This window comes from Mangrovivirga halotolerans (genome assembly GCF_026241165.1).
In the GTDB taxonomy this organism is placed as follows: Bacteria; Bacteroidota; Bacteroidia; order Cytophagales; family Cyclobacteriaceae; genus Mangrovivirga; species Mangrovivirga halotolerans.
Genome location: NZ_JAPFQN010000005.1, coordinates 288357 through 403699, shown reverse-complemented (window position 1 = coordinate 403699; position 115343 = coordinate 288357). Strand labels below are relative to the sequence as shown.

At 34.2% G+C, this 115343-nt stretch carries 94 protein-coding genes (1 of these 94 only partly in view); 48 read left to right on the top strand and 46 right to left on the bottom strand.

The window, feature by feature from the left end; translation table 11 throughout:
* Window positions 1–172: 172 nt before the first annotated feature.
* The 4 genes from OO013_RS09595 to OO013_RS09580 all read left to right on the top strand — a co-directional run bounded on the left by OO013_RS09595 (window position 173) and on the right by OO013_RS09580 (window position 9974).
* Window positions 173–4468: a hypothetical protein gene (locus OO013_RS09595; RefSeq protein ID WP_266056585.1), complete on the top strand. Its 4296-nt coding sequence runs from the start codon at window positions 173–175 to the stop codon at window positions 4466–4468.
* On the top strand, window positions 4452–8816 hold the full coding sequence (locus OO013_RS09590; protein ID WP_266056584.1) for a PDZ domain-containing protein: 4365 nt from the start codon (window positions 4452–4454) through the stop codon (window positions 8814–8816). Before OO013_RS09595 ends, OO013_RS09590 begins: the two co-directional genes overlap by 17 nt.
* Before the next feature lie 6 nt (window positions 8817–8822).
* A complete protein-coding gene (locus OO013_RS09585) occupies window positions 8823–9599 on the top strand; it encodes a papain-like cysteine protease family protein (RefSeq protein WP_266056583.1) in 777 nt (258 codons plus the stop codon).
* A 201-nt stretch (window positions 9600–9800) separates the two neighbouring features.
* Window positions 9801–9974: a hypothetical protein gene (locus tag OO013_RS09580; protein WP_266056582.1), complete on the top strand. Its 174-nt coding sequence runs from the start codon at window positions 9801–9803 to the stop codon at window positions 9972–9974.
* A gap of 196 nt (window positions 9975–10170) precedes the next feature.
* Here OO013_RS09580 and OO013_RS09575 read toward each other — a convergent pair whose 3' ends face one another.
* Complete coding sequence (locus OO013_RS09575; RefSeq protein WP_266056581.1) at window positions 10171–10803, bottom strand: hypothetical protein; 633 nt, start codon at window positions 10801–10803, stop codon at window positions 10171–10173.
* 254 nt (window positions 10804–11057) lie between these two features.
* Between OO013_RS09575 and OO013_RS09570 the strand changes: the two genes are divergently transcribed.
* The 3 genes from OO013_RS09570 (at window position 11058) to OO013_RS09560 (ending at window position 19057) form a co-directional block, all read left to right on the top strand.
* Window positions 11058–11834: a hypothetical protein gene (locus tag OO013_RS09570; RefSeq protein WP_266056580.1), complete on the top strand. Its 777-nt coding sequence runs from the start codon at window positions 11058–11060 to the stop codon at window positions 11832–11834.
* Between the two features lie 292 nt (window positions 11835–12126).
* A complete protein-coding gene (locus tag OO013_RS09565; protein ID WP_266056579.1) occupies window positions 12127–18384 on the top strand; it encodes a P-loop domain-containing protein in 6258 nt (2085 codons plus the stop codon).
* Window positions 18365–19057 carry a hypothetical protein gene (locus OO013_RS09560; protein WP_266056578.1) on the top strand — a complete coding sequence of 231 codons (693 nt, stop codon included), beginning with the start codon at window positions 18365–18367 and terminating at the stop codon, window positions 19055–19057. The genes OO013_RS09565 and OO013_RS09560 overlap by 20 nt, the downstream gene beginning before the upstream one ends.
* A gap of 463 nt (window positions 19058–19520) precedes the next feature.
* Here the strand turns inward: OO013_RS09560 and OO013_RS09555 are convergent, their stop codons facing one another.
* From OO013_RS09555 to OO013_RS09520, 8 genes are all read right to left on the bottom strand, one after another.
* Window positions 19521–20063: a leucine-rich repeat domain-containing protein gene (locus OO013_RS09555; RefSeq protein WP_266056577.1), complete on the bottom strand. Its 543-nt coding sequence runs from the start codon at window positions 20061–20063 to the stop codon at window positions 19521–19523.
* A gap of 176 nt (window positions 20064–20239) precedes the next feature.
* On the bottom strand, window positions 20240–20800 hold the full coding sequence (locus tag OO013_RS09550) for a Riean_0653 family protein (RefSeq protein WP_266056576.1): 561 nt from the start codon (window positions 20798–20800) through the stop codon (window positions 20240–20242).
* A 194-nt stretch (window positions 20801–20994) separates the two neighbouring features.
* A complete protein-coding gene (locus OO013_RS09545) occupies window positions 20995–21468 on the bottom strand; it encodes a DUF2383 domain-containing protein (RefSeq protein ID WP_266056575.1) in 474 nt (157 codons plus the stop codon).
* Between the two features lie 235 nt (window positions 21469–21703).
* Window positions 21704–22159 carry a ferritin-like domain-containing protein gene (locus OO013_RS09540; RefSeq protein ID WP_266056574.1) on the bottom strand — a complete coding sequence of 152 codons (456 nt, stop codon included), beginning with the start codon at window positions 22157–22159 and terminating at the stop codon, window positions 21704–21706.
* A gap of 314 nt (window positions 22160–22473) precedes the next feature.
* Complete coding sequence (locus OO013_RS09535) at window positions 22474–22920, bottom strand: hypothetical protein (protein WP_266056573.1); 447 nt, start codon at window positions 22918–22920, stop codon at window positions 22474–22476.
* Window positions 22921–22923: 3 nt separating this feature from the next.
* Entirely contained in the window at window positions 22924–23436 is a 513-nt protein-coding gene (locus tag OO013_RS09530) for a PepSY domain-containing protein (protein ID WP_266056572.1), read from the bottom strand.
* A 16-nt stretch (window positions 23437–23452) separates the two neighbouring features.
* The gene (locus OO013_RS09525) at window positions 23453–24253 is read right to left on the bottom strand and encodes an outer membrane beta-barrel protein (protein ID WP_266056571.1); all 801 of its coding nucleotides are present in this window, start codon (window positions 24251–24253) and stop codon (window positions 23453–23455) included.
* 171 nt (window positions 24254–24424) lie between these two features.
* The gene (locus OO013_RS09520; RefSeq protein ID WP_266056570.1) at window positions 24425–25474 is read right to left on the bottom strand and encodes a hypothetical protein; all 1050 of its coding nucleotides are present in this window, start codon (window positions 25472–25474) and stop codon (window positions 24425–24427) included.
* A gap of 134 nt (window positions 25475–25608) precedes the next feature.
* Here OO013_RS09520 and OO013_RS09515 point away from each other — a divergent pair, with 134 nt between their 5' ends.
* The 3 genes from OO013_RS09515 (at window position 25609) to OO013_RS09505 (ending at window position 29621) form a co-directional block, all read left to right on the top strand.
* Complete coding sequence (locus tag OO013_RS09515) at window positions 25609–26124, top strand: RNA polymerase sigma factor (protein ID WP_266056569.1); 516 nt, start codon at window positions 25609–25611, stop codon at window positions 26122–26124.
* A 69-nt stretch (window positions 26125–26193) separates the two neighbouring features.
* Window positions 26194–27102 (top strand): FecR family protein, encoded by a 909-nt coding sequence (locus OO013_RS09510; protein ID WP_266056568.1) that lies wholly within the window; start codon window positions 26194–26196, stop codon window positions 27100–27102.
* Complete coding sequence (locus tag OO013_RS09505) at window positions 27099–29621, top strand: TonB-dependent receptor (RefSeq protein WP_266056567.1); 2523 nt, start codon at window positions 27099–27101, stop codon at window positions 29619–29621. Before OO013_RS09510 ends, OO013_RS09505 begins: the two co-directional genes overlap by 4 nt.
* 74 nt (window positions 29622–29695) lie before the next feature.
* Here the strand turns inward: OO013_RS09505 and OO013_RS09500 are convergent, their stop codons facing one another.
* The 5 genes from OO013_RS09500 to OO013_RS09480 form a co-directional block, all read right to left on the bottom strand.
* Window positions 29696–29956 carry a hypothetical protein gene (locus tag OO013_RS09500; RefSeq protein WP_266056566.1) on the bottom strand — a complete coding sequence of 87 codons (261 nt, stop codon included), beginning with the start codon at window positions 29954–29956 and terminating at the stop codon, window positions 29696–29698.
* A 225-nt stretch (window positions 29957–30181) separates the two neighbouring features.
* The gene (gene arsB, locus OO013_RS09495; protein ID WP_266056565.1) at window positions 30182–31231 is read right to left on the bottom strand and encodes an ACR3 family arsenite efflux transporter; all 1050 of its coding nucleotides are present in this window, start codon (window positions 31229–31231) and stop codon (window positions 30182–30184) included.
* Window positions 31232–31240: 9 nt separating this feature from the next.
* Window positions 31241–31885: an arsenate reductase/protein-tyrosine-phosphatase family protein gene (locus tag OO013_RS09490; RefSeq protein ID WP_266056564.1), complete on the bottom strand. Its 645-nt coding sequence runs from the start codon at window positions 31883–31885 to the stop codon at window positions 31241–31243.
* Window positions 31886–31906: 21 nt separating this feature from the next.
* Window positions 31907–32803 (bottom strand): arsenite methyltransferase, encoded by an 897-nt coding sequence (locus OO013_RS09485; protein WP_266056563.1) that lies wholly within the window; start codon window positions 32801–32803, stop codon window positions 31907–31909.
* A gap of 12 nt (window positions 32804–32815) precedes the next feature.
* A complete protein-coding gene (locus OO013_RS09480) occupies window positions 32816–33145 on the bottom strand; it encodes an ArsR/SmtB family transcription factor (RefSeq protein WP_266056562.1) in 330 nt (109 codons plus the stop codon).
* A gap of 181 nt (window positions 33146–33326) precedes the next feature.
* Between OO013_RS09480 and OO013_RS09475 the strand changes: the two genes are divergently transcribed.
* Window positions 33327–34220 carry an outer membrane beta-barrel protein gene (locus OO013_RS09475; protein WP_266056561.1) on the top strand — a complete coding sequence of 298 codons (894 nt, stop codon included), beginning with the start codon at window positions 33327–33329 and terminating at the stop codon, window positions 34218–34220.
* A gap of 65 nt (window positions 34221–34285) precedes the next feature.
* Here OO013_RS09475 and OO013_RS09470 read toward each other — a convergent pair whose 3' ends face one another.
* The 9 genes from OO013_RS09470 to OO013_RS09430 all read right to left on the bottom strand — a co-directional run bounded on the left by OO013_RS09470 (window position 34286) and on the right by OO013_RS09430 (window position 43331).
* Window positions 34286–34735, bottom strand: coding sequence for a sll1863 family stress response protein (locus OO013_RS09470; RefSeq protein WP_266056560.1), 450 nt, complete (start codon window positions 34733–34735; stop codon window positions 34286–34288).
* Window positions 34736–34774: 39 nt separating this feature from the next.
* Window positions 34775–35266, bottom strand: a complete 492-nt coding sequence (locus OO013_RS09465; RefSeq protein WP_266056559.1) for a Dps family protein — start codon at window positions 35264–35266, stop codon at window positions 34775–34777.
* 122 nt (window positions 35267–35388) lie between these two features.
* Complete coding sequence (locus tag OO013_RS09460; protein ID WP_266056558.1) at window positions 35389–35871, bottom strand: DoxX family protein; 483 nt, start codon at window positions 35869–35871, stop codon at window positions 35389–35391.
* A gap of 52 nt (window positions 35872–35923) precedes the next feature.
* Window positions 35924–37081, bottom strand: a complete 1158-nt coding sequence (gene galK, locus OO013_RS09455) for a galactokinase (protein ID WP_266056557.1) — start codon at window positions 37079–37081, stop codon at window positions 35924–35926.
* Between the two features lie 100 nt (window positions 37082–37181).
* The gene (locus tag OO013_RS09450) at window positions 37182–38312 is read right to left on the bottom strand and encodes a tetratricopeptide repeat protein (RefSeq protein WP_266056556.1); all 1131 of its coding nucleotides are present in this window, start codon (window positions 38310–38312) and stop codon (window positions 37182–37184) included.
* A 45-nt stretch (window positions 38313–38357) separates the two neighbouring features.
* Window positions 38358–40922 (bottom strand): DNA gyrase subunit A, encoded by a 2565-nt coding sequence (gyrA, locus tag OO013_RS09445; protein ID WP_266056555.1) that lies wholly within the window; start codon window positions 40920–40922, stop codon window positions 38358–38360.
* A gap of 133 nt (window positions 40923–41055) precedes the next feature.
* A complete protein-coding gene (locus tag OO013_RS09440; RefSeq protein ID WP_266056554.1) occupies window positions 41056–42087 on the bottom strand; it encodes a hypothetical protein in 1032 nt (343 codons plus the stop codon).
* 43 nt (window positions 42088–42130) lie between these two features.
* Window positions 42131–42721 (bottom strand): hypothetical protein, encoded by a 591-nt coding sequence (locus OO013_RS09435; RefSeq protein WP_266056553.1) that lies wholly within the window; start codon window positions 42719–42721, stop codon window positions 42131–42133.
* A gap of 106 nt (window positions 42722–42827) precedes the next feature.
* A complete protein-coding gene (locus tag OO013_RS09430; RefSeq protein ID WP_266056552.1) occupies window positions 42828–43331 on the bottom strand; it encodes a hypothetical protein in 504 nt (167 codons plus the stop codon).
* 99 nt (window positions 43332–43430) lie between these two features.
* Between OO013_RS09430 and OO013_RS09425 the strand changes: the two genes are divergently transcribed.
* Window positions 43431–43796 carry an arsenate reductase family protein gene (locus OO013_RS09425; RefSeq protein ID WP_266056551.1) on the top strand — a complete coding sequence of 122 codons (366 nt, stop codon included), beginning with the start codon at window positions 43431–43433 and terminating at the stop codon, window positions 43794–43796.
* 27 nt (window positions 43797–43823) lie between these two features.
* On the opposite strand, the gene OO013_RS09420 is transcribed toward OO013_RS09425, so the two are convergent.
* The 5 genes from OO013_RS09420 to OO013_RS09400 all read right to left on the bottom strand — a co-directional run bounded on the left by OO013_RS09420 (window position 43824) and on the right by OO013_RS09400 (window position 49627).
* On the bottom strand, window positions 43824–43961 hold the full coding sequence (locus OO013_RS09420; RefSeq protein ID WP_266056550.1) for a hypothetical protein: 138 nt from the start codon (window positions 43959–43961) through the stop codon (window positions 43824–43826).
* Between the two features lie 293 nt (window positions 43962–44254).
* Window positions 44255–46597 carry a TonB-dependent receptor plug domain-containing protein gene (locus OO013_RS09415; RefSeq protein WP_266056549.1) on the bottom strand — a complete coding sequence of 781 codons (2343 nt, stop codon included), beginning with the start codon at window positions 46595–46597 and terminating at the stop codon, window positions 44255–44257.
* Entirely contained in the window at window positions 46594–47265 is a 672-nt protein-coding gene (gene rpe, locus OO013_RS09410; protein WP_266056548.1) for a ribulose-phosphate 3-epimerase, read from the bottom strand. The genes OO013_RS09415 and rpe overlap by 4 nt, the downstream gene beginning before the upstream one ends.
* A 39-nt stretch (window positions 47266–47304) precedes the next feature.
* Window positions 47305–48942, bottom strand: a complete 1638-nt coding sequence (locus OO013_RS09405) for a S8 family serine peptidase (protein WP_266056547.1) — start codon at window positions 48940–48942, stop codon at window positions 47305–47307.
* Window positions 48935–49627 carry a hypothetical protein gene (locus OO013_RS09400; protein ID WP_266056546.1) on the bottom strand — a complete coding sequence of 231 codons (693 nt, stop codon included), beginning with the start codon at window positions 49625–49627 and terminating at the stop codon, window positions 48935–48937. Before OO013_RS09400 ends, OO013_RS09405 begins: the two co-directional genes overlap by 8 nt.
* A gap of 53 nt (window positions 49628–49680) precedes the next feature.
* On the opposite strand from OO013_RS09400, the gene OO013_RS09395 reads away from it, so the two are divergent.
* Window positions 49681–50292, top strand: a complete 612-nt coding sequence (locus OO013_RS09395; protein ID WP_266056545.1) for a hypothetical protein — start codon at window positions 49681–49683, stop codon at window positions 50290–50292.
* Between the two features lie 49 nt (window positions 50293–50341).
* Here OO013_RS09395 and OO013_RS09390 read toward each other — a convergent pair whose 3' ends face one another.
* Window positions 50342–50773 carry an FKBP-type peptidyl-prolyl cis-trans isomerase gene (locus OO013_RS09390; RefSeq protein WP_266056544.1) on the bottom strand — a complete coding sequence of 144 codons (432 nt, stop codon included), beginning with the start codon at window positions 50771–50773 and terminating at the stop codon, window positions 50342–50344.
* Window positions 50774–51039: 266 nt separating this feature from the next.
* Here OO013_RS09390 and OO013_RS09385 point away from each other — a divergent pair, with 266 nt between their 5' ends.
* The 6 genes from OO013_RS09385 (at window position 51040) to OO013_RS09360 (ending at window position 57233) form a co-directional block, all read left to right on the top strand.
* Window positions 51040–53034, top strand: a complete 1995-nt coding sequence (locus OO013_RS09385; RefSeq protein WP_266056543.1) for a GAF domain-containing protein — start codon at window positions 51040–51042, stop codon at window positions 53032–53034.
* A gap of 37 nt (window positions 53035–53071) precedes the next feature.
* Window positions 53072–54121, top strand: coding sequence for a beta propeller repeat protein (locus OO013_RS09380; protein WP_266056542.1), 1050 nt, complete (start codon window positions 53072–53074; stop codon window positions 54119–54121).
* Complete coding sequence (locus OO013_RS09375) at window positions 54096–55457, top strand: aminopeptidase P family protein (RefSeq protein WP_266056541.1); 1362 nt, start codon at window positions 54096–54098, stop codon at window positions 55455–55457. Before OO013_RS09380 ends, OO013_RS09375 begins: the two co-directional genes overlap by 26 nt.
* Before the next feature lie 137 nt (window positions 55458–55594).
* Window positions 55595–56173 carry a YeeE/YedE family protein gene (locus OO013_RS09370; protein WP_266056540.1) on the top strand — a complete coding sequence of 193 codons (579 nt, stop codon included), beginning with the start codon at window positions 55595–55597 and terminating at the stop codon, window positions 56171–56173.
* Between the two features lie 9 nt (window positions 56174–56182).
* Window positions 56183–56686 carry a DUF6691 family protein gene (locus tag OO013_RS09365; RefSeq protein ID WP_266056539.1) on the top strand — a complete coding sequence of 168 codons (504 nt, stop codon included), beginning with the start codon at window positions 56183–56185 and terminating at the stop codon, window positions 56684–56686.
* 121 nt (window positions 56687–56807) lie between these two features.
* Window positions 56808–57233: a methylglyoxal synthase gene (locus OO013_RS09360; protein ID WP_266056538.1), complete on the top strand. Its 426-nt coding sequence runs from the start codon at window positions 56808–56810 to the stop codon at window positions 57231–57233.
* A gap of 68 nt (window positions 57234–57301) precedes the next feature.
* Here the strand turns inward: OO013_RS09360 and OO013_RS09355 are convergent, their stop codons facing one another.
* Complete coding sequence (locus tag OO013_RS09355) at window positions 57302–58045, bottom strand: hypothetical protein (RefSeq protein ID WP_266056537.1); 744 nt, start codon at window positions 58043–58045, stop codon at window positions 57302–57304.
* Window positions 58045–60141 (bottom strand): M48 family metallopeptidase, encoded by a 2097-nt coding sequence (locus tag OO013_RS09350; RefSeq protein ID WP_266056536.1) that lies wholly within the window; start codon window positions 60139–60141, stop codon window positions 58045–58047. Before OO013_RS09350 ends, OO013_RS09355 begins: the two co-directional genes overlap by 1 nt.
* A gap of 182 nt (window positions 60142–60323) precedes the next feature.
* Between OO013_RS09350 and OO013_RS09345 the strand changes: the two genes are divergently transcribed.
* Entirely contained in the window at window positions 60324–61163 is an 840-nt protein-coding gene (locus OO013_RS09345) for a glycerophosphodiester phosphodiesterase (RefSeq protein ID WP_266056535.1), read from the top strand.
* A 25-nt stretch (window positions 61164–61188) separates the two neighbouring features.
* On the opposite strand, the gene OO013_RS09340 is transcribed toward OO013_RS09345, so the two are convergent.
* Complete coding sequence (locus OO013_RS09340) at window positions 61189–61650, bottom strand: acyl-CoA thioesterase (protein ID WP_266056534.1); 462 nt, start codon at window positions 61648–61650, stop codon at window positions 61189–61191.
* An 8-nt stretch (window positions 61651–61658) separates the two neighbouring features.
* On the bottom strand, window positions 61659–62819 hold the full coding sequence (locus tag OO013_RS09335) for an iron-containing alcohol dehydrogenase (protein ID WP_266056533.1): 1161 nt from the start codon (window positions 62817–62819) through the stop codon (window positions 61659–61661).
* Between the two features lie 165 nt (window positions 62820–62984).
* On the opposite strand from OO013_RS09335, the gene OO013_RS09330 reads away from it, so the two are divergent.
* The 4 genes from OO013_RS09330 (at window position 62985) to tamL (ending at window position 74870) form a co-directional block, all read left to right on the top strand.
* Window positions 62985–64124: a tetratricopeptide repeat protein gene (locus OO013_RS09330; protein WP_266056532.1), complete on the top strand. Its 1140-nt coding sequence runs from the start codon at window positions 62985–62987 to the stop codon at window positions 64122–64124.
* A 72-nt stretch (window positions 64125–64196) separates the two neighbouring features.
* Complete coding sequence (locus tag OO013_RS09325) at window positions 64197–67415, top strand: S41 family peptidase (RefSeq protein WP_266056531.1); 3219 nt, start codon at window positions 64197–64199, stop codon at window positions 67413–67415.
* Between the two features lie 119 nt (window positions 67416–67534).
* On the top strand, window positions 67535–72571 hold the full coding sequence (locus tag OO013_RS09320; protein WP_266056530.1) for a translocation/assembly module TamB domain-containing protein: 5037 nt from the start codon (window positions 67535–67537) through the stop codon (window positions 72569–72571).
* Window positions 72564–74870: a translocation and assembly module lipoprotein TamL gene (gene tamL / locus OO013_RS09315; protein WP_266056529.1), complete on the top strand. Its 2307-nt coding sequence runs from the start codon at window positions 72564–72566 to the stop codon at window positions 74868–74870. Before OO013_RS09320 ends, tamL begins: the two co-directional genes overlap by 8 nt.
* Window positions 74871–74874: 4 nt before the next feature.
* On the opposite strand, the gene OO013_RS09310 is transcribed toward tamL, so the two are convergent.
* Window positions 74875–75930 (bottom strand): agmatinase family protein, encoded by a 1056-nt coding sequence (locus OO013_RS09310; protein ID WP_266056528.1) that lies wholly within the window; start codon window positions 75928–75930, stop codon window positions 74875–74877.
* 75 nt (window positions 75931–76005) lie between these two features.
* On the opposite strand from OO013_RS09310, the gene OO013_RS09305 reads away from it, so the two are divergent.
* From OO013_RS09305 to OO013_RS09260, 10 genes are all read left to right on the top strand, one after another.
* Window positions 76006–77199, top strand: a complete 1194-nt coding sequence (locus OO013_RS09305; RefSeq protein WP_266056527.1) for a saccharopine dehydrogenase family protein — start codon at window positions 76006–76008, stop codon at window positions 77197–77199.
* 9 nt (window positions 77200–77208) lie between these two features.
* Entirely contained in the window at window positions 77209–78408 is a 1200-nt protein-coding gene (gene nspC, locus OO013_RS09300; protein WP_369414885.1) for a carboxynorspermidine decarboxylase, read from the top strand.
* 287 nt (window positions 78409–78695) lie between these two features.
* Window positions 78696–79382 (top strand): hypothetical protein, encoded by a 687-nt coding sequence (locus OO013_RS09295; protein ID WP_266056525.1) that lies wholly within the window; start codon window positions 78696–78698, stop codon window positions 79380–79382.
* Between the two features lie 83 nt (window positions 79383–79465).
* The gene (locus OO013_RS09290; RefSeq protein WP_266056524.1) at window positions 79466–80119 is read left to right on the top strand and encodes a Crp/Fnr family transcriptional regulator; all 654 of its coding nucleotides are present in this window, start codon (window positions 79466–79468) and stop codon (window positions 80117–80119) included.
* Between the two features lie 106 nt (window positions 80120–80225).
* Window positions 80226–80543: a rhodanese-like domain-containing protein gene (locus OO013_RS09285; RefSeq protein WP_266056523.1), complete on the top strand. Its 318-nt coding sequence runs from the start codon at window positions 80226–80228 to the stop codon at window positions 80541–80543.
* Window positions 80544–80578: 35 nt separating this feature from the next.
* A complete protein-coding gene (locus OO013_RS09280; protein ID WP_266056522.1) occupies window positions 80579–82000 on the top strand; it encodes an MBL fold metallo-hydrolase in 1422 nt (473 codons plus the stop codon).
* Between the two features lie 297 nt (window positions 82001–82297).
* Window positions 82298–82612 (top strand): ArsR/SmtB family transcription factor, encoded by a 315-nt coding sequence (locus OO013_RS09275; RefSeq protein WP_137090867.1) that lies wholly within the window; start codon window positions 82298–82300, stop codon window positions 82610–82612.
* A 99-nt stretch (window positions 82613–82711) separates the two neighbouring features.
* A complete protein-coding gene (locus tag OO013_RS09270) occupies window positions 82712–83128 on the top strand; it encodes a Fur family transcriptional regulator (protein WP_266056521.1) in 417 nt (138 codons plus the stop codon).
* Window positions 83094–85547: a TonB-dependent receptor gene (locus OO013_RS09265; RefSeq protein ID WP_266056520.1), complete on the top strand. Its 2454-nt coding sequence runs from the start codon at window positions 83094–83096 to the stop codon at window positions 85545–85547. The genes OO013_RS09270 and OO013_RS09265 overlap by 35 nt, the downstream gene beginning before the upstream one ends.
* A gap of 79 nt (window positions 85548–85626) precedes the next feature.
* A complete protein-coding gene (locus tag OO013_RS09260; RefSeq protein WP_266056519.1) occupies window positions 85627–86217 on the top strand; it encodes a hypothetical protein in 591 nt (196 codons plus the stop codon).
* 21 nt (window positions 86218–86238) lie between these two features.
* Here the strand turns inward: OO013_RS09260 and OO013_RS09255 are convergent, their stop codons facing one another.
* Both OO013_RS09255 and OO013_RS09250 read right to left on the bottom strand, forming a co-directional pair.
* Window positions 86239–86514, bottom strand: coding sequence for a hypothetical protein (locus OO013_RS09255; protein WP_266056518.1), 276 nt, complete (start codon window positions 86512–86514; stop codon window positions 86239–86241).
* 100 nt (window positions 86515–86614) lie between these two features.
* On the bottom strand, window positions 86615–87718 hold the full coding sequence (locus tag OO013_RS09250) for a T9SS type A sorting domain-containing protein (protein WP_266056517.1): 1104 nt from the start codon (window positions 87716–87718) through the stop codon (window positions 86615–86617).
* Window positions 87719–88192: 474 nt separating this feature from the next.
* Between OO013_RS09250 and mnmE the strand changes: the two genes are divergently transcribed.
* The 5 genes from mnmE to OO013_RS09225 all read left to right on the top strand — a co-directional run bounded on the left by mnmE (window position 88193) and on the right by OO013_RS09225 (window position 97691).
* Window positions 88193–89569, top strand: a complete 1377-nt coding sequence (gene mnmE, locus OO013_RS09245) for a tRNA uridine-5-carboxymethylaminomethyl(34) synthesis GTPase MnmE (protein ID WP_266056516.1) — start codon at window positions 88193–88195, stop codon at window positions 89567–89569.
* A gap of 241 nt (window positions 89570–89810) precedes the next feature.
* Window positions 89811–93842 (top strand): hypothetical protein, encoded by a 4032-nt coding sequence (locus tag OO013_RS09240; RefSeq protein ID WP_266056515.1) that lies wholly within the window; start codon window positions 89811–89813, stop codon window positions 93840–93842.
* A complete protein-coding gene (locus OO013_RS09235) occupies window positions 93805–94986 on the top strand; it encodes a leucine-rich repeat domain-containing protein (protein WP_266056514.1) in 1182 nt (393 codons plus the stop codon). Before OO013_RS09240 ends, OO013_RS09235 begins: the two co-directional genes overlap by 38 nt.
* 948 nt (window positions 94987–95934) lie before the next feature.
* Entirely contained in the window at window positions 95935–97212 is a 1278-nt protein-coding gene (locus OO013_RS09230; protein WP_266056513.1) for a C10 family peptidase, read from the top strand.
* On the top strand, window positions 97209–97691 hold the full coding sequence (locus tag OO013_RS09225; RefSeq protein ID WP_266056512.1) for a hypothetical protein: 483 nt from the start codon (window positions 97209–97211) through the stop codon (window positions 97689–97691). Before OO013_RS09230 ends, OO013_RS09225 begins: the two co-directional genes overlap by 4 nt.
* Window positions 97692–97925: 234 nt before the next feature.
* Here OO013_RS09225 and OO013_RS09220 read toward each other — a convergent pair whose 3' ends face one another.
* From OO013_RS09220 to OO013_RS09195, 6 genes are all read right to left on the bottom strand, one after another.
* The gene (locus OO013_RS09220; RefSeq protein ID WP_266056511.1) at window positions 97926–98267 is read right to left on the bottom strand and encodes a cupin domain-containing protein; all 342 of its coding nucleotides are present in this window, start codon (window positions 98265–98267) and stop codon (window positions 97926–97928) included.
* 29 nt (window positions 98268–98296) lie between these two features.
* Window positions 98297–98452 carry a lmo0937 family membrane protein gene (locus tag OO013_RS09215; protein ID WP_266056510.1) on the bottom strand — a complete coding sequence of 52 codons (156 nt, stop codon included), beginning with the start codon at window positions 98450–98452 and terminating at the stop codon, window positions 98297–98299.
* A gap of 205 nt (window positions 98453–98657) precedes the next feature.
* Window positions 98658–100166 carry an OmpA family protein gene (locus OO013_RS09210; protein WP_266056509.1) on the bottom strand — a complete coding sequence of 503 codons (1509 nt, stop codon included), beginning with the start codon at window positions 100164–100166 and terminating at the stop codon, window positions 98658–98660.
* Window positions 100167–100436: 270 nt separating this feature from the next.
* Entirely contained in the window at window positions 100437–100997 is a 561-nt protein-coding gene (locus OO013_RS09205) for a helix-turn-helix domain-containing protein (RefSeq protein WP_266056508.1), read from the bottom strand.
* 109 nt (window positions 100998–101106) lie between these two features.
* Complete coding sequence (locus OO013_RS09200) at window positions 101107–102204, bottom strand: fatty acid desaturase family protein (RefSeq protein WP_266056507.1); 1098 nt, start codon at window positions 102202–102204, stop codon at window positions 101107–101109.
* 63 nt (window positions 102205–102267) lie between these two features.
* On the bottom strand, window positions 102268–102453 hold the full coding sequence (locus OO013_RS09195; protein WP_266056506.1) for a hypothetical protein: 186 nt from the start codon (window positions 102451–102453) through the stop codon (window positions 102268–102270).
* A gap of 392 nt (window positions 102454–102845) precedes the next feature.
* Here OO013_RS09195 and OO013_RS09190 point away from each other — a divergent pair, with 392 nt between their 5' ends.
* The 7 genes from OO013_RS09190 (at window position 102846) to OO013_RS09160 (ending at window position 109943) form a co-directional block, all read left to right on the top strand.
* On the top strand, window positions 102846–103160 hold the full coding sequence (locus OO013_RS09190; RefSeq protein WP_266056505.1) for a DUF3817 domain-containing protein: 315 nt from the start codon (window positions 102846–102848) through the stop codon (window positions 103158–103160).
* 9 nt (window positions 103161–103169) lie between these two features.
* On the top strand, window positions 103170–103631 hold the full coding sequence (locus tag OO013_RS09185) for a hemerythrin domain-containing protein (RefSeq protein WP_266056504.1): 462 nt from the start codon (window positions 103170–103172) through the stop codon (window positions 103629–103631).
* Window positions 103632–103970: 339 nt separating this feature from the next.
* On the top strand, window positions 103971–104393 hold the full coding sequence (locus OO013_RS09180; RefSeq protein ID WP_266056503.1) for an alkyl hydroperoxide reductase: 423 nt from the start codon (window positions 103971–103973) through the stop codon (window positions 104391–104393).
* A complete protein-coding gene (locus OO013_RS09175) occupies window positions 104380–104895 on the top strand; it encodes a hypothetical protein (RefSeq protein ID WP_266056502.1) in 516 nt (171 codons plus the stop codon). The genes OO013_RS09180 and OO013_RS09175 overlap by 14 nt, the downstream gene beginning before the upstream one ends.
* Window positions 104896–105183: 288 nt before the next feature.
* Complete coding sequence (locus OO013_RS09170) at window positions 105184–107217, top strand: copper-translocating P-type ATPase (protein ID WP_266056501.1); 2034 nt, start codon at window positions 105184–105186, stop codon at window positions 107215–107217.
* A gap of 2 nt (window positions 107218–107219) precedes the next feature.
* Window positions 107220–108095 carry an alpha/beta fold hydrolase gene (locus OO013_RS09165; protein ID WP_266056500.1) on the top strand — a complete coding sequence of 292 codons (876 nt, stop codon included), beginning with the start codon at window positions 107220–107222 and terminating at the stop codon, window positions 108093–108095.
* 60 nt (window positions 108096–108155) lie between these two features.
* A complete protein-coding gene (locus OO013_RS09160; RefSeq protein WP_266056499.1) occupies window positions 108156–109943 on the top strand; it encodes a sodium:proton antiporter in 1788 nt (595 codons plus the stop codon).
* Here OO013_RS09160 and OO013_RS09155 read toward each other — a convergent pair.
* On the bottom strand, window positions 109924–110256 hold the full coding sequence (locus OO013_RS09155; RefSeq protein ID WP_266056498.1) for a DUF202 domain-containing protein: 333 nt from the start codon (window positions 110254–110256) through the stop codon (window positions 109924–109926). The genes OO013_RS09160 and OO013_RS09155 overlap by 20 nt on opposite strands.
* A 216-nt stretch (window positions 110257–110472) precedes the next feature.
* On the opposite strand from OO013_RS09155, the gene OO013_RS09150 reads away from it, so the two are divergent.
* Window positions 110473–111120: an outer membrane beta-barrel protein gene (locus tag OO013_RS09150; protein WP_266056497.1), complete on the top strand. Its 648-nt coding sequence runs from the start codon at window positions 110473–110475 to the stop codon at window positions 111118–111120.
* A gap of 3 nt (window positions 111121–111123) precedes the next feature.
* Here the strand turns inward: OO013_RS09150 and OO013_RS09145 are convergent, their stop codons facing one another.
* The 3 genes from OO013_RS09145 to idi form a co-directional block, all read right to left on the bottom strand.
* Window positions 111124–111951, bottom strand: a complete 828-nt coding sequence (locus tag OO013_RS09145; protein WP_266056496.1) for an ion transporter — start codon at window positions 111949–111951, stop codon at window positions 111124–111126.
* Between the two features lie 186 nt (window positions 111952–112137).
* Entirely contained in the window at window positions 112138–113193 is a 1056-nt protein-coding gene (locus OO013_RS09140) for a T9SS type A sorting domain-containing protein (RefSeq protein ID WP_266056495.1), read from the bottom strand.
* Between the two features lie 145 nt (window positions 113194–113338).
* Window positions 113339–113863, bottom strand: a complete 525-nt coding sequence (gene idi / locus OO013_RS09135; protein WP_266056494.1) for an isopentenyl-diphosphate Delta-isomerase — start codon at window positions 113861–113863, stop codon at window positions 113339–113341.
* Between the two features lie 325 nt (window positions 113864–114188).
* On the opposite strand from idi, the gene OO013_RS09130 reads away from it, so the two are divergent.
* On the top strand, window positions 114189–115343 hold the 5' portion of the coding sequence (locus tag OO013_RS09130; protein WP_266056493.1) for an LruC domain-containing protein. The gene runs 162 nt beyond the window's last position; only the first 1155 of its 1317 coding nucleotides appear in the window; its start codon is at window positions 114189–114191; the stop codon falls past the right edge of the window.

Below are 115343 nucleotides of genomic sequence, written 5' to 3'. Positions count from 1 at the left end.
AAAGAGGGCTCTAATCTCTAAGGTAAAAATATAGGTAATATATTGTAATTATTTTGGTTAGATTATAATTATAATGAAAGGTTTTTTATTCAATAATTTTCCGAGCTACTGTCCAATTTAAATTAAATATTAGTTTCTGTTTTAAGGGATTGAAATATTTGAATTTCATTATATGGAACGTAGAAGTTTTATTAAAAAAATCTCCATAGGGGCACTTAGTGCAATACCAGCCATTCAGGGACTATCTCAGATAATAGGATTGGATACAAAGAATTCTCCCTTTCTTACTCAACTTATTGATCACGCTTTTCGACTAACTCGATGGGACAATCTCTTAAATTTAGAATTTTATTTTATAAATGTCGAATATCGGGATAATTGTTTGTTTAGAAGACGTAAGGTAATAGCTAGATATGGTCAGGAAGAAAGTTATATGATTGTTAGGTTACCTCAGCAACACATTGCTGAAGAATCTTTTGACTTGGGAGATCAAGATAACTCTTCACCTCCAGATTCTTGGGTTGCTATTACTCGAATTTCTGGCTACAGTTATTTGGTCTTTAAAGTCTTATTTCCAATAGGTAAGAACAAAGATAGAATACGAGTCTCCGAAAGAGATTTAATGTGCTGGGATAATTATAAGCGATTTAAATTGGTCGTTAAGAATAATCTCCAAAAGTCTATTTTTGAGTTGAAAATTAATAATCCGCTCTCAAGGAAAACAATTTGCGAAAACCGTTATCCTTTCAATTATAAATTACCAAGAGAGTCGCCCGCCACTTATGACTATGATAAATTTCCGAAAGCTGCAGGGGATCCAATAACTGCATTAGAATTTCCTTGGAGATTAATTTTAAGCCCTAAATTACCAGATCAAGACAGGTTTAGGTTTAAGTGGAATTTTTCCAAAAACATTAAGCCTAAATTGAAGAAGGGCCAGTCACTTGAATCAGAGCTTTGGTTTGCAAAGCTGTCTATTGAAGATAATCCTGACTATCTCGAAGTACTTAAAATAAGAAAGCAGTATCGTAAATATTTGGATAAGGGAAACGAGACCAAGCTAGACGAAATTGTAAAGGAACTAGAATTGATGATGATAGGATCTCCAGATTTTCCAGTTCCAGAAAACTCTAATAAACCATTTCATGATAATGTTCCATCAAAAAGCAAAATATTACCTGATGCAAAAAGCAGAAAAGATTTGGTCAAGTTGTACATCAAACACAAGCTGGTTGCTACTGCAGAGTATTTAACCTTTTCCTCTTTAGGCATCAGCACCTACATTAATTTTATTAACTCTGAGCAGAAGACTAATGAGATTGACCTGTATCAATGGAAACAGTTGATTTCATTGGGAAGGGATGAAGAGGTGGAAATAGTCAATCTTCTAATTGATAAGGAATTTGGACATAAGATGTTGCACATCAAATCTTCTAAAAGACGGACTAAAGAAGGAATGTCATACCTTGATTACAGAGAGTACATCATGCCCTTAGAAGTTGAGAAAAATTATGAAGTATTGCAGAGTGGTGGACATACAGAGAGAAGTAAAGTAGTCCTAAATAGCGAAGGAAATCCTGAAATTAAAAAGAACAATGCGACACAGTTCAATACTCCATTTAGAAAGATTCGATTCATAGAAGTAAAGCCCAAGAGAATCTGTCCTCTCCCGAAAGAAATAAATTCCCCTGGTGTTTACGATGGCTGGATTCAAGAAATTGCTAATACCAAGGTATATTATCCCCTAACATTTAAAAATGGAACTGCAGATCAGTCAAAAAATGTAGAACCTCTGACATTTGAGTATGAAGCCGAAGACTGGACTAACCTAGACAAAAATAGTCAACCAAAGATAGTGAAACTTAAAAAGTTTATTCAGGCAGTTCCATTTACTCTGGTTACCAATATAAAATTATTAATGCCAAAAAAGAAAGATGGTAAAAAAGAAGAAGAAGCAAAGAAAAAAGCTCTAAAAGCTTTAGAAGATGTGGACAACTTTTTCAACAAGCAAGAAATAGACCTTCAGAATTTGGAGGTAAAAATTACTAGAGAAACAAAGAAACTTACAGATAAAATTCATGGATTGTTTCAGAATAATAAAGAGTTTGAAGATGCATTTAACACCTACGAGCGATTTAGATCAAAGGCATTGCAATGGAATCCATTTTTGATACGAAAAAAATTAGACAATCTTATTTTAAAGGTTGATCAAATAGTTTTTGATGCAGACAGAACATTCTCCCCAGATATCCTTGAAAATAAGATAGTCAAACTAATGAACGCTTTGTTTAATGACTACCCACTTGTCAAAAATAATGCGAAAAGTATTAAGAAATATTTTGAGAATGTAGTAAAGGAAATATATGATCTCGAGACAGAAATCGAAAAAATTCAAGAAAGTTTGGTGGGTAACTTGCATTTAAAGAAGTTGTTTGAAAGTGAAGTTAACAAGATTAAAGATACACAATATCTAATTAAGGAAAGGTTCAATAGTATTCATAGTAAAATCACTAAGGAAGCTAATAAAGAGTTGGATGATTTATTTAATAAATGGATGGAGGTAAAAGCCATCGAAAAAGAATTACGCAATGCCATTGAAATGCAGCAACAGAACATCACTTATGCTGTACAGGATCTTGAGAATCAGACCAATGAGAGTGTAAATGAAATTGTTTCAAATTTAAAAACAGATTTTTTGCTATTCAAGGGAGAGATGAGAAGGAGAGTAGACAACCAAGTTGAAAACCTTGATTTCTTTAATGAACTAGCATGCATGCCACAATTGGAACAGGCTCAGGTGTATATTAATCAGTTGGATAAGTTAGTGAATGAGGAGGTGCCTATACAAATGCAGTATGCAGAGAATTACCTTCAAAACCAAGTTGATTTAGCCACAATTGAAGTTGAAAAAAATGCCGCTAAGGTATTCTCAGAGATCAAAGATTCTTCAAAAGAAATGTTAAGGGGAATCATTCGAGAAGCAGCAGCCGAAATGGGTGGATATATAAATCCGGAAATACCAGTTGAATATTTAACGTATTTAAAAGATCCAAAAAAGATTCCTGAGGAATTGGTAAAGAATCTTGCTGAACAAAATTCTGATTTAAAAGATCAGCTCGACAAAATTGAAAATCAATACAATGATCTTGTTTTTATTGGCAAGGAAGCCGAAAAGCAATGGAATGAAATTAAGTCAATACAGCCAAAGCAATTTTTCGATGGACTTACAGCGAAGATTTTAGGTAGTATTGACCTTGCAGAAATTTTGGGACTTGACTTTGAGATGCCAAGGCTCAACCAGCTACCAGAAAAAGTAATATATAACTTTAACACCAATAAAATTCAAAATCTAGATGTAGGCATTATTAGTTTTTACGCCAACAATCAGGGAAAGAAATCTACACTCCAGATTTATATGGAAAAGAGTCTTACAAATAGCAACTATCATTCATTTACTCGTCTCGCTAATTTTACAATAGCAGCCAATGTCGCGGGTGCGGATGTTTTGACCATTTTTTTTAACAAATTTGAAGTTAGTTCAAGTCATTCCCGTTCTAAAAAAACAGAAGTAAAGATTGAAGACATTGCATTTGGCGGCCCATTAGACTTTCTTGGGAAATTGGCTGAGGCTTTTCAGATTCCTGGTACAGGATTACGAGTTGTTCCTACACTGTCAAACATTAACATTGGTTACTCATTTGAACTACCAAATATTGAAACACCCTCATTTAACCTAATGAACTTAAAATTTGATGCCGGACTCAACATACCTTTGCCAACCCAAGACGAAATCAAGCCATTAACAGCGACATTTGGCATCAACCGATCCGAAGATAAATTTTTAGTCAGTGTTGGAATATTTGGAGGAAGAGGTCATTTTATATTGAAAACTACACCCGATAAGCTTCAATCGGTAGATGCGGCTATAGAGTTTGGTGGATACTTCGGCATTAATCTAGGGATTGCTTCAGGCTATGTATTTCTATTTGCGGGTATCCGAATTAAATATTCAGGTAAAGGTAAAATCTACTTTGCTGGTTATTTAATTTGTGGTGGTGGAGTTACGGTATTTGGTTTTATCTCCGTCAGTGTTACCTTCTTTCTTGCACTTGAATATCAACGATATAGAGGTCAGGCCACTCTGTATGGAACAGCTTCTGTAAGATATTCAGTAAAGATTGGCTTTTTTAAAAAATCCTTTACACTGAGTTATAGCAAAAGAATAACTGGCTCAAAAGGCAAGCGAATTAAGCCTGATCAGGAGGTAACATACTTAATAAACCGGAATGAGGAGGAAGTATTGTACGCTTACAATGGAAAAGGAATAATGATTTCAAGCGACTCTGTTATAGAGGAGGAGCTTGATGAGATAATAGAAGATAAAAAAGACTTTCAATCTATATATACTAAAGAAATATGGTCTGAATATGTTTCATCTTTCAGTTTTAATTATGGGAAAAAATACTAAAATTACATGCACTGTATTGCCAAATGGTATAGAAAATGAACAATTGAAATTTTCTATATTTTTAACACCGAAGCTGCCAATATCAGGAAAGTTAAAGGAATATTACGAAGTTTTAAATTGGGATGAATACAAAGAATTTTTTACTAAAAATTTAAATGTTCAGGCTTCATTTGCAAAACTGGAAGAAAAGAATAATGAGATTATTGATGTAAAAAATCACAATTGTCTTTTTGATAAGTTTGAACTTCAAAAAATTACTGCAATATCTAAAGGGAAAACACTTTGGAAAAGACTCTTTCAAGAATCTACTCCGGTAAGCGCCTGGACGGTTGATCAAGCTGAGATATCAGAGCTGACCCCCCTAATTCCTACAATATATGATATTGAAGAATTAAAGAAGCTTAAGAAAACAAAAGATCATGCTGCAGCCTGGATAGAAGAATTTGAGAAAGGTAATTGCTCGCTGAGTCAGCTATACATTGGCTTAGCGAGCAATTATGCACCAAATGTAAGGGTGAGGGATGAAGTTGGAACTTTTAAAGCAGCCGAAAGACCTCAAATGGCAAATATGAGAGCGTATGAAGACCTTGGCGCAAGAAAAATGTCCATTGACGAAATCCGTCTGAGAAATAAAGAAAATCAGGAGTTCCATAAAAAAATATCTGTATTATCCGATTATCCGCATCTTATGCGTCTCACGGGTTGGATTTTTGATTATACCGTTTCATCAGCATCTGTTGATGAATCAAAAAATGTAGTTCGAATAACGGGTTTAGATGACTTTAAAGCAAAAGGCATTTCAGGTTCTATAAAATGGTCTAATTTTTTAAATGAGATAGAATTTGAAACCCCTTGGACAAAAGTTGTAATTAGTAAAGCTAATAATATTTTTGCATTGGGCTATGCTCAACAATTGGAAGATAAATATTTTACCGTAAGCAATGGGCACCTTGTGAGCTTTAATCCCCATTACACACTTCGCGCTGAGCAGTTTGATCGTAAAATGTTAGAGCGCAAATTGGAAATGGCAAACATTGACAGTGCGTCACGAAAAAGTCTCGAAGACAATTTTTTTGATGGGTCAAGCAAGGCACTTGATTTAACTTCTAATGGTATTGGGTTGAAGATTGATGTAAATATTGGTGAATCTAAATCTTCTGGGGCACAAATTGAGCAATTAAAACTTAATCATCCAATCAATGTCGCTGTTCGGAATAGTCCTGATAGATTTAATAAAGAAATTAATAATACTGGAACTAAAACCATCCCAGTTAATGAAATGGTGATGTTTGGACATAATTTAGACGTAGGATATAGGGTGGATGTTACAGTTTTAGATGAAAATGGAAACCCAGAAAAGGAATTCAGATCATTATGTAAGCGCATGGCAAGTTATGCAATTGATTACTCTAAATATTCTAATGTAGAAAAACAAAAAATCATTATAAATAATTATTGTGATGAACCTTGGGTTACTGAATCTGCTCAGGTAGGTCAATCTGGCGAATTATATGTTGATGAAGAAATTTTTCGCTGGAATAACTGGTCATTAACCTGCCCACACTTGGGTAAATATCCCCAAGACGAAACATTTTCAGAAGAAGATAAGGAATATAATGATTTCGAATTAATAAATATTATACCACAGAAAAAATCACTGACTTCTTTGCGATTTGGTAGAAAATACCGCTTCAAGCTTAGGGTTGTTGACCTTGCAGGCAATAGTGTAGAGACTAGTGTCGCATCTAAGAAAAATCAAGATAATGAAAAATATTGGGTTGATAGTGAAGAATATAAGAGACTGGAACATGTTGAGCCACCAGAGTTGTTTTTTACCAAAAACATTTTTAAAATAAAACGCATAAAGGAAAAGAATAAAGTAAAGCAACCTGACGGAAAATATGAAATTGAGAAATCAATTAAATATAAGCGAGAAATGATTGCAAAGTATGCCGGAGAACAGTTAAGTACTCTTGTAATCAAGACGAGAATCACTAACAATACACCCTCTTTTGATGGGGACTGCAGTAGATCCATATCGGCAGCAAAGTGCACCATGAATTTTGCTGAAGTTCATGGTGTTATGGATAGCCCTGAAGGCAGCAAACTTGTTCAGGCTTTCAGTAAAGCAGCCTATAGACCGGATAAACATATTGAGATTTTCAATTCAGATATTGAAATCCCATTTATTACAGATCCAGCTGTGAAGGCAGTGTCAGTTTGGTTAAATACCAGTTGGATTCGTGAAAGTAAAGAAAATATATTTAATAAAGAGGTAACATCTATTGAATGGAAATCAAAAGACTATTTGGACCATAAATTTTATAGCTTGAATCTTGGAAGTGCCGGTAATGTGGATATCTCTGGTGATGCCTCTAACTCAATTCTTGTCAAACTACCACCGGGAATTATTTCAAATGGTTCTATCAGGAGTGTTGTAAATATTAACCCCATGGCGTATTCGATTGAAGGATGTATCTTTTATGGTCATTTTTCAGACATTGACACTTACGAAGACGGTAAAATAGAAATCACGAAAAAAAAACCCTTAACATTTATACATGCAGTTCAAAAGCCGATGATAATCTGTGAACAAGTGGATTTTACAAATAATTATTCAATAATTAGTGAAATTCAAGATAGAAATCCGGAAGAAAATCTTAAGATTCGCTTTAAATCATTCGAATTTGGAAAGCTTTATAAGAATAAAAAGGCTACTGATTTTTGCCTGTTTCCAGCAGCTACTAGTGGTGAGTTTATCCTTTTGGCTAGCTTCAATGAGGTTGTTATTGATCTAAAAGAAGAAAAAGGCTACAGACTTGAAAATAAAGTATATAGTAAGAGTTTTTCTAATCTAGGAGAGACAACACATTCATACGAACATTTAATGGGCGTCAAATTGGATGATAAATGTAAGATTAAATATATTAAAGCTAATAGCCCAATATTTGAAGCTGGTCTTTTAGTAGGAGATACCTTAACTAAGATAAATGATGATTTCATATCCGATTCTAGTGAAATGAAAAAATTAATGCAATCCTATAGTCCTGGAGAAGCAATTAAAATTCAATACCAAAGGCAGAACGAGACTTATAAAGCTGAAGTATTTTTAAAGGGTATAAAGGAATACAGCCTTAAATTTAATGATGAGGAAGATGAAGTTGGTTTTTTAAAAGCGTTTGAAGGGTTTGAACATTCACTAGGAAATACAAAGTTTTACGAAGTCAATTATAGCTTAGAGGCTGTTTCAAGATTTAAAGATTTTTTTCCAGACGAGAGTGAATTTTCAATTAATGCTAACCTGGGACAACATAAAATTAAAAGTTCTAAAAAGCCAGATGCGCCAATTGTAGAATCAATTATTCCCATTTTTGCGTGGCATAAGTCAAAAGATGGAAAGAAAATCACCAGATCAAATGATACCTTTAGGGTATATCTAGGACAAGATTGGTATTCATCTGGTGCTGGAGAAAAGCTTGCAGTTATTTATTTGTGCCTTGAGTCTAAAGAAGAGAACACAATTCTTGATTCTTATGAAGGTTTGGTTTCAGAAATAGGAAAAGACCCTATGACTACATCTAGAAGAATGAATAGTGAAAATTATGGTGATATCTATGATAAAGTGTTTGATCAGAATGTTAATTATCCCGAAATTGATTACCGCCTTTTAGACCGCTCTCCGTCAAAATTCACAGTGCCACTTAAAAAACCAACTGAGAAAAAGCATCTAGATGCAATGGCTTTTGATGTTCAGTTTGATAAATTTCAAAAAAAGTTTTATTGTGATATAAAAATCAATATTCAATCAATAAAGGATCAATATTTTCCTTTTATCAAATTTGCTATAGCAAGGTATCAGCCAAATGCAATTGTTGAAGAGAATAAGTATGATTATCGCTTCTCCACGGTAATAATGACTTCCCAAGTGCAGTTAATTCCTCAGCGAAAAATTGATTTGGATAATTATATTCCTGAATTAGATAATTCGCTGATAAATCAGTTAAATAATAAAAGGCTTGAATGGTATTTAATCTTGGAAAAACATAAGGAAGGAGCTTTTCAACAACTTGTAAGAGATAAGAAAATAAATAATTCAGTAAGAACCATTAATTTGATTAAGCGATATTCTAATGGAGGTTTTGGTTTTAAAGGATTATCAGAAATTCAGAGGGAGATTAAAGAATTCAATGATTTTCGGCCCAAAAAAATATTTATTGAAGAATTCGAATATTATGAAGTGAATGAATTTGGAGATGATAATTTCTTTTCTATGGATGAGTTAAGTAATTCATATAATCCACGCCAAGATATTCGTAAGAGATTGGTTTTTACATATCAAATAAAATAATAGATTATGAAATACTTACTTAAGATGCTTGCCCTTATGTTGCTTTATACCAGCTGCGGCGAAAAAGCAGACACGAAACAATTACCTTTTTTAAAAGAGTCTTCCATTGATCAAAACCCTTGTGTTAAATGCACACAAGAAATTCAAATGGAATTAGCAAAATGTTTAAATTCTGCAAGGAGCGATCAATCCAAGATTGATGAATGTAATAAGAAAGCTTCAGAGAAATGGACATCTAAATGTAAAGATATCTGTAGTCCTTCAATAGTAAAGAGTTCCTCGGTACGAGTTGATTATGAGGTATCTAGTGTTCCAGCAATAAAGCAACCATATAGTATGGCCTGTTGGGCAACAGCATATACAATGCTATATTCTTGGAAGAAAAAACAGTCATTCACAATTTTAGATGCATTAAGTCGATTTCCCTCTAGTAATAATTATGTCAAAATATTTCGAGAAAATAAAGGAATAAACGAAGTTGAAGAACAAAAATTTTATGATTTAGTTGGGTTAAATGTGATACAAGGTCTTAATCCTTCAATAAAAGGTTGGTTTTCTTTACTAAAAGAAAATGGTCCCTTATCAATAACTGTAGACTCAAACCCACCTTTAGGGACCATCCATGCATTGGTAATTATTGGGATAAATGGGGATGGTTCAGATAAAACTAAAATAAAATATATTGATCCTGGTGATGGAGGAGTTCATGAGGTTTCATTTTCAAAGTTTATATCCCTATATGAAGGTTCTTCAAAATGGAGTAATCAAATAATTCACTATTGATTTAATATTTAGAAAATATTTCCAATTAAGGATTTTGGTTGATAAATGATAATTTTAATTAAAATAGTAAAATTGTAGAAAGCTCCTTTTTTAACCTTATTTTGATTTTACAATTTTAATATTTTTAAATGGTCTTAATTTTGAAATTTAATGACTAAGAATAATGCATACAGAAATCGTAAATAATAAATGAATTGAAAAATGGATGATAAAAAAAATAAAAAGAAATGTTATAGGGCGAGTTGTCCAGATCATGATTGGGAAGGAATGGCTCATTATGAAAAATCTGATGCTGAAAAGGATCTTCAGGCCCACAAAGAATTATTTCCAGATGAAACTCATAATGGAGCAAAAATAATTAGTTATGAATGTTAATGACAATAATAAATTAAATTTAGAAAAATGATCAATTTTTATTGAAAAAAATAAAATATTTATTGAATGATTTAAATTAGAAATTGATATACCTAATAATTCGCTTGTAGGGTTACCATTGACAAAACAAGTAATTGAAATAAAAAATTTCGTCTATATTATTAATTCATCCTTTTAAATGGGTATTTAGAATATGTCAATCATCTTGCATTACTACATTAAATAGATTTTCTATTTGACCAGAATAGTTAGTGTTGAAATTAACCGACTTATCTAGTATTTTATTGAATAACTGCTTAATTATGAATTCCGATAGCTTATAAAGTTGAACCATTTCTTGATATGGTTGAGCTCTAATCAATCCCGGATTTGGATCAGTATGTGCATAATATTTGTCTCTAAGATCATGTAGATTTCTAATTAAACTTTCATTATCATCAAGTAGCTTTTGAATTGACCTAGCCTCTTCAATTATTTCATTTTTTGTTTTAAATGGCGGGTTTGAAAAATTTGATTCTGAGTTAATTTCTAATTGCTTTTTTAAACATGATGCATAATTACTGTTTATTAATTTATTACAGAGGGTAAAATAATTTAGTTTGTGAGTTTTCTTATTTTCAATAAATAATTTTGAAAGTTGAACCACAGTAATAAATCTTATCTGATATAAATGATAAGTAAAAAAATCATTTTCAATTATTGATTGGTTATCCTTGTATTCTTCCTTAAAGTATACTTCATAATTTGAAATACACACATTTAAGTCAGTCATAATATTGGTGACATTATCAAACCAGTCTTCTAATTCTTGGAAAGTAATTTTATTCATAGTGTTATATTAATCTTTAAATGGTTTCTAGACAAAACTGATAGGGGTATATTGTTTATAAAATACATCTCATTTGACTCTAACTAATTTAATCGTTTTATAAAGAAATAGAATCTAGATATTTTATCGATTTGGAAAATTATAAATGGGTTTACGACGTTTTTAAGAATAAAATTTTTAATATATATTTTTTTAACAAATTATATTTTGTATTTTTGATTGTTGTTTAGTGAAATCAAAATATAATTATGATAATGTTTAAAAATCCAATAGCGCTAATTAATGATCCAAAAGAAGGTGAGATTGTAACACCCTCAGAAGCTCGACAACTAGAACTTAAAGGCATCAATTTAAATTATTTTTGTCCATGTGAAAACTGTAAGGATTCTGAACGAATATTGATTTTAGCTAGATCACCGAAAGGAAATTATTTTTTTAAGCATAGACCAGGGTTTGAGCATGAATGGAAGCCTATGACTCTTCTTCATTTATACATGCAAGAGTACATAGCTAAAGCTGGTAGAATTCATATCAAGGGCTTCATTACTGAGAATTTTAAAGTTCCTCAACAGATAATTCCAATTATTCCTTTAATGACAATAGTAGAAGATAATAGTCATGAGAATATCAGGTTTGATGCTACAGTTTTTTCTGAAAGTGGACTTAAGATAGCTATTGAGGTTGTTGTAACTAATGATATCACTAAACAAAAAGCTGAGAAAATTAGGGAATCAGGTATACCAACCATAAGAATAGATTTATCTCATTTTTATTTTGATAATAGATTAAAGTGTCAATCAGACCCTGAATTTGTTAAAAGCCACACTAAAGGTCTTTTCGAAGATATAGTAAATCAAGATTGGGTTCAAAAACCTTCAAAGAAAGAGGTGAGAGAACATTTTAAATTTGAAGAAAAGAAAGATGAAGCGGGGTGGGGGATAGTAGCTTTAATATTTGGGGTAATTGTTATATTTGGTATTTCTAATAGTTGTCAAGGGAATACATTTAAAAGCCGCAGTTATTTTAATTAATGTTGATATTTAACACTAATCTCTAAAGAAATAAATTATTGTATATCTTATAAATATTACTAAAATATTTATGAAATCTGTTAACTTAGGAAGTTTTCTGAAAGCTATGAATGTATTCAAATGAGCTTTTTAAATTATGATATTTAGTTAACTATGATTTTGTAGCAATTAAAAGAAGTAGTATTATTAATTTATTATAAATTGGATTCAATTTATAATTAAAATAGTTAGCTATATAGATTTAAAAATTAGTATTTGAATCTATTTATTAGGTATTTAAATAATTTTTTTAGTGAGATTAGATTCCCAAAATAACGACCTGGTTTCATATTCTCGTGCAGGAGATGTCTTCCATTATCGATGGGCTGCTAGGCGTTGCTTGAAGTTGATACAACCTACTTCAAACCTTGTATCAGTATTTATAGAAGGATCAAATGAGAGGAAAAAAGCAGGGGAATACGTAATAGATGTTTCAGAGTACTACAATGATAATCAGACTAAAAATCGAATTGAATACTATCAATTAAAGCATACTACATTACAACAAGACAAACCTTTTACATTAAGCATACTCAAGGATACAATTGTTGGGTTTGCTGAGAGGTACAAGCAACATTCAAAAGAGAAATCCTTATCTGGAGTATCCTTTACAATTATTACAAATCGGAAGATAGATGAAACCTTAAAGCAAAACATCTCCTCAATATCAGGAGGTGGTGATAAGGTCAATAAGAGATTTGTTCAAACGATTAAGAAGTATACCGAACTTAAAGGCAATAAACTAATGCAGTTTTGTAGCCTCCTGAATTTTGCAGATAGTGAAGGAGACTATTTAGATCAAGAAGGTGATCTAATGATTGAAATGTCTAGGCTGCAACCTGGAATGATTGACACAGCTCAGGTTGATAGCATAGTTTCTTTGGTTCAAAGAAAAGTTCTTCCAGACTCCAATCGAAAAATAATTAAAGAAGATATTTTAAGGCCTTTTGGTGTTACTTCTATCGGGCAATTGTTTCCAGCGCCTCCATTATTTGAAGAGCTTGATAAGATTACTCATAGGGAGCAATACTTAAACATAATAAATAGTATTAAAACTGCTGATCAACCTACAATAATACAAGCAGAAGGCGGTGTAGGAAAATCAGTTTTCAGCCAATACGTTTTACAAGTACTACCAGAAGGCTCGCTTGGAATCGCTTATGATTGTTTCGGTTCCGGTAAGTATCGTACTAGAAGTAAACCAAGGCATAGGCATAGAGATGCACTTGTACAAATAGCAAATGAATTGGCATCACTTGGGCACTGTGATAGTATGGTTATTAAGGACACTACGCAAGTAAGTGACATAGTGCACGGTTTTCTAGTCCGAATTGAATCTTCAATAAAATCACTAAAACAAACAGTTGCTTCCGCTCAACTCTACATACTTATTGATGCAGCTGATAATGCAGAAATGGCGGCTCAAGAATGTGGAGATTCATGTTTTGCAAATGAGTTATTAAAAGAAGATTTCCCGCATGATTGCAAACTAGTTTATTTGTGCCGACCTGAACGAACACATCTTCTAAAGCCATCAAGTTCAATTTCCATACTCAACCTTCAGCCTTTTTCTATAGAGGAAACATTTGAAAATCTCAAAAAGCATTTTCAAGAAGCAAATGAAAATCAGGCACTTGAATTTCATCGCCTAACTAGTGGAAACCCTAGGGTACAAATGAATGCAATTTCAGCAGGTCACGCTTGTATAAATGAACTTCTAGAATTCCTAGGTCCATCCGGAACATCCGTTGAACAACAAATTGAAGATCAGTTAAATGCAGCAGTCAATAAAATCAAAGACAACTTAACTTCTGACTATCAAAGCAGTGTAGATAAAATTTGTAAAGGATTAGCGAGTTTACCACCGAATATTCCATTGGAAGTTTTAGCAAAAGCATCTGAAGTAAGCATAGAAGAAGTAAAAAGCTTTATTATAGATATTGGTCGCTCATTATGGATGCGTGATTCGTCCTCTGTCCATTTTAGAGATGAGCCAACAGAAACATGGTTTAGAAATACTTTTTTAAGCACGGAAGAAGATTTTCGTAGTTATGTTAAAATTTTAGAGCCACTAGCAAGCTACTTCACCTATGTAGCAGAAATACTTCCGCAACTCTATCTCCAAGCAGGGAAATATGATGATTTAATAGAGATTGCCTTATCTGATAAGCTACTGCCAGCTAGTAATCCTATTGATAAAAGGAACGTACTTGTTTATCGTCTACAATTCGCATTTAAGGCAGCTCTAAGATCCGCAAACTACAAAGATGCTATACAACTTGCATTAAGAGCCGGAGAGGAAGTTGCAGGAGACCAAAGACAACAAAGCCTTTTTCAAAATAATATTGATTTACTTCCCAAGCTTCAGGACGATTTAAAGGTACAAGAAGTAGCTTTTAAGAAAATTCTAAGAAGTAGTTGGGAGGGTTCTGAGAATATTTATACCGCCTCTCTGCTAAGCGAAATTAAAGAATTCAATGGAGATGCTCAAGGCTATCTGAGGTCAGCCATGAACTGGCTTCATATCTATTTTGAAGAATCTAAGAAAAAGAATGATAGATATCGAGAAAACGGGGTTAGCCGTGAGGATATTCTGGAATTAGCTTATGTTTTTCTGAACCTTAATGGTGCGAAATCATGCTTGAAATTTCTCGATAGCATAAAGCCTAAAGAGTTTATATTTCAAGTAGTTAGACAGCTTGTTAATCGATTAATTGATTCAGGTAGATTTGATGAAATAGATCAAATTCTTAAGAATGCTCGAGAAAATAAATTTCATGTTGTTGCCATTGTAAGTGAATTGGTGAAAGTTGGACGATTTGCTGAAGCTGATGACATTGAAAAGTGTCTAAAAATGTTGGCAAACTCAAAAATGAGAATCAAAAAGCCCAAAGATTCTTATCATGATAATCTTACCCCTTCGATAGTGGGGTTCTTAGAGGTTTGTTTGCATCGAATGATGGAGGATAGCTTAATTACAAAAACGCTAGACTACTATGTCCCCAACGTTGCATCTCAGGGAGCCGGTTCAAGATACGAATCAAAGAAGAGTATTACATTTCTTAAAGCACTTTCTATCAGATGTGTAATCTCAAAAATTTCAGAAATTAACCTAGATGACCTTATGCCTAAGGTTTATAAGTCTGAGGATAAAAAGAGAAGTTATTCTGATGAAATTAAAGAATTCAAAGAAGTAATAGGTGGTCTGTTCCCATGGTATTTATTGAGAGCACAGTTGATCTCGGGTGACATAGATGATCTTGCTAATAAGGCCAAGCAAGCTGATGAAGATTCAAAGAGAGCCATTATTGGCAGGTATAGAGCATACGACGATCTTCCTAAAGAAATTGCGGGTATTCTATCATCAATTCTGATATATTGTAAAAAGCTTAAACTTGAAGCCATTCAGCAATATTTTAAAGATTATTTGCAGAATAACTCTTCATTTACAATAGGTCAACGAATCCATTTACTTCGGGCTGGAAATAGAGCAAATCACTTGAATAGCGCATTGACTGAAATTGAAAGCTCAACTTACAAAATGGTTAGAGGTCTGAAAGAGTCTAGACCGGAAGAGGTAGCTGGTGACTATATTTCATTGGCACGAGCAGTGCTTTCAAGTTCAAAAGATGACGCAGCTGTCTATTTTGAAGATGCTATAGATATTATTTCCAAGTTCGGTGATGAAATTGTTGAACGCTGGGAGGCAGTAGAATCATTAGGAAAAGCGTCTAATTCTCATTCTTCAGATGAATTGGCGTATAGATTTGTTCGATGTGCAGAATTAGTAGGAGAGAATGTGTATCGAGAAAAACATTGGAATAGGTCTAGAGCAATTGTAACCTGCGTTAATATGTCTCCCCAAATTGGAATTTCTGCTCTAAGTCGATGGAGGGATAGAGAAATAGGGATATTTGAATATCAGCTGGAAGATATATTAAGATATCTCGTAAAATCCAAGGTCATTAGTTCAGATTTAGGATGGTCATTGGCTCGTTTTCTTCCAAACTATAATCTGTTAGATTTTTTGTCTATATGTTTGATAAATGGATCTTCTTTCAAAGAAAGAAATAAGATTTTCAATGATGCATTTGAATGGGTAAGAAAGGAGGGAGCCACTACAGGATATTGGATGCAAATGAAGTCACTTGCAGATCAATATAAGATTCGTAATAGTGACCTAAATAATGTTGTCAATTCTTGTGAAACTCAAATCAAAAGTTCAAAACCATCAGAATTAGAAAAGGATAAGGAAGAAGTTGCCAACTTACAAGAAGGTGGAAATTGGGATATTATATTCCGAGAATTAGATGTCTTGACTTCTAGTGGAGTATCGACACTTTTGAAAAGATATAACTTAGAAATTCATGAGAAACAGAATCACATTATATGGGATATAAATGATCTATATACTGAGTTGTTTTTACGTATTGACCCTAAGGATATATTAAGATTAGTTGATTCATTCTTATACGCTGAAAATATAGGATACTATGATTACATTAAATTCTTATCATTTATACCTAATGAGTGGAAGTCTAAAGTAAGTTTTAATAAAAAATGGCCCGAAATTATTAAAGAATTTGGTGCGAGATTTGCATATGATTTAGTCTATAATTACTCATATGAATCAGCCATCAGAGATCTAAATATTGATGATGATCTTTCCAATGAGTTGAGAAAGGGGATTTTTCAGAGATTATCTCAAGGTCAAGAATTTACCAATGCAAGCATTCTTTTTAGATTTGTACAACATGCGTCAGCGTTTATAGATGCGAGTCAAGCTGCTAATTTATTGGATTACGCTTTGTCACGATTTGAGATACACATTGAAGATGATTTTGGAGACGGTCCCTGGAATAAATGGCTATATGTTTCTGACGATATAGATAGAAATATTGCTGGTTTTATTTGGTCATCTCTTGGCTCACCACGTTCTGAAACTCGTTGGAAGGCTTGCCACGTAATCAAGAAATTAGCTGACTTTGGTTGTGCCAATGTATTAAAATCGCTTCTTGAATGGTTGGAGTATGATCAAGTTGATGCCTTCGGTAGCAAAAAGTACCCATTTTATAATTTACATGCAAGACAATATCTACTCATAGCATTTTCTCGTGTTTCGATTGATGCACCAGAAGTATTAGTTGATTATAAAGGTAAGTTTCAGAAGTATTCGCATTTAGAGCCTCATGTATTAATCCAAAAATTTGCATCAGAAATTGCTTTGAACATCGAAAAAGCAATTCCCGGAACTTATAGCTGTAGAGAGATCTCTAGCCTTGAAGGGGTCGGGAAAAGTAAATTTAAAGCTAAGAAAGAGAAATATGGATATAGAACAGATAGTTACTTGCATCAAAAAGGAGAGGTTAATACAAATATAGAATTTAATTTTGGTTGGGATTTTGATGAATATTGGTTTAAACCTCTTGGTGAAGTTTTTGGAGTTCCAGGTAAGCAAATTCAAGATCTTTGTGCAGATGTTGTATATAATAAATGGGGCTTAGAAACAAAAACAGGATACAATAATGATCCTCGTGTAAACCTGTGGAATCGTTCACAAGAAAGGGATACCTGGCATACTCACAGTGAATATCCAAAAGCAGATAATTGGGATTTTTATATTTCTTATCATTCGATGCTAATAGTTGCTGCGAAACTAGTTGAAAATATGACAGTATTAATTGAGGAATATGATGATGGGTTGGTAAATGAATGGGAATCCTGGTTATCAGGACATATTTTGACTTTAAATGATGGTAGGTGGTTAGCTGATTTAAGAGATCCATTACCAATTAATAAACCTGATTGGGTAAATAGTAATTTATCAAAAGAGTGGATTAATAATATTAAAGACGACGATTTACTGAAATATTTATCCTTATATAATGATGAAGGTAATTGGTTAAACGTATATGGAGAATGGAGTGAAAGAAAGGAACATTATCATGAAGAATGTACAATTAATTCTTCTTTAGTATTAAAAGAGACTTCATCGTCTCTTCAAAAATCACTATTAACTGTAAAGAATTTTCAGGATTATAAGTTGCCAAATTTTGGTGAATCAAATTTCGAAATAAGTGAAGGTAAATTTCAATTAAAGGGATGGATAAATGAACCTTACTATAATAATGGGATTGATAGGTTTGATCCATATGCAGTAGGAATTAAAGCTCCCTTGCCTTCGATAGGGGAGTCATATATGGAATTATTAAAAATAACTCCAGATCCAATGAAAAAGACTTGGCATTTAAATAAAAATGATAAAGTTTTTAAATTACATTCCTGGAGCAGTGCCTTAAAATATGAAATTAAGCCAGAAAGGTCTGGTATAAGAATAACTGGAGAAATAGAAATATTAAAGACATTATGCCAGGAATTAAATTGTTGTATTATAATAGAAATCACTTTAAGAAGAGAAATCGATAGTCAATTCAGACCCAAAGATTATAAATTTATTCCAGCCAAACATAAAATATTTTTATTAACTGAAAATGGAACAATCAAAGAATGAAATTGATAAAATTTTAGAGTTAGGTAAAAAAATTGTCTCTGAACTTGAATTAGATGGAAGTACAGACACTTTATCCAAATGGATGGCACATTACCTATCAGAAAAAATTTATACAATCGATGAATTAGATGGCTATGAAAGGGAAGAAGCTAAAAAAGAATGTTTTGACTTAATTGTTAAGTTATGGGATAGGAAATGGACTGTTCCACCTTTAAAAAAGGAATTTGATAGATTTGAAAAGTTATTTAATGTACTTGAAAGATTAGACCCAAAGAATGATGAGTCATTTTTTATTCCAGTTCAAATTAAATTTGGTTTAGAGGATCCAAATGATAAAAAGAATAAAAATAATATAGATTATTATAAAAGTGTTTTAAAAATTGACGAAAATGCTAAAGACATTATAAATGATTTATTAAAAGAAATAGCAAAACATTTTAATTTAGATCCCAAAATTAAAGATGTAATTGACTTATTTGATTCTTATGAAGCAAAAGTTGTAACAATTGTATCAAATATGAATATTAATGAAAGTGAGGATAAAAATGACCCTAATATGGAAATTAGGAACTCGGTGACAGAAAAGATCAGAAATATAGAAGAGTTTGAAAAATTGTTAAAAGAAATTTCTGACTCATATAAAAAACAATTAAAGGAATTAAACAAGAGCTAACACTCCTTCAAAATTTTCACCATATAATTTACCTTACTGATAAAAGGTTATTAACTGAAAATACACAATCAACATTTTTAATGCACAAATATTAATCTCCAAACCCGAAATGAAAATTGTTCTATGTTTAAATAAGTCTAATGACTTTTTAAAATAAAATAATCAACATTTCTAATGCACATTTCAACATTTTTAATGGTACGGTACATCTTTAAAACGAATAATGCCCAATTTCCGCTAAAACCCACTTTTGTTACATAATTTACATTATGTTAAGTAAGATTAATTAACATCTCCACCGCTGTGGATAATTATCCATCTTAACCTTCATCTACTCTTTCTCTATTATTGAGTGTACCTGATTGAATTAATCGAGTGTCAGAAATTTTAGTCAATAAAAAAAGCAGCTACTCCTTAGCTGCTCTTATTTATATTAAATTAAAGTACTTCTTTAATTAAATCCTTAATATATAATTTTAGTATTCGGTAATAACTTTTTAAGTTTTTCGATTTCCGAAGGTTTACCTGCAATCGGATTACCAGATAATCTAAGGATCTTTAATTCCTTTAGATTTGAAATTTCATCAGGAATACTGGAAATCCTGTTTTTACTAAAATCTAATTGGATTAGCTTTTGTAGTTGAAAAAGTTTGATAGGAATTGTTTTGATCTTATTATATGGAACTGCCAGTGCAGTAAGGTTTTTAAACTTTTCTATGTCATTTGGTATTTTTTTTAAATTCTTATTTTTAAGAGACAATTGAGTAACCTTTTCAGGATTTTCACTGGCTCTTTCATAATCCCAACAGCTGCTACAATAATCATCTTTTTTTTCTTCTAAATCCTCATCGGAAATTTGAAGGTCAACTTCTAATTCTTCTTCATTGTCATCATATACTTCTATTACTTCTACCCTTTCTTTCTTTTCATTAGCTTTTTCTTTTTTATCCTGGGCAATTGATAAAAATGAAACAAAAATCCCGGTAATAATCAGCGCTTTTTTCATATAAATAATTCTTCTGTTTATAAAAAAATAATAGTTTAGGTTTTATTCTCCTTATTCCTTAAAAAGTAACCTTTAAATGCTTAAAAATAAATGGTTTTATTTTCTTAAGAGTAGTTTTTAGGTTCTCCTATTCAAATAACTAAATTATTTTGCTTCATTTAATAATTATTTGAGAATTAATATAACATCACATCAAACCGGCCATCATTAATAGTCACAACATTGTTGTGATTTGTTATAGTAACTTCAAAAGTTCCTGATGCAATGCCCTCTTCAAAATCCAATCGGTTAAATATTATATGACCTTGAGTTGTGCTATCGCTCTCAAGGTATTTTCCACTTTTTTGGTCTTGAAAGGTGATTTGAGTTCTAAAATCTTCAGAACTATTAAACATAATTTTGTCGCCTACCTGAATAAAATCTTCATATAATACGGTAATATTAATATTTTCATCGATAACATTCTCATGAGAATTTTCTGCACCAATAACAATGATCCATGGACCAAAATTGTCATATTCTACGATTCCAAAAGGATTACTCGAACAATTAAAACAGCCGCCAGGACTATTTGCCGTCCATATTTCGTTACCAATCATGCATCCAAAGGTATTTTCCCCGGTTTTGGTGATTGGTGGTAATTCTAATTTCGATGGATTAACACTTTCTCTAAAGCAGGATAAAATTGAAAATATTAATAAAACATTGAAACTAAACTGAAGAATTTTACTTTTCATAATTGATATCATACATATAGTTATAAATTCCCTTTTTTAAAGATAATTAATAACTATAAAAATCAAATAATAGGAAGAATTTATAGGCTTAATTACTGTTCATCCCCCTTTCCTGAAAACTTTTTAATTGCGGTCTTCTAATGGAAACATTTGAAACCATGGGTTAATAGCAAGAGTTTTCTGAGTTTAACTTATTACTTAAACTCATACTTTTTATCTAGTTCATATTCAATCTGTTCCAATGCTATGATGAATTCCCGGATAGTGTCTTCCTGTTGATCAATCTTTTCTTCTATTTTGCATGGTAAAACGTTGCTTTTAACATCATCATATTCATCTAAAGCTTTTCTTTCACCTCTGATGCATTCGCCTAAAATCAATAGATCATTCACTTCTTCCTTTGTGATTGAATCCAGGTTAATCCAGCCGTTTTGGGATTTTAACTCAGTACTACCTTCCATGATTTTTCCTATTGTTTTATTATCGAAAATATGCCCAATAGCAGCTAATGTGTATGCGAAATTTTTTCTTTGCCTTGCGTGTTGGTTAATTGCTTCTGCAAGCCGTTGATCTTTTACTTCTCTAGCAACTCTTAAATACCCTTGGTACACTGCAATATTTCTTTCTATTACCTCCGATAATTCTTTTTTATATGCTTTGGTTTCCATGGTTTTGGTGTGGGTTGATCAATATGATTAAAGAAAGAATAATGCCAATTATTATAAAAAGTCTGGCAACTATTAAATCTCATTTTTTGAGAATTATAAGCCAGTTCTCGAGTAAATATTTTCTCACTTATTTAAATTTTAAATGGTACTTTTTCTACAGTTGATGCTCCATGAATATCCAAAAGAAAAAGCCCTTGAAAAGGGCTTTAATTCCTGGTTTAATTTTTATTTGTGTTTAATGAAGACGATTTTCTATTCTTTCCAAATCTGATATACATTCGCGAATTGTTCTTTCCTGCTCATGTATCTTATTTTCAAGCTCATGAGGTAATCCATGGCTTGTTATATCCTCATACTCGTCGAGTGCGGATTTTTCTCCACGGATGCATTCTTCAACTATTTTCTCATCGTTGTCACTGGAAAATGCAGCTTTTATATCCATCCATGTTCTGTGTAAATTACCTTCAAAACTACCGTCTTGTATTTGCTTAACAGTTGGTTCATCATCATATACATGGGCTGTACTGGCGAGTTCATAAGCAAACTGTTTTCTTTGAGAAGCCTGTTGATGAAAAACAGATTCTAAATTCGGGTCTTTTACTTTTTCGGCTGCTTTTTCATAACCGCGGTATGCGTCGACATTCCTTTCAATCACATCCTTAATTTCACTTTCATAATTTGCTGTGTCCATAATAGTATACCTTTTTGGGTATATATAGTGAAAAAAAGATGCCAACCGAATTGATTAGTTAAGAGGCTGATACTTAAATTACTAGTGAGGAAAAGCTACTACTTTTGGTGGAATTTTTTCCTCGATTAGTCTAAATAAATCTCAATTGTATTTTAATATTTATGTGAGGAAATGACTTTATTATTAATTAAACCTCACTCCTATGATATAAAGCTATCCTATAGTATTGTCTATGGCTATTTATAAAAATAGCGAAGTTATATCTCAAGGTTACCCCAGGTATAACTTCGCCTTTATTAATTATTCAATCAAAATTAATTGCCAGGACTTATGCTAAAAGAACCATCACCATTAAAATCAATTAAAGTAATAGTTACTGTCCATTCACCAGGAGTTCCAGCAGCTGAAACTCCGGATCTTGAATCATCTCCTTGTCCAACTACTAGAGTTTCGTTTAAAACTTCTACTCCTTCAGCATCTTGAATGGTCAGATTAAAACTACCACCTTTTGCTGCAGTGATATCCATGTTAAAATCTACTGTTGAAAGTGAATTATTCCATGTGTACACTTCGGTAGTTGATCCTCCATCTCCAACTATATCACCGCCAATATCTGTACGGGTGTTTTCAATGTCAGTAGTTGTTTCGGTAAAGGTGACATGCGCATAAGGCTCATAATCATCTTTACATCCAACTGTTATTACCAATATAAATACAGTTGTAAGTACAAGTTTAAGAATATTTGAAGTGAAAATTTTCATCTTTTATTCTATTACAGTACCACTTGCTGCGTTAATTCTTACCGTCAAATCCTCAGAATTTGCATCCAATACCTCAAAAGTATAAACCCATGCATCTGCTGTTGCATCAAATTCAAGAGACCATCTAAGAACTTCTCCTGGCTGAGCAGTAATAGCCTCCAATGCTGCTGCTTTAGCCACAGAAAATAAGATCAATCCCATACCAGGGTTAACTTCGTAATCAAAAGGTCCGCTATCGCCTTCGATTTCTTTTAATGAACCGTCTTCCTGGAAATATTCAAATTCTAAAACTGCTCCTTCAGTAGTAACTACATCAATGTCATAGTAAAATTCATTGGTTGCTGTAGTATCGACATCGTTCGAGGTTACAGTACCTGAAGTTCCTGAAAGAGAGCTTAATGCTTTTGTTTCTGCTTGCTGATCATTGATTGGACCAACAACTTCTTCATCATCACCGCAGGCTACCATTGCTCCTGCAAAAAGAATAATCATAAAATAACCAAGTAATCTTCTCATAATCGTAAAAATTTAATTAATTAAAAAAATATGAAATACTTAAATCAATAAAATGCATTTTGAAATTATCCAGTGGATATTGAGGTGCTTCCTGAGCAGCGTCACTTGCTCCCAGTACTCCAAAGACCTCGTTGTTATTCATTGTATTATCATCAAATAACGCTGGCGAAGTGGTGTTGTACATGGATGATCCTGTAAGAGGTAGGTGATACCTGATATGAAGATCAAAATTGCTTCCTCCCAGATCGATAGTTTTCCCAACTCCCAGCAAAAAGTTTAATCTGCTTTTAGTAAATGAATCTAATTCGCCGATGATACCCTCCTGGTCTACAGCAGCACTACCGATGAATTCTGTTTCATTAGATTCAATTTCCGGAGTACCAAAAATGTTCCATTCGAAACCTGCATGGATTGATGGCTTCTCAGATCCTAACGAATAATGAAGGGTAACAGGAATAGCTATTCTTGAGGAACGTATTTTTGCCTCTGAAACTACTGTAGATTCAATATCAGCAAAATCAATATTGATATTACTTTGCTGATAATTGTAAGATAATTCACCGTTTAATGATAAGTTGGAGCTTAGCTCATAGGATGCCACTACCCCTAGCCCGATCATAATTCCCGGCTTATAATTAACATCCCATTGAGTGATCTCAATATCATTATTCATTTGGTACTCAAAGTTATCTTTAAGATTACTTGAGCTAATCCAGGATGTTCCAACATTGAATTTTGCTCCTAATTTAATCTGGCTATATCCTTGAAATGCCAGAAGAAATAATGCTGCTACAAAAAAAATTGTTCTGTTTATCATAATAAAAATTAAATTAAATAACTGTGGACTGTTTTTCTGAAGCGGGTAAAAAACACGATGTAGGTTTTTCATCTTCTTCAGCAAAAATATTTGGCTTTTGTACTTCTCTGATTATCATTTTCATAAGCTTAAAAAATCATCTATTGTGAAATAACTCTTCTAACCGGAAGACTAAATTTTTTCAAATACGACAGTGATTGTATCATCGTCGCCAGACTTTCTTAATTCAATCTTCGATTCGGTATATTCAATTACCTCCCACTCTCTGTTAAGGAGTCTCACAGGGTCGTCTGAATCGAAGTCTATTTCCAACTCAAGCACTCCGCTGTCACCATAACTTTCCCAGGATCCATTAAATGAATCAGTACCATTTGAAGCAGTTAAAACTTCATCTTCCGCAAAGTCAAACCACCAATTGTTGAATAATTCGGTCTGATCTGTTTCATCAAAGAAATATGTGATCACCCACTGACCTGACATTAATAAGGAATCTATTTCTGCAGTTTCTACATCATCATCATCAAAATCCATATCATCATCTTCATCACAGGTATCTTCTGAGTTTTCTATTAGTTCTTGCAGCTCGATATTATTATTTACCTGGGACGATGAACCATCAGCAAGAATTAGCGTGATTGGAAAACCAATGCTTACCAGGTAATCATCTTCCAGGTTCTCTATAAAAAGATGAAAATCTTTATCGTTCTCTATAGTTAAATTTTCCAGAAATTGATTTTGAGTATCATAAATAGTGAGTTCTACAGGATATTCAAAGTCTATACATTCAATGTCGTCATCAAATCCATCTTCGATGCAATCATCTATGAGATCCTCAAAAGCTTCTTCATTGGTTACGATAATTTCAGAATGATTACTTAAGATAACCGTTACAGGAAAAATGATATTTATACTATCCTCGTCATCATCATACTGATCAATTATTTTTTCAACTCGATCAAATCCTTCTTCATTATTAATAATGAGCTCCTCGCCATTTACGATAACTGTTACTGGTAATTCAAGAGAAACACAGCTTCCGCCGGTTATTATATTATCATCGGAACCATCATTATAGGTAACTTGCTTAATGATAATAGATGTTTCAGATCCTGAAGTGAAAGCTTCTTCCACAGAAGGGTTTTGAATTTCTGTATTCTCCTCCTGGCAACTATTTAATGTTACAGAGAGAATCAGGATGATATAGATAAATATTTTCTTCATATCTTTTTGCCGTGTGATAATAAAACCGATGACCTGCCAGAACTCCTACCTCAAAAAGAAAAAAAAATTAAATTTCTGTTTAACATGTATATTGGCTTACTTTAATGGACTAAACATTTGTAAGAATTCTGTTTATGAATATTGATCTCTACGATAATGTCTGTAAAGAAGAACTTTTTAAAGAAGTGTTCAATCAGCATTCAAATGATCTGTATAAATTTCTATATTATAAATATGGGGAGGAAAATAATCCCCATGATTTAGTTCAGGAAGCATTTTTAAAATTGTGGGATAACTGTAAAAAGGTAACACCAGATAAAGCGAGGTCTTTTCTTTTTACTGTTGCTAATAATCAAATGCTAAATGAAATATCTAAACAAAAGACACGGATCAATTATTCCAAGGAAGACCATAAGACTCATTCTGATGAATCGCCGGAGTACGTTTATCGGGAAAATGAGTACATGGAGCAATTGAAGAAGGCATTGGAAGAACTTTCAGAAGAACAGCGAGTGACATTTTTATTGAACCGGGTAGAAGGGAAAAAGCATCAGGAAATAGCTGATATGCTGGGTATTTCCCGAAAGGCTGTGGAGAAAAGAATATATACCGCCTTGCGCATTTTGAGAGAAAAAGTAGAAGGTTTGTAAAAAAAATGAAATTTCCGGTAGGAAAAATAACATCTCACCGGTTGTATTAATGCATAACAATCTGAAATCATGTCAGAAAAATATATAGAAAAATGGCTTAATGGCGAATTAAGTGAACAGGAAAAACAGGAGTTTGAGAACAGCCCTGAGTTTGAATCTCTTAAAAAACTGACTTCTTCTATTGAAAAGTTTAAGGCTCCGGAATTAGATAAAGAAAAAGAATGGGAACGAATTAAGGCGACCATTTATGATAATTCTAATGAAAAGAGTAAGAAATCGGTTCAATGGTTCCCGACATTTATTAAGGTTGCTGCAGCAATAGCAATTATAGCCACAGCGTACATTTATTTTTTCACTAACAATATTACCACAATCTCAACTTCTGTTGCAGAAAAGAAAACTGTGGTTTTACCAGATTCTTCCATTGTAATTCTTAATTCGCTGTCGAGTATCACTTATGATGATAGTAATTGGGATAACCAGAGAGAAGTGAAAATGGAAGGCGAAGCCCTGTTTACGGTGAAAAAAGGTTCTAAATTTGAAGTAAAATCTTCTTCAGGAACTATAAAAGTGCTGGGAACAGAGTTTAATGTCAGAGAAAGAGGCTCTCTTTTTGAAGTGATCTGTTACGAAGGATTAGTTCAGGTTAACAAAGGAAATGAAGAGGTTCGACTAACGTCAAATAAAATATTCAGTTCGCTGGCTGGTAAATCTTCAGTAAAGGAAAAAGCTACTGGTATAACGCCACATTTAGCTTCAAATGAAAGTGCATTTTATAGTGTCCCTTTTAAAGAGGTTTTGAATGAATTTGAAAGACAGTACCAAGTTGACATTTCATCAAAAAATATTGACCTTCAACGGGATTTTACGGGTAAATTCACTCATACAGACATTGATCTGGCTCTCAAGTCTATTACAGTCCCATTAGATCTTTCATATAAAATAAATGGTGGAAAGGTCATTCTTTCTAAAAAATGATCAAAAAAGTAGGATATATTTTCCTGGTATGGTTTTTTGCTTTTGACGCTTATGCACAGGAAGCAGATCAAAAAATCCTGCTGGAAGAAATTCTCTTCAATGTTGAAAAAAAACATGATGTATCCTTTACCTATATTGATGAAAATGTAAGAGGTATCCGATTATTAAAGCCCTCGGATAATCTTAGCCTGAAAGAAACTTTAGATTACCTGGAACTAAATACTGATCTGAAATTTAAAATATTAAATGATCGGTTTATTGCAATTACAAAAATCAAGTCATCAAAGTCACAGGAAATTTGTGGCTATGTAAAAGATTTTTTTTCGAAAGATGGTGTCGAGAATGTCCTGGTACGCAGTGGGGGTAATTATGTAGTAACTAATGAAAATGGTTTCTTTGAAATAGCTGGAATCTCCAGGGATAGTCTGATCACCTTTTCATTAATGGGATACGAAACCGCCCGGAAGAAAACTTCCTTGTTAATGCAAGTTGATTGCCCGGATGTTTTTATTCGTCCGACAGTTATTTCTCTTCCTGAAATTGTTATTAGCAATTACCTGACAGTCGGAATTAATAAAAAAGCAGACGGCTCGTTTGTAGTGGATACTGAGGAACTTGGCACCCTGCCAGGTTTGATTGATCCGGATGTATTACAGATTGCACAGGCATTGCCGGGGGTACAAAGTATTGATGAATCTGTTTCTGATATTAATGTACGGGGTGGGACGAATGATCAAAACCTGGTTAGATGGAACGGTATCCGGATGTATCAAACCGGACATTTTTTTGGACTTATCTCTGCATTTAATCCGTATTTGACAGATAAGATTACCATTATAAAAAATGGGACAAGTGCTTTCTATGGAAGTGGTGTGTCAAGCACCATATTAATAGAAAGTGAGGATGAAATCACAGAGGAGTTTTCCGGTGCTGCAGGGATAAATATGATCAGTGCCGATATGTATCTGAAAATACCTCTGACAACAAATTCATCAATACAAGTATCTTCAAGGAGGTCAACTACTGATTTGATCGCCACACCAACTTACAATGAATATTTCAACAGGGTATTTTTAAATACAGAAATAACTGATCCGGCCAATCAAGTAAACACCGTCCTGGCCTCCAATGAAAATTTCTACTTTTATGATATCAGTGCCAGGTATCTTCATGATTTTGAAAACAGGGATAAATTAAGGATCAGCTTTTTGACTGTTTACAATGACCTGGAATATTTAGAAAATGCCGTTGTTAATAATAACATTGAATCGAGAACAAGTACCCTGCAACAACAAAATATAGCTGCAGGAATAGCTTTCAGCCACTTCTGGTCTGATAAAGTTAAAACGAATACAAACCTGTACTTATCTTCGTATAATTTATCTTCCCTGAATTTTGATATTCTTAAAGAGCAACGACTCGATCAGGGAAATGAAGTATTGGATCTAGGCTTATCGATAAATACTCAATGGCTGGTATCAGACCTAATTGATTTTTCTGCAGGGTATCAACTAAATGAAATAGGAATTACTAATTATGATGAAATAAATAATCCGTCTTTTTCCAGATCTGTGAAAGAAGTCGGATTAATACATTCCGTTTTTTTAGAAGGATACTATGTATCTAGCAATGATAAAACCTTTGTTATAACCGGTTTAAGAATGAATCATTATAATAAAGTTAACCAGCTTACCATTGAACCGAGATTATCAATAAATCAAAAGATATCGAATTATTTTAGCCTTGAAATACTGGGAGAAATAAAGAGTCAAACCACTGCTCAGGTTATTGATTTTGAAAACGATTTTCTGGGTGTTGAAAAAAGAAGGTGGATTCTTTCTAATGGTGAGGATGTTCCTTTAGCAACCAGTAAGCAGGGATCTGTAGGTTTTAATTATAACAAAAAAGGATTCTTAATAAACCTTGAAGCTTATCATAAGTTTGTTGAAGGCATCACCTCATCAAGTCAGGGATTCCAAAATCAATTTCAATTTATAAGGGAGGAAGGACAATATACATCTGCTGGCTTTGATGTGTTGGTTAATAAAAAATTCGGAGGAAAATTTAATTCCTGGTTAAGTTATTCCTATTCAGAAAACACATATAAATTTAATGAATTCGTGCCTTCGGAGTTTCCTTCTAATCTTGATATCCGTCATATATTTAAATTTGGAAGTAGTTATGCAACAGAGCGATTTGAAGCATCAATAGGATTAAACTGGAGAACAGGAAAGCCCTATACTCCTGCCCTGTTAGCATTAGATCAATTAAGAATTATTTACGGAGAACCAAATAGTTTGTACTTGGGAAATTATTTCAGAGTTGATGCATCTTTAAAATATAATTTCGAAGTCAATAAGCGTGTAAAAGGTGAATTGGGGACATCATTTTGGAATATCACAAACAATAAGAATATATTAAATACTTATTACCGTGTAAATAGTGAAGATGAATTACAACTGGTTGAAGAATTTGCACTGGGATTTACTCCGAATGTCATGCTCCGATTAAGTTTTTAAAAACTTCACGAGCTATTATTCAGAATAAAAGGAATTTTCAAAAAAAAACTATGCTGATCGGACAAATCAACGTTTTAATTGATCTTTTTAATCAATACATCAAAGTGCTTTTTATTCTCAAGTTCCTGGAGTGATGGCTTCCCTCCCATCGGCCAGATAATAATTCCATCCTTGGTATGAGATTGATTTTTATTAGTCACTTTTACCAGGACATCTTTAAAGGCTTTAGTTAAATCTCCGTTAATTGTGATCTGTCCTTTTGCTAATTTAGATTCATCGAATAGTTTCCAGTCAAGATCGTTATCGATCTTAACTAATGGTTTGCTCTTATTCATAACTCTCTAGTTGATAGTGCATTAAATATAATTAATTAATTTTTAATAAATATCATGTTGAGAGCTTTTCTATTACCAAGAATAATTTTATCTGGGATCTATATTCTTATTTATTCATTTGTTTTTTTCCGTAGGAGAAGGAATGTTATAAAAAACACAGCTCAAATGAACTGTGTTTCTTTGAATATTAGATTTCTTATTTTGATCGGGTGTTTAAATAATTAATTATGCTCCAATAGGCTTGTCGTAATATTTCTTTTTGAACCTGAAAGCAACGTTAACAAGTGCTATTAGTGCAGGTACCTCTACCAATGGACCAATCACTCCAGCGAATGCCTGCCCACTATTTAAACCGAAAACAGCAATGGCCACAGCGATTGCCAATTCGAAATTATTTCCAGCAGCGGTGAAGGCGATAGCAGCATTTTCATCATACTTCGCTCCCATTGCCTTACTTACAAAAAAGCCAATGACGAACATTAATACAAAGTAAATAAGCAAAGGAACAGCGATCTTAAAGACATCCATTGGAATCTCCACGATTAACTCCCCTTTTAAGCTGAACATTAAAACGATTGTGGCAAGTAAGGCAATCAAGGTTATTGGGGAAATTTTAGGTATAAAAACAGAATTATACCATTCTTCTCCTTTTAATTTAACCAGGATCACTCTGCTAAGTATTCCTGCTAAAAATGGAATTCCCAGATAAATCATCACACTTTCAGCAATCGTAGCAATTGAAATATCAATGACCGCTGAGTCAAAACCAAAATATGGAGGTAAAATTGTGATGAAAATCCAGGCGTAAAAACTATAAGCAAATACCTGGAAAATACTATTCAAGGCTACTAATCCGGCTCCGTATTCTTTAGATCCTTCTGCCAGGTCATTCCATACTAATACCATAGCAATGCAGCGAGCCAAACCAATTAATATTACACCGGTCATATATTCCGGACTGTCATGAAGAAATATTAATGCTAATGCAAACATTAATACTGGTCCGATAATCCAGTTTAATATTAGTGATATAGATAATATTTTGATGTTTTTAAATACTTTAGGCAGTAATTTATAGTTTACCTTAGCCAAAGGTGGATACATCATTAATATAAGTCCTATAGCTAATGGTATGTTAGTTGTGCCACTGCTCATAGAATTAACATGATCAGCAAATCCGGGAAAAAAATAACCTAATCCCACTCCGATCAACATTGCTGAAATGATCCATGTTGTAAGGTTTTTGTCTAAGAAATTCAGCTTCTTTTTAGCCATTGTATTTAATTAAAAAAGTTGAACAGGATTTTCCTCTACTCTTGAAAAAATATAAACCATTTCGAGAGCGATCTGATCTGACCGCTCGGAATAAACTTGATTTTGACTATCGGTTCCATCTGAAACTTTAGGATCGTCATAAGTTAAAGCAATTCTGCAGGTAGTTCCCGGGATGAACGGGCAGTCATTTTCTGCTGAACTACAAGTCATAATTGCTGCAAACTCTTCATCAGGGTTATATTCATCATCGTAAGTTTTACTAAAACACCTGATCGGTGGTTTGTCATCAGAATAATAAAGTTCATACATTTCTGGTTCATCATCTCCTTCAGGTATATGATCAACTACGAAACCTTTTTCTTTTAGTGCTTTCACAGCAGCGGGGTTAAATTCGGTCACCTCTGTACCTCCTGAAAAACAGGGAACACGGTTTTCCATATTTCTGTAGGCTGCTGCTGCATTAGCCCACACCTGTGACATTTGACTACGACGACTATTATGTGTACAAACAAATAGCAGCTTAGGTTTCATTCCGGCTGTTTCGGTATGATTTATATAAGCTGCTACTTTGTTTAATGTTTTTTTTCTGTCTTCGCTGATCTCATCAAATCTTGACTGCAGATTAGTGATGTAATCATTGAGTATTTTATACATAGAGAATGTTATTTTTAATAATTAACAGCATCCTGAACCCGGTTCACAATAATCAGAATTTTTTTCTCTGACGTCTTTAACAGTCAGATCAGCCAGATTCTTTTTAGGCTTCTTCCCTCCTTTTTCACCGTAGACCGTTATACTATAGATACCCATAGATTTATTAAAGGTTTCAATATTTTCGACGGAAAGATACTTTTCTAAAATGTCTTTTGGAATATTTATGGGTTTTTGTTTTTGGATCTTAATGTTTTTGAACCCTGCTTTCTTTATGAAATGCAAATACTCTTCTTTTTTAATGGCTCCTGACACACATCCGGCATACATTTCTGCATCTTGTTTTAATTCTTCAGGAAGATCTCCTTCCAGAACAATATCAGAAATACTGAAATGTCCTGTATCTTTCAATACTCTGAATATTTCTTTAAATACCTTTTCTTTATCAGGTACCAGATTAAGAACACAATTGCTTACAATAACATCTGCCATGTTATCCGATACTGGCATATCCTCAATATCACCCTGCCTGAACTCTACATTATTAAAATTAAGTTTTTCAGCATTCTGGCGAGCTTTAGCGATCATCTTTTCTGTAAAGTCGATCCCTAAAACCTTTCCCTTTTCTCCTGTTTCATGTCTTGCAACAAAACAATCATTACCAGCTCCTGATCCCAGATCGATTACAGTATCTCCCTTTTGGATCAAAGCAAATTTAGTTGGCAGGCCGCATCCAAGTCCCAGATCAGCATCCTGATTATATCCTCCGACTTCAGAATAATCATCCGTCATGATATTATAGACTTCTTGTGAGACATCCGTTGCACCGCAGCAGGAAGCTGCATTCAATAATTGGTCTTTATCAGCAATCTCACTGTATTTCTTTCTGACTATGTTCTTTATTTCTTCGGGGGTTTTCATCTTTTATATTGTTTAGCAACACTGGTTATTTTCAAAATATTTATTAAAGAAACCTGATAAAGTTTCGCTTACTTCTTTCCACTTATCCGGATTGATGCAATAATTCATTGAACTTCCCTCAACGGTTCCCTGAATAATCCCGGCAAATTTTAGCTCTTTAAGATGTTGGCTAATCGATGCCTGAGCCATTCCAAGCTCTTTTACCAGGTCGCTATTAATACATGCATTTACCTTTAGCATATGCTCTATAATGGCGATACGCGCCGGGTGTGCAAATACTTTAAGTGTATTTGCCAGCTCATTTTGTTTTTCAGTAAAGAGATCCGTTCGAGTTATTCCCATAAGTAAATAATTATATAACAATATTACGATGTGATGATGAGTAATGTTGCCAAACCGATCTTTTTCTTTAAGATTATTTTGAGTTGTCAGTGTTATAATGGAATTAATTATGCTTATTTGTTGCCCGAATTATTCTGCATGCAGAATAAAATATTAATTATTAAACAATAACTAGCTCATTATGAATTTGAAAAACTTATTTACATGTGCTCTATTATCAGTACTAATGCTTACTGGTATCTCCAATGCTAACGCCCAGGATGTATATGTACGTGTTGGTGGTGGTTACACGTTTAAAAGTGGAAGCAGTCCGTATAATAACACTGATCCTCTTGGATTACTGAACTCAGATATTGAACCTTCTATTGGTTTGTCAAGCAATGGAATGGAAACAAATATTGAATCTTTAAATGGAACATTAGGTGTTGGATTTAAAGGATTTATAGCAGTTGGATACATGTTTAATGATAATATCGGAGTTGATTTCGGTATTAATTATTTCCATGGTGAAAAGACTGAAACAGGATATTTCCAAACCCCTTTAGAAGATTCCAGAACTCATTCCTATGTACGAGGAGTCGATATTGTGCCAGCGCTTGTTCTTTCATTAGGTAAAGAAGGATTAAATCCATATTCAAGACTTGGATTGATCATTCCGGTTGCTGGTAAAATGAAAGCTGAAGGTACTAATCTAGATATAGATGATCAGAGATTAACTGAACTTGAAGGTGAGATTAATCCACAATTTTCTGTAGGATTTTCCGGAGTATTTGGTGTGAGTTATCCTGTAAGTGATAAAATGAAAGTATTTGTTGAGACAGAAATTAAAGCACTAAGCTTAAAGAGTAAGGATGCTTCGGTAACAAGTTACAAAGTGACCGATTTAGATTCTGACCAGGTAATACTAAGTTTAGATAATTTACCTACTGGTGCTAAAGAATATGTTTTTGAAGATGTTGCTCCTAATCCTGAAGAGCAAATTGAAAACGAACCAAATACACCGACAGTATTGCCTACTCAAAAAGTTAATGCTTCTGGTTTTGGTTTCAATGCAGGAATAATCTTTAATTTATAAAATATTTCATAAAAAAAGGCCTGCCAGAAATGGCAAGCCTTTTTTTAAGACTTTTATATTAATTATTAGTCGTGAACTTCTTCATGGACTTCTTCTTCCATTTCAGCTTCCATGTTTTCCCAACCTCTTTCAATGTCATTTAACATTTCTTGAGTTCCCTTTTTAAATTCTTGCCATTCTTCTTCTGTGGCATTTTCAAGGTCTTCAAGGGATTGGTTGATCTGAGCTCTTTCGTCTCTAAGCTCAGCTAGTTCCTCTTCTATATCAGCCTCTGCTTCAGCTGAAGCATTTTCAATTTCAGCTTCCATGTGTTCTATTCTCCGATCAATTTTATTACCCATTTCCTGGAGATTGTTTCTCAATTCATTTCTTTCTTCATCAAATTCAGCCTCCGCTGCGCTTACAGCTTCTTCTGTTTCTTGTTCGACATTTTCACTAGTGTCTGTGTTTCCATTGCATCCCATAAGTAGCATACCTGAGATACATAGCATTGACATTGTTCTTAATAGTAACATAGTGCTATTCAGTTAGATTATAATTGTTGTTTTTGTTTCTTAGTTGCTTAAGAAAGCACTCCACATCCAGTGATCTTTCTCAAGATCAGCAACGAATGATTTTAACATATCTTCTAATGCTGAGTCCCCTGCTTCTATGGCCGCATCAATTGCGTTATACATGAAGCCATCAAGGATTTCCATATCTTTTTTGATCTCCATTACCATATCATGGGCTTTAAGATCAGTCCCTGTCTCTTTTATTTCACTCATTTCAAGAAATTCTTTCATGGTAGAAACAGGAGTTTCACCATAGACTCTTACCCTCTCAGCAATTTCGTCGATGTTTTCTTTTGCCTTATCATATTGAGCTTCAAACTTTTCATGAATATCAAAGAAATCTCCTCCTTTAACATTCCAATGATAATTTCTCAACTTTTGATAATGTACATGATAATTTGCTGAAAGTATGTTTAATGCTTTTACTAATGGTTTAACATCAGCTTCTTTAAATCCTAGTTTTTTATATTCTTTAGTTCTTGTAGTTTCCATGCCAATATAGTAGCAAAAAATATGACAAAAGCCTTAGAGCTTATTCTAAGGCTTTTTTTTAAATCTTTTTTCTATTAATGTGGAATATGTTCTACGAAAATGTGTAGAACATATGACGCTTATTAGACATGGGATTGAGCATGCTTTTTTCTTACTTCTCTTAACTTATCTTTTCTTTTGTGTCTAAGGTAGTCAATGGAATATTTTCCAGAACCGATAAATAGAAAAATAAGAAGAAGAACTAAAGTTATAAGACTAACTTCAAACGCACTATTGCTTACTAATAGATCGTTTTTAAGCGAACTATTAACCAGAAATACAGCTCCAAGAAGAATTGGTATCTGGATTAATGCCATAAATCTTGTATAAAGACCAAAGGCAAGTAAAGGACCTCCTAAAAGGTGTGCAAAGACTATGTAGTGCGCTATAGTCACTCCTGCAAAGCTTAGATCCAGGCTGTTAGTAAGATGCTGTAGCTGATCTATATTAGCCATAAAATGAAAGCCTTTGTAGGTAATGAAAATACCTAGTAATGCACGAATAAAAGAAAGCCAGGATGGACGGTGGTCATCTGCCCATCGCTCGAGATTTTGTAGTGTAGTCATGGCAGATTGGTTTTAATTTTCTACCAATATATACGTTATTGATTTTCAAAGGTTAAGCTATCAAAGAAGTGCTATTTGATATTCGCGCTTTATAAGCAATAAGCTTTTTGCCAAACTTTTTCTTATATGCCTTTTTTACATCGTTGATCATTTCTTCCACATTGCTCATTTTGACAAGTGCAATTACACAACCACCAAAACCAGTGCCCATCAGCCTGGCACCTTTTATATTTTCATAATTTTTACTTTTTTCAACCAGAAAATCCAGCTCAGGACAGCTTACTTTGTATTTATCTCTTAATCCTTCGTGCGATTCATACATTTTTCTACCGAAAGAATCCCAATCTTTTCTTCTGACATCTCTGGCGGCATCTTCTACCCTTTTTATCTCTTCTACTATAAAAGATGTTTTTTCATACAGCGGAGGATACATTTTGTTTTTTATCTTATCCAATGCCTCTGGAGTCAGGTCTCTAAGTGTTTTAACCTGTGGAATATACTTTTGGACTGTCTCCACCGCATCCTCACAAGCTTGCCTTCGCGCATTGTATTCAGAACTATTAAGATCCAGCTTGATCTGTGTATCGAAAAGCACAAATCTGAAAGAAGACATTTCCAATTCCAAATGCTCGTGATATAAGTTTTTGCAGTCCAGATAAATAATATGGTTTGCAACGCTAAATAGATTAGCAAACTGGTCCATATAAGTTCTATTCAATCCCATAAAGTCTTTATCTGCTTTATGGGTAATAGACAGGTGGTCTCTCTTACTTAATCCAAGTTCAAAAATTCTATCCAGGCCAAATGACAAACCACATTCTAGTGCAGTACTGGAAGACAGCCCGGCACATGCCGGCAGGTCACCACCAAAAACAAGGTCAAAACCACCAATCTTTTCTCCGTTTCTTTTAAATTGATCTATCACTCCTAATAGAAAATTAGCCCACTCTTTGTCCTGGCTTTTTTCTATTTTATTTATATTGAATGTAATACGTTCATTTCGATCAGCTGCGAGGATATTTACCTCATCAGTATTATTCTTTCCAATGCCAAAAGTGATTCCAAAATCTATAGCAGCAGGCATTACCAGTCCTGCATTATAATCAGTATGGTCTCCTAATAAATTGATTCTTCCAGGAGAATATAAAAAAGTAGCTTTTGATTCAAATTGCTGGTAATATAAATTTCTTATTCTGGATAGATCTGCCATTATTTTCTGTCAGTTAAAAAGAACACTAATATAATTTAGACAATGCAATAAAAAAAGGGTGACGATTGATCGTCACCCTTTTTTTTATAATTCAAGCAAATTATTGCATGCTATCAATTTTGTTTTGAATTTCTTCAGCTTTTTCATTCTCACCTATTCTCACATAGATAGTCTTCAATGTTTCGAGAGTAGTAAGTTCTTCTGGATTTAATTCGATTACTTTTTCAAAATAAGGAGCAGCCTTTTGGAATTCCTCTTTAGCCTGGGCTTCTACTTTAGCACCTTCTTTTTGATAAGTTTTGATATCCATTTTATTTGCCTCATTGAGTAAAGCAACAGCATCATTATAGTATAAAACCCCTGCATTATAATATCCTTCAGTAAACTCAGGATTTACTTCCACAGCTTTTTCATAAGAAGCAACTGCTTTCTCTTTTTCACCTTCCTTGTCATAGATATCACCTAATACATAATGCAGTATGTAATTGTCTGGCTCTTTTTCGATTGCCTTAATCAAACTTGCTTTAGCTTCTTCGGTTTTACCCATTTTCTTGTAAACATCAATCTGAGTTTTCAGAAGGTCAAGATTTTCCGGGTATTGCTCAAGCCCTTTATTAATAACAGCCATTGCAGCTTCGTTATCTTCTTTATTGGTCATATTTATATTAGCAGCATAAATAAAAACATCAGGTTGAGCATGTCCTGTCTCGATTAAAGATTTATATGCTTCTAGAGCCTCGTCAAATTTCTGGCTGTTTTGAGCCGCATAACCTGAATAAAGAAGAGCTAATGTATCACCAGGATTAATGATTTCAGCCGTTGAAAAATTTATATAGGCAGAATCATAATTATTTGATTCGAAATTTTTAATTCCTTTATTAATGTAGTTGCCATAAAGTCCTTGAATCTTTTGTTGCGCAACAAAATACGTTGGGCTATTATCTTTTTCTAATTCAAAAACTTTATTATATGATTCAAGAGCTTCTTCGAAAGCAGGGCTCGTCATACCGCCTTCTGAATCAGCTATTGCCATGTAAACCTCTCCTCTGGTAAACCAGGCTTTACCATCATCCATGGTTTTTTCATGTTTTACAGCTTCATTAATCAACGTCTTTGCTTCTTCCAGATTTCCATCCTCTAAAGCAGACTCAGCTTTTCTGATGTTTTTTCCTTGTGCAAATCCTAATACAGATATTAGAATTAAAGAAATTGAGAATATTACTTTTTTCATCACGTTTATTTTTATTCTTTTTCTTTTAAAGTTTAAAGTTATTTATCAATCTTCTGAGTTATCATTTTCTTCAGAAGAATCCTCTTCTTCATTGTTTTCTTTGCCTGTTTCTTCAGACTCATTTACTACCTCAGCGTCTTCGACTTCATCTTCTTCTCCTTCGATATGCTCGATTTTTTCTACAGAAGAGATTTCATCATTTTCATTTAGTCTGATAAGCTTCACTCCTTGTGTAGCACGACCCATAACGCGAAGATCTTCAACAGCAAGTCTGATTGTAATACCAGACTTATTAATGATCATTAAGTCATCAGTATCGATTACTTCTTTTATAGCTACCAGTGAACCGGTCTTTTCTGTTACATTTAAGGTTTTCACACCTTTACCACCTCGTTTGGTGATACGATATTCATCGATCGAAGAACGCTTACCGTAACCCTTTTCTGAAACTACAAGTAAGTTGCTATCAGGTCTATTTACACAAACCATGCCAACTACGTGATCATTAGTTTTAGAATCAAGAGTAATAGCCTTCACACCGGCAGCTGTTCTACCCATGCTACGAACATTACTTTCATGGAAATGAATTGCTCTTCCACTTTGTGATGCAATGATTATATGATCATCACCACTGGTCATTTTTACTTCCAGTAATCTATCGCCTTCATTAACAGTGATCGCATTGATACCGTTTTGTCTCGGTCTGGAATAAGCCTCCAATGCCGTCTTTTTAATCATTCCTCTTTCTGTACAGAAGATCAGGAATTGATTATTTATATAATCTTCGTCTGTTAATGTTTTAGCATTAATTACCGCTCTAACTGAATCTTCAGGAGAAATCTGTATCAGGTTTTGGATCGCCCGGCCTCTGGAATTCTTACTTCCTTCAGGGATTTCGTAAACTTTAACCCAGAAAACTTTTCCTTCTTTAGTGAAGATCAATAAATAATTGTGAGTACTTGCTATAAACAAATGCTCTGTAAAATCTTCATCTTTAGAAATTGCACCTCTGGAGCCAACTCCTCCCCTGCTTTGAGTTCGATACTCTGTCAAAGGAGTTCGTTTTATATATCCTTGATGAGAAATAGTGATGACCATTTCTTCATCAGGAATCATGTCTTCTACAGTAAGATCTCCTGCAGCATGGATGATTTCAGTTCTTCTTTCATCACCATAACGTTCCTTAAGACCTAAAGCTTCTTCCTTGATGAGCTCCATTCTTTTTTCTTCACTGGCAAGTAAGGTCTGCAATTCTTTAATTGTTTCCATTACTTCTTTGTACTCAGCTTCTAATTTCTCTCTTTCAAGACCTGTCAGACGCTGAAGTCTCATCTCAAGAATCGCTTTTGCCTGGATATCCGAAAGTTCAAATCTTTCGATCAGTTTTCCTTTAGCAATTTCAGGATCTCTTGAGCCTCTGATAATCTCAATGATTTCATCGATGTTATCAAGAGCGATCAGATATCCTTCAAGGATATGAGCTCTTCTCTCAGCCTCTTTGAGTTCGTACTCTGCCCTTCTTATAACAACTTCATGTCTGTGTTCGACATAATATTTTATAAGCTCTTTAAGATTAAGGGTATGAGGACGTCCTTTAACCAGAGCAACATTGTTAATACCAAAGCTGCTTTGAAGCTGAGTATATTTATAAAGATTATTTAATACTATGTTTGGAATAGCATCTTTCTTGAGATCATAAACGATTCTCAGGCCATTTCTGTCTGATTCGTCCCTGATGTCAGCAATACCTTCGATTTTCTTATCATTGACCAGTTGAGCGGTCTTTTCAATCATTGAAGCCTTGTTGACCATGTAAGGGATCTCAGTAACAATTACCTGTTCCCTGCCGGTTTTAGAAGTTTCAAATGTAGCCTTGGCTCTCATTATCACTCTTCCTCTACCGGTTTCATAGGCATTCATTACCCCCTGATAACCGTAAATAAGTCCACCTGTTGGGAAATCCGGAGCAGTAATATGCTGCATCAGTTCGCTTATTTCAATATCGTTGTTATCGATATAAGCACAAACCCCATCTATTACTTCTGATATGTTGTGTGGAGCCATGTTTGTGGCCATTCCCACCGCAATACCAGAAGCACCATTTAAAAGAAGATTAGGTAATTTTGCCGGAAGAACGATCGGTTCTTTTAATGAATCATCGAAGTTCGGCGCAAAGTCTACTGTGTCCTTGTTCAGGTCATTGAGTAGTTCTTCCGAAATTCTTTTAAGACGTGCCTCCGTATAACGCATTGCTGCCGGTGAATCGCCGTCAATTGATCCAAAGTTTCCTTGTCCATCGACTAGTGGATATCTTAGTGACCATGGTTGAGCCATTCGGACCATGGTGTCATAAACAGAAGAATCTCCGTGAGGGTGATATTTACCAAGTACCTCACCGACAATTCTGGCTGACTTTTTATAAGATTTATTATATGTAACTCCTAATTCCTGCATTCCAAAGAGTACCCTTCTGTGTACCGGCTTGAGGCCGTCTCTTACATCGGGTAGTGCACGGCTGATGATTACCGACATCGAATAATCGATGTAGGCACCACGCATTTCCTCTTCAATGGTTACAGGTATGATTTGCTCATTAGCACCTTCTGCCATAAATATTACAATTCAATGCTTTTAAAACTGTTGCGCAAGATAAGTAAAATATTCATTAAATGATACCTATTTAATCATTATGAGTAATGAATTATGTCCTTGCCACGCTTAATGAAAACTAACCTCTTAATTATCAGTTTTTTTGCAGTCTTTTTTTGTTCTTTTTCTTTAATCTGGTCGGCTTTCTATGGTTTTGCCCGTAGTTAGGATTCTGGTATTTATAGAAAGGATGGCGATTACTTCTGTACTCCACACCATTCAGAATGTGGTTGATCTGCACATGATCTGCCTTCATTGGGGATTTTTTCAATTCAGGTATTCGATAACTAATGCCAATAGTGGTATATAAACCGTGCTGATTTACTCTTATGTCATTCCCGTTAATCGCCATTTTATAACTTTTAAAGTCGATCTGTGGTCTTAAGATCACTTTAAAATATTCTGACAAATTACGCTCTATGTTAAATCCTACATTGACGAAGAATTTCCCCTTGGCATAGTTTTTATCTATTATTTTGCCTCTGTTGAGTATTCCTAAGCGTAAACTTGCAGCCCATGTATAATCCAGAAATTCTTTGAAAGCATATTCTCCTGAAATATAAAATCTTTTATAAAAGCTTGATTTCTTTTCCGATTCATAAAGCCACATGTCGTCATCAGAAAATTTAGGGCTCATTTTAGGGAAGAAATGTAAACCAAGATCAGCTCCCAGTCCTAACCGTAACCTTTTCCAATTATAATGAAGTGTGATTGACATTGGTATGGCACTTCCTACTCCACGGTATTTAAGGTCGGCAGTATCGCCTGAAACTGTTTGGTTTGCAGTTCCACCAAAAGTTGGTGTAGTCATCCATGTTCCGATTGCTCCGACTGTGTCTTCCGGGCTCGTGGAAGTGATAAACGGGCCCTCTGATGAAGCAGATAAAGAATAATCGTCAAGAGGATTTTTATAAATATCAACTCCATATCCTAAAGAATAACCAAAAGAAAATTTGCTGATGAATTTTCTGAATCCGGTAGCACTACTCTTAATTTCGTCTTTGCTATATTTTCTATACAGTTGTGCCTCTGGTGGCTCATTAGCAGACACCGAATCAACCTGACCATATAAAACGGTAGATGCAGTTATAGCAAACAGAAAAATGATTAATACTTTATTTGGCATGCCTGGCATTTACTTAATTAACCCCGAAAAGTTGCAATTTATTTTATTCTTTTAACTTATAAGTATTTAAAAATAGTTTTACCGGATGCAGGTAAGATAATCCTGTTTTTTCAAGTATATATTTAACTTTTCCAAGCTCTTTTTTACTTATTTCCCTTTCATCCGCTATCGATTCTCCTTCATTTAGAAAAAATGTTTCTATAACTAACGCTAAATCATGAGGAGAATTGTTAAAAGATTCAATTACGTCTGTTGATTTACTGTCGACTTTAGACTCATTGACATTTTTATCAATTATATATTTTAGGTGATTATAAAATTTATCTTCCCATTTATCAAATGAGTCTAATAAATATTTAATTGCATGAGCAACAGGGTCTGACTGTAGAAAATATTTGCCTTTTGAAAGCTTTCTGGCTTTTGTGTTTATGGATAATTCCTCAAAAATATTAACATCATGATAAGATTTTGCAATGGCTAAAGATGGAGTAATATAAACCAAAGAAAGGAAGTCATGAGTACTAATGTCCAACATTGGAGCAACATCTTCTTTAAAAGAGGCTCTTAAGTCTTTGGTTTTATCCTTAATATCCGTGTCTTTTAAAACACTATTGATATGGCTTTCGTCAAGCATTAATAATATACTTTTTATTGATTCAGTGGCAAAATAATTATTTCATTACAGAATAAAAAAAAGGGAACGAAAATGTTCCCTTTCAAATGTTCTTAAAAATAAATATTTAGTTAGAAGAAGTTGGTTCAGCAGCTTCTTCTGTATTCTGTGCGTTTTGGATATTAGCAAAAATAGCTTCGTATTCTGCTTTTACAGCATCATCACTTTTTACAGCGGCTTTAACAGCTTTGTATTTTTTACCTCTGTCGCCCATCATCTTAGTTGCAAGAATCTGGTTTACAGTTTTGATTGCATCAATTCTATCCGATTTTTCTTTTTCAATTACTTCGATGAACTTAATTTCAAAATCTTTAGCTCCGATTTCAGCTAATTTTGCGTCATCACCGTAAGCACCAGCTAATTCTTTGTATCTTTTTCCATCGATACCTTCCTGGTTTTTGATCATGTCATTGATGACATCGCTTATCTCAGCTTTCATCTGATCAACAGTAACATTTAAAAGTGCATATTGGTAAAGATCCTCTGTTGTTACTTCGTCATCCTGAGCAACTGCACCAAAGCTAAAAAATAACATTAGCATTCCAACCGATAAGAAAGTTCTTAAATTCATAATATTTAACAGTTAATTAATTTTTACAAGTCTTAAATTTACGCATATTTTTTTGCGAATATAAAGGAAAAGTAAGTTTAAATAGTTAAAAAACACAAAATGCAGTATACAAAGGTATATTATCTGGGTACATGTGATACCTGCAAAAGAATTTTTGATGATTTGAGCCTTGACAGGAGTTTAAATAATTTTATCGATTTGAAAAAACAAATGCCTGAGAAGGTAGAAATATTAAGTTGGTTTGATAAATCCGAACTAGATCCGATTGCTTTTATTAATAAGCGATCAAGACAACTTAAAGGAAAAGACCTGGATTATAGCAAAATGAATAAAAGTGAAATTGTCGACCTGCTTCTATCTCACTATTCTATTATTGCACGACCGGTCTTTGTATTTGAAGATGACGTTGTCCCCGGGAATTCTAAAAAGTCAGTAGAAAAGGTCAGGGAAAAATTATCCAGCTAAAAAAAATAATTCAGAGTATTTGCCTGATTACTCCTCTGCATGAACCGCTCTTAAGGATTCATTGAATTTCTTTAAATAGTTTAATTTGCAAACTTCACTAATGTTAGTTGGAGAAGTTTTTGGCAAAGTAAAACTTTTGTTATTCCATACTTTAGGTTTATACATGGCTATTCCCTTTTTAATTAAACTCACCTATTAGACCCGCACACTCTGAAAAAGGTTGCAATTGATTAAAAAAAAGTCTCGCCTGAGGAAGGCGAGACTAATCTATCAACCAAAACCAATCTGTTGTTGGTAGTAAGGCACCACCCTTACTTCTGCAATGATAGTACGAATTTGAATGCTATAAAAATCTTTGGATAAGAATTTGCGCTTGATGTAATAAAAATGATGATTTTACAATTATATGTGACTTAAAATCTGAAAAATACCTTATTGTATTGGTTTAGTCCAATTTGTTAACCATCAATATTTAAGGAGACAGAAAGGTTAACGATCCTACCCGGAAGGTTTTCGGGAACTCCTATATATGATCGGTCTACCTGTTGAACCCATTGATAATTTATCGTGTTTTGTCTTCCAAAAAGATTAATTATCTCCAGCATTACCTGCCATGTTTTTTTATCAGTATCAGATTTACTGTAAAACTCTTTTCCAATTCCAACGTCCGTTCTTATGAAATAATCACCAGTGAAAGCCTGTGTTGCAAATGGATCTCCAGGGGGGCGAAATGGTAATCCAGTAGTAAAATTTCCTTTTACTGCAATCTTGAATGATTTATCAAATGGCATATGGTCTTCAAGATAAAATGCCATATTAAAACGCTGATCAGTAGCTCTGCGTTTATAATCACCCTCTGAACCTTCAGGCCTTTCTCGTGTGCTTAAAATACTTAAACTGAGCCAGGATTCTGTGCCAGGAATAAACTCACCACTAATCCTGCTTTCAATACCCGTAGAAAATCCCTCACTGATCCTGTCAGCATCATATAATAACCGTATATCATCTATTACAAATGGGGTTAATCTTGGGAGATGTTTGTAGAAAATCTCGTTTTTAAGTTTAAAAAGTTTTTCACCAATAATTAGGCGATGGTTTGATCCAAAAATAAAATGCCAGGATTCCTGTGCAATTACATTCGTTCCAATGGCTCCTTCGGGGTTAAAATATGCTCTGTAAGAAGGAGGTTGAATATAACGTCCAGTATTAAAAAAAAGACTGGTGTTGTTGTTTAAACTATATGAAAACTGAGCCCTGGGCATTAAAAAAAAATCTTTTCCAAAATTCCAATATAGACCACGTAAGCCAAAAGTATAGGATAGTTTTCCTGAACCAGACCTAAAGTCGGTATAAATAGCAGTTTTGGAATCATCAATGGTCACATCATTTACTATTGTGTTGATGTTGTTTACATACCCTGCTGAATCGAGGAATGAATATTCACTTGTGTTGCCCTTATAATTTTCCTTTTTAAAGGAGGCTCCGAATTTAATAAAGAGGTTATTCTTACTGTAAAGATGATTTGTAGTGAATCTAACTTTATCGTATATGAGTTTATTCCTGGCATATTCAAATTCTGTTCCAAGGCCCCTGATGGCTGTACACTGATTAAATGAGCTGCTTACCGGGTTATTATCGATATCACATAATCTGTACCCACTTTCCAGATTAATAAGTTCCTGTTCTCCTGAATATTGTCCTTCTGCAGTCAGGTCGTGATACCAATTATCTTTGCTAAGTGACATTCGGTATCCCAGACCTGCAGAAGAAGCCTCATATTCTGATTTTCCATCAAATGCCACATCAAATCGAACCGGATTATTGAATGTTCCAAATTCTACTTGTTTCTGTTCAGGAACTGATTCGAAACTATTATTGTATACATATGGAAAAAGTGTAATCCTGAAAATGTTATCCTCAGATTTCCATTTATAATCTATTGATGTTTGCCAGTCTATGCTATTTGCTGTGAAATCCCCGGTTGTTCCAAATCCATTTAAAACAGGTGTATTGTTTTTATATCTGAACCCGGATCGAATCCCAAATTTATCTTTGATTATCTCCCGGCTTACAGCTCCTGAAAACCCAAGTAATGAAATATCTCCTTTTATGAATTCAGATTCAAAAGGATCATATCTGGCAATTAATAAACTACTTAATTTATCACCATACCGTGCATTCCAGCCTCCAGTACTAAAATCTACTTGTGAGAGAAGCTGTTGGTTTATTACTCCAAGTCCTTCCTGCTGTCCCTGCCTTGTGATTTGTGGTCTGACAATTTCAAAGTCATTTACGAAAATCAGGTTTTCGTCAAAGTTCCCGCCTCTTACTGCGTATTGATTAGAAAGATCATTATTAACTATAACCCCGGGAATAGTTTGCAAAAACTGACTGAATGATTGGTTAATCATTGTGAATTGGCTACCAGCAGTTGTTGAAAGCTTTTCTAAAGACTGGTCATCTCTTTCCTTTTCTGCTCTTAATTCAAATTCCTCTAATTCCTTATTTTTTACATTCAGATAAACAACAGGATCCGGAACCGAAGAAAAATAGTAAGGTTCTATAAGAAGATGTTTTAAATAAACCGTATTACCAGATTTAAACCAATTTTTTTTAACCTCAATAAAGCCTTCTTCATCAGAAATTGCCAGGGGCGCATCATTAACTATCAGAACTGCCCCGGAAATTGGAAGACTGTCCTCTTTTAATAATAATTTTATGACCAGGCGTTCATCCTGTCCAAATGCTGAACTAGTAATTATCAGTAAAAAATATAATAATATGCCTGATTTTAAGTTCAAGAAACGAGGGAATTGTTAATTGATTTTAAATTTTTAATAGTGTCTTCGGGATTTTTAGAATTGAAAACAAAGGATCCTGCCACCAACACATCGGCTCCCGCTTTTATTAATTTTGGTGCATTATCCAGGTTTACTCCCCCGTCTATTTCGATTAGAGCATTACTGTTTGATTTTTTTATCAGGCTGGCTAATTTTTCAATTTTATCATAGGTGTTTTCTATAAATTTTTGTCCCCCAAAACCAGGGTTTACAGACATAACACATACCAGGTCAATATCCTGAATTACGTCTTCAAGTACGCTTACAGGAGTATGAGGATTTAAAGCTACTCCGGCTTTACATCCTAGTTCTTTAATTTGACCAATCGTTCTATGAAGGTGAGTGCACGCTTCATAATGAACTGTCAATGTTTCTGCACCGGCATTTTTAAAATCTTCGAGATACTTTTCGGGTTCAACTATCATCAGGTGCACGTCAAGGGGTTTTTGAGCGTGCTTATTTATAGCTGCAGTAACAGGTATTCCGAACGAGATATTCGGGACAAATCTACCATCCATGATGTCAATATGGAACCAGTCTGCTTCACTTCTATTTAGCATATTAGATTCAGACTCGAGGTTAGCAAAGTCTGATGCAAGTATTGATGGGGCTATTATTGTATTTTTCATTTTACAAAGATAAGGTAATCGATCAATTTCATTAAAGTATTAATCGGTAAGAATTACTTTTCCGGTCAAATTCCCCTGATTTGTTCTGACTATTACAATGTAATTACCAGGAGAAATACCGGTAAGATCAATAATACCCTCTCCTTTAACTAATTTAAGAGGTGTGCTGACAACTTCTCCCCCAACGTTATTGAATACTTTTATTTCCACATTTGGATCGATATTCTCATTAAATACTTTTAATTTAAGCAATCCTGGATTAGCTGGATTGGGATAAAGCTTGATTATATCTGACTTATTCTCTTCTGGAATGGAAAGTACTTCTCCTAACATCACCATCAGATCAGGAACTCCATACCCAATCAGCCTGTCTGGCATTTCTGATTGCGATCCGGATTCATGAAAAGCAGTTTTTAGTTGAACAGGTGGGTATTCAGGGAATGTTTCAAGTGTTAAAGCGGCCATTCCAGTAGCGATTGGAGCACTAAAAGAAGTTCCATTTGACGTAGTTACATTTCCTAAGGAATTTATTACTACAACTTGCGATCCCGGGGTTGATATATCTGGTTTAATATACTCTTGCTCAGGGTAACCAATGCTGCTAAACCCGGCTTTATTGCCTGAATTATCTACTGCACCTACTGATAAAGCCCCATCAGTATCTGCTGGAAAAGCTGTATATGGCCAGGAAGAACTATTCCCACTATTTCCGGATGAAACAACTGTGAATATTCCTTTTTCAACTGCTATTTTAGCTCCCATACTTGATACTGATACATTTTTTCCAATATCAGCAACTTCATAATCCATTGTGGCATCTTCGAAGGTATTATACCCCAGGGAACTATTTATAATGTCAACACCTGCACTGTCAGCTCTTTCGGCCGCTATGACCCAGTAATATTCTTCAATTCGATATTCATAACTAAAAGGATAATCTTCGGTTACGTACAGACAAATTTCTGCCTCATAAGCAAGTCCAAGATATATTCCTGGTGAAAATGCAGAGATTAAAGATAATACTTTGGTGCCATGATCATTATTATGATGATATGGGTTTATTTCATTTTCTATAAAATCAAATTGATCAATCAGCTTATTTGAACCATATAGATGATTAAAAGCTGTAATTCGATTAATATTTTTAAACCCTCCGTCAAAGACAGCGATTCGAATCCCATTTCCTCGTTGTTCTACCTTTTCTTTATTGTAATTAATGAGGTTGTTTTGGTTGTCCTGACTCAGATTATTTGCATTTTCAACAATAAGGGGATCTTCATTCAATGGATAGGTGTTTTGAGAGGTAGTAAGTCTGAACCCGGGAGCTGCAAAAATAACTGTATCAACGAAATTTTTGGAGCTAAGCATTTCTGCTGTATTTTCTTCGATTTGAACTATAGCTCCATTAAGCCATTTGGATGTATAGAAAACGTATATACTTTCTTTTTTTAAGCTATCAATATATGCTTCACTTACAGGCAGGTCCAGGCTATCAAAATCTATTCCAAACTTATTTCTCCTGTCAATTGCTCTTTCTGACAAAAATTCCTGAGGCGTTTCAAGCGAATAAGAAGAATGTTTTTTATCCTTGAACTTCACAAAATACCGGTTTTTCTGACCGAAAATATTTACGGTAGAAATTATAAGTATTAAGTAAAGTGAAAATAGTTTATTCATAGTCGCTAATTACCAAAACTTGTTTATATATAACACCCTGGGATATTATCTGTTTACCCAAATCAACACCTTGTTTGTAATCGATATTTTCAACATACTTGCTAACTAAGCCTATTCCCGGAGAATATACTTCATAACTAACGTTATTTCCAATGATTGGATCGGTGATGTTTTCAAGTTCAACAATTGCTACCTGAGAATAATTATTTTGTGCAATTACGGTATCTGACTTAATATCTATATAATTACTTATCATTTCATCCCTGCTGTTATAACTGTTTCTATCCCATGATGTTTGTTTGTTAACAGGGGTAGCTATTTTGACCAAGGGAATATTATTTTGATAAAGGACAACATTTGTCGGATTATAAAAGATGTTCCAGATTGAATCCAGAGCCCAATCATTATTTTGAAACCGATATCTTTCCAATACCTGGAAAGTTTCTTGAGCAGAGGTTCTTTGAGATACTTTTTCTTTTAACCGATATCTTGATGTGTCTCTTTCGCCGTTTGCTTTATAATCAATTTGTTGGATTTCATAAATTCTAAATAAGCCTTCATCATCAGGAAAATAGATTTTTCTTTCGTCTATCTCATCCGGATCGATCGTACCGGTAGAGCAGCCGTAAATTAATGGCATTAAAAGTAGCCCGATGATTTTAAAATAGTTTATTTTGAATTTCATTAATTGCTAAGATAATCTATTTAATAATTAAATAATACTTAATAAAAAAAAGGATGGCATTACGATGTAAAGTTATCGTGCGAAATGTTTCAAACCTCAGTGATGCAAGGTATTGTGCCGGTATGGGGGTTGATTATTATGGTTTTTTCACAGACACAGCTATTGAAGAACATCTTTCTCCAGAAAGTTTTAAAGAGATAAATGAATGGTTGAGTGGTATCGAACCGGTAGCTGAACCTGCAGGACAATCTATTGATTCTGTAAGTACTGATTATGGAATAGAAAAGTTTCTTTTATCGGAACCGGATCCCGATGTACTTAAATCTCTTGATTCTAAAGAGTTTTTTTTAATTGTAAATGAAGATTCAGATATCAACTATTTACTAACTGCGATTGATATTGAAGGTCTTAATGACAATGTACTAGGTGTGATTGTAGAATCAGGGGATGAGTATCTTAAATCTGTGTTGAATAATGATGGAATTAAAAGAGCTCAAATAGATGTCTATTATGGTGGTGCTATCGAACAGGATTCCATCAATGAATTTTTAGATAATTTTCCTGTCGCAGGTATAAGTATGAAGGGATCTCAGGAAATAAGGCCTGGTTATAAAGATTACGATCACCTTGCAGATATTTTAGAAGAAATAGAAATTGAAGAATAAAAAAAACCGCCCCGAGAGGCGGTTTTATTATTTTAAGGTTTTTATCAATTTACTCATCGATTCCAACTACCTCAACATCAAATACAAGAGTTTTGCCTGCAAGTGGGTGGTTAGCGTCAACAGTAATTTCTTCATCAGAAACATTTGTAACTACAACAGGGATAACCTGGCCTGTCGAAGTTTGAGACTGAAGTTGCTGTCCTTCGTGAGGATTCAGATCTTCAGGTAACTGAGATTTTGGTACAGATTGTATAAGGTCATCACGACGATCACCATAAGCATCTTCAGATTCGATAGTTATAGTTTTCTTTTCGTTTAATTCCATTCCCAAAACACCTTTTTCAAAACCTGGAATCATTTGGCCTGCTCCTACTGTAAAGCTAAGTGGCTCTCTACCCTCAGAAGAATCGAAAACTTCTCCACTTTCTAATTTTCCAGTGTAATGAACTTTTACTTTGTTGTTTTGTTCTACTTTTTTCATCAGTTTAATTTTGTTTTGAGCATTTGGCTCATCCAATTCAACAAGATGTTAAGGCATACTGAAAGCCCTAACAATTTAATTTCTGCAAAGTTACGCATAAAATGAGGCAAAGCCTTGGAAAAACTATAACAATTCAGATTGTGGTATTTTTCAGTCTGAATATAAATTTTTTAAGATGAATTGTTTTTTTTTGCCTTTAATCTAACATCAATAGTAATCGAATCGGAAAAAATAATAACTTTAAATAGTTGTTAATATTTTTTGATATGAGAATGACAATTAAACGGAAGTTACTTTTTATAATTCTTGGGATTTTTTTACTGGCATTTGTAGGAAGTGTGTCATACATAATCCTTACACTGCGTGGACAGACAGTAAAAGAAGCCAAAAATCTTGCTAGAAGTTACACTAATCAAAACACGAATGAGATTAGAGCGATCTTTAATAAAGATTTCGGAATTAGCAGAGCTGCTGCTGGAACCTTAGAAGAGTTTTCAGGGCAGGACTTGTCGGTTTTACCAGAAATAACCGATAAAATGTTGGTGGCAATGGTTGAAAGAGATCAGAGGTACTTTAGTGCCTGGGTCAGCTATGAATTGTCACATTACGATACTGCATATTATAATGATTATGGCCGGGCAAGAAGGACAGCTTATCAAACCGGAGGATTTAAATCAGATACACTTGAATTAGAAGGGAATAATGAAGCAAGCGATTATTTTTGGTTGAAGACAAATGGTGTTGAAGAATTAGCAAATCCTTATGTTGATCAGGACTTATTGATGACATCGGTCTGCATTCCTCTGAAAAATGATAATAATAAGTTTATTGGTTTGATTGGAATTGATGTGATTCTATCAGATCTACAATTTATTTCTGGTTTAAAACCTTATGAAGAGGCCCAGACAATTCTATTTTCAAGTAATGGGTCAATTGTAGCCCATGAAAACAGCGATTTTGTTGGAAAAGATATGGACACTTTGTTCGGAGACTGGTTTAATAAGGACGAAGTTCTTAGACATGTTAAAAATAATGGAGCAGCCTCATATGAAAAGTATCTTAGTAGTTTTGATGATGAAGTAATTATTAACTTTCGAAAAATAGATTTTGGCGGTACCGCTAAACCTTGGTATTTAGCTACTTTTATTCCTAAAGCAGTAATTATAAAGGATATAAATGAGGCAACCAGAAATGGTATCATCATTGCACTTTTAGGATTTATAATATTAGCAGTGGTATTATACTATCTGTCAGACAGAATTTCATCTTCTCTTAAAAAGGCTTCAGATACATTAGATGATCTTTCAAAAGGAAAGGTTTCGGAAGGTGATAAACTTCAGATAAAGACCAATGATGAGCTGAATGAAATGTCAAAAAGCATCAATACCCTAATTGATAATCTTGGTGAAAAGTCTGAGTATGCCCGCGCTATTGGCGAAGGCAACCTTGATTATGAATTAGATAATCTAGATGAAAATGATGTCCTCGGTAAAGCGTTAGTTGAGATGAAATTTAATCTCAGGAAGTCAAGAGAGGAAGAAGAAAAGCGCAACTGGGTAACAAAAGGTCAGGCACACTTTTCTGATATGTTAAGAATCAAGAGTGGTACTGATCTGAAAGAATTTTTTGCCAGACTACTAAAAGACTTTGTTGATTATGTAGAGGTTAACCAAGCTGGTATTTTCCTGCTTAACGATGATGATTCAGATAATTTATATCTTGAATTAGTTAGTGCCTATGCTTTTGACAGAAGAAAATATTTAAATAAAAACATTCAGATTGGCGAAGGCCTTGTGGGGCAAAGTTACCTTGAGAAGAAACCAATTTACTTAACAGATGTACCAGAGGAGTACGTAAATATTAAAAGTGGTCTGGGCGATGCAACACCTAGATGTGTATTAATAATGCCTTTGGTTGAGAATGAAAATGTATTAGGTGTTCTGGAGATAGCAAGTTTTAAAGTATTACCTGATCATCATTTAGAACTTATCGAAAAGCTTGGAGAAAGTCTGGCTGCCACAATCGGTGCTCTTAAAATGAACGAAAGAACGAAAGAGCTTCTCGAACAGACAAAAGAACAAGCCGAAATGATGAGGTCTCAAGAAGAAGAAATGAGACAAAATATGGAAGAGCTTCAGGCTACTCAGGAAGAAATGGCAAGAAGACAGAAGGAATCTGATCTGCAAAATGAAGAATTAAAACGTAAATTGGCTGAAAAGGAAAAGGAATTAGATTCTGTAAAGTCAAAAGTAAATGATTGATGTTAATAACAAGCGAATAATTTTAACCCTGATATTTATGATCGGGGTTAATTTTTTATACGCTCAGCCGGAAAGAAAAATCGAATTGCCAATCGATTGGAATTACTTAGCTACCCCATTTACTGATGCATCTATCAGAGGTATTGATGTCTCTGAAAAAGGTGTTTTATGGGTTTCGGGAACTGATAATCTTGTTGCTAAATATGATTCAGTTTCAGCTAAATGGGATATTTATCGTCCCGGAGCAGATATTAATAAATATGATTTCAGAGATATTGAAATTATTGGTGAAGATAAAATAATTGTCATGGCTGCTGGAGAGAATACTTCTTCGGCTATTTTTCGTTCTGAGGACGGCGGACAAACCTGGATTAAAGTTTTTGATAATCCGGATAAGGATGGTTTTTTTGATGCCATTGATTTTTATGATTCGAATAAAGGTATTTTGGTTGGTGATCCTATAAACGGTCGTTTTGCAGTTGCATTAACTCATGACGGAGGGAAAACCTGGGCTCCCCTTCCCTTCGAAAATCGTCCTGCTACTCAAAAAGGCGAATATCAGTTTGCTGCCAGCGGAACACAACTTCGCGCTTATGAAGAAGGCAAAACAATAATTGTATCAGGAGGAATGTTTGCCAGGGCATTTATCTCAGAAGACTATGGAGTTACATGGGAGTCCTATCCTACACCTGCTTTACAGGGATTAGAATCCAGTGGCCTTTTTAGTGTAGCCAGGTTAAATAACGGAAGTTTCATAGCAGTTGGCGGTGATTATACCCAGCCTTTTTATTCGGAAAACAATGTTATTCTCAGCCAAGATGGTAAATCCTGGAAGGTTGTTCCCCATAGAAGGTTTCCGGGTTATTTATCAGCGATACAAAATTTAGATGAATATCTTATCGCTGTTGGAGCAGTAAATTCTTATATTTCATTAACAAATAATATTTCATTCAAATTGTTTAGCAATGATGGCTTTCACTGCCTTGCCAAAGGAGATGATCGTATTTATGCGGCTGGAAGTGACGGACTCGTTGCTTTTATTACTTTAAAACAAGTCAAAAATGCAGTACAGGGAGCGAAGAAATAAACTAGCTGAAAAAATTGGAGAGGGATTAATATTAATCTCAGGCAATGATGAAGCCCCGATGAATTACAAGGATAATTATTATCCGTTCAGACAAGACAGTACTTTTCTTTATTTATGTGGCATTTCTCAGCCGGGCCTTGCTTTAATTATTGATGCAGGTACTGGTAAAACGATCCTTTTTGGTGAAGAAATGACCACTGATGATATGGTTTGGACAGGACCTCAACCCTCTCTCAGAGATCTTGCTGATAAAGCTTTGATAGATGATGTTAAACCTTACAGCTCTATCAGAGAATATTTGCATGATCAGCAAAAGGAAGTTTGCTTTCTTCCTCCATATCGTGGTGACAATGTACTTAAAATTGCAAATTGGCTTGGGATCAGATCTGCTGAAGTGATGAATGGAGCATCAGAGAGACTGGTTGATGCAATAATTGCTCTCCGTGAGATCAAGGATGAGGATGAAATCAAGGAAATGGAGGATGCTGTCAATATCTCTGCTGAAATGCATATTGAAGCAATGAAAATTGCCAGGGAAGGAATGACTGAGGCAGATGTAATGGCACATATTAAGAAAATTGCCCTTGCTAAGGGAAAAGGGACAGCCTACCCTCCTATTGTTACCAGAAATGGTGAAATACTACACAATCATCATTATGATTCGGTATTGAAAAAGGGTGATCTGTTGCTAATTGACTCCGGAGCTCAAAATAAAAACTTTTATGCCGGAGATATAACAAGGACTTTTCCTATAGCTGATGAATTCACTCAAAAACAAAAGGAGATTTATTCAATTGTTTTGAAAGCCAATAAGGAATGTATTAGTGCAGCAAAAGAAGGTGTTTCAAATCTCTCACTACACTTAAAAAGTGCAAGGATCATTGTAGAAGGCCTTTCATCTCTTGGTATTATGAAAGGAGACGCAGATGAAGCAGTAGCCTCCGGTGCTCATGCTTTGTTTATGCCACATGGACTCGGGCATCAAATAGGAATTGATGTACATGATATGGAAGATCTTGGAGAAGATCGTGTGGGGTATGATCAGGAAATAAAACGAAATAAACAATTCGGTTTAAAGTCATTGCGATTGGGAAAGAAGCTCAAAGAAGGAATGGTGATAACCGTAGAGCCCGGTATTTATTTTATCCCTGGCCTGATTGAGATATGGAAAAACGATCAAATGTTTACCGAGTTTATTAACTATGATAAACTTAATGAATATTTAGACTTTGGTGGTATCAGAATAGAGGATAATGTCCTGATTGAAAAGGATGGCCAGCGAATTCTTGGTAAACCTATACCAAAAGAAATTAAAGATATCGAAAAACTAAGATAGATTTATTAACGTATATAGATTGAATATTCATTCAACCGAATGATTTATCATTATTGCCCTTGTGTGTGATTAATATCACTTTAAACAAGGGCATTTTGTTTGACCTTTGCAATAGTTATGAACAAGACAAATTAATTATGAATGAGTTAATTGATTTTATCAGGCAGCCATGGCCATGGTACGTGGCAGGTCCTTTGATCGGACTGACGGTTCCTGCCCTATTGATTTTAGGAAATAAATCTTTTGGAATATCCTCATCTTTGAGGCATACATGTGCAGCATGCTTTCCAGCAGATATTCCATTTTTCAAATACAATTGGAAAAAGGAAATGTGGAATATGTTTTTTGTATTGGGAATTCTTATAGGAGGTTTCATTGCGGCAATGTTCTTATCGAATCCCGAACAAATAAGAATTGCTGAAAGCACCCAGGCTGACCTGGCTGCGCTGGGAATCACGGATTACAGTAGCTTGCTGCCTTCTCAAATTTTCACCTGGGATAATCTTTTCACAGGAAAAGGATTGGTTTTCTTCGTGATTGGTGGATTTATGGTTGGGTTTGGAACCAGGTACGCAGGTGGGTGTACTTCAGGCCATGCTATAATGGGAATTAGTAATCTTCAATGGCCATCTTTACTGGCAACTATATTCTTCATGATCGGAGGAATAGTTTCAACCCATTTCTTACTACCTGTGATTTTTGATTTATTCTTTTAATAAGCAAACATGGAAAAGTTTTTAGATAAAGATATAGAAGTAAAAGTAGACAAACCTGAAGAGTGTGAAGCACCGAATAATCAGGAAACTTCCGAGAGATTTATCGGATTAATTAAATACCTGGTTGTAGGGATTTTATTCGGGATTGTCTTTGTAAAAGCAGAAATCATTTCTTGGTTCAGAATTCAGGAGATGTTCAGGTTTCAATCCTTTTTTATGTACGGTGTGATAGGTTCTGCAATTATTGTAGGTATCATTTCCATCCAGCTTATAAAGAGACTGGATATCAAAACACTTAAAGGTGAAAAGATAAAAATTGCAAATAAGGAATTCAGAAAGGGGCAAATACTCGGAGGGTTTATATTCGGTCTTGGCTGGGCAATTACTGGAGCATGTCCCGGGCCTCTTTTCGCTCAGATTGGTTCAGGATTTACAGTAGTGGTTGTTACTTTATTAAGTGCTATTCTAGGAACCTGGGTTTATGGAAAATTTTCAGACAAGCTGCCAAAATAGGCTTAAAATTTTAAGCTGAATGTCGAAGCTTTTCTCAACTTGAGAAAAGCTTTTTTAATTTTAATTAAATTAGACACTAAGGGAAATTGATGTTATATTATATTAAATTATTTAATATAGAATGAATTCGGAAAAAGTTAAAAAAATCGCCTTGGTTGCGCATGATCACAAAAAGGAAGACCTAGTTGATTGGTCGCTAACGCATAAGGAACTGTTAACCGAGCATCAGCTTTTTGCTACAGGGACCACAGGTAGATTGTTGGAAAAAAGACTTGGCTTACCAGTGAATAAATTTTTATCCGGACCATTGGGTGGTGATCAGCAAATTGGTGCATCGATAGCCACCGGAGAAATTGATATGTTGATTTTCTTCTGGGATCCTCTTGAACCCCAACCACATGATCCGGATGTTAAAGCCTTGTTAAGATTAGCAGCTGTATGGAATATCCCGGTTGCATGTAATGAAGCTACAGCTGATTTCATTTTTACATCAAAGCTGTTAAATCAGGAATATTCAAGAAAGATTGAGAATTTCACCAGAAAATAAATTAATATAAAAGTAAATGCCCGATTAGATAACCGGGCATTTATTATATTTTAGTTTTTTAGCATATCTTAAAATGCAATGGTTCCCAGTGCTAAATGAAAATTGACCATCTGATACAACTGTATACCCAATTGCACTGATGATTGATTAGCATCTTCAAGAGTATATCCATCATTAGTTTCATAAGACATTGAAGCTACTTCAGCTAAAAGCCCTATATTAACATTGATTGAAGCACCATATTTTAAAAGTAACCAGTCATTAAGTAAGATTTGCTTTCCAAATTCATAAGTTAATATTGGACTCAGAATTTTTTTACTATTTAACTTAGTAGCGTCATCAACATTTGAGTACAAGTCTGACATAATCAAATCCACACCAAGAGTAATGTATCTTCCCATTGGAGCAATATTAGATTCTTTAGGTCCACTAAAGATTTGAACATATATCCCGGCACCAATTCCTTTGATAATTCCATATTCTTTGTATGATGATTGAAATTCATTCTCAATGTAGGTAGATGTTATATTATAAGCCCCACTTACTCCAAGAGCAATGTCGTTCCTTATCAGGTATGAAAATGAAACTTCAGGCTTAAAATTCATCGCAAAAATAGAATAATCAATCTCGGATTCAGGAATCATAGATAAATTAATATAGTTCGTTTTCCCACTTGGAGTACTGGCGAATGTTGCTGTAGTGGGTGTGATATCAAATAATAAATAAGATCTTTTTCCTAAATAACCTGATACCTGACTGAATGAATCAAAATAGAATACTGAGAATATTAAAAATATATATAGAGTTCTCATTACTTCCCGTATTTAAGTTTAAAAAATGTATTGTGAATCTTAGACTTAATTAATGGCTCGTTGCATTTTAAATCTAGATAAACAGCATCCTCATTCACAATTTTTCCTGATTTAAGATCAAATGTGATAGAGAAATAGAATGTTTTACTATGTGGTCGTATTTTTTCAACCAATAAAATAGCCGACATTGGAACAGAATATAAAGCAGTTAAAACTATTCCTCCGTAACTGGGACTATCCATTCTACCTTTAAAATCGAGTGTCCCTATCCAAGTGAAATAATCTGTATTATATTTTTCTCTCAACGGCTGTACTTCAGAATATATCGGGCTGATACCGAACCATTCTTCATTATTCAATTTTTCATTTAGCCATTCATTAATCAGAGCCTGATCGTTAAATTTTTCCAGATCATTTTTATCCAGGTTATAAACATCAATTACAGTAGCCTTGAAATCAAGTGGCTCAGCCGCTTCATCTATATATCCTGAAAGCGATACCAGGAAATCTTCTGAAGCTTCAAAATCCAGTTTCTTTTTATTGCGTCCTTTTAGCTTTGCGTAAAATGGGTTAATTATTAAAGAGTTTTTGACCTTATATTTATTATTCTTATAAAGTTCATTTTTTTGCTTAGTACTTAACTCCATAAAGGCAATGTAGTCTTTTACATCTTCAAGTATTTCTTCACCATACTCTGTTGAATGAATGCGACCAACAGTCAGTTTAACTTTAGAATCAATCAGCTTACTTTTACCAGTAATATAATTTTTGATTAGCGTATGATTATAGACCATATTTTTAAGGATATCCTCTATTAGAAGACGAATTTCCTCATCTCGACCATATTTTTCTTCATAGTCTATCAAGTGGGATATAGCTAATAGCCCCAGGTCGATTGTTTCAATATTGCGGAGTGTTTTGTATAGTCTTTGATAATCTATCGAGAAAAGATCAGATTGTATTCTCATCTCCTCATGATTAATTGCTAAACCATACAGTGCTTTTACAAACATCTTTTGAGAAGCAACGGAATCAATGTCTCGGTATAACTTTCCGAATTCATCTGCTTTAAATATTGCTTCTGTGTATTGATGATTTAAAAGATATTGGCGCACAAGCTCTTTATGAGAAAGCATTTTAACTTGCTTGAATTTCTCCTCTCCTACTATATAAAGATTTTCCTGATCGGGAATATTTGAATTTTCAATTTTGGAAAGAATTCTTTCCTTTCTTTTTTTAATATTTGGGTGCGTAGCTTCTTTGTCTTCGTAATTCTCAGATACTTCAAAAACCTTAAGATCTTTTTCGTCCGGGAAGTACTCATCAGTTAATACAAACGTCGAAGAGGATAAAGAATTAATATCATATTCAGTTTTGGAAGTTATTTGATCTGCTGTTAATAGAATATCATAAACATTCTGAGGATCTGAAATATTATAGTCTGAATTCAAAAATATATCAAAGCCTAATTCATCCGCTTCAAGTTCTCTTTCTCTGCTATATTTAGCTTTTGTTAAAAACTGGTCTTTAACCGTTAGTTTTTTATAGTCACCAGAACCTTTTTCTATTTCTTTGGATTCAAGATATCCATCAATAACGTGCTTGTTTTTATAATGAATGACCTCATGGGCAAGAATAAATGCAATCTCTGCCTCATTATTTAATTTCTCTAGTAAACCGATATTAAAAAAGATCATACCGTTGTTAGTGGTAAAAGCATTAGGGACAGGTGATTTTACCGCGTATAACCTGATTTCATTTAAAAGTTCAGGATGATTTTCTTTCAATAAATTAGTTAATATCTCATTCAGATAATTTGTGACAGGATCATTAAATAAAACCTTACCACTGGTTAAATAATCGAATAAGATAAAATTACTATTGAAGTAAAAGTTCTCTTTTTCCTTTCTGACTTTCCTTGAATCAGATTCAGAAATACTTTCGAGTTCTTTTTGGTATGTTAAAGAAGGTAATTCCAATAAATCTGATGGAATCGCTCCTTTGGCTTCTAATTTCTCAATTGACTGACTATTTGAATCAAATGAAACTAAAAGCAACAAAAAATTTGTTAGGAGTAGTTTGTTTAAAAAATTCATAGTTGTTAAAAAAATAGTCTGCAAAACTAAAATAATTAGTGATGCAATGCTAAAACATTAAAAAGATTTATAATATTTTTATGTAGAAAGTAACCTCACTAAGTTTTATGCGAACTTGCGTTTTTTTTATTTTTTCTTCTTTAGTAATAATATTTATCGTCATCTCATGTGACAATAAAAAAATGAAAACTGATCTAGATACTCAAGGCCACCGTGGTTTTAGAGGTAAGTATCCGGAAAATACTATACATGGATTTTTAAAAGCTATTGATACAGGAGTGAAAACTCTTGAGATGGATGTTGTTGTTACTAAGGATAATTACTTGGTGGTTTCTCATGAGCCTTATATTTCGAATGAAATCTGTACCAATATGGGTGAGAATTACATCATTGATTACTCCAAAGAGAATTATAATATATACAATATGTATTATAGCCAGGTGCAAACTTTTGATTGCGGATCTAAAATACATCCAGGTTTTCCTGAACAGGAGAAAGTTATAGCAACTAAACCTTCACTCGAGGAAGTTATTGATGCCGCTGAAGCTTATGCTGAAAAGAATTATGATAAGCAGATGTATTACAATATTGAAATTAAATCAACACCTGCCGGCGATTCTATTTTCCACCCTGCACCAAAAGAATTCGCTGAACTTCTGGTAATGAAAATCAAAGAACTTGGCGTTGAAAACAGGACATATATACAATCTTTTGATAAAAGAGCACTTCAGGCAGTTAATCAATTGGATGAAAAGATCAAAACGGTATTACTGGTCGAAAATGCCAAAGGTTATAATTCAAACTTAAAAGAACTTGGGTTTAAGCCTGATGTTTATAGTCCAGAACATAGGCTTGTTACAAAAAGAATGGTAGAAGATCTTCATGATCGGGAAATCAGAGTAATTCCCTGGACTGTTAATGATACCTCGGATATGAAACAGCTGATTAATTTGGGCGTTGATGGGCTGATTTCAGATTATCCGGACAGGTTAATGAAAATTGTTAATGATCAAAAAAAATAAAAGCCACCCGGAGGCAGCTTTCACTTTATATTGTTTTTTCCTTTAACGGTTCCAACTCAAAGTCTTCAGACTTAGGCAGGTTTTTGAAATTCTGTACCAGGTCTTCAGGTAAAACTGTCAGCTTTCTTTTTAAGATATCTATCCATGCCCCATCAACTACTACAACAGCAGCTTTTTGTCCATCTTCTCTGAAAATAATATGCCTAATTGACCATCGGGAAGCATCTTCCCTCATCTTTATCATCGATGTCTCCACTGTGATGTGTTCCCCAAAAGGAACTTCTTTTAGATATTTTAATTCTTCTCTGAATAATATTGGTCCGATGTGTAACTCTTTGAACCTGTCGAATGTCAGTCCGGCTTCTCCCAAAAATCTTAAACGAGCCTGAGCACAAAAGTCTGCATAAGCAGAATGTCTCAGGTGAATATTTGCATCAATATCAGACCACCTTACTTCAAAGGTGTTTGTTAAGGAATTATTTTGCATAATTAATGTTATTGCAATTGTGAATTTAAAATATTTCTGATCGTTGGCAGATCCGCTAACTGTCTGTCTCCAAGCGCAGTCCAACCTCTTTTTTCAAAACGATTAATTATTATATCGATCGTATCTGCTCCAACATTATAATCTTTCATTTTGGTTTTGATCCCCAAAGATTCAAAAAATGATTCAGTTGAGTTAATAGCCTGGTCCATTTTTTCACTATCACTTCCTTCAGTTATTCCCCAGACTCTTTCTGCGTATTGAATTAACTTTTCTTTCTTTTCATCTTTTAAGACTCTCCAGACTCCAGGAAGAACAATAGCTAAAGTTCTTGCGTGATCTATTTCATGAAGGGCTGTTAATTCATGTCCGATGCCATGAGTAGCCCAATCGACTGGCACACCAGTTCTTATCAATCCATTGAGAGCCATAGTCGCACACCACATTAAATTTGCCATTGCATCATAATCAGCAGGATTATTATAAGCCTTAGGTCCCTCTTCAATTAAGGTCAGTAGAATTGATTCTGCGAGCCTGTCTTGTAAAGGAGCATTGACTTTATAAGTCATATACTGCTCGACGACATGGCTGAATGCATCTACAATACCATTGGCAACCTGTCTTTTCGGTAGTGTTGATGCTACTGATGGATCAAGAATGCTGAATTGAGGAAAGGTAAAAGGTGAACTGAATGCAAATTTCTCTTTGGATTCTTCCCTGGTTATTACAGACCCAGAATTCATTTCCGAGCCTGTGGCAGGAAGTGTAAGGACAGTACCAAAAGAAATAGCGGATTTTACAGGTTTCTTTTCACTTAAAATTGTCCATGGATCTCCTGTTTGAAAAGGAATCGCTGCTGCAATAAATTTTGTTGCATCGATCACTGATCCACCACCAACAGCAAGAATAAAATCAATTTGCTTTTCCCTGGCCAGTTCAACTGCTTTCATTGCCGTTTCATACCTTGGATTTGGCTCTATTCCTCCAAATTCGACAGTGAAATGGCCTTTAAGAGATTTGATTACCTGGTCGTAAACACCATTTTCTTTTATTGAACCTCCCCCATATATGATCATCACCTTAGATGTAGTGGGAATTAATTGTGATAATTGTTCTATTTGGCCTTTGCCAAAAACTATTTTTACCGGATTATAATATTCGAAATTGTTCATCTTATAATATCTAATTGTTATAAAACGGCTCCTAATTTAATAATGTTGTCAATATTTGATAAATTACTGTTACAACAATTGTTGTTCGGCTTTCTGGTCTGATTCTTTTATCGTCTAGCTAAATCTTCAATGGTATCACGGAAATGCATAATATTTTTTCTAAATATGATTCTTTCATTTTTTTGGATGGGAATTAATGCACAAGACGTATGCATTGAAGCAAAAAATAATTTCGCCAGCAAAAATTATCAAAAGGCTCTGGAGAATTCAAATGAGTGTCTGGCCAAATCTCCACGAAATGAAGAGATAAGATTGGTGAGGGCTCAGATCTATGAAAAATTTAAGCAAGGTGCAAATGCTGTTTCAGACTACGCAGTTTTAATGGAGCTTGGGGTAAATAATCCTTTTATCCTGGTTAAAGCTGGAATAGCAGCATACAATGAGAATCAATATCGGATGGCTGGTATTGCTTTTGAAGAAGCTAAAGCAGTTTCTGACACTTCAATTCAAAATACCGACATCTTATTTACTCTTGATGAAGAGGGGTTTGTTAAAAGTGTGAAAGATTTCAGGTTTTTGCCTGATATTATTGAATATTATCAATTGCTGACTCATTTTCATCAAAAAGGAGATACATCATTATTAAGAGTATTGGATCATGAAAATCATTTTTTTACTGCATCCATAATAGATCAGTATGTATTTAATAATAATTTCCATGAAATTATAGATGACTCTTTATTGTCAAAATTATCTGATGAAATACTAGGATTGAGAATAAATGAATGGCTTGATATCTTAACAGAACACAATCGGATCACTCCTGCTGTTTCTCTGATGCAGGAATTATCAGGTCGGGGTGTTCAAATGGATAATTATTCTGATAAATTAGTTTACCTGTTGCTTAAAAATAATATGCCCATTCCTGATAGTATCGATTTGGAAAATATGTCAGTCAAAAGATTGGAGCAATTTTATAATATAGGTCTGGCCCAAGAAAAACAAGGACAATTGGATAAAGCAGACTTAATATATAAAATGGTAATTGATGAGAATCCAGAATATGTAAAAGCCCTTATGGGAAGAGGTAATATAGCTTTCAAAAAGGAAAAATTTAATCAGGCAATAGAATGGTATTCGCTTGCAATACAATATGATTCTGATCATATCAATGCTTATCATAACAGGGCAATGGCTTATTTTTCTATAGATAAAAAAGATTTGGGGTGCCAGGACCTTGAATATCTTATTGATCTTGATGAAAACCTGGGAAAGGATTTATTAAATGAATATTGTTTTGATTGAACTGAACAGTTTTGAATTAGTACTGTTAATATAATTTGAATTTAACCCTAATCCATTAATATACTTATTACGATGAAACATCGATTTTTGCTTATAACAGGAATTTTTGTATTAGTTTTTAATGTAAGTGCGCAACAATCTCCCTTAGTTTTATATCCGGACGCAAGTGAAGACGGAACAATGATATCTTTTTCATACCAGGGAGATATATGGCTTGCTCCATTTGAGGGAGGAAACGCCCGGAGGCTAACTATCCATGAAGGATATGATGGCATGCCAAAGTTTAGCCCTGACGGACGATATATTGCATTTTATAGCGAGCGCTTTGGTAACGCTGATGCTTTTATTATTAAAACGGAAGGAGGATCCGCCCAGCAGCTTACTTATCATTCAACTGGAGATCTGCCAACTAGCTGGAAGGGTAATGATCAGATCTTAATTGAAACACGAAGGGCATTTGCACAGGTAGAAAGAACAAGGGAAATACATTCTGTTGACATATCAGGAGGAACACCTGAAAGATTATTGGATGCCCTGGGATATCATGCGGTAACTTCACCCAATGGAAAATTTATAGCATTCGAAAGAGGCTCCTGTAGAAGAGAAAGGGAAGCTTACAGAGGTTCTGCAAATAGAAATATTTGGATTTATGATATCGAAAATGATAAGTACAATCAAATCACTACTGATAACGGGCAGGATATTTTTCCACGATGGGGCAGCAATGAGACGTTATATTTTCTAAGTGCAAGATCAGGAAAATACAATGTTCATCAGGTAAAAATAGATACCGACGGAAATACAACTTCTCCCACGGAGAAAATATCTGATTTTAATGATTTTGGAATTTTATATTACGATTATTCACCAGGAAATAATTCTTTTGTATTCACCAGGAAAGACAATTTGTTCAGAGCCAACAATGACTTTTCTGATATAGAGGAAATAAAACTGAATGTGTATTCTGATTTTAAATTTGACCCGATAGAGTATAAAAGCGTCTCTGGTGATGTGTCTGATTTTAGCATTTCACCAAATGGAAAGTATACAGCGTTTTCTACAAACGGAGAGGTTTTTATAAAGAAAAATGATAAAGAGATTAAACGAACTGTGAGAGTTACTAAAGGAGCTTTCAGAGATCAGGAACCTAAATGGCTTAATGATTCAACAATTTTATTTATATCCGATAATGACGGCCATTTTGAAATATATAAAGCTACTTCAGATGATCCATCCACCAATAATTTATTTGCTTCCATAAAATTTAATATTGAAAAATTATTTGATTCAGATGATGATGTGAATTTTTTCACCATTGCACCAAACGGCAAACACATCGCCTATGTGATTGGACGTGGTGACCTCAACACAGCCGTCGTTAATGAAAATGGAATTTCAGATAAGAAAGACTTATTAGATGGCTGGGCAACTCCTGGTAGTATTTCTTTCAGTCCGGACAGCAAATGGCTTGCTTATTCTCTCGATGATTTGAATTTCAATGAAGAGGTTTATATTCATGCTGCTGACAATAGCAAGGATCCGGTTAATATCTCAATGCATCCAAAAAGAGATTTCTCTCCCATCTGGAGTAAAGATGGTAGTAAGCTTGCATTCTTATCCGGCAGAAATAACGGTGACAATGATGTATGGTTTTTATGGTTGAAGAAAGCAGACTGGGAAAAGACCAGGCAGGACTGGCAGGAAATAAAGGCTCTGAAGTCTGATGAAGAGGAAAAGAAGAATGGAAATGGAAAAGAAAAAGGAGAGCCTGAAGTTGAGCCAATAACAATCGACTTTGAGGATATTTATAAGAGATTGTCACAGGTTACTTCACTACCTGGAAATGAGTCCGGTCTTCAAGTTTCCAATGATGGTGAAGAAATGTATTTCACCACAAATAATGATGGGCGCCAGTCGTATGATGCGGATATTGATATTTATAAAGTTAACTGGGATGGCACAGAAATGAAATCACTGACTTCTGGGAATGAAGAAGCTCGTGGCTTGACCCTTGATCCATCCGGAAAGCATCTTTATTATATTAAAAACGGAGGTAGTCTAATGAAGCTTTCAACGGACGGTAAAAAGGAACCTCAACCATTTTCAGCATCAATGAAGATTGATTATGAAGCGGTTACTCAACAAATGTTCAATGAAGCAACCCGGATCTTAGGAAGAAGATTTTACGACCCTGGGTTTCATGGTAAAAACTGGGAAACCCTTGTTGATACTTATAAGCCTTGGATAATGAAGGCATCAAATAAGGTTGATTTCAGGTATATGTTTAATAACATGCTTGGCCAGCTCAATGCAAGTCACATGGGATTATATGGTGGCTCAAGAGCGGAAACTCAAAATATTAGAACTGGTTTATTAGGAGTTGAAACAGAATACACTAAAAATGGTCTTGAAGTAGTAAAAGTAGTGAAGGACTCTCCTGCCGATAGATCTGATTCTAAAATTAATGTTGGTGATGTTATCATTTCAATTGATGGTAATGAGGTGAATGATGAGGTAAGCATATACGCCTTTTTGATTAATAAAGCTGGTGAAAGGGTGCTGATTCGAGTTCGCTCAGGTAAAGATGAAAAGGATATTATTATTAGGCCGGTAGTATCATTAAGAAATGAGTTGTACGATGAATGGGTAGAGCAGAGAAGGAAATTGACAGAGGAATATTCTGGAGGCAAACTTGGTTATCTTCATATAAGAGGAATGAACTGGACCAGTTTTGAGCGATTTGAACGTGAATTAATGGCTGCAGGTAATGGAAAAGAAGGAATTGTGATAGATGTGCGATTTAACGGTGGTGGCTGGACAACGGATTATCTCATGGCTGTTCTTAATGTAAAGCAACATGCTTATACCATTCCAAGGGGTGCAACGGACGATCTTGAAGAGAAAAATGTAGAATTTAAAAGTAATTATCCATTTGGAGAAAGACTGCCATTATCATCGTGGACTAAACCTTCTATAGCATTATGTAATCAAAATAGTTATTCAAACGCAGAGATTTTTTCTCACGCATATAAACAACTTGATATTGGTACTTTAGTAGGAACTCCTACTTTTGGAGCTGTTATATCCACTGGCGGAACCCGACTTGTCGATGGCTCTTATTTAAGACTACCTTTCAGAGCATGGTATGTATACGAAACCGGTAAAAACATGGAGCTTAACGGAGCAGTACCGGATATAATAGTTGAAAATAATCCGGACAGTAAGGCAAATGGTGAAGATGAACAATTAGAAAAAGCAGTTGATGAATTGTTAAGTCAATTAAGTAATTAGATTAGAAATGAATTAAAGCAGAGGTCAAATAGCTAAATATGCATTTGACCTCTGTTATTTTGTTAAAACTGATACTCACAATTAATTAAACTGTTTTAATTTCGTTATTATTATACTTAATGCTTGAGATTAAAAATACACTGGCCAAAATCATTAAAAAGTTCGTAGGTTTTATACTTAAGTTCTTTGCTATACTTATTGGTTTGTTTTTAACAATTTCACTATATATTCAGCTTCCTCCTGTACAAGAATTTCTTATTAATAAAATTGAAAGTATTGCTTCAAAACAGTTAAATACCGAAGTTACTATCGATAGAGTTGGCCTGACATTTTCTCCAGGTATATTTATACATGGTTTAAAGGTACAAGATCAACAAAATAAAAAGCTTCTCGAGTTATCAGAATTAAAAGCAGGTATTAATTTATCTTCCTTGTTTGTAAGAAAAATCAGGGGAAGTAATATTGAGATCCGGGATCTTTATTTTAATATTTACCTAATTGATAGCACACAGACTAATCTTGATTTTATTACTCAGTCACAAACTGATAGTACTGCTACTAATGAAACCAACAAAGATTCAGGTAATAGCTCCTGGCAAGTGACAGGTGTTGATAATGTTATTTTATCAAACATAAACGGAAGATATGAAATGAAAGGCATGTCTTTTGAGCTTGATTTAAAAAAACTAAATATTCAAAATACAAATGTACAGCTGGATAGCATGGATTTTGAAGTAAAGAAGTTTTTAATGAATGGGTTAACCTATAAAATGAGATCTGCTTTTGCATACACAGATTCTGACACTACTACCTCTTCCGTTTTACCTTCCTTTAAAGTCAAAGATTTTCGATTAGAAGATATAACATATAACTGGGAAGACTCTTCCTTAAGGCAAGATTACCTTGTTCAAATAGACTTGTTTGATGCAAAAAAAGCTCAGGTTTTATTAAATAAAAATATACTTGCTGCCAATTCTATCGAATTGCTGATGGGTAAATCTGAATTAAAAATATTTCCTACTGAAGGATCATCAGAGGAGGAAAGCATTGAAAATCAAGTTAATTTAAATAAAATCCCCTTTGCATTTGGTTACTCAATTAAGGTAGGTCAGCTAGATGTTGAAATGCCAGATCTCAAATTGCAGATGCAGGAAAACATAACTGATAGCCTGAAGTTTAATCCGGAATACTTCCATTTCAAAGATTGGCTCTTATCAGTTTCTGAACCAGTGATTATTAATGATACACTTGCGGAACTTTCTGGTGGTGAAATTTCTGGTACAATTAATAAAAATGGCCAGTTAAAACAAGCTCGTATCGATGTGAAGGCTGATCCGGATATTGTTAATTGGAACATATCCCCTATTAAATGGCGGAATTCAGTTTTTGAATCCAAAGGGGAATTATCTTATTCAAGTTTAATGCAGGAAACAATTGATTTAATTCATTTGAACTATGATCTCGATATGGAATGGGAATTATACCCTTCCGATTTTGAGTTTTTCCTGCCGGATTCTACTTATAATTCAGTTGCATCTAAAATAAATATGACCAATCCGGTATCAGGGAACCTGGGATCGAATGGTACGGAGTTAATGTTCGATATTGATACTTTTCTGATTAAGTATCAATCGGCCTATGTAGCAGCTGGAGGTATTTTCTATAAGGAAATTAACTCGAGTGAGGAATCAAATGTAAAATTGAAGATCTTTTTTCCAGAGACAATGGCTAAAAATTATCTCTCATTGAGTCCACAAGTGAAGAGTTTACTTTCAGATTTGACTGTTAATGCTGGATTACGATCTGTTGCAGGGCATTTGAGTCTTGATCTAACTGCTGATTCAGAATATGCCGGGCTATCTGGTGAAGGATATTACGAGTATTTCGATCATAAAAAAGATTCTGCCAATTTTATATTACAGGATTTGTATTTAGATCTCACCAGGTTAGATACTATATACCCCTATATTGAAGATGCTAAGGCTTCCATTTATTGGACCTCCTTAAAGGAAAACGATATTTATAAAGGAGATTTTAAATTAAAAGATTTTAAGTATAATACCTGTGAGTCAGATTCATTGTTTGCAGAACTCTTTCCGAGTAAAGATTTTAAAAATCTGAATTGGCGTTTTTCTGCTGATTTTAATGACTGTGGTTCTATATACGGAAAGGGCAAAACCAATAGTGAGTTTTCTGATGTGCATATAGACTCATTGCAATTTATTCAATTATACGTAGGGGCTTTTGCTGAAAATATACCTTTGATCCTTTACGGTAATTTTAATGGAGATTTTTCTTCAGATCCATATTTGAAATGGGATGTTGGGTTCGATAATTTCAGGATCAGCCAAAAAGATTCATTAGTAATTTATGAATATGGTGATTGGTCTTCAAACGGAGTTATTTCAGATACTTTTCATAATATTGTTTTAGAAAGTGACTTTTTAGCTGTCAATTCCGAAAGTAATACCGGTTTTGATTATTGGAATAAATATTTTCTTGAATTAGGAGCTTTGTCGGATAGTACTTTTGAAAATAATAATTTAAACACCAGGATATCTGGTACCAATATAAGTGCACTCATCCATCCGTTTTATCCTGCAATAGAAAGTCTCGATACTTTTAATATTCATGTGGAGGTTAAACACGATTCCTTAAGAGAATTGGATGCGTACTTACCGTCAGTGGTTACCACAGGATGGGAAATTGACAGTTTAAAACTTGATCTTGTAAAAAATGAAGAGCAGGGATTGGTTCTTGATTTTGGATTAAAGGAATTTAGAGCTGGCGAAATATCCCTGGAAAATCTATTTATCAATTCAGATTTAGAAGATAATGACAGGCTTTTATTATCGATCAGGCAATATGAAATAAAAGATAGTTTAAAATATAAGATCGAATCATATGTGAATCTGGAGCAGTCTGGAGAAACTATTATAACCCCTTCCGATAATAAATGGATTCTTAATTATTCTGAGTTTGATCAAAATAAAGATGGCGAAATGGTTTTTTCACCTGAAGGCTTTATGGTTAGGGATTTTACCTTGAGCAACGGTGAGCAAAGATTAAAGGCAAATAAATCTACTGAAAGACTAAATATTAGTTTCGAAGATTTTGATATTGAAAACTTTCTTGGTTTAGTCACCTATAGGGATTCATTGGACCTTTTACAGGGTGACTTAAACGGTAATGTGGGTGGAGCTATTAATTCGCAAAATCAATTTACCGGTGATGGTGAAATATCACTTAATCAAATGAAACTAGCTGAAATTTCTGCCGGTGATCTGGAAACAAAATTTGACTTTAATGCATCTGAAATTATCACAAATATCAATTGGTCTGATGCGGGAGAAAACACACTTAAATTAGATGCAGATATTAACAGAAGTAATTCAGATATAAATTATGAAGCTAATCTTGAAACGCATAATTTGACAAAATATAACGATCTTCTTCCTTCAAATTATGTGAAAATAAATTCCTTTGATTCTAAAACCAGTATCAAAGGTCAAATTACATCGAGTGGGTTTAAAGTAGATGGTAATATGGATATCCAGAAAGCAGATCTATTAGCTCCTTTTACCGGCACAAAGATATTGATCGATAATGAAAAACTAATCTTTAACCAGGATGAGGTGAATTTTGAAGATTTTACAATTAAAGACGACAACGATAATGAGCTTAATATAGCAGGTAAAATAGACTTCCCTGCAGGTTATGGCAATCCTGTAGTAGATCTGGTTCTCACAGCAGACGGGGTAAAATTACTAGATAATAAAAGAGAAGATTTTAAAACATTATATGGTCAGGTTTGGACCTCCTTTGATCTGGAAGTTACAGGATTGATTAGTACCCCTCAGATCGATGGCGATATAAAATTTTTAGGAAAGACGGACATTACTTATGAGTTGCCGGGAGAAACCCTTGAGCTTATATCGGATGAAGGGATAGTAAAGTTTGTAGATGAAGATAAGGTCGAAGACTCAGTGGTTTTTGAAGTTAAAGAGCCTAGCGTACTTGATTCAATAAAAGGTCAGTTGGGTTCCTTTTCTGCTGATTTAAATATAAGTATAGATCCAAAAGCGAAGACTAGCCTGGTTATCGATCCTAATTCAGGTGATAATTTAACAGTTCAGGGTGAAACGGACTTGGATCTTACAATTCAAAATGAAGAAATATCATTGAATGGGGTATATACCGTAAATAGTGGCCAATATAACCTTAATTATTACGGACTTGTAAAAAAGCAATTCAAGTTCGTGAAAGGAAGCAGAGTTATATGGAAAGGTGATCCATTGGAAGGTGAAATTCAATTTAATGCCTATAATTCAATAAGGACTCGTAGTACTAACTTGTTTTCCACAGGCGCAGAAACAGTTGCCGGAGGTGGAGGTTTTGATGAGTTGAATGAGCGGATAACATATCGTGTTGGGATATCCATTGGTGGAATTATTGCAGAGCCTGTAATTCAATTTACTTTAGCATTACCTCCTGAATTAAGAGGGAATTACCCTACGATTGAACAAAAATTATCTCAATTGTCGACCGAGGAATATGAACAGGAAAGAAATAAACAGGTTTTTGCTTTATTAGTGACTGGAGGGTTTATTAGTGAAAGCCCGTCTCAAGGTGGGGGTAACTTTGCTTCATCTGCAGCCAGAAATTCTGTCAATGGTATTCTTACGCAACAATTAAATAACTTCGGTAGTAAATTTGTTCAGGGTGTGGATGTCAATTTTGATATGAGTTCATACAATAATCCGCAGTCAGGAAACACAACTACAGAGCTGGATGTTAGTGTTTCCAAAAAATTATTCAATGAACGCCTGGAGGTACAAGTTGGTAGTTCTGTAGGGTTAGAGGAAGGAAGTGAAAGAACAACGAGCACCATTGGAGCGGCAGAATTCGTAGTTGCTTATGAATTGACCAAGGAAGGAAACCTGAAGATCAAAGCTTTTAGAGAGAACCAGTTTGATATGGTTGATGGAGAAATTCAAAATACAGGGATTGCTCTGATCTTTGTGAAAGACTTTGATACCTTTGACCAGCTATTTAAAGCAAAAAGTAAGACAAAAGAAGAGGAGGATAAGAAGAGACAAAAAGCAATAGAAAATCAAAATAAGGAAGCGGTAATTGAAGAAGAAAAAAATGAATAGAACGATACTATTTTACATTATTGTATCAATTTTTTGGTTTGTTACCGGTTGTACGGGGATGAAATATGTTCCTGAAGGTGATAGAATGATCACTGACATGAACGTTGATTTTGAAGAAAAAAAGAATTTATACAATAGTCAAACTGTTAAACAAACAGTACATTCTTTAATTGAGCCACAGCCTAATTCCAAATTTCTTTGGATGCGTACAGGAGTAGTTATTAACGGCCTAACTCCTGATAAGGAAAAAGGGGTTTTCTATTTTATTGGAAATCAAATAGGTAGCCCCCCTGCCCTTTTATCAAATCTTAAGAAGGAAGAATTAATTAAGGTAATAAATAACAGGCTTTTTCACCTTGGTTATTTTAATGTCGGAACAAGGGTCGAAATTGACACCAGTAAGGCGAAAAAGGCTGAGGTAAAATTCATTATTGATACCGGAGAACCTTATTTTATAGATACTCTTGTTAATGATATAACATCTCAAACAGATACACTTAACAAGATTTTTGATAGCTCTCTAAAGGAAACAAAAATCGATTCAGGTACTTATTATCAGCTTGAGAGATTAGAAAGGGCCCGACGTAATATTGCTGATTATGTAAATAATAGAGGGTATTATTATTTTAGTCACGAGGATATAGAGTTTTATGCTGATACGACCAAACTTGATTCTTTAAAGGGAGTTAAGCTCTCACTCAATCTAAAAGCAAACAGAAAGAAACGTACACTGACTTATTACACATTAGATTCGGTAGAGGTTAGAGAAGATCTTCCTGTCGAGCAAGAAGATACAGTTGAAATTAAAAAAGATTCAATTGAGGATGGCATTTATCTGGCTGAGAAGAGAGAGGTGCCAAGATATAAACCTAAACATATAAGTGAAGGAATTTACTTCACGCCGGGTAAGGCTTATGAAAAGCATGAAAGGCAAAAAACATATCGCTATTTAACAGGGATGGGTGCATTTAACTATGTAGATATTCAGCTTAAACCGATAACAAATGAAAATAAACTAAAGCCGGTTATTGGTTTATATAGTCTTCCTAAAATGTCTTTTTCTGCTGAAATTGGTCTCAACGCAAAAAGTAACAACTTTGTCGGCCCGGGCATAAAATTGATCTGGTTAAACAGGAATTTTTTGCATGGGGCAGAACAATTTACAGTTTCTTTAAATGGGAATGTTGAACGACAATTTGGTGGACCCCCTGAGCAAAGGCAAAACAGTTTATCTTACGAATTTGGTGTTGAAACTAAGCTCAGAGTACCGAGAATATGGCCTTCTTTTGTGAAGGTAAATATTACAGATTATATTTCTTTTACTGAGTTTTCAATAAACGCCAATCAATACAAACGAGCGGGGTTGTATGGGTTAAGGACGATTCAGGCTACCGAAGGGTATACCTGGAAGGGGTCTGAAACAGAAGATTTTTACTTCTATCCTTTTGAAGTGAATTATTCTTCTCTTTTTGATCAGAGCGACGAGTTTCGAGATTTTCTTGAAGAGAATCCTTTTGTCAGGCAAACCTTTTCTCAGCAATTTATTCTTGGTTTAAATCTGGGTTATTCAAATAATCAATTGGAAGAAAACCTTGATAATAAGAGATTTTATTATTCAGTAGATTTTCAAAGTGCGGGCAATCTGGTTTCATTGTTTGATAGTAACAAGCAGGAAACCGGTGACGAATTTTTAAATGTACCCTACGCACAGTTTTTGAGACTTACACAGGAATACAGGAAATATTTTTCCGTGGGAAGGTCCGGAAATGATATCGCAACAAGAGTATTAGTAGGTGTTGGTTATCCTTATGGTAATAGCCGTAGTTTACCTTATATCAGGCAATATTTCATTGGAGGCCCAAATAGTTTAAGAGGTTTCAGAGCGCGTACAGTTGGTCCGGGTTCTTATGTAAATGAATCGGAACAGTTAATCTATGTTGACCAAACTGGTGATATCCGCCTGGAAGCTAATGTTGAATATCGTAAAAAACTAAATCAATATTTTGAGACTGCATTTTTTATTGATGCAGGAAATATCTGGTTATTTACTGAGGATCCCGACCGTCCTGGAGCTGATTTCAAATTTGATAAGTTTTACGAACAAATCGCGGTATCTACAGGTGTAGGCTTGAGAATCAATCTTTCAGTAATAATTATAAGGTTTGACCTTGGCTTTCCGCTAAGAAAGCCATTTGCAGATCAAGGATTTGAATGGGTTTTTACAGATATTAATCCATTAGATAGTGATTGGAGAAGCAATAACCTGATATTGAATTTTTCAATCGGTTATCCATTCTAATATTTTATATGCCATTTGATTCGGCAGTAAGATTCGACAATCTGTATAATAATCTGGCAGCAACGTTACCATCCCATTCATTGCCTTCTCCTGCAGTTTCAGAAAGGTCAAAACCTATTATTTTCTTGTTTTGCCGAAGTAATTCTACAAGCAAATAATTTGCTTCCTCGAATTCCAATCCACCTGGTACAGGGGTTCCGGTATTTGGGCATAAGTTGGGCTTCAAGCCATCAATATCAAAGCTGATATAGACTTTCTCTGGTAAGCCTGATACGATTTCTTCACAGATTTTTGAAAAAGATTTTCCTGATAATACTTCGTCTTTTATTTGATGGTCAAAATATACATTGCATTTTTCTCCAAGTGATTCAGCAAATTCAATTTCTTCATCACAATAGTCGCGGATTCCTACCTGGGTGATCTTCGAAACTGTTGGGATATATTTCATTACATTATAAAATATAGAAGCATGAGAAAGATTAAAACCTTCATAGGCCTTTCTGAAATCCATATGAGCATCTATTTGTAATATTCCAAATTCAGAATGCTTTTCAGATAATGCTTCAAGATAACCGAGAGGAACCGAATGCTCCCCTCCTACAACACCCACAAGTTTGTTTTCATCGAGATATTGTTTTGTCTGTTCGTATACCCATTTTCTCAATAAATCGCTGGCATCGTTGATCATGGTTAAGACGTCAGCCTGAATGGGGTTATCTTCAACTTTCCCTCCGGCTTCAAGAAAATCTATATGGCTTTTAGCTGCATCTCTAAGGTGTTCACTCTGATGTAGCCAGTGTTCATTAGAAGGTACCATGTAGATTCCCTTCTTCCAGGCATCATTAACATAGGGATCATAAAGATCAAGCTGGGTGGAAGCTTCAAGTATATTGCTTGGACCAGTGGATGTGCCAGCTGAATATGAAACAGTTACATCCCAGGGTACAGAAAACAAAATAATATTTGAATTTTCATTATCGAATGGTAAGCCTATAAAATGACCATTTTTTAAACCTACCCCATTCGGGTCAAAATTTTCTATCAGATTTTTTATACTCATTTTAAAATCATAAGTTTTAAAGGCAATTTTAATTTATTAATATTGAAACGAAAATCTAAATAATCACTTTATTAAATGGCTAAAGTACTTATTATTGGCGCTGGTGGAGTTGGAAGGGTTGTCGTACAGAAATGTGCATCTCTTCCGGAAGTATTTTCAGAAATACTACTAGCCAGCCGAACAAAATCAAAATGTGATGTTATTGCAGAGGAGGTTGGTCAGGGCCGTGTAAAGACAGCTCAACTCGATGCTGATAATGTCAGTGAAACTGTTGCATTGATCAATGAATTTAAACCTTTCATGGTGATCAATGTAGCTCTTCCATATCAGGATCTTGCTATCATGGATGCATGTCTTGAAACAGGCGTTCATTATCTTGATACTGCTAATTATGAGCCTAAAGACGAAGCTAAATTTGAATATAAATGGCAATGGGCATATCAGGATAAATTCAAAGAAAAAGGCCTTATGGCTGTATTGGGTTGTGGTTTTGATCCCGGCGTAACGAGTATATTTACAGCTCGTGCAGCAAAGCATCATTTTGATGAGATCCAGTATCTGGATATTGTCGACTGTAATGCCGGTGACCATGGTAAAGCATTCGCAACTAACTTTAATCCTGAGATAAACATTCGTGAGATTACTCAGAAAGGTAAGTATTACGAAGATGGAAAGTGGATCGAAACTGAACCTCATGAAATTCATAAGGATCTCAACTATCCGAATATCGGGCCGAAAAGATCATACCTGATTTACCATGAGGAATTAGAATCGCTAGTAAAAAATTTCCCTTCAATCAAAAGGGCAAGATTCTGGATGACATTTGGAGAAGAATATCTTACTCACCTTAGAGTAATCCAAAATATAGGAATGGCAAGAATAGATCCTGTTAAGTTTAAAGGTGTAGAAATTGTTCCTTTGGAATTCCTTAAGGCTGTTCTTCCGGATCCAGGTGAACTTGGAGAAAACTATTCAGGTGAGACTTCTATCGGATGCCGTATCAGAGGAATAAAAGATGGAGAAGAGCAGACCTATTACATCTGGAACAATTGTAAGCACGAAGAAGCTTATAAAGAAACCGGTGCACAGGGAGTTTCTTATACCACTGGGGTTCCTGCAATGATCGGTGCGAAAATGATGATTGAAGGCAAATGGAATGGTGAAGGTGTATTTAATGTTGAGGAATTTGATCCTGATCCGTTTCTTACAGATTTAGCAGAGTTTGGTCTGCCATGGCATGAAAAACTTAATGCTGAAATTGAATTATAGAATTACCTGATGAAATATAGGAAAGAGGCTAATTCAGCCTCTTTCTTTCGTTATAACCAAATATTGATGTCTATAAATTATAACAATATTCCGTCGCCTTGTTTTGTTCTGGAAGAGTCCAGGCTGAGATCTAACCTTGAATTAATGTCACGGGTTCAAAATGAATCTGGAGCAAACATAATTCTGGCGTTTAAAGGATTTGCAATGTGGAGTGCCTTTCCTCTTGTAAGGCAGTACCTTCGGGGAGCTACAGCAAGCTCTTTAAGTGAAGCAAAGCTTTGCTTCGAAGAAATGAAAACCAAGGCTCACACCTATTCTCCGGCATATTTGCCAGAAGAATTTGATGAAATATTAAGTTACTCCAGTCATATTACATTTAACTCCCTTCTTCAGGCAGAAAAATTCAAAGATAAAGTTCTGGATTCTGCTGATAAGGTATCGATCGGATTGAGGGTAAATCCAGGATGGTCGGATGTCGAAACGATGTTATATAATCCCAGTGCACCAGGTTCACGATTAGGGGTTTCTGACGAAGAATTAAAAGATGGATTACCTGAATATATTGAAGGCCTCCATTTTCATGTTCTTTGTGAATCTTCAGCGGAAAGCCTGGTCAAGGTTCTTGAGTCTTTTGAAAATCTATATGGTAGTTTCCTACCTGATTTAAAGTGGGTTAACTTCGGTGGTGGACACCTGATGACCAGAAAGGGTTATAATGTTGACCTTTTGATTGATACTATACAAAAGTTTAAAGCTAAATATCCTCATTTAGAAGTGATCCTGGAACCAGGAAGTGCTGTGGCCTGGGACACTGGAGTGTTGGTATCAAGGGTTTTGGATATAGTCGAAAGAAAAGGAGTAAAAACAGCAATCCTTGACGTATCATTCACAGCACATATGCCTGATACTCTGGAAATGCCATATCGTCCAAGAATCATTGGAGCTGGTGATCCGGAAAATGGAAAGCCAACTTACAAGCTGGGTGGTATAAGTTGCCTGGCCGGAGATTATATGAGTGAATATAGTTTTGATAAAGAATTGGAAATAGGTGATCGGGTCATATTTGAAGATATGATTCACTATACAATGGTAAAAACCACCACTTTTAATGGTATTACCCATCCCTCAATAGGTATTTGGCACGAAAATGACCAGTTGGAAATTGTAAGAGAATTTGGATACGAGGATTTTAAGAACAGGCTTTCTTAACTATTTGTTAATATAGTTAATGATGAAATGTATAAACATTATCATATATTATATAATAATTGCATGCATATTTATTGGATATAATAAATAAGAAAGGGAGTTAATCCCTTTCTTTTTCAGTATATTAGATAGTAGGGTCAGAAAAATTAAACTAGTCCGTAGTCAATCTATAAGTTTGATAACTTTATTAATGTAAAGTCAATCGAGAATTAAACATTTGTTAAGTTCTATAATTGAAATTGTGTTTTATTTTAAAATAATGATCTTTGATCGCAAAATTTATGTGAATGGAGATCAGAGTAATTGAAAATAGATTAAGAAATAAGATCAGGCATGATTCATTTACAGCCTGGCATGATTATTTGCCTTCTTTTAAAAATCAGGGTTCTCTGGCAATGGTGTATAAAGAATTACTTTGGCCGGGAGCAAAATATCAAACCAAACATAGTCATGAATTCACGATAGTTCAATGCAGCTTTTCTGGCACCAAATCATTAAAAAACTCATTTTGGGAGGCTAGTGTGAATTCTGTGAATTCCGTTATCCATAAGTTATATCCTGATAAGCCTATCGAAAGTATGAATCTAGAAGATACTACCCCGTATTTAGGTTATCAGTTTTGGTTTAATTCGATGAGTACTGATAAGGATACTACTAATGTCTCATTTGAGGCTGAGAATCTTAATCCCGGAGAATTAAAAATAATATATGAAGCGAAAGATGAAAAAAATGAAAATTTCGTCTCACTTAAGTATTGTAAAGTAGAAAAAGGATCAGATTTTAAATACGAATCCAGAAATATTAAAAGTAAAATTTATGTACATCTGGTATCAGGAGGATTTGAATTTACTAGTGATGAAGAAATAGTAATTTTGGATAATGAAGATTCCATTGAGATATCTGACATAGTTGATCTTAATTTGAAATTTATTAAAGATTCGCGCATTTTTATTATCGAAAATCATCATGTGTAAGCTGTTTTTTTTAGATAACAATAATCAAATTCTTTTGTGATAAAAATCACAAAGCAGCACTAAGCTAAAAGCTAATTTTGGGCATGGTAGAAGAAAGACTAATAAGACAATATTTACCTCAGTTCAATGACAATGATCTGATTGAGGAACTTTCAAATAACGCAAATTATGTTGAGTTGAATGCTGGTGATATTCTGATTGAACCCGGCCAATATATTAAAATGATCCCGATAATTCTTGAAGGCGCGATAAAGGTGATGCGTACTGACGACCAGGGACACGAATTGTTTCTTTATTATCTTGAACCTAAGGAAACATGTGCAGTGAGCCTGACCTGTTGCAGAGCTCAAAGAAGCAGTGAAATCAAGGCAGTGGCAGAAACAGATGTGAAAATGCTGACAGTCTCTTCAAGTCTCCACGAGGAATTGGGAAATAAATACCGTCAGTGGAAAGAATATATCGCAGGTACATACCAATCACGATTTGAAGAAGTACTAAAAGTGATCGATGATATTGCTTTTAAACGGATGGATGAGAGATTATTGAATTACCTCCTGGTAAAAAGAAAACAACTCAATTCTAATGAAATAGCGACTACGCACCAGTCAATAGCTAATGAACTTGGGACCTCTCGAGAAGTCGTATCCAGACTCCTTAAAACACTGGAAAAGAAAAAATGGATAGAGCTGACGAGAAATAAAATATTCATAAGAGACAACATTGAAGAATTAATTTGATCACAGAGCCCTCCCGGGGCTCTTTTTTATTGCCTTCTCTAAAGTGACAATTAGCACAGAAATAAGGAGTTAACAGGGATACATTTGTAAAAAATATTTATTTAAAATGTTTAATCTATTTAATACAAAGACCAAGTACAAAAATGTTCCTGCCACTGAGTTCAGGAAACTCATGGAGAAAGAAAATACTGTTTTGATCGATGTCAGAACCAGGGATGAATTTAAAAGTGGGGCTCTTCCAAATGCTTTAAATTATGATTTTCTGAGCGGGGAATTTGCCAGCAAGATTTCGCAACTGGATAAGGATAAAACGTATCTGATTTATTGCAGAAGTGGAGCGAGAAGTGCGAATGCTTGCAGAATGCTAGAAAGAGAAGGGTTTGTAAACCTGTATAATTTACAAGGTGGAATAATATCGTACTAACTAAAACATAATATTAAGAATATAATTATAAAATCATGGAAAATAACAATCAATTAATCGAACAAATTTACACGGGGTGTTTAGCTCAGGGAGCATATTATATTGAGTCAAATGGTGAAGCTGCTGTGATCGATCCACTGCGAGATGTCGATAGCTATATTGCCAAAGCTGAATCAAGAGGGGCAAAAATTAAATATATTTTTGAAACACACTTTCATGCAGACTTCGTCTCAGGGCATCTTGATCTAGCTAAAAAAACCGGGGCGCCAATTGTTTTTGGACCCAATGCAAAACCTACCTTTGATGCTATAATTGCAGAAGATAACCAGGTATTTAAGGTGGGAGATCTTGAGATTAAAGTGCTTCATACTCCTGGCCATACCATGGAATCTTCATGCTTTCTTCTAATTGATGATAATAAGCCACAATCTGTCTTTACCGGGGATACATTGTTTATTGGAGATGTGGGACGTCCGGATCTTGCTCAGAAAGCTGGTAAATTAACTATGGAAGATCTTGCAGGTTATCTTTACGATAGTTTGAGAAACAAAATTATGACACTTCCTGAAGAGGTGATCGTTTATCCAGGTCACGGAGCGGGTTCTGCTTGTGGTAAAAATATGAGTAAGGAAACAGTCAGTACTATTGGAGAACAATTAGAGTCTAATTATGCACTAAGGGCAGATATGACCAAGGAAGAGTTTGTTAAAGAAGTAACTGAAGGATTAACTACTCCCCCAGCCTATTTCCCGATGAATGTTAAGATGAATAAGGAAGGTTATGATAATATCGATGAAGTAGTAAATCATGGTATGAAAGAATTAAATGCTGCTGAATTTGAAGCTGTGGCTAATGCTAGTGGAGCTTTAATTCTGGATACTCGTGACCCGCAGGAATTTGCTAAAGGGTTCATTCCAAATAGTATTAATATTGGTTTGGATGGCCAGTTTGCTCCATGGGTTGGTGCACTTATTCCAATTGATCAGGAATTACTGATTGTGGCAGAAGAAGGACGTGAAGAGGAAGCCGTTACCAGACTAGCACGTGTAGGTTATGATAAATCACTTGGACATCTGAAAGGTGGGTTTAAAACATGGTTAGATTCAGGTAATGAGGTTGATAAAATAGAGTCTGTATCTGCATCAGAATTTGCCAACAGAATAAAAAATAACAAAGATGAGATTGTAGTTGACGTTAGAAAATCATCTGAATATAAATCAGAGCATGTTGTTGATGCTTTAAATATCGAACTCGATTATATAAATGATCATATGGCCGAATTCCCAAAAGAGAAACATTTCTTTGTTCATTGTAAAGGAGGATATCGTTCTATGATTGCAAGTTCTATACTTAAGTCAAGAGGATATGAAAACTTTACGGACGTTGATGGAGGTTTTGATAAAATCTCAGAACAAGACGTTCCGAAGACAGATTATGTTTGCCCTAGTACACTTTAAATCTGGGGTGTGAAACTGATATTTGAGAAGCTTCCGGAAGGAGGCTTCTTTTTTTATATTTATTCCTAACCGTTCATGTAAAAGTATAAGTATTTTTTGCAATACTATTGAACTATTTAAGGAGTTATCAGGTGAATTTGGTATTATTGCAATATAGCTGTATTGGTACTTTTGATTAGCCTTGTGAATTGCGGGGAAATTTAAACAAGGAATAAAATGAAATGGTCAACTGTATCGAAAATTTAAATTGTAAATCAATCTTTCAAAACCAATTAAATACCAAGCATCTCTTATATTATGGGGGTAAGTAAATTAGATAGTTACACAAAATCGGAATTAAAAATTGCCGATTTATCAAAAGCACTGGGGCATCCGGCCAGAATAGCAATTTTAAAACATTTGCTAAAGGTTAAACAGTGTATAAATGGTGAATTAGTAAGTGAGTTAAAGTTGGCCCAGGCGACTGTTTCCCAGCATTTAAGTGAATTAAAGAAAGCAGGGATTATTAATGCTAAAGTTAAAGGAACATCTATGATTTACTCCATCGATAAAAAATCCTGGATCGGAATGGAAAATATTTTTAACGATTTCTTTTCTGAATATACAGGATAACTCTCATTTAAATAAATGCAATCTTGTAATTATTGTAACATTGTTGCAATAAAGTACCTCTCTGTATTATCTTTGGGTTAGTAATAATTGATTCTAATTATGACCAGAGAAGATATTAAATCTTTGTTGCATAAAAATGATCTTCGGGCTACTCCTGTCAGATATGAAGTGTTAGATGTGTTTTCTAAAAAAGAAGAAGCACTATCAAACAAAGATCTCGAAGATAGGTTGCCTGATTTTGATAGAGTAACACTTTATCGAACCTTACAATCTTTTATAGACAAGAGTATAATTCATAAAATTCCCGGAGATTCCGGAAGTGCTCTTTATGCATTTAGTTTTGATGATGAAACTGTTTATAAAAAAGACAGTCATATTCATTTTCAGTGTATTAAATGCGGTAAACTTGAATGTCTTTCAGGTTTTGAGATCCCGATACCTGAACTTCCTTCAGGGTATTCTATGAATGAAATAAATATGATTGTCAAAGGAAAGTGCGAAAAGTGCAATGCTTAATAAATCGAGATCAATAGTTGTCATAATTGTAATATTAATTAGTTTCTCAACACTTCTTGGTCAGAATAAGAATTGTGACTTTTTTGTTGAAGGAACGGTCTATGACTTAAACACCGGTGAGCCTCTTCCCTACGCTACGGTTACAATAAAAGATACTCAAAAAGGTACAGTGGCTGATGAACAAGGATACTTTTTAATTAAAAACCTTTGTGAAGAGGAATTCGATCTGGTTATTTCTCATGTTGGTTACAAAACTTTAATTCACCATCATGATGCTTACCACGAAAAGCCTGATATCTATCTGGCAGCTGAATCTGAATATCTTAAAGGAGTAACTGTTGAAGGACAAAAAAATGTAGGAGCGTATCAAACGCAAACTGTCGAAATTGTAGATAAATCAGTTATAGAAAATAGTGTAGGTACTACACTTGGGAAAATATCAAGTTCTTTGCCTGGAGTATCAATGATCTCTACAGGAACTAACATAGCTAAACCTATGATCCATGGATTATATGGCAATCGAATCTTGATTTTAAACAATGGTGTCAGACATGCATTTCAAAATTGGGGTAAAGACCATGCTCCTGAAATAGATCTAAGTGTTGTTGATAAAATAACTGTTGTTAAAGGAGCTTCATCAGTAAGGTATGGTTCTGAGGCTATGGGTGGGGTAATCTTAATCGAAAGTGATCAACCTGAACTGCATGAAAAGTTAAAAGGAGAAGTTACCCTAAAAGGAGAAACCAATGGCAAGGGTTATGGCGGGGAATTATCTCTTTCATCCGGAGGGCACAGATTGGCTGCTAATATTTCAGGTAATTATTATCGCAGAGGTGATATGAACTCTCCTGATTATAACCTTACCAATTCAGGCATGGAAGAAATTGGAGGGAAAGCTATGATCAGGTATCATAAAGAAAGATTTGATGTAAATGGTATTGTATCATATGTTGATCAAAAAGCAGGAATTGTAAAAGGTTCTGTGGTTGGTAATCTCGAAGATCTGCAGAATGCCATGGAGAATGAGCCTCCTGAGGGAACTACTGATTTTAGTTATGATATCAACACTCCCCGACAAGAAGGAAATCATTTATTGACCAAAATTCAGGCATCACAAAATTTTTCAGATAATCTTATTACTGGCTTTTATTCATATCAATTAAATAAAAGAAAAGAATTTGATATTCGCAGAGGCACTAATAATGATATCCCATCAATCGACCTGGAATTAAACACACACCAGGTAGAAGTGAATTTAATGCATGAAAAAATAATTGGCCTCGAGGGAAATGTAGGAATGCAGTGGATTTACCAGGATAATAATAACCTCGAAGGCACAAACACTACCCCTTTTGTACCAAATTATCAGAATACTTCATTTGGTTTCTATATGACCGAATCAAAGTCGTTTGAAAACAACTCAATGTTTGAATTTGGACTTAGATATGACTATTCATTTTTGTCCGTTTTAGGCAGGGATTTTAATCAAAATATTTTCTCAGGAGATCTGGAATTAAATAATTTTTCATTGAATGTAGGTTATCAAAAAGATATCGAGAATTTTAGCATAAAAATCAACGCTGGAACAGCATGGAGGCCTCCTAATGTAGCTGAGCTTTATTCTTTTGGTAAGCATCAAACTTCAGTAATAACCTATGGCTTATTAAGATATACACTTGATGAAAATTTCTTTCCCGTTACTGAAAATGTTCTGGATCCTGCAGATAAAAATATTGGAGCAGAAAAAGCATATACTTTTAATACTTCTTTGAGGTATGCAATAAAAAACTGGAAGATCGACCTTAATTTGTTTGCCAATTATATTACAGACTACATCTATGAGAAACCTGCGGGTATAACCGAAACAGTGAGAGGAGCCTTCCCTATTTATATTTATTCCCGTACAGATGCGATTATTCCTGGCATTAATGGGAGAGCTAATGTAGACTTCGGAAATTTCGGATATTCTTCGATTAGGTTCGATTACACTTATGGACAAAACCTTGATGATGGTTCTGCTTTTATTGATATTCCACCATTTAGATTGAATTTTTCTTATAATAAAGAGATCGATGATGTTTGGATTTTCAATAAAATCACATCTTCAATTGAGCTAGAACATGTTTTCAGGCAAAACAATGCACCCCGAACAATAACACCGCAGGAATTTATTGATGCTGAAAATAATAATACAGACATATTTAATGGAGATTTTTCAATATTTGACTTTAAAGACGCACCAAAAGCTTACACACTATTGAATTTTGATGTTTTAGCAACAATAAAATCGCAATTCTTTATCCGTTTTTCCGTTGAAAACATAATGAATACCGATTACCGGATCTATACTGATCGGATAAGGTATTATGCTGATGAACCAGGGGTAAATTTCAAGGCATCAGTTAATTACAGATTTTAAAAATAAATAGCCAACCATTTGCAACTTTGTTGCAAATGTTATAATGTTGCATTTAACAACAATTAATAAATTATAATCAATGGAAAAAGTAACGAAAGTAAAGATGCTTGCACTTGCACTCCTATTAGGCCTGGGATTGCAATCATGTTCAGAAGATGAAGCTCCGGCTCCTGAAAATGAAGAGGAAGTAATTGATAAGGTGGTATTGACTTTTACTCCTGATGGTGGTGGTAATCCTATAGCGGTAACTGCTTTAGATCCGGATGGAGAAGGATCTTCTCCTTTTGAGACTTCTGATATTACATTATCAGCTTCAACAAACTACACACTTGGTGTTGAATTTTTTAACACCGCAACAGATGAAAATATTACGGAAGAAGTTTCTGCTGAAGGTGAAGAACACATGACCTTTTATGGATGGACTGAAGGCTTATTTTCAGATCCTACGGGTAACGGTAACATTGACGTAAGAGATGATGATGTTAATTACCTGGATTACGATAGCAATAGCCTTCCGGTTGGATTATCAACAACCTGGAAAACAGGTGAAGCCGCTTCAGGTGATTTTAGATTAGTACTTAAACACCAGCCAGGATTAAAGACAGCTACTTCAACAGTTGAGGTTGGAGAAACTGATGTTGATTTAACCTTTAATCTTATTATAGAATAATTTTTAATTATTGATAGACAACTATAAGCCTGCTGATTCTTCAGCAGGCTTTTTTTTAAGTCTTGAAATCGAATCTGAGATGTTTTTATTGGTTTTCTTTGATTTGGTAGTTCCTTTATTGATCAAATTGATAAAAAGGAAAATAACAGCACCAAGACTGCAAAAGAAAAATATAAAATTAGGATTGCCTGTTAGTTCATAATAAGTAATTCCCGGAATAAGTAAAATAGCAGCTCCTGCTATCGCAGAAAGAAATAGAGATAGATAAAACTGATTCCGTTGCTTTTTACTAGCCATAATTACTTTTAAAGTAAAACGAAAATATAAAATATATTTAACTTTTACTTAACAAAAAGCATAAATCCCGATATCATTAATTTCAACCTTTCTCCGTGTCTTAGTTTAAAACCATTCCAGCTTTGATAATTTTATATGTTTCAACAGTATTTAGATTAACAGTTTGTATGAAATAAGTCCCAACTGCCCAATTAAGAGTATTTATTTTAATGTTTTTGTCTCTTGAAGACTTGTTTTTCTCTGTTAATACTTTTCGCATTTGTTCATCATATATTATGAACTCAGTTTTGGAAGGGATTTTTAATGTTAAATAATTATTAAATGGATTAGGGAAAATTATATTTCTTTTGTTTAATATTTGAATTTGAACCATTATGATGTCATGAATCTCATAATTCCCATCAAGATCTACCTGCTTTAGCCTGTAATAATATTTGTTTTGGTCTTGATCGAAATGATTATCGTAAAAAGAGTAGTAATTAACTCCATCGGAGATTGTTGTTTTTTCAGTTACCCATCCGATATCATTCCAATTTTTGGCGTCCACCGATCGTTGAATTATGAATCCATCATGATTTTTTTCATCAATGGTAGTCCACTTCAGTTCGATTTGATCGAGCATGTTGCTATTAATGAACCTGCCTTCAAATGATAACAATTCAACCGGAAGTAGTTCCATAAGACTCCTGACCCAATGATAAAGTTCCGGATCGTTCATAAGACATTCTTCTGAAGATCCATTATCACCCACATTACTATTACTATAGCCGTAGACATATGAAAAACCGGAGCTCCCTTCTAATGTGTTATTTATACCATCATAATTGCCTGTAATTACAATTTTACCCTGATTTTTCAATAGCGACTCAGCAGCTAAACCATTACCATTGATTATTGCTACTCCCTTATTTAATAAATTGCTGCTAATAAAATTTACATTTCCCTGTATTATAAGAGTATCGTTCTCGTGGATAATAATTGTGCTATTCGTTATATCCAGATCTGAGTTAAGAATAATTTGTCCTCTAATATTAATACTGTCATTTTCAAGAAAGGTAATACCATTCTCAATATAACCAGGGATGCCATTTTCCCAGGAATCCGGATCGTGCCAATATCCAAATGAATTAGTTTTTGAATCTTGGGAAAATGCAATATTTAAACTTGTCAATAAAATTAACGGGATTTGTATATAATTTGTCATAATGTAGGGCGTTTAGTTTAGTTTTTCTATTAATAATTTACCCTAACAAGTGTTAAGGACAAAACTTGGCAAAATTGTCCTGGTAAGATATATACTTAGTTTTTAAATGGATTTTTTATATAATTCTAAGATTGTGTTGAATGAAATTGGACAGCTAATTTTTTATAAGTTATCGGTATAATTAAAAAAATACGTAATTTTACTTAAGGCCTCTGTAATGAATTTATTTAAATTACTATTTTTCTATTCAGCTACTTTTATAGTAAAATTTGGTTGGTTATCGGTAATTATATTTAAGGCTTATTGGCTTTAGGAGTACTTATACTATTTACATTTTATATAATGATAGCATATGTATGTATTTCTATAGTTTTTGTATAAAGCTTAAATTTTTATTACTCTTGATTTTGTCAAATTTTAATTCTCACTACCTCTACCACTTTTTTCATAACTTTGCAGCCTAAATATTGATCTATGTCAAAATATTCAACTTCAGAAGATACAATCGTTGCCCTGGCTACTGCTCCGGGTGTAGGGGCTATTGCTGTAATCAGGCTTTCAGGAAAAGAAGCTTTTTCAATTGCATCTAAAATGTTTAAAGGGAAGGATCCTCAGAAACAAGAGTCTCATACCCTGCATTTTGGTACAATCAGAGATGGAGAAAGAATTATAGATGAAGTTGTTCTTGGGCTTTTTAAAGGTCCAAAGTCTTTTACTAAGGAAGATGTCGTTGAAATCTCATGCCATGGATCGCAATATATAGTTAAGGAAATTATCCAGTTATCTTTGAAGTTAGGCGCAAGACTGGCCAAACCCGGTGAATTTACCATGCGTGCTTTTATGAATGGGCAGTTTGACCTTGCACAAGCTGAAGCAGTGGCAGATCTGATTAATGCTGATTCGGAGGCTGCTCATAGTGCTGCCCTATCTCAAATGAGAGGTGGTTTTAGTCAGGAGATTGGTAGTCTTCGAACCGAGTTGATCAATTTTGCCTCGTTGATCGAACTGGAACTCGATTTTTCTGAAGAAGATGTTGAATTCGCTCAGCGTGATGAATTAAGAGCTCTGGTAGAGCGATTATATAAAGTAATTTCGAAACTTCTAAAGAGTTTTGATTACGGTAATGTTATTAAAAAAGGAATACCCACAGTGATTGCCGGAAAGCCCAATGCGGGAAAGTCTACCCTACTCAATGCACTTTTAAATGAAGAAAAAGCAATTGTATCAGATATCCCGGGTACAACGCGTGATTTTATTGAAGATGAAATGGTGATAGACGGGGTAAGCTTCCGCTTTATCGATACTGCTGGTATCCGTGAGACCATCGATAAGATCGAGGCTATGGGGGTAGCAAAAACCCATGAAAAAATGGGCCAGGCTTCATTGATTCTTTATTTATTTGATTTAAGTACTGATTCAATCAGTGAGGTTTTACAGGAAGTAAATCGATTAGAAAATCTTGGTAAACCATTTATTGCTGTAGGAAACAAGATCGACATTGCTCCAGTAGATAAAGTTGAAGCCTTGAGAAAGAACGATCACTTCGTATTTATCTCTGCTGGTGAACTGGAGAATATCGATGACTTAAAGGAAAAAATATCAGAGAAAGTTCATCTGGAAAACTTTAAAACAGGTGATACAATGGTAACTAATGCCCGTCACTATGAAGCATTACTAAGAACCCAGTCCGCTCTCCAGGACGTACTAAGAGGACTCGACAACCAGGTAACCAACGACTTCCTGGCAATGGATATAAGACAGGCGTTACATCACCTTGGTGAGATCACGGGGGAGATTACCACGGATGACTTATTGGGGAATATCTTTTCGAAGTTTTGTATTGGAAAGTAACCACCTCAAAATAAAGAATTAGTAAATAGTAATAAAACTATAATAAAGCCCTTAAATGGGCTTTTTTTGTTGATTATAGTCGGATAGAATTAGATTATAATCTATTGATTTAAATACTGGTTTGTCCGACTCACAGAATCTGTATTTAATAAATTATCATTTTATTTCTAATGCTTTTTTTGATAGAATTCAAAACTGTTTTAATTTAGGGCAATCTTTCAATTATTTTTTTTATCAACAAATGAGTGAATTTGCCAGGAAGCCTAAACAATCAAAATCAGGGACTTTTAATCATGGCGAAAATGAACAAGATGATTTTTCCTATATCCAAGAAGGTGGTGAGATTGATGTAAATAAGAACCCATTTGAAGGAGTTCATTTAGAAACAGACCCATATAAGATTCTTAATCTTCAAATTGAGGAAAACCAGACTGAAACCAAAGACCCCATTACTAAAAAAGCCGAAAAGCTAATTAAAAAATATGGAAGTGACTATAATAGACTTGCGGTTGCTTTGAACATCCAGATCCCGCAAGACTATGAGTTATTAAGAAGGGTTTTTGAGTTATTAGCTGAAGATCGCTGGATTAAGTATTTTGAAGAAGAAAATATAAATATCAGGGCCTTACTTGCCAATGAGATAATTAGTCAACTTAGTATTGATGAACTGCTAAAATGCGAACACCGAACGTTGATGTTGTTATATAACATTTTACGGGAAACAAATTTTTCTGAATATAAAAGAACTAAACGTACTCCTGGAAGGGAAACCAAATCCACGCATTATTTTTCGTTTCAAATCCTGCATGAGATATTATTTTTTGATAATGTCAGGCGTTCATTTGCTGAATCTGAAAAAGTCATTTCAGATGATAAAGAAGCAGAGACATCAGAAAAGTTATCCAGACAAAGAAAGTACCTGGATAATATTCGTAACTCGGAGATTTCTTCTGCAACTCTCGGTGGTGAAAATGGACTAACTGAGATTATGAGTTCAGGTAATGTCATTTTGCCAGGTAGTGAATCGGATCACCTTAATTTTGCGCTGTCTTGCGGTTCATTATTAAAAGTTGAAGATTCGTTTTATTTGTTAGCTAATGAAGGGTCTACGCTAGAAGATGTTGCTGATTTCTTTTCGCTTGACCTTGAATGGTTATTTGATCAGAATAAATTCCTGATTCAAGCAGTTAATGATCCAATACCTGATAATGCTGTGCTGATATTGGGTAAATATCAATTTTATGAAAAATACCCTTATTATTTAAAGCAGGGAAATCAATACCTTGAGGTAAAAGTAGATAATCAGATTCTAAATAGTCCACTGAGTGTTTCAAATAAGGTTGTTCTAAATCAACTCTTAAAAACAGACTGGACTGATAGTGGTGATCTGGAAAATATTCTTTCCTTTTTGGAAAAGGAAATTAAGGGAAATCCCTATGCTTTAATCCCGATTAAAAAGAAGTATTTCGAAGAAATGGGCGTCACGATAGAAGATGAACTTTATAATATTGACCCTGAATATTTCAATCTGAATGTATCGACCATATTAAAATTGAGAAAACTCATAGTCCTGAATGTTTCTGACCAATCTTATGAACAAGAGATCGTAAATCAGCAACAGAAGTTATTACAGGATGGTGAAAATGCTGAAGTAACGACAATCAATGCTAATCTCTGGAATGATCTAACGATAAGTGAGCTAACTACCCGAGCCAAAGAAGCATTGAATGCTAAAACAGTAGATAAGCGAACTTTTTTTCAGGCATTATTTAACCTCAATGGCAATGCTGATAATATAAAGCTTTTTTTGAGTGAGTATCCCGAAATTGTAAACGATCTAAAGCGGGTATTACTTCAGTATAATAACCTGCATTACTCTGACTATCAGAATGCACTTAAATATCTTGATTTTGATGTTTATGATGATGAGCTACAAGTAAAAGCCACCGAAATTGACATGCTTGCCAGGCAGGATTTTAACGAAATAGATTATAATACGATTTTCGGGGAAGGAAAATTAATTGTTCGAAAACATAAGTCAGGCGATTATAAGGATTATTACTATACAGTTCCCGGATTTTCCCCGGAGCAAGATGATAATCAAAAACTGGATGCCGTAACAAACTTTTTGTGCATCGGAAAAGATGAATTGAGGAGAAACAATTACTGGGATGCTATCGATTCTACGGGTATGATTCACATTGATGATAATCAATATTCAATTTGTGATTTTCCTAAAGTGAAAGTTCCTCCCAAATCATTTCACGGAAAACCCCACATTCAAATCAGTGATGAAAGAGTTTCCTATGTTGGGGTAACCGACTATTCGAAGGATTATGCCAGTGGAAAGGATATTGAGCTCGAAGATCCGGACTTTAAGCCAGAAATACTTGAATCACACTTAAGAAATTTGTTTACCCTTGGAAAGGTTAACGGACTGACCTCGACTTCGCAAACATTAAAGATTAAACTAAAAGGGTCGTTATATTTGATCGTTTATCTGGGAGTTTCTGCTGAAGAAGAATTCAAATCTTCCATGACAGAAGGTGGAATGATCAGTGCTTCATTAGATTTGAGTTTAAAGGGCAATGTAGGTGTAGAAGGAGTTGGAGAGATTTCAACAACTTTTAAAAAGGAATCGTTTAGTACTCCGCTTTATGAAGGAGTGGATTTTTTTCTGGTGAACGTTATCCATCAGATAACCAACTTTTTGCTCGATAATGGTGAGTACATTCCGGAGTTTCAAACTTATTGGGACAAGGGTAAAAATCGTGACCTATTAGCTGCAGGATATTATAAACCGGAATCAAGTGAATCAGCTTCAGCAAAAGCCCAGATGTCGAATAATGATGGAAAGCAAAGTGGGACTATCTCAGCTAATGCCAGTAAATCAAATTATAAGCATTATTCGGGGAAAAGAGTATTTGATGATCGGTCAGATCCTGAGATGGTCAGAGAAGTATCCTCCGATTTTATGGAAGAACAGGGAGGTAAAAACTATGTAGTTCAATTATCAGCAAATGATATGGTGACAATCCAGTTTTTAAAAACAGGATCGGATAAGAATATTGACCTGTTAGGAAACTATATTAATGTTGTTTTCAATATAAAAGCTACTAATTTTAAGAGCCTGTTAGAAAGCATGATGAAGACAGAAACTTTTACCGAAGGTGATAGTCTGATAAGGCGGCTAATGAACTATTTTCAGGGTAATACTGCCGGAGCGTTGGTAGATGACCTAAAACGATCAGTGACTGAATATGCAGAATCATTTGTATCGACAATGCGCAATCCCGATAAAATGACAATCGATAACCTGGCCGGATATAATGTTGAAATTAAAGAAGGGATAGTAAATAAAGCACTTAAGAAGTTTAATAAAAATCTCAGAAAGTATGAGACGAAGCTTCCTGAAAATCCGAAAGACCCGAAGAAAGATCTTACCGAACAAAAGCTGCAATTTGAGGGTGATGCAAATGTGAAATTTGACATGCTTTATGATCTCTCGGAGCGGACTTTTAACAGGACACGGATATTTACCGGGGCAAAATTAAAAGTGAACTATTCCTCGCAGATAGGGACAGTTGCAGCCAGTGTTAAACTCGAAACAGAAGTTGAAGGTTCGATAGAAGGATTGGTTTACGAGCGACCAGGAACCAATACCTTAAAATATATCAGCAGGCAATACAACCGATTTATGAACGAAGCGGATGTGGGGCATGAAAAGTTACTTAGAGACAGCAAGTATTCAGAGGCTCAGAAAGCGAGGCTGGAATCGGGCGATCCATTAAAGGAAAAGGAAATAATCGAAAAATACTGGCAGGAGTACGAGCACCGCCGAAACTCGAAAAATGACAAATATTACTCCAACGACAAGTGGGAAAAATATAAATCAAACTATAATGATGAAATTAAAGAGTTATTCGCCAACTTCCTCAAACCGATAGTGGAGACAGTTCAGAAGAAGACGAAAGAGAGAAATTCACAATTCATCGAACCGATGGTTTATTGGACAGAAATAAATGACCTAATGACTATTGACGCTGGTGAGGCATTTATCTTTACTGGTTATGAAAATGCTTATGAGTTTTTGACTAAGGAGTTTGTGGTTGAAAACAAGAAAGATATTCTCCAAAAGGATTCAAATACTTTAAGTAAGGGTTTATCCAATAATAATACACTTCAAATTTTTGAGAAACTTATTCTATTTAATTTATATAAAAATCATCAGAAGCATGAATGGGATTACTATGGCTATAAAAAAGAAAATTAGCAATGCTTTAATTATTTTCATTTTGTTGGTATTATTTTCTTGTGCTAATTCAAAATACGATACTAGCCAAAATGATTTTATTCTTGCTATGGAAGATAGCATAGCTCAATCATTAAAAGTAAGGTTTGGTGATGGAGTAAATATTAAAAAGGATGAGGATTCAGCTCATATAGTTGAAATTTATTTTTGGGGAGTGGAAACTCTTGATGAAATCCCGGAAGAAATTAAATATCTGAAGAAATTAAATACTTTAATGTTTACTCGGGGTAAATTAAAGATTGTTCCAGAATGGATTACAGAACTAAAATATTTGGAAACAGTAAGTTTTAATCAAAATGAATTAAGGGAATTCCCGATATTTCTTTCTGAACTTAAAAACCTTAAGTCCATAAGTTTTACATATAATCCAATTGATTCTGTTCCTGAAATATTTTACCAATCAGCTAAAAAATTAGAATTTCTCGGGTTAAGGAAAACCAATGTAAAGAAATTCCCGATACTTTTTCCTGATTCCACTGCGTTTCCATTAAAATTATACCTCTCTGAAACTCCAATCGATTCGATTCCGGATGAAGTTGGAGATATGCGGATCACCATTTTGGATATGGATGATAATCAGCTACAATACATCTCACCGAGACTAGGAGAGATTGAAGAATTACATAAGATCAGCTTCAGTGGTTCTCCGAAACTTAATGGTCAAATCCCTGACTTTGGTGCCTGTAAAAATTTGCGCACTGTACATTTAAGATGGTGTGGGTTAACAGAATTCCCCCAATGGATAACAGAACTTCCAGAAGTAATTAGCCTGCATTTAGATAACAACCTAATTAAATCGATTCCAGAGGAAATAGGGAATTGTAAAAATTTAGCAACAATTTCAATCGGACATAACTTTTTAAAAGAATTACCAAAGTCAATTGGCAAATTGGAAAAACTTTCTGGACTTGTAATCCAATATAACAGCATCCGAACCTTGCCTGAAGAGATGTTTGATGTAAAACGAGAAACACCCTGCACCATCTTTAGCGAGGGTACACCAATCAGGTTCTTGCCAGTCACCGAAGAGAAGTTTAAGGAAGGCTACAAGTGGTATGAAAAACTCAATGGTGTGATTTATAAGGATGAGGTCAACCCAGAGTAGGTTTTATAAGTCTGCTAAGGGCTGACCCTGACAAAAATTATATTTTCATAATTTTTCGTCATTCTACTGGTGAATAAATCTATTTGTAAAGTAGATATATTATCCAGTATAACTTGGGGTCAAGGAGTTATTCACCAACTTCCTACTTCCCTACCCCGTGGCTTGTCCTCTGATAAGACATTTTTGGAGCAAACAATTTAATGGTCTGTCAGGAGACAGACCATGGATTAGATTTTAAAAAATATAAGTTTCTATATCGTTTAATGCCCGAGTTAGAGACTCTACATTTCATCAAAAGGTTTGAAGTTGTCCTGCGGAACACTCCAAACAGCTGGGATCTTCATAGAGGTTATATTCTGCAGCCAGTGCATTATTATAAAGGATCGGAAACTCGTTTTCTAAAAATGAAAAATTTGACACTTAATACTCTTATTTATAGCCAAAACTATATGATAGTTGAAAAAATCACGGAAGAAATATACTATTAATTGAGGAAATTTCTAGGATTGAGTGGTGGTTTTCGATTAGAGTGTGTAAAGAAGGCTGAATTTCAAGCGTTTTTTTAGATAAAGAATCAATCTTTCAGTGACAATAATTCATCTAATTATTAATCAGATTTTAAAAACTTTAATAATAGGAAAGGGATATGACATTAGTGTCTTTTGATCTTTTATGTAATAACAAGATGTATGTTTTTGTTATGTTATTAATTACTTGTTAAGGATCAATTTTTCACAATAAACACTGATATAGCTGATGTTAAGTCATTATAAATATTGTATTAATCGTTTATAGCCGTTTACAAACGGATAATGGTATTAATTTATTTTGATAGGTCTATTAATAGTATTAGGTTTGAATGATTTCAATCAACTAAAACTAATTTTATCAAACAAGGGTATTAAATAGCCCCCCTTTTTAATGCCTTTTATTAAATGGATTTATCAAATGTTAAAAAACTATTTATTGCAAGTAAATCGTCATTCATTGATGTATTTGTTGCTGTTAATTGGGATTATCTCTTGTACGGAAGAACAATTAGAAGTTAATGAAATAAGATTACATGACGATCAGTTCATCGATTTAAATGAGGCTTCTTCTATTGCATCAGTACTAGAGTATCCAATGATTACTGATGAGGGAAGTGCTAATGCGAGGTTGACGAAAGTACCTACAACTTTTAAAGAAATAGAAGAAGTTTTAGAGGTTCCAGATAAAAAGGGGAAATCGGCTTTCTATATTATTAATTATAAAGAAGGAGGTTTTATAATTTTATCAGCGGATAATAGACTTGAGCCAATCAGAGCTTTTTCATATGATGGCAAGTTTCCAATTCATCAAAAAGAAATATCAGGAGGATTAATTAGTTGGCTATCACAAACTAAAGAAATGGTTAGTGAAGCAAGAGTACTTAATCAGGAGGAAACGGACGAAGTATCTCAAAGTTGGAATATCTGTGAAATTCAATCTAATTTAAGAATTAATCCAATAGAAGAAGATGGTAGTTGTGGTGGTGATGGAGGGAGTTCTAATTGTAAAAATTCTTATGAATCAAAGGGACCTTTAATGTCAACCAAATGGGGACAGGAAGGCATGTTTAATACGCTGGTAAAATATGAGAATTGTTCATTGGGTACCGCTCCTACAGGTTGTGTGGCTACAGCGATGGCACAGGTTATGCGATTTCACGAAACTCCAGGTAATTATAATTGGTCAATTATGCCAGATGGTCAAGGTTCTTTAGAAACAGCAAAGTTAATGAGAGATATTGGTTTTACTATTAAGATGGAATATAGTTGTGAGAGTTCAGGAGCCTCAATGGTTAATGCAACTAATGCTTTTAGTAGTGATTTTGGTTATCAAGTAGCCACTTATACTTCTTTTAATAGAGAACAGGTTATCGAACAGCTTAGATCTGATCAACCGGTTATATTAAGCGGGTTCAGAAACAGAGATCAAAATGGAATACTTTGTTTTATGGGATGGTGTTCTTACAGTATATCCAATGGTCATGCCTGGGTAACTGATGGTTATAGAATTAACAAAACCTGTAATTATGACGATAAAGGAAATCTATATAGTACTTCCACTTATTATTTTTTATATATGAATTGGGGATGGGACGGCAATGAGGATGGTTTTTTTAAATGGAATGATTGGACACCTTATAGAAGAAACTATCAATATCATAAAGAAATGATTATTAAAATAAAACCAAGACAATGAAACTAATTAAATTCCTTTTCCTACTAACGCTATGCGGTTGTGCAGAAGAAGTTGTTCAGCTTGATTTACATGATAATGTTAGTGTTGCTGTAGATCTTACCGTCAAAAATTCTCAGGGTCTTGATTTGCTTGACCCGGCAAATGAAGAGAGTTATAAATTTGAGGATATGAAGTTGTATTACTATGACGGCAATCAAAAAACTGAGATTTATGAGAGTAAGTTAACATATCCTAGAAACTTAATGCTGTTTAAAACGGAATCAGAACACCAATTGAGAGTGTTTGCTGGTAGAGTTGCCAAAGGTACTACTTCAGCCTCTTATATTTTAGAATGGAATGAAACAGAGCAGGATAGCATTGTTTGTCATTATTTGAATACGGAAAGTACTTTAAGGGTTGAAAAGGTGTGGTTTGAAGGTAAAGTTGTTTGGGATATTTATGAAGATGGAGGAACTCGCGGATTTCAGATTATTAAATAATTTGAGCACTAAATCAGGTATCCTTTCCCCTGTGGCTTAACTACTAGACACCATTAAAGAAAATAGTATGACGGTCTGTCAGGGGAAAGACTATGGTGTAGAAGTTATATACATCAAGGAGGTGTTATTAAATCGGAAAAAAGATAATTATTGTATTATTAGAATGTAACTTCCCTGTCCTATTTGAGTGTTTTATCAAAAAAAGAAACTAAGTCATGATGAGAAGTAACTAATCTAATTAAGCGAAAGGTTTTCATATCCGCTTTTAATAATAGTGGCTATAATTTTACAGCGTACATCATTAGCTTTTATGGTATAAATAGAATGGGCCGGAATTATAATGGCCTCCCCTTTTAACAATTTGCTTGATTTTTTATCAATTGTTACTTCTGTTTTGCCGTCTATTACCTGAATGAAGGTGTCAAAGGGTAAGCTGTTTTGAGTTAACTCTTCACCCTTATCAAATGAAATTGCGGTTATGTTACCAGTGGTTTTTTTGATAATAGTCTTTTTATTTATCGCATTGGAATTATATTCAACAATCTTATCGATAATCAAGACCGTCCCTTTATTCATTTCAGAGTATTTGTCATTTTCCTGCATCATTATAGTAATTCCTTTCTTCTCACCAGGCGATATAAGATGGTGACCAAAGCTAATATTAATAAGGTATGGATATATCCTTCAGCGTTATATTTTAATACCCCGATTGTCCAGGCAATTAAAAGTATTATGGCGATTAAATATGGTAGATTTTTCATGATTATCTGGTTTAAGAATTAATTAACAGATTAGTATATGTTGTAAAGATCAGTATATCAAGTGGATAAGTTGTTACACATGATGTAAGGGTTGTTACAGAAATCACATGTTATATGTCTTAATTCAAAATGGGTGATACTTTAATAAAAAATGGTCCGGAATTTTAAATTCCGGACCCGCATGTTAAAAGTAAAAATAGCTCATTTATTTTAGCCCAATATTTTCATGACCAATAATTTGAGGTTTAATAATTACATCTATCCTTCTGTTTTGTTTCCTTCCTAATGAAGTCTCATTATTAGAAACAGGTTTGCTTTCTCCATACCCAATTGTTTTAAATCTACTCTTATCAATATTAGTACTGGCTAAGAGATAGGTCAAAACTGCATCGGCCCTGTCTTGCGATAAAGCAAGGTTAGCCTTATCACTTCCCTGGGAGTCTGTATGCCCTTCAATTATTATAGATGCCTCTTCAAAAATGTCTGCAACTTTTTCGATCTTTGATATTGTGGCGAAATTTTCTTTCTCTATTTGAGATTTACCTACATCAAAATTAACACCCACCATTCTAATAATTACATCATTTTTTTGACGAAATACCTGGGCTTCTTGCTGAGGAAATAGTCGTTGGATTTCATCAAATTTGGCTTTTAGAATAGCATTTTGATTAATCCTTGACTGTAAAGCTTCTTGTTTTTTGATAGAGAGTTCAGTTTCATAAGAAAGTTGACCCTTCAAGACTTTTTGTGTTTGAATTTTTTCATCTACAATTTTTTTATAATTTTCAATTTCCTGTTTTTTAGTAAAAATTTCATTTTCAAGATTTAATCGCATCATTTTATTATGATTGATTGTAGAGGTTATCTCAGATAAAGGTTGTTCAATTCCTTTATCAAATTTCACATTCATATCCAGGTGTTCACCAATTCTTGTTACTGGCTCATAACTTAAAAGCAGGTAATCTTCGGGTTCGAAATTTTTATCTTCTAACAGTTCTATTTGAGTAGCCATATGAATTGCCAATGAAGCTTTGTATTCAGCTTGTTTGGCCATTAATCTGGCTTCATCTTTATCATACCTGTCTTCATTAAGTAATTGTTCGGTATTTGAGATCAATAATTTTGCTTCTTTAAGTGTTTTTGGGGCTACCTTATCTACTTTATTATCATCAGCACGTTTTACCAGGCTTTTTGCATTTGCAAGGTATTTTGATTTTATTGATTCAAGTTCAGCCTGACGATATAATTCAGTCGCCTTTGAAGCTTTTTCTTTCGCATTATTTGAATTTCCCTTTTCAAAATCTTCCGCTGCATCTTTCATTTCATCTTCTGCATCTTCCCAGTATAGGTTATTTGGATTGTCTGATTCTGCATCAATTGCATCACTCCTCGCAGCGAGTGCTTCAGAGAACATCACTGCATTTATATTCGAAGTTTCAATCGCATCTGAAAAGCTTTTATATGATTCGCTGATATTTTCTTTTATATCTGATAATTGTCCATTTTTTAAATAGGCATTCTTAGCTTCATTGTATGCTTCCATTCCATCTTTAAAATTTTCTGGAGAAAGTACATTAGCCTGTACCTTTATTGCTTCCAGCTTTATCTTATTTAAGTCATTAAATAATGATGATTGCAATTCTTGTGCACTTGCCGTGTATACAAATAACATGACTATTATGCTCAGTAAAGTTTTAATCGGATTAGCTCTCATGATTTTTTATCGTTTTTATACGATTTTAGAAGGTTTATATCTTTTAATAGCATTTAGCTACTAATGATTTCACTATTAATTACGATTTCCATTTTGATAATTGATTTTATGGATTACAAATTCAATTTGAAACTGTTGTATTAAAATCGTAATTCACTGATTATTAGTATTAAGGAAGGTACTTCTTTTTATTGGTCACACTGTTACATAAGTGTGATTCGATGTTATATATATCACAGTTCTAAAAAGCAGGGATATTATTATTGAGAATCAAATGTCTTCAAGATTACTGTTTCTCTTTTTCTTAAGTTGCTTATAAAATGAGGGTGATAATCCGGTAATCTTTTTAAATTGATTTGAAAGGTGGGCTACACTGCTGTAATGTAGCTTATATGATATTTCAGTGAGATTTAATTCATCATATAAAAGAAGTTCTTTAACTTTTTCAATTTTGTGAGCAATTATAAAATTCTGTATGGTCGTACCAGTAACCTCTGAAAATATATTTGATAAATAGGTATAATCATAGCCTAATTTTTCTGACAGAAAATCTGAATAATTAACTTTAGGTAGCTCATCTGAATAATGAATTAATTCAATAATTACATTCTTGATTTTTTCAATTAAGATGTTGCGTTGATTATCTAAAAGCTCAAGACCTGATTTGAGTAAATTAGCTTTTAATAAATCATGCTGCTTTGAAGTCAGTTCTTCTTTAATCTCAACCATTCCGAGCTCTACAGATATGTGATTGAGTCCAAGTTTTTTTAATTCTTCTATCACCATCATCTTACAACGAAGACTCACCATATACTTGATGTATAACCTCATACCTGTTATTATATTGGTCTATAATAACTAACGGTATCAGGCTAAAATAGATACTTATATCTTCAATGATTAATTGTATTTTAAATATAAGTATAAAATGATCTAAAATTTAGCACATGGTTTTAGGTGAATGAGTACCGAGCTTTTTTATCATTTTAAAATGGGCTTTTAACGCAATCCAAAAATTATCATAACTTAAATAGGGAACATTGTACTCTTGTGCAGTAAGTTTTACTATCTTGGATATTTTATGATAATGCACGTGTGAAATATGAGGAAATAAATGATGTTCAACCTGGTAGTTTAACCCTCCTATTAACCACGAAAAAAACCTGCTTTTCGGTGCATAGTTTGTCGTAGTCACCATTTGATGAACCATACGTGAGTTTTTTATTGAATTATTAATATCTGCCTGTGGGTAATCTGTATTAGGCATCACATGTGCTGTTTGAAATACAAAAGAGATACATATACCTGTTACTAAATGCATGCTTAAAAAAGCCAGAATAATTATCCATGCTGGAAGGGATACCATTATTAATGGTAGTACCAGTGCATAAGAATAGTATAAACCTTTCCAAGCAAATATTCTGAGCATTGCTTTACTCATATTTTCTTTAATAAGACCTTTCTTTTTATATCGAATTAAATTAACAAAATCCTTCAGGGTGATCCATGATAAGGTAGATAAAGAATAGAAAAACCATACGTACAAGTGTTGAAACCGATGGATCCAGTGTTTTTTTGCATTGGGTGAGAACCTTAAGAAAAATGGTGTATGAATATCATCATCGGCATGATCAATATTTGTATATGTATGATGCAAGACATTATGTTGGATTCTCCAGATTCGGGCATTTGCACCAATAAGATTCATTGAGTAACCAACGTATTTGTTGATTTTGGGATTTTTAGAATATGAACCATGAATTGCATCATGCATTACTCCCATTCCAACCCCCGCCATTCCTATTCCACTAATAATATACAATACAAAAAGTAAGAGTGTATTTTCAATTATCCCGGTATTAATAATGATCAACGGAACAAAAAAAGTAGAAAGCATTAAAATAGTTTTAACTATCAAACTGCGATTACCAAATCTTGATTTGTTATTATTTTTAAAATAATTATTTACTCGTTTATGTAAAGATTTTTCGAATTCTACGAATTCATTTTTTGCAAATTTTATATTATTAATTTTCATTATTATTGGAATTCTATTTCTTGATTTTTTTATTCATGATTAGAGTTTAATGGTTGTTTTTATTCAATAGCTTTGCAATTCAATAAAGAGCCTCATTAACTCTTCTCTGGTTTTATTGAGTTTATTGGCTAGGTTATTCATCATACTTTCCTTATCCCCTTCTTCGAATTCAAAATCCGAATCTGAAAGATTAGAAAATCTAAGTTTTAACATGACTTTTTGCTCACGCCAGCTTCTGGTTATTCTCATTTGGTATGGCCGCAGCCTTTTTTAGTTTAATTTTAATTATCACTTCGCTTATCCTTTCGCTTTTTCTCTTTTGCAAGGCGTTTCTCTTTTAGGGTTTTGGTGGCGGGTGTTTTATCCGACTTGGGTTTATTCTCTTTATTTGACATGATGTATTGTTTTACCCGTAATTTTAATATTGTTTGATCATTACGGTTTTTCCTATTTAAAGATCGTTATAATTCGCTGTTAAATGATTACATATTAAGCTCTAAGATTTACATAAATCACATATTAAGCTCTTATTTAATTTGTAACGGCGTTTTTCCTCTACAATCCATAAATTATTCATCTTGAAATAAGGATCATGTCTTAATTGATTTTTTTAATTATCAATGATGGTATACTTTTGACCTATGAATTTAAAATCAACTCTCGGACGATTCAGGCTGGTAGCAATTTTAGAAGGAATAAGTTACCTGCTATTTGCTATTACCATGCCGCTTAAATATATGATGGATATTCCTCAACCAAATTATGTTGTTGGAATGGCCCATGGATTTCTTTTTATCGCTTATATCTTTTTGGCTTTGACGGCTATTTTTACTTATAAATGGAATTTAAAGACTTCTTTTTTAGTATTGCTTGCGTCATTAATCCCCGCAGGTACATTTTTTATTGATATAAAGATCTTAAAGCCGGAAGAGCAGAAATTAAAAGAGAGTTTGTAAATTGATGAAATGAAAAATAAACCAATCAAAAGACATAGCGCTTTACAGCCTGTTAGCCGGGAGCATCATTTTGGACTTCTGCTATGCTGGAAAATAAGGACTGGTCTTAATAAAGACATTGATCCGGAACGCATAAAAAAATATGTTGATTGGTTCTATAAAAATCACCTTATCCCCCACTTCGAATTTGAAGAAAATTTTGTTTTTCCCATCCTTGGTAACGACAATGATCTGGTAAAAAAAGCCCTTGATGATCATAAAAAGATCAAGTCCCTGGTCAATCAAAATAACGATCTATCAGAAGTTTTAAAAGACCTGGAGGAGACTGTGGAACAGCATATCAGATTTGAAGAACGCGTGCTTTTTAATGAGATTCAAAAAGTTGCTGATGAAGAACAGCTGGAAGAGATCGAGAATCACCATCAGGAAGAACCTTTTGAGGATTATACCGAAGATGTTTTCTGGAAATAAGTATGAGTTTGATCCTTATTAAGTTTTGATAATCAGTAGTTTGAAGGTTTAATTTGTTTTTCTATTTTTATTAAAACAAACCTTTGAAGACATCATTTTCCTTCTGTTATTTATTCCATTCAAATATCCACACAGCCTGTAACACCTCCCCAGGAAATAAATAAGGAATTACCGAGGAAATTTCACAAAGCTTTTACCTTAAAGGGTTTTCTTATAGCTTTGATATCATTGTTTTTTATGATCCGCTATAAGCGAAAATTAAACAAGTTTAAGAAGAGATTTGCTTAAACATTAATATTCAGTTTCTGTTATTTTAGTATGGATAACAGAATGGAAATAATGAAAACAATTCTCCGGTCAGCAGCAATATACAATATTCTGTGGGGTGCCTTTGTGATTATCTTTCCGCAGGCCTATTTTCAATGGGCTGATATGGAAACGCTGAATCATCCAATGGTTTGGCAAGGAATGGGAATGGTAGTTGGTGTCTATGGGCTTGGGTACTGGTGGGCCTCTGAAGATCCTTATCGTCATTGGCCTATTATTGCAGTAGGATTTCTGGGGAAAATCTTGGGCCCAGTTGGGTTTTTCTTCAATTATTTTACCGGCCAGGTCCCATTTGAATTTATCTATACTCTCGTCACAAATGATTTTATATGGTGGCTTCCTTTTGGATGGATGCTATTAGAGATATTCAAGCATAATAAAAGAGAACCTGCAATACAAACCGTGAAAAAACAAGAATTTCATGAATCACTATAATCAGGAAATGACGGTAGGTTTTAAGGAACACTCATTAACAAAAGACTTTATATTAAATTGTTCTTCTGAATCAGTCTGGGATTCCCTTATAAGGAAGGATACTTTTACCCTGCATCAGATCTGGCCTTATCGTGTAGAGTTCATGAACGATGGTACATGTGAAATGAGTTCAGGAGAAGAAAATATTCATCACGGTCCTTTCATGTCATTTGTAGGTGTAATGGGGACTGTTGAAAGAGGATGTTATCGGGATCTTAAATACTATTATGGAAGTTATTTCTTAAGTTTCAGGCTAATAAGACCTTATCGCTTACAAATCTGGGTGAAGGAATTAGAAGATAGAAGAACTGCAGTAACAGTAAGAATTGACAGTTATGTGAAACCTTATTTATATAATGCCTGGACGTTTATGCAAAATATTTTCTGGTCTGGATTTGGTAAGTGGATAGATCGATTAACTAAGAAAAGAATTCGTAATCAAGAGATTACTTATACTAATTAATTTGCATTGTCTTTTCTCATAATATTTTATTTTCACCATTCTTTAAATTAACGATTTCCCGTTTATGAATTTTTCATAAAATCGTGTCCTCCTGGCGACTTTTCTTTTTGAAATTACCGGTATTTATATAACAAGTCTTGTTACAGGATAAAGAAATTTTTTTGTTAAAAAAGATATCTTTATAAACCCTTCCAATGAAAAAAATAAGTTTTTCAAATTATATTTTTAAACAAGAAAAATCTTTACTAAATAACTAATAACTGCTTATAAAACCGATAAATAGTCAATATGGATCACGATCACGATAAATCGCATAAACACGATCAAGAAATGGGAGGCCATGATCATCATAATCATGAAGATCACGATCATCATGATCATCATGCTCAAATGATTGTAGACTTCAAGAAGCGTTTTTGGATTTCATTGGTTATCACACTTCCCATTATGTTTTTGGCACCCATGATCCAGGAACTACTGGGTTATTCATTTAGTTTTAAAGGGGTTCGCTATGTCCAATTCGGATTATCTACTTTGGTATTCTTCTATGGGGGCTGGCCTTTTCTTAAAGGAATGGTTGATGAGATCATGGATAAGTCACCAGGGATGATGACTTTGATCGCATTAGCGATATCAGTGGCTTATTTTTACAGTTCTGCAGTAGTTTTCGGATTAGAAGGCAAAGTATTTTTCTGGGAATTAGCCAGTCTGATCGTAATTATGCTTTTAGGACATTGGATAGAGATGAAGTCAGTAATGGGCGCCTCTAATGCATTACAGGAGCTTGCTAAGCTAATGCCGTCCGAAGCCAGAATAATAAAAGAAAATGGCGAAACTGAAGATGTAGAAATAACTGATTTAAAAAAAGGGGATATCGTATTAGTGAGACCCGGGGAAAAAGTACCTGCTGATGGTGAAATTGTAGCGGGTGAATCACATGTAAACGAATCAATGATCACGGGTGAATCTAAACCAGTCGCAAAATCAAAAGGAGATGAAGTGATCGGTGGCTCGATCAATGATAATGGATCCATCAAAGTTGAAGTAAAGCATACTGGAGATGAATCATACCTTTCTAAAGTAATCGGAATGGTTGAGGATGCTCAGAAGACGAAGTCCAAAACTCAAAATCTGGCTGATAAAGCCGCTGGATGGCTTTTTTATCTGGCCTTAGGTGCAGGAATTATTACCTTATTTGTTTGGTTATCGCTTGGAAAAGACTTCGAGTATTCACTTGAGAGGATGGTAACAGTAATGATTATTTCCTGTCCACACGCTCTTGGTTTAGCCGTCCCTTTAGTAGTAGCAATAAGTACTGCGGTAAGTGCAAAAAAAGGATTACTGATCAGAAACAGGACAGCATTTGAAAACTCCAGAAAAATTACCACTATCATTTTTGATAAAACAGGAACATTGACAAAAGGCGATTTTGGAGTAACCAGAGTTAAAAGTATTAGCGATTCATTATCGGATGATGAGCTTTTAGCTATTGCTGCCTCTGTTGAGGGAAATTCTGAGCACCCAATTGCAAGTGGTATAATAAAAGCTTCCCGGGAAAAAGAATTAGAACTTGATGAACCTTCCAATTTTGAAAATATTACCGGGAAGGGAATTCAGGCAGATCTCAATGGAAAAAAGATTGAGATTGTTAGCCCGGGTTATCTAAAAGAGAAAAATTTCGATATTCCTGAAAATGCCTTTAAAAATGATAGTGAGACAGTGGTATTCATATTAAGTGACGGAGACCTGTTAGGATACCTGGCTCTAGCTGATGGTATTAGAGAGGAATCTTACGATGCAGTTAAAACTCTTAAAGATCGGGGTATAAATATTGTTATGGCTACTGGTGATAACGAAAAAGTGGCTAAAGCAGTAAGTAATGAGCTTGGGCTCGATAACTATTATGCTGAAGTTCTTCCGGAAGACAAACAAAAGATCATACAAGACCTTCAGGAAAAAGGTGAATTTGTAGCAATGACCGGGGACGGTGTAAATGATGCTCCTGCCCTGGCGCAGGCAAATGTAGGGATTGCCGTTGGCTCTGGAACAGATGTAGCTGCAGAAACTGCTGATATTGTATTAGTGAATAGTAATCCTAAAGATATAGCTAATCTGATTTTATTTGGAACCGCAACCTACAATAAGATGATGCAAAATCTTTGGTGGGCAGCAGGTTACAATATAGTTGCAGTACCCCTGGCAGCCGGAGTGTTAGCCTGGGCAGGAATTATCTTAAGTCCTGCTGTAGGTGCTGTTTTAATGAGCTTAAGTACGGTAATAGTTGCAATTAATGCCCAGTTGTTAAAGAAGCAAATTAATTAAAGATGAAAAAGATACCGGATTTTATTTTAGAACAGATACCTGATGGAATTAAAAGCAAAACAGCCATGGTTGACGGATATGAAATTCATTATCTCGAAAAAGGATCTGGAATACCGGTTTTTCTGCTTCATGGGAATCCAACGTGGAGTTTTATTTATAGAAATATTATAGATAAGCTGGATCCTGAAAAATATCGTTGCATAGCACCTGATCTATTAGGGCTTGGTTTTTCGGATAAACCAAAAGATCCAAACTTTCATACCCTTGCCAATCATAAAAATGTCATGATCAATTTCTTAAAAAAGGTGATTGATGATGATTTTATTTTTGTCGGACAGGATTGGGGTGGTCCTATAGGGTTGTTGGCTTCAATGAACCAGTCATATAATCTTAAAGGAATGGTTTTATTAAATACCTCTATTTTGCCACCCAAAAAAGATTTTAAGTCAACCCTGTTTCATAAATTCAGTCATCTGCCATTTGTCAGTGATCTGGCATTTAGAATATTTGGTTTTCCACAGAACTATTTATCGATAGCTCAGGGGCATAAAGATTCCATTCGTGGTAAAGTGAGCAAGGCCTACTCTTATCCCTTGAAAAAAGCAAAAGAGAATATAGCCCCTTTAATGATGGCCAGAATGGTGCCTGATTCACATGAACACCCTAGTGTGAAATATTTAGAAAAGACTAAAGCTTATGCTGAAAACTTTAAAGGTCCGGTTTCAATAATATGGGGTAAAAATGATCCTGTACTTGGAAGATTAAGTTCCGCTCATACAAGATTGCTACCTCATGCAAATTTTACAGAAACTGATGGAGGACATTTTATCCAGGAAGAATATCCAGGATTAATTTCAAATGCAATTAGTGATTTGTGAAAGATTAAATTTGTTATATCATAGAGTTGATTACCAAAATAAAATTAGAAATAGATTTCAATGCCAGTTGATGCCATAATTACCCTTATTGTAATTTTATTAACTCTTACCCTGTTTATTAAGGAAGTTTTCAGAATAGACCTTGTAGCCTTGGGAGTGATAGTAGTACTGGTCTTATCTGGTGTGATTTCCGTGCAGCAAGGATTAGCAGGATTTTCAAACGAAGCTACTCTTACAGTTGCCGCAATGTTTGTTTTAAGTCATGCTCTGATAAAAACACAGGTTATTAGTTATTTAGGACCGTTTTTATCCCGCATTTTAGAGAAAGGTTATAAAAAAGGAATTGCAGGAATGGGAGTATTTGTGGCTGGTTTATCAGCATTTGTTAATAATACACCGATAGTAGCCACATTAATCCCAGTTGTAAGTACGGCTTCAAGAAAACTAAATGAATCACCTTCAAGCTATCTGATGCCTCTATCCTATTTTGCTATTTTTGGTGGAACTTGCACACTAATTGGCACTTCCACAAATCTATTAGTTAAGGGAATGGCAGTAGAAAGAGGAGTAGATGAGATTTCCATGTTCACCTTCACTCCATTTGGATTGATCCTTTTTACAGCGGGCTCAATTTATCTGATCTTTTTTGGTAAGCGGTTTATTCCTAAACGGAGTTCATCTGATGAGCTTAAGGAACAAGAAGGTGTCAAAAAGTTTTTAACTGAAATAAAACTTAAGCAAAAACCAGCTGAAGAATCAAAAACAATATCTAATCTATTTAGAGATGAAGATATTAAAGTTAAAATACTTAAGCGAGGAGATAAGACATATGATAATCCCGAGTCTTCAATGGAATTAAAAGAAAATGATAAGTTACTTATTGAAGGAGACTTGAGTAAAATAAGGGATTTAATTCAACGAGATTATTTTAATATAACAGATTCTTTTGATGACAAGCAGTTCCCTGACGAAGAAACGAGACTTGTTGAAATAGTATTATTATCAAATTCATCTATTGTTGATAAACGATTATCAGATGTGGATTTTTTATCTCATTATAATTCTGAAGTAATAGCAGTTAGACAAAGAGGGAAAAAACAGTTGTCCGATCTTAAAGAAATCAGGCTAAAAGCAGGGGATATACTGGTATTATTGACAAATAAAAAAGGATATGATTTAATTCAGGAAAGCCAGACGAATGTCAACCAACCATTTGTTTCTTTAAGAGTAGAGCAGGTTAAAAATGTTGATAAAAAGAATTTATTAATTGTTGCCGGTGTAATTATTTCGGTGATCGGATTAGCGTCTTTTGGGATAGTACCAATTGTAATTGCTGCATTTGCTGGAATTGTAGTATTAAATGTCACTCAAATTATTACCATGACTGACGTTTACCGAGCAATTGATTGGCAGGTAATATTTTTATTAGCGGGATCTTTAAGCCTTGGAGAGGCAATGAGTAGCAGTGGACTTTCAAATATTATAGGGGAAAAATTGGAATGGGTAGTTAATTCCTATGGTGGGCCTGTTCTTCTTGTAGGTCTGTTTTATATGATTACTGTCCTTCTAACTGAAATGGTTAGTAACAATGCCTCTGCAGCATTAATGGTACCGATTGCCTTTTCAGTAACAGAAAGTATGGAAATAAATGTACTGCCATTACTTCTTACTGTAGCTTTTGCAGGAAGTGCCAGCTTTATGACACCAGTTGGCTACCAGACAAATACGATGATCTATAGTGCTGGCAATTATTATTTTAGGGATTTTACAAAAGCCGGGGCCCCATTAAGTTTACTTTTCTGGATACTCGCAATGATTTTTATTCCGTTTATTTATCCTTTTCATTGATCTTATCAGTTTCTACCCGATCATAAAACCTGCTTAATTTTTTCTGAACGATATTATATCTTATAAAGCCAAACGAAATAAGAAAAGCACTGATAGCATATAATATGTATGCAAGCCATTGTAAAGATTCGAGATTATCCAATTCCATTATACCAATTCCAGCAATAGTCAGGTAAAGTCCTGTTCTTATATAGGAGAAAAATGTTCTTTCATTTGCCAATGTAGTTCTTTCCATGGCTAGAAAATCTCGCAGTATAATTTTTTCTTTTACCTCAAAATCACTGTTAAGACGTCGAAATTTCTTTTTCTTCATAAGCAAATCTGTTTCAGGATAATCTAATAAAAATTGACTGAAAATCCCCAAATGAAGTCAATGTCATTAATTACAATATGTACTAACAGTTTTCTGAAAACTTGGGTCTAACTATTTAACCATAATTGGTTTATAATTAAATCAATATAAAACATCAATATTTAAATATTTAAAGCTATATTATTATAACACTACACATAAATAAAATCTGATAATATGAAAGGTACTTTAATTTTAATTGTTTTTTTAACTATCAGTTACAGCTCTTTCGGGCAACTTAGATTGAACACCTATGGAGGTTATGTTTTCCAGGATAAAGTAAATTCTTACTATTCAAACACTTCTTACTTTAATGGAACAATACAAGATAGCTTTAGATGGGGACTTGGTTTAGAATATCACATTGAAAACAGAGGAGCTATTGAATTACAGTATCAAAGGCAAGATACCAATGCGCCTACCTTTTACCGAGATAATTCATTTGGGTCAGAAGAACAATTCTCTGACTTTAGTTTGTCCATCAACTGGATCATGCTAAATGGAACCCGATACTTCCCAATTTCAGATTTGGTTGAGCCATTTGTTGGAGCAGGATTTGGGTTAGGCGTATTTAATATTGAAAACCCGGATAATGGAAGAAGTGATTCTGCAACCAAGTTTTCATGGCAAATAAGAGGAGGTGCTAATTTGTGGATGACACCCAGGATGGCATTGCGAATTCAGGCTTCTTTGATTTCCGCAACTCAGGCGTTTGGAGGTGGATTATATTTTGGTACAGGTGGAGTTGGTGCAGGAGTCAATAATTATTCTACCATGTACCAGTTTGCTTTTGATGGAGGATTAGTATTCAGATTAGGAAAATAATATTTAAACATGTAAAGGGGCACCGCATCGAAAGCAATGAATGGCATCGTCTCTATGCCCTTCTGCACCACAAGACGGACAGGAAATAGTATTTATTGAAGCTTTTTCCCGATTACTGGCCATTTCAGATGTTACGATTCCTGTGGGAACTGCTATAATACCATATCCCAAAATCATTATAAATGTTGCCACGGCTTGTCCTAAAGGAGTTTGAGGAGCAATATCTCCATACCCTACAGTTGTTAATGTAACCACTGCCCAGTATATGGATTTTGGTATGCTGGTAAATCCGTTTTCACCATTTTCTATGACATACATTAATGTACCCAGTATAACTACCATAATAAAGACACCACCAACAAAGACAGTAATTTTGGGACGACTAGCTCTTAATGCTCTGGATAATTCTGAGGCCTCACCCAAAAATCTAACCATTTTTAAAACCCTGAATACTCTGAGAAGTCTAATACTTCTAAGTATCATAAACGCCTGAGCGCCAGATATAAATAATCCAATATATGAAGGTAAAATTGAGAGAAGATCGATTATGCCGAAAAAGCTGGTTGCATATTTAAGTGGTTTTTTGACAGATAATAATCTGGCGATATATTCTATCGTGAATAATATTGTGAAAAACCATTCTATTTTTACAAGAAAAGTGCCGTATTCAATTCTAATGCCATTAACAGTTTCAAGCATTACCGCTACAACACTTAATAAAATAGCTATTAATAGAACAACATCGAATAACTTACCCCAAAAGGTATCGGCTTCAAATATAATTTCATGTGCTCTGGATCTTAATTTTTGCCATTTGGCCTTGCTCTCCATAAATCAGGATACTTCAGATTGTGGTAGTTTATTCTGTTTTAAAACAATAATATATCATTAATAAAACACAATTATAAAATATCAGGGGATTTTAATCTATTAAAAGGTAATATAATGGCATTATTATTTCATGGTTGAATTATAAACCACCTATTACTTAAATTTTTGATCTTATAGTCTAGAATATTATTTAATGACTTTAAAGGATTTAATACCCCCTGCCGTCACTATTTTAACCATATAAATCCCTTTTTCCCATTCAAAAGTATCAATCTGATAACTTCCCGTATTTTTGTTTTCTGATTTAAATCTAGTTCTACCTAATTCATCGTAAACTAAAATTTCCTCAAAATCTGAATGTATAATTAGCTTATCAACAAATGGATTAGGGAAAATTTCTACTGATTTAGTATTATATTCTATTCTTTTAATATGGAATTTTTCGTAATCACCATTATAGTCTACTTGTTTTATTCGATAATAATAAACTCCTGACTCGCTTGGGTGATCTTCAAAAGAGTAATGTATAATACTATTTGTCGTCCCATTGCCGCTTATTTTGCCAATAGTTTTCCAATCCATTGCATTGTTTGATCTCAGAATTTCAAAGTAATCATTGTTTTTTTCATTAGCTGTTTTCCATTCCAGATAGATTTCATTATCGAATGTTGAAATATCAAAAGAAATTAATTCTACTGGTAATATGGCTATCATATCTTCAACGTAATCATATAATTCCGGATCATTATTCTGGAGATCATTTTCATTTCCTTCCTCTCCTATCGGATTAACTCCATTTCTTGAACCATACACATAAGATTCACCGGAAAAATCAGAACCCCAATTCCATCCATAAACATTTTCAGTTGAAACAAACTTACCATTATTGTTTATGCTACTAAACCAGGTGGTATAAACGTCACCTATAACTATTAAAGTGCCATTATTTTGTACATTAGAAAAATTATCCAAATAAAAATATCCTTTGATAACCAATGTGTCCTGAGGATTGATTATAACATTAGTATTTGACAGATATAAGTCTCTTTCTGCGATGGTTGTGCCATTTATAATTACAGATTTATTATTTAATGAAAGTATATTGCCTGATAAGGTTCCAGCAATTGTGGTTGCCCAGTGATTTGGATCTTCCCAGTTTCCAGATTGCTCAGGTTTTGTTGATTGGCTGTACAAAGAAATTGGTACAATAAAAAATAATAATAGATGCCTGAAATTTATCATCTTAAAAAATAACAATTGGTTGAAAGTATATTTATATATGCTTTCAACCAAAATAGTAACCTCAAGAGGATAAATTAATTTGAAATTTTAAGTTGAAGCGGATTGATGATTTAAAAATAAAATTATCAAGATATAGTAAGAGATATTAAATACTAATTGACTTTACTTTATTTAAAAATTCATCGATGGCAAATCTAGTCCAGTATGCGAACTTTTCAGGTTCGTTGTTCATTTCATCTTTTATTTCATTGAGGGGAATCCATCTAAAATCAGCAACCTCTTCCTGATTGGGCTTCGGATCTTTGTCGTACTTTCCTAGATAAACATGATCGTATTCATATTCCGTCAGGCCATTTCCAAATTCTGTTTTATAAATAAACTCAAAAACCTTTGTTACCTCACAATCAAATCCCATTTCCTCTCTTAATCTTCTATGTACCGTGGCTTCCTGGTTTTCACCTTTAATTGGATGGCTGCAGCAAGTATTTGCCCATAGACCGGCACTGTGATATTTATGTAAAGCTCTTTGTTGAATTAATAACTCATTTTTACTGTTTATGACAAAAATAGAGAAAGCGCGATGAAGCAAACCCTTTTCATGAACAGGTAATTTTTCTTCATATCCTATCACTTCATCATTATTATTTACCAGAATAAGTTGATCCGTCATTAGTTAAGTTTTAAAAATTTTTATCATTAAAGCTTTAAGATGATAAATTGTTTTGTCTTTTTCCAATTATTCAAATATCAACCAATAATTATTTAACGCATATGTAATACCGTAATCTAACAATACAGTATTTATAAGCTTTATGACCTATTATTTTCAGATTGTATTTTCTGATATAAGTATTTAATGAATATTTAAAAATATTCTTCGAAAAACACCATCTTTCTTAGAAAGATACAATTAAATAATTTTTTATTTATAAAAAATAACCTTATAATTGTATTCTAAATGGAAATAATTTATCAATCTAATCATTTCTAACCTTATGAAAACCCTTAAGTCAAAATTTGGCTTACTTTCATTATTCGCAATAGCGTTTTCAATCGTTATGTTGCAAAGTTGTAGTGAAGGTGAAGCCTTAGAACCAAGCCAGTCAGGTTTAACTCCTCTTAATGGAGATAAATACGAGTTGCCAGACTATGATGTAGATGCTCCACCTGCTTGTAAAGAGGTGTGTTTAGTTGCCGGCCAGAATATGTTAGCCGGAAGTGTTGAAGTAGCATATTCAGGTGGAAACCTATATGTGACTTACAATGTATATCAGGAAGGTGTTTATCTAGAAGAAATTCACCTTGATTTATTTAACAGCCTTGAAGAATTAAAAGACGCTAAAAAATTAAATGGTGGCGGTGCTACTCCAGGTAAGTTTGCCTTTAAAAAGGAATGGAGTGATGATGCAATGGTATCATCTTACACTGCAGTAATTCCTGAGTCATATGTGGATATGTTCGGCGATTGTTTCTTTGTTGGAGCACACGCAGCATTATCAAATGGTGAAACTGCATGGGGAGGCGTTTGTGATGAAACAGATACAGGTGTAACTCTCGATGGAGCAAAACAATTCCCTGGAGCCAATTGGGGAGTTTATTTTGAATTCTGCCTTGAAGAATGTGAAGACCCAACTATTGATTTCACATATGCATGGGAAGATCTTCTTGATTTAGCTAATGATGCGGATTACAATGACCTTGTAATCAGGTCTGATGTCATGAAAACTAATGCTGAACTTAAAATAACTTTCTTTGCAGCTGCCAGAGGTGCTTCTTTAGATCATAGCTTCCGTTTTATGATTCCTGCTGAAGGTGTAGTCAGTATTTTAGGTGCTGCTGATGTTCAAATGATGGGTGATCAATATATGGTAACTGTGTTTGAAAATACCACATTATCAATTCCTGGAACTCCATTTGCAAATACAGTTGTTGCAGATGGATGCTATGCAGGTGCAGATGCTGAAGTTACTATTTCAATTGATGGAGATTTCTCTTTTGATCCTACAAATCCATACAATCCTTTCTTAAGAGTATTTAATTTTGGTATTGATTATCCGGATACTTATTACGATTTATATATCTATGAGTTACCTGGAAATAATCATCCTGACAATAGCTGGATAGCTATGGATGGTAAAGAATATCCTAAC

Excerpts from the sequence above, each read along its gene's own strand:
- OO013_RS09595 (WP_266056585.1), top strand. The coding sequence starts at position 173 with ATGGAACGTAGAAGTTTTATTAAAAAAATCTCCATAGGGGCACTTAGT.
- OO013_RS09590 (WP_266056584.1), top strand. The coding sequence starts at position 4,452 with ATGGGAAAAAATACTAAAATTACATGCACTGTATTGCCAAATGGTATA.
- OO013_RS09585 (WP_266056583.1), top strand. The coding sequence starts at position 8,823 with ATGAAATACTTACTTAAGATGCTTGCCCTTATGTTGCTTTATACCAGC.
- OO013_RS09580 (WP_266056582.1), top strand. The coding sequence starts at position 9,801 with ATGGATGATAAAAAAAATAAAAAGAAATGTTATAGGGCGAGTTGTCCA.
- OO013_RS09575 (WP_266056581.1), bottom strand. The coding sequence starts at position 10,803 with ATGAATAAAATTACTTTCCAAGAATTAGAAGACTGGTTTGATAATGTC.
- OO013_RS09570 (WP_266056580.1), top strand. The coding sequence starts at position 11,058 with ATGTTTAAAAATCCAATAGCGCTAATTAATGATCCAAAAGAAGGTGAG.
- OO013_RS09560 (WP_266056578.1), top strand. The coding sequence starts at position 18,365 with ATGGAACAATCAAAGAATGAAATTGATAAAATTTTAGAGTTAGGTAAA.
- OO013_RS09555 (WP_266056577.1), bottom strand. The coding sequence starts at position 20,063 with ATGAAAAAAGCGCTGATTATTACCGGGATTTTTGTTTCATTTTTATCA.
- OO013_RS09550 (WP_266056576.1), bottom strand. The coding sequence starts at position 20,800 with ATGAAAAGTAAAATTCTTCAGTTTAGTTTCAATGTTTTATTAATATTT.
- OO013_RS09545 (WP_266056575.1), bottom strand. The coding sequence starts at position 21,468 with ATGGAAACCAAAGCATATAAAAAAGAATTATCGGAGGTAATAGAAAGA.
- OO013_RS09540 (WP_266056574.1), bottom strand. The coding sequence starts at position 22,159 with ATGGACACAGCAAATTATGAAAGTGAAATTAAGGATGTGATTGAAAGG.
- OO013_RS09535 (WP_266056573.1), bottom strand. The coding sequence starts at position 22,920 with ATGAAAATTTTCACTTCAAATATTCTTAAACTTGTACTTACAACTGTA.
- OO013_RS09530 (WP_266056572.1), bottom strand. The coding sequence starts at position 23,436 with ATGAGAAGATTACTTGGTTATTTTATGATTATTCTTTTTGCAGGAGCA.
- OO013_RS09525 (WP_266056571.1), bottom strand. The coding sequence starts at position 24,253 with ATGATAAACAGAACAATTTTTTTTGTAGCAGCATTATTTCTTCTGGCA.
- OO013_RS09520 (WP_266056570.1), bottom strand. The coding sequence starts at position 25,474 with ATGAAGAAAATATTTATCTATATCATCCTGATTCTCTCTGTAACATTA.
- OO013_RS09515 (WP_266056569.1), top strand. The coding sequence starts at position 25,609 with ATGAATATTGATCTCTACGATAATGTCTGTAAAGAAGAACTTTTTAAA.
- OO013_RS09510 (WP_266056568.1), top strand. The coding sequence starts at position 26,194 with ATGTCAGAAAAATATATAGAAAAATGGCTTAATGGCGAATTAAGTGAA.
- OO013_RS09505 (WP_266056567.1), top strand. The coding sequence starts at position 27,099 with ATGATCAAAAAAGTAGGATATATTTTCCTGGTATGGTTTTTTGCTTTT.
- OO013_RS09500 (WP_266056566.1), bottom strand. The coding sequence starts at position 29,956 with ATGAATAAGAGCAAACCATTAGTTAAGATCGATAACGATCTTGACTGG.
- arsB (WP_266056565.1), bottom strand. The coding sequence starts at position 31,231 with ATGGCTAAAAAGAAGCTGAATTTCTTAGACAAAAACCTTACAACATGG.
- OO013_RS09490 (WP_266056564.1), bottom strand. The coding sequence starts at position 31,885 with ATGTATAAAATACTCAATGATTACATCACTAATCTGCAGTCAAGATTT.
- OO013_RS09485 (WP_266056563.1), bottom strand. The coding sequence starts at position 32,803 with ATGAAAACCCCCGAAGAAATAAAGAACATAGTCAGAAAGAAATACAGT.
- OO013_RS09480 (WP_266056562.1), bottom strand. The coding sequence starts at position 33,145 with ATGGGAATAACTCGAACGGATCTCTTTACTGAAAAACAAAATGAGCTG.
- OO013_RS09475 (WP_266056561.1), top strand. The coding sequence starts at position 33,327 with ATGAATTTGAAAAACTTATTTACATGTGCTCTATTATCAGTACTAATG.
- OO013_RS09470 (WP_266056560.1), bottom strand. The coding sequence starts at position 34,735 with ATGTTACTATTAAGAACAATGTCAATGCTATGTATCTCAGGTATGCTA.
- OO013_RS09465 (WP_266056559.1), bottom strand. The coding sequence starts at position 35,266 with ATGGAAACTACAAGAACTAAAGAATATAAAAAACTAGGATTTAAAGAA.
- OO013_RS09460 (WP_266056558.1), bottom strand. The coding sequence starts at position 35,871 with ATGACTACACTACAAAATCTCGAGCGATGGGCAGATGACCACCGTCCA.
- galK (WP_266056557.1), bottom strand. The coding sequence starts at position 37,081 with ATGGCAGATCTATCCAGAATAAGAAATTTATATTACCAGCAATTTGAA.
- OO013_RS09450 (WP_266056556.1), bottom strand. The coding sequence starts at position 38,312 with ATGAAAAAAGTAATATTCTCAATTTCTTTAATTCTAATATCTGTATTA.
- gyrA (WP_266056555.1), bottom strand. The coding sequence starts at position 40,922 with ATGGCAGAAGGTGCTAATGAGCAAATCATACCTGTAACCATTGAAGAG.
- OO013_RS09440 (WP_266056554.1), bottom strand. The coding sequence starts at position 42,087 with ATGCCAAATAAAGTATTAATCATTTTTCTGTTTGCTATAACTGCATCT.
- OO013_RS09435 (WP_266056553.1), bottom strand. The coding sequence starts at position 42,721 with ATGCTTGACGAAAGCCATATCAATAGTGTTTTAAAAGACACGGATATT.
- OO013_RS09430 (WP_266056552.1), bottom strand. The coding sequence starts at position 43,331 with ATGAATTTAAGAACTTTCTTATCGGTTGGAATGCTAATGTTATTTTTT.
- OO013_RS09425 (WP_266056551.1), top strand. The coding sequence starts at position 43,431 with ATGCAGTATACAAAGGTATATTATCTGGGTACATGTGATACCTGCAAA.
- OO013_RS09420 (WP_266056550.1), bottom strand. The coding sequence starts at position 43,961 with ATGTATAAACCTAAAGTATGGAATAACAAAAGTTTTACTTTGCCAAAA.
- rpe (WP_266056548.1), bottom strand. The coding sequence starts at position 47,265 with ATGAAAAATACAATAATAGCCCCATCAATACTTGCATCAGACTTTGCT.
- OO013_RS09405 (WP_266056547.1), bottom strand. The coding sequence starts at position 48,942 with ATGAATAAACTATTTTCACTTTACTTAATACTTATAATTTCTACCGTA.
- OO013_RS09400 (WP_266056546.1), bottom strand. The coding sequence starts at position 49,627 with ATGAAATTCAAAATAAACTATTTTAAAATCATCGGGCTACTTTTAATG.
- OO013_RS09395 (WP_266056545.1), top strand. The coding sequence starts at position 49,681 with ATGGCATTACGATGTAAAGTTATCGTGCGAAATGTTTCAAACCTCAGT.
- OO013_RS09390 (WP_266056544.1), bottom strand. The coding sequence starts at position 50,773 with ATGAAAAAAGTAGAACAAAACAACAAAGTAAAAGTTCATTACACTGGA.
- OO013_RS09385 (WP_266056543.1), top strand. The coding sequence starts at position 51,040 with ATGAGAATGACAATTAAACGGAAGTTACTTTTTATAATTCTTGGGATT.
- OO013_RS09380 (WP_266056542.1), top strand. The coding sequence starts at position 53,072 with ATGATCGGGGTTAATTTTTTATACGCTCAGCCGGAAAGAAAAATCGAA.
- OO013_RS09375 (WP_266056541.1), top strand. The coding sequence starts at position 54,096 with ATGCAGTACAGGGAGCGAAGAAATAAACTAGCTGAAAAAATTGGAGAG.
- OO013_RS09370 (WP_266056540.1), top strand. The coding sequence starts at position 55,595 with ATGAATGAGTTAATTGATTTTATCAGGCAGCCATGGCCATGGTACGTG.
- OO013_RS09365 (WP_266056539.1), top strand. The coding sequence starts at position 56,183 with ATGGAAAAGTTTTTAGATAAAGATATAGAAGTAAAAGTAGACAAACCT.
- OO013_RS09360 (WP_266056538.1), top strand. The coding sequence starts at position 56,808 with ATGAATTCGGAAAAAGTTAAAAAAATCGCCTTGGTTGCGCATGATCAC.
- OO013_RS09355 (WP_266056537.1), bottom strand. The coding sequence starts at position 58,045 with ATGAGAACTCTATATATATTTTTAATATTCTCAGTATTCTATTTTGAT.
- OO013_RS09350 (WP_266056536.1), bottom strand. The coding sequence starts at position 60,141 with ATGAATTTTTTAAACAAACTACTCCTAACAAATTTTTTGTTGCTTTTA.
- OO013_RS09345 (WP_266056535.1), top strand. The coding sequence starts at position 60,324 with ATGAAAACTGATCTAGATACTCAAGGCCACCGTGGTTTTAGAGGTAAG.
- OO013_RS09340 (WP_266056534.1), bottom strand. The coding sequence starts at position 61,650 with ATGCAAAATAATTCCTTAACAAACACCTTTGAAGTAAGGTGGTCTGAT.
- OO013_RS09335 (WP_266056533.1), bottom strand. The coding sequence starts at position 62,819 with ATGAACAATTTCGAATATTATAATCCGGTAAAAATAGTTTTTGGCAAA.
- OO013_RS09330 (WP_266056532.1), top strand. The coding sequence starts at position 62,985 with ATGATTCTTTCATTTTTTTGGATGGGAATTAATGCACAAGACGTATGC.
- OO013_RS09325 (WP_266056531.1), top strand. The coding sequence starts at position 64,197 with ATGAAACATCGATTTTTGCTTATAACAGGAATTTTTGTATTAGTTTTT.
- OO013_RS09320 (WP_266056530.1), top strand. The coding sequence starts at position 67,535 with ATGCTTGAGATTAAAAATACACTGGCCAAAATCATTAAAAAGTTCGTA.
- tamL (WP_266056529.1), top strand. The coding sequence starts at position 72,564 with ATGAATAGAACGATACTATTTTACATTATTGTATCAATTTTTTGGTTT.
- OO013_RS09310 (WP_266056528.1), bottom strand. The coding sequence starts at position 75,930 with ATGAGTATAAAAAATCTGATAGAAAATTTTGACCCGAATGGGGTAGGT.
- OO013_RS09305 (WP_266056527.1), top strand. The coding sequence starts at position 76,006 with ATGGCTAAAGTACTTATTATTGGCGCTGGTGGAGTTGGAAGGGTTGTC.
- nspC (WP_369414885.1), top strand. The coding sequence starts at position 77,209 with ATGAAATATAGGAAAGAGGCTAATTCAGCCTCTTTCTTTCGTTATAAC.
- OO013_RS09295 (WP_266056525.1), top strand. The coding sequence starts at position 78,696 with ATGGAGATCAGAGTAATTGAAAATAGATTAAGAAATAAGATCAGGCAT.
- OO013_RS09290 (WP_266056524.1), top strand. The coding sequence starts at position 79,466 with ATGGTAGAAGAAAGACTAATAAGACAATATTTACCTCAGTTCAATGAC.
- OO013_RS09285 (WP_266056523.1), top strand. The coding sequence starts at position 80,226 with ATGTTTAATCTATTTAATACAAAGACCAAGTACAAAAATGTTCCTGCC.
- OO013_RS09280 (WP_266056522.1), top strand. The coding sequence starts at position 80,579 with ATGGAAAATAACAATCAATTAATCGAACAAATTTACACGGGGTGTTTA.
- OO013_RS09275 (WP_137090867.1), top strand. The coding sequence starts at position 82,298 with ATGGGGGTAAGTAAATTAGATAGTTACACAAAATCGGAATTAAAAATT.
- OO013_RS09270 (WP_266056521.1), top strand. The coding sequence starts at position 82,712 with ATGACCAGAGAAGATATTAAATCTTTGTTGCATAAAAATGATCTTCGG.
- OO013_RS09260 (WP_266056519.1), top strand. The coding sequence starts at position 85,627 with ATGGAAAAAGTAACGAAAGTAAAGATGCTTGCACTTGCACTCCTATTA.
- OO013_RS09255 (WP_266056518.1), bottom strand. The coding sequence starts at position 86,514 with ATGGCTAGTAAAAAGCAACGGAATCAGTTTTATCTATCTCTATTTCTT.
- OO013_RS09250 (WP_266056517.1), bottom strand. The coding sequence starts at position 87,718 with ATGACAAATTATATACAAATCCCGTTAATTTTATTGACAAGTTTAAAT.
- mnmE (WP_266056516.1), top strand. The coding sequence starts at position 88,193 with ATGTCAAAATATTCAACTTCAGAAGATACAATCGTTGCCCTGGCTACT.
- OO013_RS09240 (WP_266056515.1), top strand. The coding sequence starts at position 89,811 with ATGAGTGAATTTGCCAGGAAGCCTAAACAATCAAAATCAGGGACTTTT.
- OO013_RS09235 (WP_266056514.1), top strand. The coding sequence starts at position 93,805 with ATGAATGGGATTACTATGGCTATAAAAAAGAAAATTAGCAATGCTTTA.
- OO013_RS09230 (WP_266056513.1), top strand. The coding sequence starts at position 95,935 with ATGTTAAAAAACTATTTATTGCAAGTAAATCGTCATTCATTGATGTAT.
- OO013_RS09225 (WP_266056512.1), top strand. The coding sequence starts at position 97,209 with ATGAAACTAATTAAATTCCTTTTCCTACTAACGCTATGCGGTTGTGCA.
- OO013_RS09220 (WP_266056511.1), bottom strand. The coding sequence starts at position 98,267 with ATGAATAAAGGGACGGTCTTGATTATCGATAAGATTGTTGAATATAAT.
- OO013_RS09215 (WP_266056510.1), bottom strand. The coding sequence starts at position 98,452 with ATGAAAAATCTACCATATTTAATCGCCATAATACTTTTAATTGCCTGG.
- OO013_RS09210 (WP_266056509.1), bottom strand. The coding sequence starts at position 100,166 with ATGAGAGCTAATCCGATTAAAACTTTACTGAGCATAATAGTCATGTTA.
- OO013_RS09205 (WP_266056508.1), bottom strand. The coding sequence starts at position 100,997 with ATGAGGTTATACATCAAGTATATGGTGAGTCTTCGTTGTAAGATGATG.
- OO013_RS09200 (WP_266056507.1), bottom strand. The coding sequence starts at position 102,204 with ATGAAAATTAATAATATAAAATTTGCAAAAAATGAATTCGTAGAATTC.
- OO013_RS09195 (WP_266056506.1), bottom strand. The coding sequence starts at position 102,453 with ATGAGAATAACCAGAAGCTGGCGTGAGCAAAAAGTCATGTTAAAACTT.
- OO013_RS09190 (WP_266056505.1), top strand. The coding sequence starts at position 102,846 with ATGAATTTAAAATCAACTCTCGGACGATTCAGGCTGGTAGCAATTTTA.
- OO013_RS09185 (WP_266056504.1), top strand. The coding sequence starts at position 103,170 with ATGAAAAATAAACCAATCAAAAGACATAGCGCTTTACAGCCTGTTAGC.
- OO013_RS09180 (WP_266056503.1), top strand. The coding sequence starts at position 103,971 with ATGAAAACAATTCTCCGGTCAGCAGCAATATACAATATTCTGTGGGGT.
- OO013_RS09175 (WP_266056502.1), top strand. The coding sequence starts at position 104,380 with ATGAATCACTATAATCAGGAAATGACGGTAGGTTTTAAGGAACACTCA.
- OO013_RS09170 (WP_266056501.1), top strand. The coding sequence starts at position 105,184 with ATGGATCACGATCACGATAAATCGCATAAACACGATCAAGAAATGGGA.
- OO013_RS09165 (WP_266056500.1), top strand. The coding sequence starts at position 107,220 with ATGAAAAAGATACCGGATTTTATTTTAGAACAGATACCTGATGGAATT.
- OO013_RS09160 (WP_266056499.1), top strand. The coding sequence starts at position 108,156 with ATGCCAGTTGATGCCATAATTACCCTTATTGTAATTTTATTAACTCTT.
- OO013_RS09155 (WP_266056498.1), bottom strand. The coding sequence starts at position 110,256 with ATGAAGAAAAAGAAATTTCGACGTCTTAACAGTGATTTTGAGGTAAAA.
- OO013_RS09150 (WP_266056497.1), top strand. The coding sequence starts at position 110,473 with ATGAAAGGTACTTTAATTTTAATTGTTTTTTTAACTATCAGTTACAGC.
- OO013_RS09145 (WP_266056496.1), bottom strand. The coding sequence starts at position 111,951 with ATGGAGAGCAAGGCCAAATGGCAAAAATTAAGATCCAGAGCACATGAA.
- OO013_RS09140 (WP_266056495.1), bottom strand. The coding sequence starts at position 113,193 with ATGATAAATTTCAGGCATCTATTATTATTTTTTATTGTACCAATTTCT.
- idi (WP_266056494.1), bottom strand. The coding sequence starts at position 113,863 with ATGACGGATCAACTTATTCTGGTAAATAATAATGATGAAGTGATAGGA.